Genomic DNA, 111,057 nt, shown 5'->3' with positions numbered 1-111,057 from the left:
CAGCCTGAAGGGCTTCGGCAGATGATACCCATCGCATCCGAACGGAAGGGTTGCTACGATACTTTCCTTCAAGCGCTGAAGTGATCGATAGGCAGTGCCCTGCCATGCCCCGCATCACCTACTACGTCGTCCTTCCTTTCATCCGCACCGAAGATGGCGAACTGCTCGGCATCGAGGCCGAAGAGGCGCCAACCCACGGTCAGGCCGAGTTCCGAGGGCGTGATATGGTTGGCCATACGATTGGAGCAAATCAGATCGTCGGCACTATCGTGTTTTCGCGAACGGGGGACCCGCAGTTGGGCGACTTCGGCGACGCGGCGATCCTAGCGAGATACGGCGAGACGCCGGACGATGTCGAGGGGATAGAATGATGCCTTACGACGTGCGGCCGTGCCAGAGCAGTCTTTGGTGGTTGGTTTACGATACCCGCACGGGCGAGGTTGTTGAGGTGGCTGGTGTGGTCTGCGATGTGATGGCGTTGGAAGACGCCCAACATCTAGCGGATCTCCTGAACTGGCAGGAGAAAGAGGCTGAGAGGTCGCCGAAATGAAAACATTTCTCGAGGAGACAGCTTCTTAGCCAAGATCACTCGTCGCTGGGACACAGTGAATTATGGCTCCTCGCCACGCCATGAGGCGACCTATGGGCTACGTTCCGCCTATACAATGACGTAAACAGCATACAGCCCCAACAGAATGACTACGACCGCTGTCGACCAGTGAAAGTGATAACGAAAAGGCGTGCCCAGCTTGCGCATGTTCATGACCTATCGCTCCCCAGGGTCCATATGACCCGGCCGGCCATCCTCTCCTCGCTATCCCGCCCCCAACGCGTTACTGGTACCGCTTCATTGATTGCCCAAGTGGCGGCCCAGATGAGGGGTGACGTCGATGAGGCGCCTGCGTACCTTTTATGTCTGCCCCTACGGAATGCGCAGAGGCAATAGTTACATATGGCCCTTTAGAATTAGCGGAGAATTAGAACGTGGTGAGTTGGGCGCCAGATGGACATGACGTACCCAGCCAAGCACCTACTTGGTCTGCGAAATGCCGAGCGCGGCCGATCAGTTCCCGGACATGTAATGGAACAACAGGCATGCAAAGCCGGCGACAGTGAAAGCCGCCCAGGTCCGCATTTCCCTGCCAAGTTCGTCGCGGCCGAACTCCCAGCTTTTGGCGGCGATCCCCAGAAACCGATAGTCTCCGCAACCGAAGAAATATCCTACCAGTATGAAAGTCCAACCGAGAGTAACGACAAAAGCCCACCTTTGCCTGGTCATTGTCTCGAAGCCACGCCGCCAGGGCCACCCATCCCACCAAGCTGCGATATGGCTTTAGTTGCCACGGCAACAGTGTACCTTTGGGTACATGTCATACTTCAATATGCGAAGAAGAAGAAAGCGGCCGCGTTTCGGAGCCGCGACCGGCAAGTCAGACGATCATTGACCACGCTGCAAAACTTAGTAATGGGGCGGAACGTTTCCTTCGGCCCCCAAAAGGCCCCTTCCAGCCTTCGGCCTGAAGGGAGCGCTCTTTGCATAAGTGTGTCGGCTTAGGAGTTTCTCTCGGAGGGCCGTCAAGACATCTGAATTTGACTACCCGACCCGGAGGCTCTCTCTGTACCATGGCAGATGTCATTTGGAAAATTGAGCGAGGCAACGGCACGGCAGCGGCCGTTGACAGATGATGCATTTGATAGCCAGCGCGGGGGCCATTCAAGGTGAGGCTAAAACTCTTGGCAGTTCTCCTCCTGGCGGCGGCGGTCGCCGGCGTTATCGCGGGAGCGAAGTGGCATGGCGCCGACGATGGGGCGATCTACACCCTCTATCGATCAGTCGCGCAATCTGAAGTTGGACGCGTCCATGTCGCGACCTTCGACGCCGTCGAGGGCGAGGCTTATAACCAGGGCAACTGTCAGGCGGCGGCTCAACTATTCCTCGCGCAACCGGGCGTGACCACGAAGTTCTGGTGCGAGAAGGGTCGGTTCAGGAGCTAACCAGGCCCTTTGCCGAGATTTGACGGAATTCGCCCCAGCGATCGTCGTTGTGGCGAGTTAAGACTAAGAGGCACCCTCCGCGCCCTGACCGAAGCAGGCCCCTTCTCGTTTGTTTCCACATTGTTGCGCCGGAGAATAAAGTAGGAACTACACTTAAGTTTCCTCACAATCGGCATCTCGAGGCTTTAGTTAAGTGTCTGTATTGCCGCCCTGATCCTGGGAAGCTCACCATTTTTGACCCCCTGGGCCGGTGGTGGTCGTGGCGCTTATATAGGCCTCACCCTCGGAGGCGCAGGCGGCACAAATGGAACAACCTCGCAAGCTACCGGTCAGCCCGGTAATGAGGTTGCAGCTGGCAACGCCGGATCCGGCGGCGGCGGCGTTGACCTGACGACCGGCAACGGCGGAGCAGGTGGCGCGCGTGGCATCGGCGGCATCGGAACAGGTGCAGGTGCAAGGCCCGGCAATGCGGGCGCCACTGGCGCGGCCGGTGCAACGATCGGCAGCGAGGAGACGATCAGCACCGCGATTGCAGGTGGTACCGGCGGGGCGGGAGAGACCGCTGTCAACAACGTCAACACCCCTGGTGGGGTGGCGGCGTGGGCGTCTCCGCCACGGCAGATGTTACGGTTAGTGGATCCGGCTCAGTCACGGCGGTGCTGGCGCAAATGCTCTACTGGTGGCGGCGGCGTCCGCCTTGAAAAGCTCGACAGCTGGAAGGACGCGGCTGGCGTGGCCCAGCAGTTGCAGGTCTATGGCACCGCCAACCTCAGCTGCGAGTTCCTTGATGGCACCTCGGTCGAGGTCGCGGGCACCAGGCTCGATCAGAAGGGAAGGGAACTCTGGGGCGAAGTCGGCGCTGGCGGCACCTACGCATGGAACGACAAGTGGTGCGTCAATGGCGAGGCCAGCTATGCGGCTGCGTTCGCATCCGGCGGCAACTACGCCGTGAAGGGAACGGTCGGCCTGCGCTATCGGTGGTAGTCCGGATTGCAGCGGTCGTTGGCGGATGATGCGTTGATCGTCATCGATCGCAAGGCCGCGGCCCGAAGGAGTCGCCCCTTCCGCGCTACGCCACCGGCCTGGCCTACGACAAAGCCCTCGGACAACTTCGCAGCCGCAACCAGACGCCCGATCCGGCGCGCTGGGAGCAGCCGAAACACCATGCGGCGCGCATGGCGGAAGCAGTGGATATGCCGTATTGCGCGGCGAGAAGACTTCCTATGATCCGCAGGCCCGCGAGTTGGGTTGGAAGAGGCTGCGCTCGATCAGCGCGCACGCCGGTAATGCATGGCGACCGCGCCGCTGCGGAGCGGCTTGGCCGAGATCAGCTCGAGCCGTCGCGTGCTGGGCAGCCCGCTCTGGTAGAGGGTCGGTCCGTGGCCCGCGATCCTGGGGTGCACGAGGAACTTGTACTCGTCGATCAGATCCAGCCGGTCCAGCTCGGTCGCGAGTTTGCCACTACCAAGGAGCACGCCGGCGGGGGTCGCATCCTTGAGCCTCTGCACGCCCGTGCGCAGTTCGCCGCCAATGTGGTGGCTGTTGGTCCACGGGAAGGCCTTTCGCGTCGATGACACTACGTACTTCGGCTTGGCCTCCAGCTTGACCGCCCACTCGCGCATCGCCGGCGGCGCCGCCTCCTCGCCGCGGGCGACTGCCGGCCAGTAGCTCTCCATCATCTCGTAGGTGACGCGACCCCACAGCATTGCTCCGCCCTCGTCCATAAGGTGGGTGAAGAAGGCGTGCGTCTCGTCGTCGGCAATTCCCTCCTGGTGGTCGACGCAGCCGTCCAGGGTAACGTTGATGCTGAAGGTCAATAGTCCCATGCGTCGAGTCTAAGCCATACAATGGAGAACATGAAGGACAATCCCGAAGATCAGTCGGACGAGGCTGCTCCGGAAGCCGTGGGAGCCATGAAGAAGCCGGCCGCGTTTCGGAGCCGCGACCGGCAAGTTAGACGATCATTGACAATGCCGGAAAACGAGTGATGGGCCGGAATGTTCCTTTGCGAAAAAAGTGCAAAAAGCCCCTCTCCAGCCCGAAGGCCAGAGCGGCTGGCAGCCCCGATGGGTGATATTCACCACACGTTCAGATCATCTTGCTAGATAGTGATCGCGAAAACTCAGGGAGGTATCCATGAAATTCACCCGAAATCTGCTTATCGCTGCTTGTCTGGTGGCCGGAAGTTTGACGATCGCTCCGCAGATCGCCTCGGCAATGCCGATAGCACCATCCGCGCAATCGCAGGCTGACACTGGGCTTGTTCAGCAAGCCCGTCGTGTGTGTCCGTATGGAATGCACCGCTCCCCTTATGGCTGCGTCCGCGATCGCTATTATGGCTATGGCAGACATGGTTACGGTCGCTGGAATGACTATCCTCGCCGGTATTATCGCTACTAGGCCGGTCCAGACGGGGAAAAGCCCCCCACCCCGAAGGGCAGCGGGCAATGAAAGGGCGTTGATCCGCTTCCTGTTTTTCAAGTCCAGCAGAGGAGAGCGGCCATCCTTATGCGACTCGCCGATCGCAACACGACGTTTCGATGAGAAGATTGGATGCCTGGCGATGCGGGAAAACTACGCGACGGATGCGAGCGGCTTGCTGTCAGGGAATGGATGGAGCCGCATCCCTTCCAGACCGATGACCTCGGCGGAGCCGCCAAGTGCGCGATAAAGCGCGTCGACCTCATCCCGATAGACCGGGTTGGCGACGAGAATGGTCTTGACTCCTGCCCCGACGGCTTCCTCCGCCGATACGATGCGGTGGCCCGTCATGGGAACGAACCGGCCTTGCTTGGCTGGGTTGATGTCGACCAGAAGCTCGATCCAATTCGCACCGGGATCCACCAGCTGCGCAAATCCGATGCCTTTCGCGGCAGCTCCCCATACCGCTACCGGCCCCCGGCTCCTGGCCTCCGCGACGGCGGTCCGCCAATAGGCGGCATAGTCCAGTCGCGCCGTCATCAGATCCGGAAATTCGCGAGTGCTGTAGCTCGCCGACGCCCTTGCGGCGGCAATGAAGTACTGCCCCTCGAATACGGGTTCGGATGAAAACATCTCGAAGCCGGCAAGCCGCAACGCCGTGCCCAGACTGGAGGGCGTATAGTACGAGGCAGTCTCGTAGAATATGTCCTGCGTGGATCTTCTACCCAGAACCCAAGCGATATCGGGAGACTCGACGAATATCGTCGCCTCGCCGTCGGCGATCACCTCCCGCAGCAGGGAGAAGAAACCTACGGGATCCTGCAGATAGCCAAGCACATGTCTTAGAATAATCAGGTTTGGCCGGCAGGACAGCCGATTGACCGTGGAGCGGTCGAAATAGCAGGGATGAATGGTCGCATTATCTCCGAGAGGCGTACTCGTTTGCCTGTAGGCGGGATCAAACCCATCAAACTGCGTGATACGCATTGCCTGGTCGGCCACTGCCAGATGTCGAAAAAACTGCCCCTGAGCGCAGCCGATTTCGAGAATTCGCAATTCCTCGACCGCTGGAACACTGCTGATTACCTTTGCCGCAATAAAATCCAGGTGCCCCCTGTACAATTCTGAATAAGTACCATCCTGCTCGTATTCTACATCGAAACTCACGCTATTCCTGGCGTGAGCCTCGTTCCATACGAAACCACATTGCTTGCAACCTACTATATGAAGATTTTCAAGCGGAATATCGAAGGACATAGACCTTGATTCCGGAAGTCGATTTGCAAATACGGGAACACGCTCACGTTTTTCAATTATATCAAGGCTACGTGAGTTGCATACACCACATATTATTTCATGAGTTTTATATATCAATTTCAAAATGCCTCTACAGCCACATCGGTTTGTAATAGAGGCAATATTTATGTTTTCAAGATAGTTGCCTAAACTATAAGATCAGATTATGAAAATATAGATCTCTTTATGTAAAGAAGCAGGGCACATCGCGCGAAAAGGCGGAATAAAACCATGCCGGACGCTCCATGTGCTCACACTCCCGAATTGATCGTCCGAAAGAAGACGAGAATTCGGCCGTACGGCAACATGCCCCCCCCGGCCTCACCTATGGTTTCCCATGCCGACGAAAACCCGGAAGGCGGACAGGTTCGAAGATGGAACTGCCGGGTAGACGGCGGGATGCGGCAGGACCTTCCGGCCGTCATGCCATCGCTGGGCCCCAGTCTGCGGTGACCGCCGCGCCGGCGGCGGGGTCGTTGTGGAATCCCCGGGAGAGGGACGCCATGTGGACGCCTTTATTATTTGCGCAGCTAGACTGATATTTGTGCCGATGCCCCTGTCCCTCGCCTGCCCGCCTGCTATATGGGCAGCCGGGTTGGCGGTATCCGAACCTTGGAGGTTATCATGCGCGTGATGGTGGCAGCATTCCTGACGGGGGCTCTGCTTTGCATGCCGGCGCTGGCCACTGAGAAGCCCCCTGCCGATACCAAGCCGGCGACGGACAAGACCACGCCCGTCAAGCCCGAGTCCGCCAAGCCCGTGACCCGTGCTCCCGTCAACAAGCCGGTGGACTACGGCGACATGCGCTGCGCATTCGCCGTGCGCCATCGCGACGTCCTGGACGGTCAGATCATCGCCTGGGCGAGCGGTTTCATCGAGGGCTATGCCAAAGCCAACCCCGAACGCCTCAGCAATGCCCGCGTGGCCGAGCTAACCGACCCCACCGTGCTGCGCACGCATATTCGCGGCTATTGCCTGAAGTACCGGGAGCGGTCGATCGAGGCAGCGGCACTGGCCATGATACCGCACGCCGCCGCTCATCCGACCGAGGCACCGGCCCAGCATCAGGCCACGCCCTCCCCGCAGCACCCGACCGCGGCACCCACGGCCAAGTAATCCGATCCCGAGGATCAGCGCCGGATGAAGCGCTCGACGTAATCCGCGCCCAGGCCGTTGGCGGCATAGTGGGCGCGGCACATGTCGATCTTCGAGAAGACGTCCTCGAAACCGGTCACCTTCCCCCAGGGATCGACATAGATCATCGCTCCCGTGATGTGGAAGAGCGTGATCATCTCCGGGCAATCGTCCGGCACCACCAGCGTGTGTGTCTCGCCCGGCGGCTCGAAGACATAGGAGCCCGTCTCGGCCACCCAGTCATGCTCAAGGTAGTGCCAGCGCCCCCGCAGCACATGGCCATGCACGGGCGCGGGATGGCGATGTCGGGACAGCACGCCGGATTTGCGCACGCGCAGAAGGTTGACCCAGTAGCCCTGTCCCGCATGCAGGCAGAGGGGGCGGAACCAGACGTTCTCCATCTGCGGCACCCACACACGCTCGTCATCTGGCAGCACCTGCGGCACCACGATCTCGGGAGCGGCATCGGCCGGCATCGGCAACTGGTATGGCATTTTGCTCTGGTCGAGCTTGCGTTCAGCTTGGTTCATGGCGCTATCCGATGAGGTAGCCGCCGTCGACGGGCAGAATCACCCCTGTCATGAAGGCGGCGGCGGGGGAACACAGGAACATCACGGGACCGGTGAGGTCGTCGGGCCGGCCCCAGCGGCCGAGAGGCGTGCGCCCCACGATCGGACCGCTGCGAGCGGGGTCTTCCACGAGGGCTCGGGTGAGTGGCGTCTCGATCCAGCCGGGTGCGATGGCGTTGACGCGAATCCCCTCCCCGGCCCAGGCAATGGCGAGCGATTTCGTCAATTGCGCGATGCCGCCCTTGCTGGCGCTGTAGGCCGGCACGAGGCCGCCGCCGAAGAAGGACAGCATGGAGGCGAGATTGACCACCGATCCGGCACCGGACGCGGCGAGCAGCGGGCGGCAGGCCGCGCATAGACGCATCGTGCCGTTGAGGTTGATATCGACGACGTCGTCGAAGACTTCCGGATCATGCTCGGCGCCGCGGCGGATCACCCCGGCGGCGTTGACGAGGATATCGAGCCGATCCAGCCCGCGAGCCAGTGCGGCGACGGCCGCTGCATCGCGTACGTCGAGATCGGCCGTCTCGATCCCAGGCGCCGCCTGCCCCGGCAGTCCTGCCGCGAGGACCTTCGCTCCCGCCTGTGCGAAGGCCGCTGCGATCGCCGCCCCGATACCGCTCGTGCCGCCGCTCACGAGGACGGACTTGTGCTTGAAATCGAATGGCATGCGAGGCTTCCAACAGGGTCTTGCGGCGAACGAAGCGCCTGCAAAGATCAGACAATACCAGGAGGCGGGCGTCAATCCGACATCAGGCGGCCGCCTCGCCCGCCTCGGACCCGTGAAGCAGAATTTCGAGCGCATCCCAACAAAATACTGTGATTACTCCAAAATTCCGGCAACTCCTTCCACCCCCATGATGCTTGACTTGTATCCCCAACTTGCATTTACTCAACGGTAATAAATAATAACCCCAGGCATTCTCTCCTTGCGCCTGGGGAGAAATGTGGAGGAAGCCATGGCGCCCGCGTCATCGGCGGAGCGTGGACTGACATCCGCGCGCATCCGTCACTACCATCATCGAATCGTGCTGCAGCGCTTGCGCCGGTTGCGAGAGGCCTCCAAGGCCGACCTTGCACGTGCCGCCAACCTCACCAATACGGCCATCGGCGAGATCGTCTCCGACCTGCAATCCTACGGGCTGATTTCCGTGGTCGGCAAACGCTATCATGGCCAGCGCGGCCAGCCGGCGACCTTGCTGCGCCTGGAGCCGACGGGAGCCTACGGCATCGGTGTCCGCATCGATCGCAACCGGATCGAAACCGCGCTGGTCGATCTCGGCGGGAATCTCGTGGACAAGCGATCGCACGACCATCCCCTGCCCCCGCCCGGCGAGGCACTCGAACTGATCTCCGCCGACGTGGCGGCGCTGCACGCCATCGCCGAAAGGTCCTCGCCCGGGCGGGTGCTGGGCATCGGGCTTGCCCAACCCTATAATCTCGGTGCGTGGCTCGACCGGCTCAATCTCGACATCCCAGCGCTGGCGCAATGGGACGGCTTCGACTTCGCCGCCGCGCTGCAGGATGCCACCGGCCTCGACGTACACGCCGAGAATGACGGCACCGCAGCCGCGATCGCCGAACTCTTCTATGGCTTCGGGCGGGAATCGGACGATTTCGTCTATTTCTTCATCGGCCCGGCCATCGGCGGCGGCGTAGTGCTGGCCGGCGATTATCGCCGCGGCGCCACCGGCAACGCCGGCGATGTGGCGATGCTCCCGGTACCGCCGTCCCGCCTGCCGTCCACGCCGCCACCCAGGGGCCCTTTCGATATCCTGCTGGCTCGGGCCTCCGTCGCGGCCCTGATGAGGCACCTCGACTGGCACGGCCGCAAGGTTTCCGGCCCGAACGACCTTCCCGCGGCCATCGACGCCTGCCCCCAAGCCCTGGAGGAATGGATCGCCGATTGCGTGGAGGCACTGGTGGGACCGGTCCTCTCGGCGCAGGCACTGCTCGACGTTCCCAATGTCGTCCTGGACGGGGATCTTGGCGCACCCATCATGAAAGAGATTATCGCGCGCCTCGAGACCGCCCTCGTGGGCGCCATACCGGAAGCGCGCAGCGCACCCGCGCTGCGCCTGGGTACCTTCGGCTCGACCGCCCACGCCCTCGGAGCGGCCAGCCTGCCGCTGTTCATCGACTTCGCACCGCGGGCGACCGTTTCGGCCAGCGCCCGGCCGATCGCGACGCTGGGCGAGACGAGAACCTGAGTCCGCAAAAGAAAACGGCCGACCCATGGGCCGGCCGTTCCGATCGGCGGGCCAGCCGGCCTGCCGATGCTTCAAGAGACCTCAGCCGCGCAGCTTCCTGAGACCGGCCCAGCTCGCACCGACGAGAGCGGCAGCGAGCGCGACCTTCACGAGGTCCGCCAGGAGGAAGGGCGCGACGCCGCCGAGCCAGGCGCGCTCATAACCGATGCCGCCCCAGGCCCCGCTGGCGAGCTGGGCGATGAAGGCGAGCCAGGCGAAGCCCAGTGCAAGAACCAGGATGTCCGCGGCCAGCATGGCGCCGAACAGCGGGAGCACGCGGTTACCGACACGCTCGGCGACTAAACCGACGATCCAGGCCGCGATCGGATAGGCGAGGAGATAGCCGCCGGTGGTGCCGAGGAAATAGAGGGGACCGTAGCCGGCTCCCGCGAAGACCGGCAGCACCAGGCCCGTGGCGAGATAGGCCAGGACCGCCGTGGCGCCGAGGCGGGCGCCGAGGGCAGCGGCGATGAGGGGCACGGCCAGCGTCTGCAACGTCACCGGAACCGGCCAGAACGGCACCTGCACCTTGGCCGAGATGGTCAGGAGAGCCACGCCCGCCAACACCAGCAGGACGTTGCGTGCCACCGGATTGGCCTTGGCCGGCCACAAGGCACCTGCCAGAGTGGAAGTCGTGGATTGCGCTGCGCTCATCTCAATCTCCAGAACGATAAGGACCCTCCCTCTTAGCGCGCTGACTGGGCCTGGCAAAGGGGGACGGCATCCCGTCAACAGAAGCGGGAAATGAGGCAAAGAGCAAGGGCTATCGTTTCTCCTCCTCCTTCAGCCAGTCGAGGCGCAGGAAGCCCGCACCCTCCTTGGCGAAGAGGGGCGCGAGATAGTCCCCTATGGCTCTCAATTCGTCTTCGAGCTTCCAGGGCGGATTGAGGATGATCATGCCGCAGCCGTTGAGACGATCGACGCGCTGCACCTTGTAGCGACTGATCTCGAAGCGCAGGGTTCGCCCGGCCGGGAGCGCGGCGAGCCGGTTGGCGAAGTTCTCGACTTCGCGCATGCCCTTGATCGGATACCAGACCGCATAAATGCCCGTCGACCACCGCTTCAACGCGCCGGCGAGGGCATCGGCGATGACCTTGAACTCATTGTCCTGTTCATAGGGCGGATCGACGAGCACCAGGCCCCGGCGCTCGGGTGGGGGCAGTAGGCCCGGCAGGAGTTTCCAGGCATCGCCCTCCATCACCTTCACGCGCTTGCTGCGCTCGAAGTTGCGACGGAGCCGGCCAGCATCCTCCGGGTGCTTTTCACAGAAGACGAGATGGTCCTGCGCGCGCGTGAGATCGGAGGAGATCCAGGGGGAGCCAGGGTAGAGCGGCGGTTTCTGCGCCATCAGATTGCCGCAGAGCTGCAGCCAGGGAGCGATGAGTTCTCCAACCTGCGGCGGGGGCGGCTGCCGGCCGACGAGAGCCACGCCCTCCTGCCACTCTCCGGTGCGCTGCGCCTCGTCTCCCTCGAGATTGTACAGGCCTGTGCCGGCATGGGTATCGATGACGCGAAAGGGCGCTTCCTTCGCCTTGAGATGAATGAGGATGCGTGCGAGCACGATGTGCTTGAGCACATCGGCGAAATTCCCGGCATGGAAGGCGTGGCGGTAGTTCATGAGACGTGACGCGCTCCGGAAAGACGGCTCTGCCGGCTGACGCGTCCCTCCCAGAGCGCGACGGCCAGCATGATGATCGTGGTGATGCCGCTGATCATCAGGAGATCGGTGCTGAAGGCGAAGGGCGCAGCGACGACCAGCGCCAGCAGCCCCGCAAGGTGCGAGACCGGGATGCGGCCATAGATCAGGCGCTTGTACATGGCGTTTCCGATCAGATAGATCGCCGGTCCGCCATAGATCACGGCCACGCCCGCGACGTCCACTGGTTTGTCCGGGTGCGCGATCGACAGGTCGTTGCCGACGGCGGTGACGATCACACCCGCCACGAGCAGCACATGGAGATAGTGGATATACGCGCCGAGTTGCCCCGGATCCCGCGCCTCGACGATTACCTCGGCGGCGGCGTGCGTGCTGGTATCGAAATAGACCCACCACATCGCGATGCTGCCCACGAAGGCCACCACGAAAGCGATCAGGCTGGGTATTTCCCAGGCCTCGGCTCCGGACAGGGTCGCGCCCGTCACCAGGATCGTCTCGCCCAGCGCCACGATGACGAAGAGCGCGCAGCGCTCGACCAGATGTCCGCCCTCGATCGTCCACTCGCTGCCCGAATCGGAGCGGCCGAGCACAGGGAGCCAAAGTCCGAACATCGGCGCGAAATATTCGCAACCGACGGCGATCACCCAGAGGATGATACGGGTATGTCCTTCCGCCAGCCCGCCGGCGATCCAGAAGCAGCCCGCGATGGCGCTCCAGATCAGCAGGCGCTGGGTATTGCGTGTAAGCGGGCTGTTTGCCCCAAGTTGGAATAGACCGAAGGCCGAACGGCCGACCTGCATCGCCGCGACGCAGCAGGCGAAGATGAGGCCGCGCTCCTTGAATGCCTCGGGAATGGCCGCAGCCATCACGAGTCCGATCGCCATCAGGACGAACAGGCAGATCCGGATCGGCGTCTTCTCCGGATCGAACCAGTTGGTGAACCAGCAGGTATATTGCCAGACCAGCCAGACGGCGAACCACAGGATCAGGGTTTCGACGGCACCGCCCAAGGTCAAGTGATGCAGCAGGGAATGCGAAAGCTGCGTCACCGCGAAGACATAGACGAGGTCGAAGAAGAGTTCCGCGTAGGAAACACGCGCCTCGTGACCATCGCGCTCGCGCAATATGTTCGTCTTTTCGGTCCCTGCCGTCATCATCCCGGATTCCCCTTGCCCCGAGCCATATCGCCGGGAATGGCGGCGGCAGGCAAGAGACAAGCATCGTCATCCCGAGAAAGGCCCACAAGCAACAGGGCGGCAGGGACGGAACGCCGCCTCAGATCCGGATGACGTAACTCTTGCGCGTGGTCTCGATCACCTCCCAGCTTCCGGTGAAGCCGGGCTCCAGGATCATGGTATCGCCCGGCCCGAGCGGCACCGGCGGCCCGCCATCGGGGGTGACGACGGACCGGCCTTCGAGCAGCGTGCAGCTCTCCCACTCCTCGTAGACGATGCGCCAGCGGCCGGGCGTCGCCTCCCAGATGCCGCCGAAGGTCCTGCCGTCGGCACTCTCATAGCTGTTCCAGGTGCGGAACGCGGGCGTTCCTGCCTCCAGCCTTTCGGGCTTGGGTGCCCCGGCTTCCGCCTCCCCCTCGCCTGTGCCGGAAAATTTCAGCCAAAGAGCCATGTCAGTTCACCGCGGGTACGAGAATGGAACGTGCGCGGCAGGTCTGCCGCTTCACCACATCTGGACAGGAACGGAAATTGCGCAGATCCCTGCTGAGGCAGAGGCGCACTTCGGTCAGAACCGCGCCGCGGTCTCCGCGTCCGCAGGCCACGGCCATCATGTCGGGCCTCAGCCCCGGATTGGCTTCGGAAAAGGCGCGCTCGATCTCGATCGGCGCGGTCCGTGCGGCCTGCGTGGGGACCTGATACGCCTGGGGCAGCGCCACCCGGCGATGCAGCGCCGCGATAGCGCCGAAATAGCGCGACGGCGACAGGCCGGAACATGTGCCGTGCTTGCGCCATTCATGACGGGCCAGCGCTTCGGAAGGCATCACGCCCTCGACGACGGCGAGGTCCCGACGCTGCACGAAACCACCAGGGTTGCAATCGACGGGATAGTCGCGCTCGCCCTGCGGCCACAAGCCGTGGACGAGGAAGCCAAGGCGCGAGCCGGCATCGCATTGATCCGGCTGCCTGGACGCACCGCCGGAAGCGCAGAAGCCCGGCGACCAGGTCAGTGACAGGAGATAGAGATCGAAATCACCAGGGGCGGCGCCCCTGATCTCACGCGCGGCGAGGCTTCCGCCCGCCGCCACGAACAAGGCAACAGCGAGCAGAATGCGGATCACGGACGCGCCATCTTGCAGGCCGGCGCATAAGCGAGATTGTGGTCGGTGCCGTCCACGCACCATTCCACGCCCCAGCCCAGGCCGATCCAGCCGGTATCCTCGGCGATCGAATAGGAGACGCGGCGATAGTGTCCGTCGGAGGTCAGGGCGCGAGCCACGCAGAAGCGGCGCGGTATGTAGTCCGTACCCCAAGGCGAGTAGGCGACCTGGCGATAACGGTCGATCTGCTGGATCGTCAGCGAGGAGTTCCAGTAATTGGCTTCCTTCTCGGCAAAGCGGGAGGTGATCTTGCCGGTCACGGCAGGATCGTCGCAATGCGGCAGGACACCGTCATAGTTCGGCCCAGAGAGCCAGAAATTCTTCTCCAGAGCCGAGGCGGCAAGCGCCGGCACGCAGGAAGCAGCCAGCAAAGCGGCGGCGACAAAACCGGCAATACGCATGATGAGAATCCTCGATTGAACAACTGACGGAATCTGTGCGCGGCGGGGCCGGCCGTCAAGCGGCATCCGGCATGATCTTGCCATGGAATTGCCGTGTTTGGACAGAGGCGAATATCATGCCCGCGCCTGCAAGTCCCGCAGGCCGTGGATACTATTTTCGCTGGCAAAATCATCCGCCCCGTGAAAGCCTCCGGCCTCGTTCCCGTGCAAGGCCTGCTAGATGCTCATCGCCCAGCTCTCCGACCCGCATCTGCGCCCCAGGGGCGTCCTCTACCAGGGTGCTGTCGATTCCAATGCCATGTTCGAAGCGGCCATCGAAAAGCTGAACCAGATCCGCCCGCAGCCGGATCTCGTTCTCGTCAGCGGTGACATCGTGGACGAGGGCCGGCCCGAGGAATACAGGCTGGCCCGCGAACTGCTCTCCGCCATCCGCCAACCCCTGCTCGTCATCCCCGGCAACCATGACGAACGCGAGGCCTTCCGGCAGAGCTTCGCCGACCTCGCCACCACGGCGCGATCCGGACCGCTGCATTTCGCGGCCGATGGATACGGCCCAGTCCGTATTCTCGGGCTCGATATCACCGTACCGACCCTGCATCATGGCGACTTCGACGACGCCGCTGCCTCGTGGCTGGAGGGTCAACTCGCCGCCGCGCCCGACCGGCCGACCATCGTGATGATGCACCAGCCGCCCTTCGCCAGCGGCGTCCCCTATCTCGATGAGTATTGGTGCCGCAGCGGCGAGAAACTCGCGGCGCTGATCGCCCGCTATCCCCGCGTCGAGCGCATCGCCTGCGGGCATGTCCATCGCTTCATGCAGGTGCGTTTCGGCGGCACCTTGCTCTGCACTGCGCCGAGCACGACGACCGCCATCGCGCTGCGCCTCCATCCGGACGCCGAGCCGGCTTCCTATCTCGAACCGCCTGCCTTCCTGCTGCACCACTGGAAGGAAGACGCCGGACTCGTCACCCATCTCATGCCGATCGGAACCTTTCCGGGACCCTTCGATTTCGCGTGAAGCGGTCGGGCGAACTGGCCTATCGTCACTTGTTCTTGTCGGGAGGGAACTATGTCGAGACTATCCATGAGAGGTCAATGCCGCTGCGGCCAGACCCGGTTCGAGGTGAGCGCCCAGCCGCTGATGGCTTCCGCCTGCCACTGCCGCGGCTGCCAGCGCATGACAGCGAGCGCCTACTCCCTGACGCTGACCGTCCCGAGCAAGGGCTTCGCCATCACGGCCGGCGAGCCGGTGATCGGCGGCTTGCACGGCGCGACGCAGCATTATTTCTGTCCCCATTGCCTGAGCTGGATGTTCACCCGTCCGGACGGACTGGAGGATTTCGTCAATGTTCGCCCTACGCTGCTCGATGACCACAGCTGGTTCTGGCCCTATATCGAGCTGAACACGCAGGAGAAGATCACCTGGGCGATGACATCGGCGGTGCACAGCTACACGGCGGAACCCGCCTTCGATGAATATCCTGCCCTCATTGCCGAATATACCAAGCACGGAGCGCGTGCTCCGATCTGAAGCCGAAGGCCGGCACGCAGGCAGATGCCCATGACTTATGTACCGCCTTTTTGTCATTGTCGGCCGATCCGTCACATTTTCGTCAGGAGACGGGGGTGTTTTGCGGAGGCTGCGATCAGGTCTATGTGCATTCCATGAAGAACGGCGCCGATTCGACGATGCAGAAATTTCCAACCGCTCGCGAGGCTGCCCTGGCGTTGCGTCCGGACGAGCCGGTCTACGGCTTCCGTCCGCATGTGCTCGCCGCCGATGCGCGCGAGTTCATGGCGCTCTTTCCGGGCAAGACCGCCTATGCGGTCAAGACCAACGGCGAGCCGATGATCCTCAGGGTGCTCGCGGAGGCCGGCATCAAGAGCTTCGACGTCGCAAGCCCCGCGGAGTTCGAGGCGGCCCGCGCCGCGGCGCCGGGATGCGAACTTCTGTACATGCACCCGGTGAAGGCGCAGTCTCATATCCGCCTTGCGCTGGAGACCTACGGCATCCGCGACCTCTCTCTGGACCACGAGGACGAGGTCGCCAAGATCCTGCGCATCGTTCGTGCCCTCGACATTCCGCCCGAAGAGATCACGCTGTTCGTGCGCCTCGCCACCAAGGGAGCCGCGGCCTACGAGCTGTCGAAAAAGTTCGGTGCGACTCCCACCCACGCCGTGGAACTGCTCGATCGCATCGCCGGTATCGGCTTCAAGACGGGCATCGCCTTCCATGTCGGTTCGCAGGTCGAAGATCCCGAGACCTACGAACGGGGACTGGCTTCGGTGGCCTGGGTGCGCTCGCGCATCAAGGAGGACATCGTCGAGCTCGATATCGGCGGTGGCTTCCCCGCGCAGTACGGCATGGATCCGAAGAGGAAAGGCACCAATTCCACCACGCCGACTACGCAGGCGCTGATGCGTCAGATCACCAGCGACATCGCCGAATGGAAGCTCGACGACTTGCCGCTCGTCGCCGAACCGGGCCGCGTGATCGTTGCACGCTGCCTATCGGTAATGGTGCGCGTGATGCTCAAGAAGGGGCAGCGCCTCTACATCAATGACGGCGTATGGGCCTCGCTCTCCGATTCATGGACCGGAAAGCTCCTGTTGCCTACACGCTTCATCCCCGACCCAGCCCGTAAGCGCCGTAACGGCTCGCCGGACAAGCTGCTGCCCTTCCGGATCTGCGGCGCGACCTGCGATTCCGTGGACATCCTCACCCGCCCCTTCTACCTGCCGGAGACCATCGACACCGGCGACTGGATCGAGATCGGCCATATCGGGGCCTACTCGCTCGGCCTGCGCACCCGGTTCAACGGCTTCTATCCCGACAAGTTCGTCGAACTGGAGACGCCCTTCGACGAGGAACCGGGCGTGAGCATCCCCATCGCGGCCGAGTAGGCATTCGGGCGGCCGAAAGCGGTTCCCGCAGGCGCGTTGCGTCAGGAGCCGCGATCCGCGCACCGGGCCGGAATAATCTGAAAAAGACGCGAGAAACGGCTGCCGAATCGATTGCCCGCTCAAGAGAGCCTTCCTATGATTACGTAAAGTTAATATTGCACAGGGGGTCTTGGTGCAACGAATGCTCGCAGTCTCAGCTGTTTGTCTCGCAGTGGCCGCTTGCGCACCGGGACGAGCGACATTCTCGCCGGCCACCAATCCGAAACTGGCCTCACAAGGATGGCTCGAAGCGCACGTCTCTCTCCCGCTCGCGGCTGCAGGAACGCATTTGGACAAATCGCTGGTCTGCAAGAGCGCAAGCTGCGGCGGGCCGGGCTTTGTCGTGACAGGCTACAGGCCTCTGACGGCCAATCTTGCGACAGGCTATCGATTGCTGATGGCCAATCGACAGATAACCGATGCAAAACTACTTGCTGCGCTGGAGGTCTCGGCTGCCGCCTCACCCGTCATGACATCGATCAATGGGGAGATCATCAGTGCGCACAAGAGCGCGGACTCCATTACGGCCCTCGTCTCCTGCAGCAAGTCCGTTCCCGGGGCAGGAAAGCTGGATTGCATCGGACGCGTGACCATAAGCGCTGATCGGATCTCGACCCAATTGGGAGGAGGTCCCACCCCCGCCAAGGCCCGGGAGCGCCTGCGCATGGCTGGCGGCTAGCGCATTTGCCAGGGGCAGATGGAGAGAAGCCCGTCACTGCCGGCGCCAAGGCAGTCATTGCTCGGGGCAGCACGCGTTCACGCCAGAACGCCTTACCGCCCAACTATCGACATCAGGCAATGTACGCTTCCTGGCTGTAGCGCCCGGAAATGACACGCTTCAGTGGTGATCGTGCAGGCACTTGCCGTGATCGGCGAGGATCTCGATGACGCGGCATTCGTCCACGCGGCCATGTTCGCAGCCCGTCACCATGCGCTCCAGTTCAGTCTTGAGCGCGAGCAGGCTGGCGATGCGCTGTTCCACTTCGACAAGGCGTGTCCTGGCGATCGCATCCGCGGCGGCGCAGGACCGGGCCGGGTTGTCCTGCAGGTCCAGCAGAGCGCGGATGGCCTCGACATCGAAACCGAGTTCCCTCGCATGCCGGATGAAGGCGAGCCGCCGGACATCGCCCTTCTGATACAGGCGGCGATTTCCGTCGGTGCGCGGGGGCTCGGGCAGCAGGCCGACCTGCTCGTAATAACGAATTGTAGGCACCTTGACGCCGCTGCGCCGGGCTGCTTCGCCGATGGCCACGCCTGCCGTGCTCATTTCGCTTGCTCCTCTAGTCGCTAGAGGATGTAGAGAATCGGGCGAAACTTTCAAGCACCTTGGCAACACGGGGATTTCGCCGATGGCAACCGCCGCGAAGGAAACACGATACCGCGTCGAAGGGATGGATTGCGCCTCCTGCGCCGCCAAGATCGATACGGCGGTCCGGCGGGTGGCTGGGGTCGAGGACGTCGCCGTTTCCGTTTCCGCCGGCACGATGACGGTCCGGCATGACGAAGGGCAGGATCTCGTGCTGATCGAGGACCGGGTCCGCAGCCTGGGCTACGGCCTCGCTCCCATCGGCGCGGCCACAGCACCGGCAGCTCGCCGCACGGCCGATGAGCACGAACATCACGACCACGAGCATCACGACCATGGCGGCCATGATCACGCGGCCCACGATCATGCCGGGCACGACCACGGCCATGGGGACGAGGGTAAGGAAGAGGCCCTCGCCGGCCTGCACGGGCACGACCATGGCCCGAGTTCGGGCCCGTGGTGGCGCTCCGGCAAGGGACGCCTGACCATCGCGGCGGCACTTGCCCTCGTCGCAGCCTACGGCATCGGCCATCTATTCCCCGCCGTCGGACGCTGGGCCTTCGATGCCGCCATGCTCGTGGGTCTCGTGCCCATTGCCCGCCGCGCCTTCATGGCAGCTCGCTACGGCACGCCATTTTCCATCGAGATGCTGATGACCATCGCCGCCGTGGGCGCCGTGATCATCGGCGCCAGCGAGGAAGCGGCGACCGTCGTTTTGCTGTTCCTGATCGGCGAATTGCTGGAAGGCGTTGCCGCGAGCCGAGCGCGTGCAAGCATCCAGTCGCTGACCACGCTGGTGCCGAAGACGGCTCTCCTGGAAGAGGACGGCAAGACCCGCGAAGTGGAGGCCGAGGCGCTCGCCGTCGGCGCTACGATCCTGGTCCGTCCGGGCGATCGCATTCCAGCCGACGGCGTCATCCTCTCCGGCGACAGCGCCATCGACGAGGCGCCCGTCACCGGCGAAAGCACGCCGGTGCGCAAGGGGCCTGAAGCCTCCGTCTTCGCCGGCACCATGAACGGCGATGGCGCCTTGCGCATTCGCGTTACCGCCGCGGCTGCCGACAACACCATCGCGCGGGTGGTCAAGCTGGTGGAGGAGGCACAGGAGAAGAAGGCGCCGACCGAGCGCTTCATCGATCGTTTCTCCCGCTACTATACCCCCGGCGTGGTGGTGGTCGCGGCCCTGGTCGCCAGCCTGCCGCCCCTGCTTGCCGGCGCGGGCTGGAACGAATGGATCTACAAGGGCCTGGCGATCCTTTTGATCGGATGCCCCTGCGCCCTGGTGATCTCCACGCCGGCCGCCATTGCCGCATCCCTTTCGGCGGGCGCGCGCAAGGGCCTCCTGCTGAAGGGGGGCGCCGTGCTGGAGACCGTCGGCAAGACTACCGCCGCGGCCTTCGACAAGACGGGGACGCTCACGGAAGGTAGGCCGAAAGTGACGGACATCGTCGCCCTCGGCCAGGCGGAGCGGGAGGTCCTGCGGTTTGCCGCCGCGCTTGAGACCGGGTCCAGCCATCCCCTCGCGGCCGCGATCCTGGCCCGCGCGAATGAGGAAGGCATCGCCCCTTCCCTCGTCACCGATGCCAGGGCTCTTGGCGGAAAGGGCGTGAGCGGCACCGTCGAGGGGCGAACGGTGTTCCTCGGCTCGGCCAAGGCGGCGGCGGAACAGGCATCCCTGTCCGACGGGGCGCTGGCTCGCATCGAAGCGTTGAACGATGACGGCAAGACCGTTTCCGTGCTGCTCGTCGACGGTGCTCCCGCCGGCCTCATAGCCATGCGCGATGAGCCTCGCGCCGACGCGTTGGCCGGCTTGGAAGCCCTGCGCCAGGCAGGCGTGCGAACGCTCATGCTCACCGGCGACAACGCCCGCACGGCCACCGCCATCGGCAGGAGCCTGGGCCTGGAGGTCCATGCCGAATTGCTGCCGGAGGACAAGCAGCGCATCGTGAACGAGTTGCGCCAGCAGGGGCAGACGGTGGCCAAGGTCGGAGACGGCATCAACGACGCCCCTGCCCTGGCAGCGGCCGATGTCGGCATCGCCATGGGCGGCGGCACAGACGTCGCGCTGGAAACGGCGGATGCGGCAGTGCTGCACGGCCGGGTCGCGGACGTCGCCGGCATGGTTGCCCTGTCCAGGCGCACCATGGCGAACATCCGCCAGAACATCACGATCGCGCTGGGCCTGAAGGCGGTGTTCCTCGTCACCACCATTGCCGGGATCACCGGCCTGTGGCCCGCCATCCTGGCCGATACCGGCGCAACAGTGCTGGTTACGATGAATGCCCTGCGCCTGCTCAAGCTGAAGGTATAGTCACCTCGGAGGTTCCCCCTCCTTGACATCCCCTTCTCCTACATCGTATATAGCCAATTAGTTATTTAACTTATTGGCTATATACGATGTCCGATCCCCTCAGCGAAACCTTCGCAGCACTCGCCGACCCCACACGCCGCGCCATCCTCGCCAGGCTGGCCCGTGGGGAGGCCACGGTTACCGAATTGGCGGAGCCCTTCTCACTGACGCAGCCGGCGATCTCCAAGCACCTCAAGGTGCTGGAGCGGGCCGGCCTGATCACGCGCGGGCGATCGGCGCAATGGCGCCCCTGCCGCCTTGAGGTCGCGCCGCTCAAGGGCGCCTTCGACTGGGTCGGGCACTACCGTCGTTTCTGGGAGGCGAGCTTCGACCAGTTGGACGACTATCTCGTCGCGCTTCAAAGCAAGGAGAGGGACAATGGCATCGACAAGTGAAGCCGGAACCGTCACGGGCGAGCGCGAACTCGTCATCGAACGCCGTCTCGACGCTCCGCGCGACCTGGTCTTCCGCGCCTGGACGGAGCCGCAGCATCTTGCGCATTGGCCAGGCCCCAAGGGCTTCACCGCAACCGCCCATACATTCGATTGCAGGCCAGGCGGTTCTTTCCGCACATGCCTGCATGCTCCCGACGGCAGCGATCACTGGGTACGGGGCCGCTATCTCGAAGTCACGCCGCCGGAGAGACTCGTCTTCACCCACGCCTGGGAGGATGGCAGTGGCCGACCCGGGCCTCAGACCATCGTCACCGTCACCCTGAAGGAAGAGGCCGGCCGGACCCTCATGCATTTCCACCAGGCCGTGTTCGAAAGCCGCGCCTCGCGCGACGGCCATGAAGGCGGCTGGGGAGAGAGTTTCGACCGGCTGGAGGCATGGCTCGCGGAGGTCCAGTCATGAAGGGCTTTCATCCTCACGACCCGGGAGGCTCGCGATGCGCAGGCTGAAGCTCGAAATGCAGGTATCCGCCGACGGCTTCGCCGCCGAGGCCGATGGCGGCACCGACTGGATGATCTGGAATTGGGCACAGGATTGGGGTTGGGACGCGGAACTCCGGCACTATCATCTCGCCCTCAACCGCTCCTCCGATTGCATACTCCTCAGTCGCGTGATGGCCGAGGAAGGCTTCTACGAGCATTGGCGAGGGGTCGCGGGCAACGCCGGAAACCCGCAGGCCGATTTTGCCAGGGCCGTTATGGACATGCGCAAGGTGGTGTTCAGCAAGACGCTCGCTGTTAACCGCTGGCCCAATACGGATCTTGCCACCGGCGACCTTGCGGACGAGGTCGACCGGCTGAAGCGACAGGACGGCAAGGACCTGATCGCCTATGGAGGACCGACCTTCGCCGCCGCCCTCACCGAGGCCGGGCTGATCGACGACTACCATTTCATCGTCAATCCCGCGGTTGTGGGCCGGGGACGGCCAATACTCGGCGCCCTGCGGAACACGGTGCGGCTCAGGCTTCTCGACGCCCATGCCTTCCCCCGCGGCGTTGCAGTCCTGCACTACGCACGAGGCTAGCCTCGCTCCGCCTTCACGAAGTCGATGAAGGCGCGCAGGGCTGGCCGCATCAGCACACGGCTGGGATAGTAGAGATAGAGACCGGGAAACGGCGGGCACCAGGATTCCAACAGGCGGACGAGCCGCCCCCCGGCAATGTCATCGGTCACGATGCCCTCGATGAACAGCGCGACCCCTTCCCCCGCCAGCGCGGCGTCGCGGGCAAGGCCGTCGTCGTTGAGGATGAGAGGCCCCTCGACCGCCAGTTCGATCGCCTTGCCGTCGCGCTCCAACTCCCAGCGATAGAGAGCGCCATTGGTGAACCGGCGCTGGATGCAGCGATGGAAAAGAAGATCCTCGGGCTGCTCCGGCCGGGCGCGCCCTTCCAGGTAGGATGGAGCGGCCACGATGGCGAAACGCAGCGATCCGCCGAGCGGCACGGCGATCATGTCCTGCTGCAGGCTCTCGCCGAAGCGCACGCCGGCGTCGAATCCCGCCGCGACGACATCGATGAAGGCGTCCTGGGCTGCGATCTCCACCGTCACCGCTGGATGGCGCCGCATGAAGCGCAGCGCCAGAGGCAGCAGGAGATGCTGTGCGGCCGAGCGTGGGGCCGAGAAGCGCAAGGCCCCTGCGATGCCCTGCTGGGACGCACTCGCCTGATCGAGCGCCTCCTGGATCGAAGACAGAGCCGGCTTGAGCTGGGTCAGCAGGCGCTGGCCAGCCTCGGTAGGCGCCACGGCGCGGGTGGTCCGACTGAGCAGGCGAACTGCCAGACTCTCCTCCAGCGTGCTCACGGCATGGCTGACGGCGGAAACCGAAAGGCCGAGCAGCCGGGCCGCGCCGCGAAAGCTGCGCTGTTCCGCGACTGTGGCGAAAATGGTTAGCGAAGGCAGATCGGACCGTTTCATTGTCCTATCTGATAGAACAAGCTTTCCATAAAGACACGGATTATCGAACACACGATCTGGAGTCAGAGTGTCGCGACCAAAATTATGGAGCGAACAGATGATGTCCCGCAAACTCGGTTCAAGCCTCGCCGTTTCCGCCGTCGGCCTCGGCTGCATGGGCATGACCTTCGCCTATGGCGGCCAGGACGAAAAAGATGCCATCCGCACCCTTCACCGGGCCGTCGAGCTCGGCGTCAGCTTCTTCGACACCGCCGAGGTCTATGGTCCCTTCAACAATGAGGAACTGGTCGGCAAGGCCTTGAGGCCGCTACGCGACAAGGTGACGATCGCCACCAAGTTCGGCTTCCGCATCGCCGAGCACGGCCATGGGCCGGAGCGGATCATCGGCGTCGACAGCCGGCCCGAGCATGTGCGCGCTGTCGCGGAAGCTTCGTTGCGCCGACTGGGCGTCGAGGCCATCGACCTCTTCTACCAGCACCGCGTCGATCCCACCGTGCCGATCGAGGACACGACAGGCGCCATGGCGGAACTGGTGCGCGAGGGCAAGGTCAAGGCAATCGGCCTGTCTGAGGCCAGTGCCGCCACCATCCGCCGCGCCCACACGGTGCATCCCATTGCAGCCGTGCAGTCGGAATATTCGCTGTGGAGCCGCGATGTCGAGGACAGCGTGCTGCCGGTGTGCCGCGAACTCGGCATCGGCTTCGTGCCCTACAGTCCGCTTGGCCGCGGCCTGCTCACCAGAGCCATAAAGGACCATGCCGGCCTCGCCAATGACGACTGGCGCAAGACCCTGCCGCGCTTCCAGGCACAAGCCATGGCGGCCAATGAACGCCTCCTCGCCGACTTCACGAGCATCGCCCGGTCGAAGGGGGTGACCCCGGCGCAGCTCGCGCTCGCCTGGGTATTGCACCAGGGCGATTTCATCGTGCCGATTCCAGGCGCCCGCAAGCTTGCGCATCTGGAGGACAACGTGGCGGCGGCCGAGGTCGAACTCAGCCTCGACGATCTCGACGCCATCGGGCGCGCCATGCCGGCCTCGGCGGTGAGCGGCGCCCGCTACAGCGCGGAAGCCATGGCGCTGGTGGATGCCTGAAGGCTCGCGGGCCTCCCCGGCGGCCTCAACCTATCGTTGACGCCGCTGACGAGGAGGCCCCGCACGCTCGATTGACAGATCAGGCCGCGGCCGACTGGCTTTCCGGGCGCACGGCCTGGTTGAAGTCCTCGATCAGCGAACGGGTGATGGCGTCCGGCGTGAAGCGATGCTCGAGGATCTCGGCAACCGGCGTCACTTCCGCGGCAGTACCGGTGAGGAAGCATTCGCTGAAGCTGCCGAGTTCCTCCGGCATGATGCGCCTTTCGATCACCTCGAGGCCGCGTGCCTTGGCGAGGCCGATGACGGTCTGGCGCGTGATGCCGTCCAGGAAGCAATCGGCGATCGGCGTATGGATCTTGCCGTCCTTGACGAAGAAGACATTGGCGCCCGTGCATTCAGCCACGCGGCCCTGCCAGTCGAACATCAGCGCATCGGCATAGCCGCGCCGCTCGGCGCGGTGCTTGGAGATCGTGCAGATCATGTAGAGGCCGGCGGCCTTCGACAGAGACGGTGCCGTCTTCGGATCGGGGCGGCGATACTCGGCAATGTCGAGGCGGATGCCCTTCATCTTCGTGGCCATGTCGAACATGCTGGGCCATTCCCACACCGCGATGGCGGTGTGGATGGTGGCATGCTGGGCCGCGACCGCCATCATCTCCGATCCGCGCCAGGCGACGGGACGGACATAGGCGTCCTTCAGTCCATTCTTTTCGAGGACGAGGTGCTTGGCGGCATCGAGCTCCGCCACCGAATAGGGAATCTTGAAGTCGAGATATTCGGCCGAACGCAGAAAGCGGGCGGAATGCTCGGATGACTTGAAGATCTTGCCGCCATAGGCCCGCTCGCCCTCGAAGACCGCGCCGCCATAGTGAAGGCCGTGCGACAGGACATGCAGCTTGGCATCGCCCCAGGCCAACATCTGGCCGTCCATCCAGATGAAGCCTTCCCGTTGATCGAAGGGCAAGATCGACATGGTAGATCCTCCAGCGCTTTGCGCTTTGTTGTGCCCACGCACTCCCGGCGCGGGAACTGTTCCGGTTGCCCACAGAATAGGCCTACACCGGATCGAAAACCACCGGTCCCTGCGGACCGGAAATGACAATATTCAACCGCTGCTTTTGCGTCGGGGGGCAAATCCCCTTATGATTCAGATGGGAAGAGCTTCCGGTTCCGTCTCGCGGAACATCCTTTCGCTGAAAGCCCCGTTTGCGTAACGATCTGACGAAAATATGTCAATATGACTGACGTAAATTTCTCGCCCCCCCTGGCCGCGAAACCTCGTGCGGAGCTTGTCCCGGCCGAGCCGCCGCTCTATGAGCTCATCGAGCTGCTGTTCTTCGCCTATCGTGATTTCGTCGCCGACCCGGACCATGCCCTGGAGATCTACGGCTTCGGGCGCGCGCATCATCGCGTGCTTCATTTCGTCGATCGCAACCCGGACCTTACTGTCGCCGAATTGCTCGATATCCTGAAAATCACGAAGCAGTCTCTCGCGCGGGTATTGAAGGAACTGGTCGACCAGGGCTTCATCCTGCAGCGCGAGGGCCGCGAGGACCGCCGGCAGCGCCTGCTGGCTACGACATCCAAGGGCAAGCAGCTGGCGGCGGAATTGGCACGGACACAATCACAGCGCATCGCGAACGCCCTGGCGGAAGCCGGTGCCGGCAGCCATGAAGTGGCCGAGCGCTTCCTGTTCGCCATGGTCAACCCGGAGGAACGGGCGGCCGTGGCGCGCCTCATCCGCGGCAATGCAACCAGGGGCGAAGACCGATGAACAAAGTCGCCGTATTGCCCGACGACGCTCCCCATATCCTGCTGGTCGACGACGACAACCGCATCCGGGCCCTGCTTTCGCGCTATCTCAGCGAGCACGGCTATCGCGTCACCACGGCCGAACATGCCGCGAGCGCCCGCCAGCGCATCGAGGCGCTCGCCTTCGATCTCCTGATCGTCGATGTGATGATGCCGGGCGAGAACGGGCTCGACCTCACCCGGTGGATTCGCGTGAATTCCGGCGTTCCGATCCTGATGCTGACCGCGCGAGGCGATCCCAACGACCGCATAAAGGGCCTGGAAATCGGAGCCGACGACTATCTCGCCAAGCCCTTCGAGCCGCGGGAACTGTTGTTGCGCATCAACAATATCCTCAAGCGTTCCGCCCCGCAGGCACCGGCCGAGCCGGCGCGTGACACCGTCACCTTCGGCGATTTCGTCTTCCATGTGACGCGCGGAGAATTACAGCAGGGTGGGGAGACCATCCGCATAACCGAGCGGGAGCGCGACATGCTGCGCCTCCTTGTGGAAACCCCGCGCGAGACCGTCGACCGTCTCGCGCTGGCGGGGCCCTCCGCCGACATCGCCAATGAACGCACCGTCGACGTGCAGATCAACCGCCTGCGCCGGAAGATCGAGAGGGATCCCGGCAATCCCGTTTTTCTGCAGACGGTGCGCGGCACCGGCTACCGGCTGATGGTTGACATGTGATGCGCACCTGGCAGCCCGCACGCCTTCTCCAGGGACGCCTCGCCCAGGCCGGCCCGATCTGGACCCGCGCCGTGCGCCTTTGGCGCGAATGGACGGCCGGGCCGGCGCGCGCGCTCCAGACCCTCGGCGACACCATGCCCAAGGGGCTTTACGCCCGCTCACTGCTGATCATCATCACGCCGATCGTCATCCTGCAGGCCGTGGTCGCCTATGTCTTCATGGAAAAGCACTGGCAGAGCGTGACGTCCCGGCTCTCCGCGGCAACCACCAAGGACATCGCGGCGATCATCGAACTCTACGAGGATTTCCCGCACGACAAGGACACCAAGGAGAAGCTGCAGGACATCGCCCTCAAGCAGCTTGCCTTGACGATCGAGTTCCGGCCGCTCGAGGACCTGCCGCCGCGCGGCGCCCGCCCGTTCTTCGACATTCTCGACCAGGCCCTGTCAGACGAGATCCGGGGCCGGATCGGCAAGCCTTTCTGGATCGACACGGTCGGTCGCTCCGATCTCGTCGAGATCCGGGTCAAGCTCGAGGACACCGTGCTGCGCGTCTTCGCGCGCCGCAGCCAGACCTATGCCTCCAATTCCTACATCTTCCTGGTGTGGATGCTCGGCTCATCTCTGATCCTGATGACGGTGGCGATCCTCTTCCTGCGCAACCAGATCCGGCCGATCCAGCAACTTGCCGTGGCCGCCCAGGATTTCGGCAAGGGCCGCGACGTGCAGAATTTTCGCCCGCGTGGCGCGCGCGAGGTCCGGCAGGCGGCGAGCGCCTTCATCGAGATGCGCAGGCGCGTGGAACGCTCCTTCGAGCAGCGCACCACCATGCTCAACGGCGTGTCGCACGACATGCGCACCATCCTGACGCGCTTCAAGCTCTCGCTCGCCCTTCTCGACGAGAACAATCCCGAGTTCGAGGACCTGCAGAAGGACGTCGACGAGATGAGCCGCATGCTGGAGGCCTATCTTGCCTTCGCCCGTGGCGACGCGGCAGAACAGGCTGCCCCTACCGACATCGAGGCACTCCTCGAGGAACTACGCTCGGATTCGGTGCGCCAGGGGAATGACACCAAGGCCAGCTTCCAGGGCAATCCCATTGTGGTCGTGCGCCCGGACGCCTTCAAGCGCTGCCTCACCAATCTGGTATCCAACGCCCAGCGGTTCGGCCGGGCCGTCGTCATTACCGGCCAGAGCGAGAGCCGCTACCTCACCGTTACGGTGGACGACGACGGCCCCGGCATTCCCGAGGACAGCCGCGAGGATGTCTTCAAGCCCTTCTTCCGCCTCGACGAGGCGCGCAACCAGGACTATGGCGGCACGGGCCTGGGCTTGGCCATCGCCCGCGACATTGCCCGCTTCCACGGCGGCGACATCACGCTCGGCAAGAGCCCGCTCGGCGGCCTGAGGGCGACCGTGCGTGTGCCGGTATAGCGAGAACAGCCTGCCACTGGCTCCACAGGCGTCCTGGCTGCCAAACGCGCGAACCATGCGGTTTGAGGCGAAGACTGGAATGTCGATCACCGCTCGGCAATCGTTGAGACGACGCGCTTTGACGGAAAGGAAGATGGTGATCCCATTACTCGGGCATGCCGAGTGACTTGAGATCGACACTCATTCCTTGTGCGATGCCAAGCTACTGCGTCAATGCCGCTTCCAGCTTCTCGCGCTGCTGCCTGAATGCCGCAAGCGCGGTGCCGCCGAGTACGCGTCCGGCTTCCAGCTTGATGCGCAGCGGGTCGACATTGCGGCCGTTGATGCGGACCTCGTAGTAGAGGTGGGGGCCGGTCGACAGGCCGGTCGAGCCTATATAGGCGATGGTCTCGCCCTGCCGTACGCGGGTGCCGACCCTCATGTTCTTGGGAAAGCCGGAAACATGGGCATAGGTCGTTTCATAGCCCTGGTCATGCAGCACGCGGATATATTTACCGTATCCGGATTCCCAATCGATCTTCTCCACCACGCCGGATCCGGCCGCGGCAATCGGCGAACCGAACGGCGCGGCGTAGTCGACGCCTTCGTGGAAACGCCTGTCGTGAAGCACGGGATGGACGCGCCAGCCGAAGCCGTCGCCGAGGCGCCCGTTGGCGACAGGCTTGCGCAGCAGCATGAGCGTCTGGGAATGGCCGTCCTGGTCGTAATAGTCGACGCTGTGATCGTCCGGTGAGGCGAAGCGATAATAGCGGTGCGTCTTGCCCTCGATGGTCAGGCCGGCAAAAGTCAGCTCCTGCTGGCCGTCGTCGTCGACGGCATAGAGGATGTCGACATCGTCGTCCGGGGAAGCCGGTTCGTCCAGATCGACATCGCGGCTCGCCAGGCGCAAGGCCTGGTCGATCACGGAGCGGTCGATGTTGTTGGCCTGCGCCAGGGCATAGAGATTGTCGCGCACGCTCGCGCTCGCGTCCGTCCCCGGTGCGGCGCCGGCTCCGGGCTGAGGCTGGGGCATATCGGCGCCGGCCGGCGGCGGGGCCATCATCACGTCGTAGCTGCCCTCGTCCGTCAGGGCGACGGCGACTGGGTCCTCGCCCGAACGCTGCACGACCACGCGGGAAGGACGCAGAGGCGCCTTGTCGCCCGGCACCTCTGGCAGGACCACGGTGATCATCTCGCCGCCGAGAAAGCTGCCGGCTTTTCCGTCCGGCCAATCCGGCATCTTGGCGGTGATCGCATCCGCGTCCTGCTGGCCGGCGCCGAACGATGTGAGAATCAGGGCCAGCGTATCCTTCGGCTTGGCCATGATGATCTTCTCGACGCTGTCCTGGCGGTTGAGGGCCTCCGGCACCACCGTCATGTTGACGGCCTCGGTGCGCGACAGGGTCTGCTCGCCATCGGCATAGCCGAGCGCGGCAAGCGTCGCGGGATGCACGGCCCGACGTCGCCGGATCGAGGTGCCGTACTGGATTTCCGGCGGCATGGGGTCGCTGGCGAACTGCGCCGACATGTCCTCGTCCTCGGGAGTCGTGCGCCTCGCGACGGCCGAGACCACCGCGACCAGGGCACCGGGCCCGAGATGTGCTTCCAAGCGTTGCTGCGGCTTGGGTCCGAGGCCCGGCACGGAGACCTGGCCGAGATGCACTTGCGACGGTGCGATCTGCATCGTGGTCTTCAGCGGGTCGAGACGATCGCCACGGCCATCGAGGGACTGGCTGATCTCGGCCACGGCCGTATGGGCGAAGACGGCCGCCGCCGCCTTGAAATGCCATTTGCCATGAAAGGCGACATCGAGCGCGCCGAGCATCAGGAAACAGGCGGCGCCCCCCATCATGACCGTCGCCGTAAGCCAACGGCGGTTGATGGCGCGCCGGTTCAGCCGCGGGTCCTTCGGCGAGGAAACGTTCAAGGGCGGGGAGTCGGCAAGTCTTGCCGCGCGATAGCCCTGCACGCGCGAAACATGCGGGCTCACGGCGCGCAAATCCCGTCACGGCAGGAGGCCAGCCGGCGCTGCCTCCAGGTTGTTGGCCTGAGCATCATGATGGTTAACAAAATCACGATATTGGGCAGGAGTGTGACGAGAGCCGCGTCATGCACAAAAAGACACACGAATGTTGAACCGGCAGGCCATCCGCGTGACGCCTAGACGAGCCTGGCTCCGTTCGGTGCGGCCCGTTCCGGGGAGGCCAGCACGATCGCCCCGTCCTTGTCCGCAAAGCCTAGCGTCAGCACCTGCGACATGAACTTGCCGATCTGCCTCGGAGGAAAGTTCACCACCGCCAGCACCTGGCGCCCCACCAGGCTGTCGGGCTGGTAATGCGCCGTGATCTGGGCAGAGGAGACCTTGATGCCGATCTCCTCGCCGAAATCGATCCGCATGCGATAGGCAGGCTTGCGGGCACCTTCCAGCGGCGCCGCCTCCAGGACCGTACCGATGCGGATGTCCACTTTCAGGAAGTCGTCGAAGCTGATCACGTCAGCTGCTTCACTACTGCTCACACGGCCTCCGCATCGTCCTGCCCGCCTGCCCTGCGACGGCGCGTGTCGGCGAAATCCCGGAACCTCGCGCGCAGGCGCTCACGCATGCGGGCGCGCCGCTCGTGCGAGCGCTCCGCAATGCGGCAGAATGGTTTGAAGATCTGGAACAGGTCGTCCGCCCGCTCCATCCAGCGTTCGCCCGAGCGCAATTGCCGATCGACCTCCTTCATCGTGGCGGCGAGGCCCTCGTCGTCGTCCTTGAGCCAGACCTTCAGGATACGGGACCATGCCAGCGCCAGCCCCTGGGCCCTCACCGCGCCCAAAGGCCCTTCGGCGTCGATGTCGGCGGCAACCAGCATCCACTGCATCGAATTGGTGACGACGCGGTTCCAGGCCGCCAGCGAAAGAGGATCGACGGCGAAGGCCTTGCTGATGTTCTCGATCGCGGCCTTCTGGGGGGCCAGCGCGTCGATGCGGCGCATCAGGACGTCGAAGAGTCTCTCGCGTGCAGGCTCTCCGGACATGCCTTCGTCGATACCGTCGAGCACGGCCTGATCTATCTGCCGCGAATAGGCCGCGAGAATCGCGCCTTTCGAGGGGAAAAGTCCGCGCAATTGCGACAGCTTGAGCCCGGCCCTCCCGGCAATGTCGGAGAGGCCGATATCCTTCCACGGACCCTCCGCGCTGAGTGCCATCAAGGCATCGATCGCTGCGCGGCGCGGATCGGCGGCGCCTTCTTCCTGCGGCTTCCTGGCCATGGCGAAATCCTCGCTGTTGGGTTGCCTGTCCAAGGGAAAGATAAGCCGTCTACGGGGCGGATCAATGCGGCGCGTTGGCATGCCCTCGCCTGGAGGAGAATTCCCCTGTCGCCGCTTGATGTTAGCGCTGCCGCCCTCTACTGTTTCCGCACGAGGGGGCAACGACAGAGACAATTGGCCGGGGAATGTTGGAGCAGTCGTTCAGGAAGGCGCCTTTCAGCCCGGTGACTCTGGCTGCGGGTTTCGGCCTCCTTGCCGTCATCGTGGGATGCGCCGCCTGGCTTTCCAGCGCCCAGACCGAGAACGAGCACTGGCTGTCGCATACCTTGCAGGTGCAGTCGGCGGTGGTGACCTCCTTTTCGAACTTGCAGGATGCCCAGATCGGCGTGCGCGGCCTGTTGATCGAGAACGACCTGTCGACGCTCGCCCCCTATACAAGCGCAGCGCCGAAGATACCGGAGACGATCGATCGCATCGCCGGTCTCGTCGCCGACAACCCAAATCAGGTCGAACGCGTTCAGCGCTACCGCGAGCTGGCCCTGAAGACCCGGGATGCCTTCGACGCCATCATACAGGCCTATAATTCCGGGGATCGCGGCGAGGCGGTCAACCTGCTCATCGATAGCCAGAAGCAAGCTTACATGAGCAAGGCCCGCCTCATCGCGGACGAGATGGTGCAGACCGAACAGGTTCTGCTCGAAAAGCGTTCGGAAGCGGTCAAATCGACCACCTTCTGGCTCGACGTATCCATCGTGCTGGCGGCGCTCGCGGCCATGGGGCTGGGCATCGGGACCTTTTTCAGTGTGAAGGCCGCCAACGAGGAACTCGTCGGCAGCAACCTGCAGCTTGCTTCCGCCTATGCCTCCCTGCAGGAGGAGATCGAGGAGCGGGCCAAGGTGGAGGCGCAGTTGCGCCAGTCCCAGAAGATGGAGGCCATCGGACAGCTTACGGGCGGAGTCGCACACGACTTCAACAACATGCTCGCCGTGATCATCGGCAATCTCAGCCTGCTGCTGCGTCGCTGGCGGCCCGAGGAACCGAAGGCCGTCCAATATGTCGAGAACGCCCTGGCAGGCGCCCGCCGGGCCGAGACGCTGACGCATCGCCTGCTCGCCTTCTCGCGCCAGCAGCCCCTGGTTCCGCGCGTGCTCGACTGCAACAAGCTGGTCAGCGGCATGAACGACCTGCTGCAGCGCACCATCGGGGAAAACATCCAGGTCGAGACGGTGCTGGGCGCCGGCAACTGGCGCACTAAGGCGGATCACGCGCAGCTGGAGAGCGCCATCCTCAATCTCGCCGTCAATGCGCGCGACGCGATGCCCCAGGGCGGCAAGCTGACCATCGAGACCGCCAACGCCTTTCTGGACGAGACCTACACGCGCCCGCTCGACGATGTGCCGCCCGGCCAGTATGTGCTGATTTCCGTGACGGACAACGGCACCGGCATGCCGCCCGACGTCCTGGCGCGGGTCTTCGACCCCTTCTTCACCACCAAGGCCGTCGACAAGGGGACCGGCCTCGGCCTGTCGCAGGTCTATGGTTTCGTCAAACAGACCGGCGGGCACATCCGCCTCTATTCGGAAATCGGGCACGGCACGGCGGTGAAGATCTACCTCCCGCGCACCGTGGAACCCGAGACGGCTCCGGGACCGGCCAAGGCCCGGACGGGTGAGATCCCCCTCGGCAAGCGCGAGCAGATCATCCTGCTGGTGGAGGACGAGAGCAGCATGCGCCGCTTCAGCGTGGATGCCCTGCGCGAACTCGGCTATTCGGTCATCCACGCCGAGAGCGGCAAGGATGCCATCGCACTCCTCGCGAATCACCCGCGCATCGACCTGCTGGTCACCGACATCATCATGCCGGAAATGAACGGACGGCAGCTCGCTGATGAAATCCAGCGCCGGCGTCCGGGCGTGAAGGTGCTCTACATGACCGGCTTCACGCGAAACGCCGTGGTGCACAACGGCGTGGTCGATGACGGTGTGAATCTCATGACCAAGCCCTTCGGCCTGGCGGAATTCGGGGAACGGGTGGCGAGGCTCCTACGGACGGAGTGACCGCCGCCCCTTCAGGAAGCCAGCTCCCCCGCCCTCTGCTTTGCCGCCGCGACGGCCTTCTCCACCAGCGGCGTCAGGCCATCCTCGGCCATCAGCACGGCCAAGGCAGCCGCCGTCGTGCCGCCCGGACTGGTGACGTTCTGGCGCAATGTGGCGGCTGGCAGGTCCGACTGGTGCAGCAATTCACCCGATCCGGTGACGGTGGCACGGGCAAGCCGCATGGCGAGATCCGCCGGAAGGCCGGCTGCGGCGCCGGCCGCGGCAAGGGCCTCGACCAGATGGAAGACATAGGCGGGTCCCGAGCCCGATACCGCCGTCACGGCATCGATGAGGCCCTCCTCCGCAACCCACTCGACGGCGCCGGTGGCACGCAGCAGCGCATCGGCGGCTGCCTTCTGCGCCGGCGTGACGAAGGCATTCGGGACGGCGCCCGTGATGCCCCGCCCCACGGCTGCCGGGGTGTTTGGCATGGCACGCACGATGGCCGTGCGGGACGGCAACTGCGAGGCAATGCCGTCGATGGTCTTGCCGGCCATGATCGAGATGGCAAGGGTGCCGGGGCCGAACAGCGGCGCCACGGTCTTCATGGCCTGCGCCATCATCTGCGGCTTGATCGCCAGCAGCACGACGGCCGGGGTGCCGAAGGACGAAAGATCGGGATTGACGGCTATGCCCGTTGTGGCCAGCGCGGTGGCTGCCTCGGGGGGAAGATGCGGATCGACCGCACCGACGAGCGCCGGATCGAGGCCGAGCTTCAGCCAGCCTTCGAGCATGGCTCCGCCCATCTTGCCGGCGCCGAGGAGCAACAATTTGCCGCCGATGTCTAATTTCTCAGCCATGGAACATACTCCGGAGGTCGGTCGGATGTCGGTGTGCCTTCGATCGCGGCGAAGCAGCCAGCCTGGGACGATGCGGGGCGCTCAGGCCTCGCCCACCGTCTCGAACATCACTGCTTCCAGTGCCTCTTTCGGTGTTTTTCCCGCCCAGATCACGAACTGGAAGGCCTGGAAATAACGCTCGCAGGTTTCGACCGCGATTTCGATCAGCGCTTCGCACTGGCGCGTATTGACCTCGGCGCCGCCGGCCAGGAACAGGGCATGGCGGTACATGATCACCTGATCGGCATTCCAGACGTCGAAATGGCCGATCCAGAGCTGCTCGTTGACGAGCGCGATGGTTTGCAGGAGGTCGGCGTGGCGGCGCTTCGGGATCTTGGCATCGAAGGAACAGGCCAGATGCAGCGATTCGATATCGTCCATCCAGGTGAAGGACACGGCATAGTCGCAGCCATGCCCCTTCACGACGATGGAGATCTCGTCTTCGCCTAGCCTGTCGAAGGCCCAGTCATGGAGACTCGCCAAGTGTTCGACGAGATCAACCGGGTGACCGGCCCGCTCGCTCTGGAGCTCGATAACGGACATTACAACTCCCGGCACCTCTAGGGCGCGCATTTCCGCCGCGAATACCAATCAATGCGCAGCCTGTCAGCGAGAGTTCAGCCATTCAGGCTGAATCGGCAAGGATTCGTTCCCGCCGTCCACAAGGTCGCCACGGCTATATTGTCGCACGATTATCGGGCGGAAAGTTTTGCTTCCAGTTCGGCGATGCGGGCCGCGAGGCGCTCGTTTTCATCGCGGGCCCTGATGGCCATTTCGCGCACGGCGTCGAACTCGTCGCGGCGGACATAGTCGAGGTCGCGCATGATTCTCTCCGCCTGGCCGCGTACGACATTGTCGACTTCGCGGCGCACGCCCTGGGCGACGCCGGCAGCATCGGTCATCAGCTTGGCGAACTCATCATAGATACGGCCGGTCTGCTGGGGCATGGGTAGAACTCCTTCGCACGCGTCGTAGCACGGTCATTGCTTCCATATAAGCATCTGCCTTGACGCTGTCACATCTTGCCGACACAAGGCGGGCATGTACGAGCAATTCATCCACTGGCCTGCACCCACCACCGAGCTGTTCCGCGTCGGTCCCGTCGCACTGCTTGTCTACGCGCTGCAGATCGACGGTCTGCCGCCGCTGAGATGGTACGCGATGGGCTATATACTCGGCCTGTTGGGTGGCTGGTGGTACGGTCGCCGCCTGATCGCAAACAAGGCGCTGTGGACGGTGCAGCCAGGTATCCCGGTCCAGCTCGACGATCTCCTGATCTGGGTGATGATCGGCGTCGTCGCCGGCGGCAGGCTCGGACAGGTGTTCCTCTATGAGCCTAGCTATTATTTCGCCAATCCCTGGGAAATCCCCCTGATCTGGCATGGCGGCATGGCTTTCCACGGCGGCCTGATCGGCGCGACGCTCGCCGTCATCCTGTTTGCGTGGCTGAACAAGATTCCAATCCTGTCCTACCTGGATGTCGTCTCGGCCGCCGCGCCGCCCGGCCTCTTTCTCGTACGCATCGCCAATCTGCTCAATGGCGAACTGTGGGGCCGGCCGACCGATGTGCCATGGGCCATGGTTTTCGCCGATCCCGAGGCAGGCGGCGTACCGCGCCATCCCAGCCAGCTCTACGAGGCGGCGACGGAAGGGCTGCTGCTGTTCTTTATCCTGTTCATGATGACGCGTCTCGGCGCGCTCAGGCGCCCGGGACTTGTCACGGGCATCTTCGCGCTGGGGTACGCAGCCGCACGCTCCTTCTGCGAGCAGTATCGCGAGCCGGACGGCTGGGCGATCGACGGGGTGCTTACGGTCGGCCAGGCCTATTCGCTGCCCATGGCCCTCATAGGTCTCGGCCTTGTCGTGCATGCGCTCATGCGCAGGCCGCAGCCGGCATGAGCGACACTCCCCTCGCCATCGAGATCAAGGATCTCATCCGCCAGGAGGGACCCATCAGCGTGGCGCGATACATGGCGCTCGCGCTCGGCCATCCGCGCCATGGCTACTACATGACCCGCGATCCCCTCGGCTTGTCGGGTGACTTCACCACCTCCCCCGAGATCAGCCAGATGTTCGGCGAGATCATCGGCCTGTGGGCCACGCATCGCTGGATGATCCTCGGTTCGCCCGCACGCGTGAGCGTGGTCGAGCTCGGTCCCGGCCGCGGCACGCTGATGGCGGATGCGCTGCGGGCCATCGGCAAGGTGATGCCGGCCTTTGCCCAGGCGCTCGAGGTGCATCTGGTGGAGACGAGCCCGGTCCTGCGCCAGGCCCAGGCGAAGAGCCTGTCCCGTTTCAAGCCTGTCTGGCACGACGACACCGCGAGCCTGCCGGACCAACCCCTCATCGTCATCGCCAACGAGTTCTTCGATGCGCTGCCGGTGCACCAGCTCGTATACCAGGGTGGCAGCTGGCATGAGCGCCTCGTCGGCCTCCGCGACGGAGAACTCGCTTTCGGCCTCGCGCCCGAGCCAAGTCCGGCAACGCTCGCACCACGGGGCGAGGCGCTGGACGGCACCATCCTCGAATATCACGAAGCGGGGTCGCTGGTGATGGAGGAGCTATCGGCTCGAATTGCCCGCTTCGGCGGCGCGGCCCTGATCATCGACTACGGCCATATCGAGCTTGGCGTCGGCGACACACTCCAGGCCATGGCCGGACATGCCTTCGTCGACCCGCTCGCCCAGCCGGGAGAGGCCGATCTCACCACCCATGTCTGTTTCGAGACCCTGGCACGCCTGGCCATGAACCGGCACCTCGCCGTCGACATCCTCACGACGCAGGCCCAGTTCCTCAACGAACTCGGCATCCGGCCGATGGCCGCCAATCTTAAGCACCGCGCCACGCCCGAACAGGCCGACGCCATCGACAGGGCGCTGGCAAGACTGACCGACGACGCCCCGAGAGCCATGGGCTCGCTCTTCAAGGTCCTGGCGGTTTCCGCACCCGGCTCATAGGGACAAGGGGCAATGTGCCGGTCCCGGAGACCGGCACATCGTCCGCTTTCCTTCACGCCTTGTGAGGAGCGTGCTTGCCCTTATGGTGGTGATGATAGCGCTTGTGCTTGATCGAGCAGGTGCAGCGGTGCTTGCGATGGTGGCGATAGACCCGCGCCGGCCTTACGATTTCGGCGGCGGCCACGGGTTCGATCGTGAGGGTGCCGATGCCGGCCGCCGCATTCAAGCCCGTCTGGCCCTGCACGGATATGGGCTGCAGCGTCACACCGCCATTTCCGCCGCCCAGCAGGACATTGGCTCCCACGCCGGCGCCCACGGTCGCCTCGGCGGAGACGCCGCCATAGTTACCGGCAAGCGAGCCGTGGCTGCCCGGTTCGAACACGGCCCAGACGATGCGGCCGGCCCAGGTAAAGCCCACATCGACACCGAGCTTGCGTACGGTACCGTTGTAGAGCTCGGTCGTGCCGTCCGAGGAGGCGAAGCGGCAGGCTACGGGCTTGCTCGATCCCAGGATCACGCCGATGCCGCCTCCGATGTCGCAGGTGAGCGTTCCCGTGCGGACCGCCGCCTGCGCGGAGCCGGCGGCGGCTGGAACGAGCAGGGCAGTGAGAGCAAGCGCTGGCAATAGTTTCGTTATCTTCATGGCATCACCTATTGTCTCGATCCGGCGTCAGCGAGGCTGGCGTCGCGAACCTGCCGCCTCTAAGCACGGTTACGTGCGTTGGTCGATGGCCGTCGCGGGTTCGCTCCCATCGATATACGCCATTTCCCGAACATGGCTAACATCCCCGTGTGGCTCGGGTCTGTTTCAGGATGTCGCAACATTTCGCGCCCGCCCCTGTTTCGCCCGGATTCTCTGGCCTCTCTTCCCAAGCCTCGGTTTGACATCCGCTCCCATCGTCGCGATCTTGCCCCCATGTCCGATTCGCCAGCCCGCGCCCTTCGTCACCCTTCTCTGGAGCTGCCCGGCGTCAGCCATGGCTTCTTTACCCGCCAAGGCGGAGTTTCAGACGGCATCTACGCTTCGCTCAACGGCGGCTCCGGCTCCGACGACAATCCCGACAACGTGCGTGAGAACCGCGGCCGCATGGCGGATGCGCTCGGGGTTCCGCGGGAGCGTTTCGTCACATGCTATCAGGTGCATTCGCCCGATGTGGTGATCGTCACCACCCCCTGGACGCGCGAGAATGCGCCCAAGGTCGATGCCATGGTGACGAAGGAAAAGAATCTCGCCCTCGCCGTCGCCACGGCCGATTGCGGCCCGGTGCTGTTCGCGGACAGCGAGGCCGGCGTGGTGGGGGCTGCCCATGCCGGATGGAAGGGAGCCTTCACCGGGGTCCTCGAATCCACGATCGCTGCCATGGAAGGCCTGGGCGCCCGTCGTGCCAACATCGCGGCCGTCCTCGGCCCGATGATTTCGCGGGAGGCCTATGAGGTCGGCCCGGAATTTGTGGAACGCTTCCTCGCGGCGGATGCGGGGAACTCGCGCTTCTTCGCGCCGAGCCCGAAGGCCGGCCACGCCATGTTCGACCTGCCGGCTTATATCGGCGCACGCTTGAACGGCGCCGGCATCGGCCGTTTCGAGGACATGGGCCTGTGCACCTACGGAGACGAGGAACGCTTCTATTCCTATCGGCGCGTCACGCATCGCAGCGAGCCCGACTATGGCCGCCTCCTGCACGGCATAGCCCTGGTGGATGCATGAGCCCGAAGACGTCAGGTACCGGCCTTACCCGAAGGGGAGTGCTGCGGTTCGGCCTCTCATCCGTTACGATCGGAATGGCGATGACATCCACACCCCAGATCGCGGCCGCCGCGCCGAGACCGGCACAATGGGCCGAGACCATGGAGCTGGAGGGGGTGCCCAACCTGCACCGGGTCACGCCCCGCTTCTACCGGTCCGCCCAGCCGACGGAGGAAGGCTTCGCCAATCTCCACAACCTCGGCGTGAAGAGTGTCGTCAGCCAGCGCGCCTTCCATGCCGACGACGTGCTGGCCGGCGGCAATCATCTCATTCTGACCCGCATCCCCATCCACACCTGGAACATCGAGGATGACGAGGTGATCGGGGCCCTGCGCGCCCTGGTCCAGGCCCAGAAGCACGGCCCCGTCCTGCTGCACTGCCAGCATGGCGCCGACCGTACGGGCCTGATCTCGGCACTCTACCGCGTCATCTTCCAGGGCTGGAGCAAGAGCGATGCCCTCGCGGAAATGCGCGGCGGCGAGTTCGGCTATCATGCCGTCTGGGGCAATATCCCGCGCTATCTCAAGACCGCCGACATTCCAGTCCTGAAGGCGGCGGTTCACGCCTGATCACGGTTTTCCCATGCTTCACTTTGCGACAGACGAATTTTCCGCGCGCCTGCAGCGCCTCCAAGCCGAAATGGAGGTGCGTAAGCTCGATGCCATGCTGCTCTTCGCGCAGGAGAGCATGTACTGGCTCACCGGCTACGACACGTTCGGCTTCTGCTTCTTCCAGTCCCTGCTGGTGAGGGCCGACGGACGCATGGCGCTGCTGACGCGCTCGGCGGACCTCAGACAGGCGCAGCACACGTCCATCATCACGGATATCCGCGTCTGGACCGATCGAAAGGATGCGACGCCGGCCGATCAGTTGCGCGCCATGGCCACGGATCTTGGCGTCGGTGGTGGGCGCATCGGCGTCGAGTTCGACTCCCACGGCCTCACCCACGCCAATGGCCGGAAACTCGAGGCAGCCTTTGCCGGCGATTACGAGCTGATCGACGCGTCCGAGATCGTCACGCGCCTGCGCGCCGTGAAGTCCGCCGCCGAGATCGCCTATGTGCGCGAGGCCGCGCGCCTGTCGGACGCGGCCGATGCTGCTGCCATCGCCGCGGTGCATGCGGGCGCAGACGAAGGCGACATCCTCGCCGCCCAGCACAACGCCATCTTCGCGGCGGGCGGCGACTACCCGGCCAATGAATTCATCATCGGCTCGGGCCGGGACGCACTGCTCTGCCGCTACAAGGCCGGCCGCCGCAGGCTCGACGAGCGGGACCAGATCACCCTCGAATTCGCCGGCGTCTATCGGCACTACCATGCGGCCCTGATGCGCACGATCACGATCGGCGATGTCTCGCCCCGGCACAGCGAACTCTACACGGCCGCCCACGAGGCGCTGCTCGCCTGCGAGGCCGAGATCCGTCCGGGCCGTACGGCGGGCGACGTCTTCGCCGCCCATGCCCGCGTCATGGATGCCCACGGTCTCGAAAGCCATCGACTCGCCGCCTGCGGCTACTCCCTCGGCGCCAAATTCACGCCATCCTGGATGGACTGGCCCATGTTCTACGAGGGCAACGACTGGGTGCTCGAACCAGGCATGGTGATGTTCGCCCATATGATCCTGATGGACTCGGAGAGCGGCACCGCGATGTGCCTCGGCCGCACCAGCCTGACGACGACGGCGGGCAGCGAGGTGCTGAACGGACGGGATGCCGGACTGGTGATGAAATAGCGCCGGGAGGAAGGGCCACTCCCGCGCCCCCTCGGAAGCGACATGGAAAGGCTCAATTTTGTGCATTGCAGCCATGCAAGTGTGAACTCCTTGTGACGCCCCATTGTCCCGCGCGCGGGCACTTGCTAAGAGCCGTTCTGACTTTCACAAAGCAGGAGCCGGCTTCATGGCGGCAGGTGACAGGGGCCGCGGCTCGGGCGAGATCAAACTCGTCTGCGGCAATTCCAATCGTGCGCTGGCCGAATCGATTGCCGCCTATCTGAAGACACCCCTGACGAAATGCTCGGTGCGCCGCTTCGCCGACATGGAAATCTTCGTCGAGATCCAGGAAAACGTGCGCGGCGCGGATGTCTTCGTCATCCAGTCGACCTCCTTTCCCACCAATGACCATCTGATGGAATTGCTGATCATCATGGATGCGCTTCGCCGATCCTCGGCAAGGCGCATCACGGCAGTGATTCCGTATTTCGGATATGCCAGGCAGGACCGCCGGGCCTCCGGCCGGACGCCGATCTCGGCCAAGCTCGTCGCCAATATCATCACCAATGCCGGCGCCGACCGTGTGCTCACCCTCGATCTCCATGCCGGCCAGATCCAGGGCTTCTTCGACATCCCGACCGACAACCTCTTCGCGGCTCCGGTGATGGAGCGCGACATCAAGGCGCGCATGGAGCTGTCGAAGCTCATGGTGGTCTCGCCCGACGTCGGCGGCGTGGTCCGCGCCCGTGCGCTGGCGAAGCGCATCGACGCTCCTCTCGCCATCGTGGACAAGCGCCGCGAGCGCGCCGGCGAGAGCGAGGTGATGAACGTGATCGGCGATGTCTCCGGCCGTACCTGTATCCTGATCGACGACATCATCGACTCGGGCGGCACGCTGGTGAATGCCGCAGAGGCACTTTTGGAGCGTGGCGCCAAGGACGTGCTGGCCTATATCAGCCACGGGGTTCTCTCGGGCGGCGCCGTGGCCCGCATCGCCTCCTCCAAGCTGCGTGAGCTGGTGATCACGGATTCGATCATGCCGACGGAGGCCGTCCGCGTGGCTCAGAACATTCGCGTCATCTCGATCGCCCCGCTGATCGGGGAGGCCATCGGCCGTACCGCTTCGGAAGAAAGCGTCTCGAGCCTGTTCAACTGAAGCACTGGCCGCAGGCCTGAAAGGGTGACCGCACCGCCACCGCAGGCAGGGCGATGCGGCGGCAGTTGACGTCTTGCCGCTCATGCGCAGATGCCCGGCGAATGCCGGGAAGCAGCCCGGCTTGGGGCGCCGATATCAGCCTCCGCCTCCAGTTATCCCCGCTTATCCCCATCTTTTGGGATGAAGCCGGCATTTGCCGCCTCCGCAATCCTTTGCCCGCGAGGAATGGCCGGGCATGGCAAAAATTGCGTCGCCTATCCGCCACCCGCAATTTCCTGACACCCCCGGCCGGCAGCCCCGCTCCTCCCGCCCTCTCGAAATGGCCGAATTGAGCATCTGCTCTGCCCGTCGAAAATCGCGGGTTGCCGTTGGAGCTGAGAGCGCCATTATTGGCAAACATCAACCAAGAACCGGATGGAACCGGTTTCAGAGGGGTGTTCCACATGATCAAGCAATTCAAGACCGGCGTGTTAGCGCTCAGCCTTGCAGCAAGCCTGCTGGGGGGCATCACCCTGCCCGCCCTTGCGGAAACCGTCCTCTACAAGGGCAATGGCGGCGAGCCTCAGACTCTCGATTCCGCCCACACCTCGATCAATGTCGAGGAATTCGTGCTGAAGGATCTCAACGAAGGTCTCACCGTCTATGATCCCTATGGCAAGATCATTCCCGGTGCTGCGGAAAGCTGGACGATCTCGCCGGACGGCACCGTCTACACCTTCAAGATCCGCGACAACGCAAAATGGTCGAACGGGGAGCCGGTGACGGCCGAGGACTTCGTGTTCACGCTCAGCCGCGTGGTCGATCCCAAGGAAGCCTCCGGCTACGCCAACATCCTCTACCCGATAAAGAACGCCGAGGCGATCAATACCGGCAAGATGGGATTAGACCAGCTCGGCCTGAAGGCAGTGGACGCCAAGACGCTGGAAATCACGCTGGAACGCCCCACGCCCTATTTCCTCCAGTTGCTGGCGCATCAGACGGCGCTGGCCGTCAACAAGAAGTCGGTGGAGAAGAACAAGGCCGATTTCGTCAAGCCCGGCGTCATGGTCTCGAACGGCGCCTACATGCTCACCGAGAACGTCGCCAACGATCACATCACCATGGTCAAGAATCCCTATTACTGGGATGCGGCCAATGTGAAGATAGACAAGGTCGTCTCCTACCCCACCGAGGACAACGCCGCCCAGGTGCGCCGCTTCCTCGCCGGCGAGTTCGACGTCAACTACAATTTCCAGGCCGACCAGCTCAAGTTCCTGCGCGACAAGCTGGGCGACCAGGTACACGTCTCCCAATCCCTCTCGACCTACTACTATGTCTTCGACGTGAGAAAGCCGCCCTTCAACGATGTGCGCGTGCGCCAGGCGCTCTCGATGGCCGTTGATCGCGATTTCCTGTCGGAGAAGATCTACAACGGAGCCCAGTTGCCCTTCTACAGCCTGGTGCCCGAGGGCATCGAGGGCTACACGCCGGCCAAGCTCGATTTCGCCGACATGGCGCAGCTCGACCGCGAGGACAAGGCGGCCGAGCTCCTGAAGGAAGCCGGCTACGGTCCCGGCGGCAAGCCGCTGAAGATCGAGATCCGCTACAACACGCAGGAGAACCACAAGAAGGTCGCCACGGCCATCGCCGACATGTGGAAGGGCCTCGGCGCCGAGGTCACCATCCTCAACTCCGACGTCAAGACCCACTATGCCTACATCCAGGATGGCGGCTCCTATGATGTCGCCCGCACCGGCTGGGTGGCCGACTATGCGGATCCGGAGAACTTCCTGTTCCTGCTCGCCAGCAACACCAAGAGCCTGAACTGGACGCACTACTCCAACCCGGACTTCGACGCGCTGATGGCCAAGTCCTACGCCGAGCGCGATTCGGCCAAGCGCATGCAGATCCTCCACGACGCCGAGGCCCTCGGCCTCAAGGACGGCGCCATGGCCCCGCTGATGACCTATGCCGATTTCTGGCTGGTCTCCAGCAAGATCAAGGGCTGGCACGACAATGCCGCCAACAACCACCTGACGCGCTTCCTCAGCAAGGAGTGACGCCGGTCACATCCGATCCGATGAGGGCAAACCGAAAGCCCGCTTCGCTCTGCCATCGCGAGCCTGACCCGGACACCCGTCCGGGTCGCGGCCTCGACTGAATGCCCGGGCATGACAAGGCTGGCGTTTTCCGAAGTCGGGTTCGCTTCCGGCATGCCGTCGTCTACCCGCACCCTCGCTCCCTGAGGAGGCCCCATGCTTCGTTTCATCCTGCGCCGGTTCGCCAGCGCGGTGCCGACCCTGTTCCTGGTCATCACCATCTCGTTTTTCCTGATGCGGTTCGCTCCCGGCGGCCCCTTCAACATGGAGCGCCCGCTACCGCCGCAGATCCTGGAGAACATGAGCCGGGCCTATCATCTCGATGAGCCGCTGTGGCGGCAATATCTGCGCTACATGGGCAATGTCGTGCAGGGGGATTTCGGCCCGAGCTACGTCTACCGGGACTTCACCATCCTTGAACTGATGAAGCAGAGCCTGCCTTATTCGCTGACGCTCGGCTCGCTTGCCCTGCTGATCGCGGTCGGAGGCGGCCTGACACTCGGCACCATCGCGGCGCTCCGCCAGAACTCCTACATCGACGTCCTCGTGATGAGCATTGCGAATATCGGCATCACGGTGCCCAACTTCGTGGTCGGCCCGGTCCTGGCCTTGATCTTCGCGGTCATACTGGGCTGGCTGCCAGGCGGAGGCTGGGGCGACGGCTCGCCGCGCTTTCTCATCCTGCCCATGATCGCCCTGGCACTGCCGGAAATGGCCGTGTTCGCCCGCCTGATGCGCGGCTCCATGCTGGAGGCTCTCAGGATGGACCACATCCGCACGGCGCGTGCCTATGGCCTGCCGGCACGGGTGCTCGTCTTCGCCCACGCCATGCGAGCTGGCCTGCTGCCCTGCGTAACCTATCTCGCCCCCGCCGCGGCGCAGCTTCTCACCGGGTCTGCGGTGGTCGAGACCATCTTCGGCATTCCCGGCGTCGGACGCTATTTCGTGACCGGCGCGCTCAACCGCGACTACACGCTGGTGATGGCGACCGTGGTGCTCGTCTCCGTGTTCATCATCGTCTTCAACCTCGCCGTGGATCTCATCTACGCCTTGCTCGATCCGAGGGTGCGCTATGACTGATGCAGCCCTTACGCCCCGGACCGCGAGCGGCAGGAGCCGCAGCCTGTTCCAGCTTGCGATGCTGCGCCTGCGCCGCAACACGGCCGCCATGGCGAGCCTGGTGGTGTTCGCCGCCATTGCCCTGTTCTGCGTCTTCGGCCCCCTGTTCGCGCCACATCATTACGATCAGGTCTTCGAGTCCTATGTCAACGTTCCGCCGAGCCTGTCCCCCTACCCGCAGCCATCGACGCTGACCGACGTCATGAGCCATGTCGCCGAACAGGCTCGGGTGAAGCTCGAGTCTTTCGAGACTTCCGGCTCCGGTTTCACCGCCACCTTCTCCTCCGACAGGAAGATCGATCCACGCGTCACCCGCTATGTGGACCGCGTCAACGAGTTCGACCATGCCGCCGTCGCCGAGACGCGCGACGAGGGTCGCACATTGGTGGTCAAGGGCGACATCAACGGGCAGTATTTCCTGCTTGGCACCGACGCGAACGGGCGCGACCTGCTCTCGCGTATCATGCTGGGCGGGCAGATCTCGCTGCTCGTGGGCGTGCTGTCCAGCCTCGTCAGCCTGCTGCTGGGCGTCACCTATGGCGCGGTATCGGGCTTTGCCGGCGGACGCACCGACAATGTGATGATGCGTTTCGTCGAAATCCTCTATTCGCTGCCCTTCACCTTCTTCGTCATCCTGCTGGTGGTGTATTTCGGGCGCAACTTCGTCCTCATCTTCGTCGCCATCGGCGCCATCGAGTGGCTCGACATGGCGCGGATCGTGCGGGGACAGACCCTGTCGCTGAAGCGCAGGGAATTCGTCGCCGCCGCGCATGCCATGGGCCTCAGCGACTGGGCGGTGATCCGTCAGCACATCATTCCCAACACGATCGGCCAGGTCGTGATCTTCCTCACCGTGCGCATCCCGCGCGTCATCCTGCTGGAGAGTTTCCTCTCCTTCCTCGGCCTGGGCGTGCAGGAGCCGCTGACGAGCTGGGGAGCGCTGATCGCGATCGGGGCGGGCTCCATGCAGGCGGCGCCCTGGCTGCTGATCTGTCCGGCCGCCTTTTTCGTCACCACGCTGTTCTGCCTCAACTTCATCGGCGACGGCCTGCGCGACGCCCTCGATCCGAAGGACCGCTGACGTGAGCACGCCGGAAAACAACGGAACCGTACTCGCCATTTCGGGGCTCGACGTCCGCTTCTCGACCCCGGATGGAGAACTCCACGCCGTCCGGGGAGTCGACATCAAGGTGAGGCGGGGCGAGACGGTCGCCATCGTCGGCGAGTCCGGCTCCGGCAAGAGCCAGACCATGATGGCGACCATGGGACTGCTCGCCGGCAACGGACGGGCCACGGGGTCCGCCCTGTATCGCGGTCGCGAATTGCTGGGGCTCAAGCCGAAAGCCCTCAACCAGGTGCGCGGCGCCAAGATCACCATGATCTTCCAGGAGCCGATGACTTCGCTCGATCCGCTCTATCGCATCGGCCGCCAGGTCGCCGAGCCGATCGTCCACCATCAGGGGATCAGCTACGCGCAGGCCCGCACGAAGGTGATCGATCTCCTTCGGCTGGTGGGCATTCCCCACCCGGAACGCCGCGTCGACGCCTTTCCGCACGAGATGTCGGGCGGGCAGCGCCAGCGCGTGATGATCGCCATGGCGCTCGCCAACCAGCCGGACGTGCTGATCGCAGACGAACCGACGACGGCACTCGACGTGACCGTACAGGCACAGATCCTGGCCTTGCTGGCCGAACTGCGCGAACGCCTGGGCATGGCGATCGTCTTCATCAGCCACGACCTCAACGTCGTGCGCCGCTTCGCCGACCGCGTTTATGTCATGCGCCATGGGGAGGTGGTGGAGGAAGGGCCGATCGAGGATGTCTTCGGTCACCCTCGCAATCCCTACACGCGGATGCTGCTCGCGTCCGAGCCATCGGGCAGCAAGGCCCCGCCGGCGGCGGGCGCGCCGGTGCTGCTGGAGGGCCGGGACGTCAGGGTCAGTTTCCGTCTTCCCGGAGGCGGCCTGTTCAGCCGCCATCCGGCCATCGAGCTCAAGGCAGTGGATGGCGTCTCGCTGCGCCTCCAGCGAGGGCAGACCATCGGTATCGTCGGCGAATCGGGTTCGGGCAAATCCACCCTCGGACGCGCCCTGCTCCGGCTGAATGCCGCCCAGGGGCATATCCTTTTCGACGGCCGGGACATCTCCCAGGCGGACAAATCGGCCATGCGGCCTCTGCGCCGCGCCCTGCAGCTCGTGTTCCAGGACCCGTACGGTTCCCTGTCGCCGCGCATGACGGTGGGCGCCATCGTCACCGAAGGGCTGAAGGTTCATGAACCGGACCTGTCGGCGGCCGAGCGCGACAGGCGCGCGGTCCAGGCGCTGACGGAGGTCGGCCTCGATCCCGTCGCCCGCAACCGCTATCCTCACGAATTCTCAGGCGGCCAGCGCCAGCGTATCGCCATCGCACGGGCCATGATCCTGAAACCCAGGGTCGTGATCCTGGACGAGCCGACCTCCGCCCTCGATCGCTCGGTGCAGAAGCAGATCGTGGAGTTGCTGCGCGACCTGCAGGCCAGGCACGATCTCTCCTACCTCTTCATCAGCCATGATCTGGCCGTGGTGCGCGCACTCTCCGACTATGTCATCGTCATGCGCGAGGGACGTATCGTGGAGGAAGGCTCCACCCGGCAGATCTTCGACTCACCCCGCGAGGCCTATACTCGGGCCTTGATGGCCGCCGCACTGGGAACAGAGCCTCTGGCAGCTTCGGCGTGATGCCCAACGCACCAGGTTTCCAGGGCGCTTCCAGAGTTTGCGAGCTGGGAAGGTCCGGAAATCGCTGTACCGCATCATCCCGGCGCCCATTTCCGGCGGCTTCCACGAAAACGGGAGAGGTGCGCGCGCCCTGTCATCCGTCCGTCACCTCCGCGTCGTATCCGCGACAACCTGCGTCGTAACTCGGATTTCCCGAACGGCGAAACAAGGGATGGCGGATGTGAGCACGGTTGAAGCACGCGCCCCGGCGAAGGGGCATGTGAAGCAGGCAGTCGAACACCACAAATTGCTGTCGTTGCGCGGCATCCAGGACCGGCTCTTCACCCTCGCCTTCAGCGGCCTGGTCTATGCGCAGATCTGGGAGGATCCCGAGATCGACATGGAGGCCCTCGCCCTCAAGCCGGACGACAGGCTCGTCGCCATCGCCTCCGGCGGCTGCAATGTGATGAGCTACCTCACCGCCAATCCCGCCTCGATCACCGCCGTCGATCTCAACCGCCACCATATCGCGCTGAACAGGCTCAAGGTCGCCGCGGCACGGCATTTGCCGAGCCACGAGGCGTTCTACGATTTCTTCGCGCGGGCCGGCCGGCGCAACAATGTCGCAGCCTACGAGACCCATCTGCGCCCGCTTCTGGATGAGGAGACGCGCACCTACTGGGACGGGCGCGATACGCTCGGACGCAGGCGCATCGGATATTTCGCGAAGAACCTCTATCGCCACGGCCTGCTCGGACGCTTCATCGGCCTCGGCCATTTCCTCGGCAAGCTGCATCGCATCAATCCGGGCGATCTCCTGGCCGCGCGCGACCTGGCCGAGCAGCGCCGCGTTTTCGACGAGCGCATCGCGCCGCTGTTCGAGCGGCCCCACATCAAGTGGCTGACCCGCCGCCGCGCCTCGCTCTACGGCCTCGGCATTCCGCCGGCGCAATATGATGCGCTCGCCGACGCCGCCGCGGAGGGCGGCGAGATCGCCGACGTGCTGCGCGAAAGGCTGGAACGCCTCGCCTGTGACTTCGACCTAAAGAACAATTATTTCGCCTGGCAGGCCTTCGGCCGCGGCTACAAGCCCGAGGGCGACGGTCCGGTGCCGCCCTATCTCGCAGCCTCATCCTTCGAGGCCGTCCGCAACCGTGCCGGCCGTATCGACGTGCGCCACGTCAATCTGATCGACCATCTCAAGGCCCAGCCCGCGGCAAGCCTCGATGCCTATGTGCTGCTCGACGCGCAGGATTGGATGACGGACACGATCCTCACCAAGCTCTGGAGCGAAATCACCCGCACGGCACGGCCCGGTGCCCGCGTCATCTTCCGCACGGCCGCGGAAGACAGCCTGCTGCCGGGGCGCATTCCCGACGATCTGCTCGCCCGCTGGTCCTACGACCGCGAACGGTGCCGCGAGTTGACCGCGCGAGACCGTTCCGCCATCTATGGCGGCTTCCATCTCTATGAGCTCAGGACAGTCCATTGAGCGCGCAGCAGGAGATCAAGGCTTCCGCGCAGGCCGCGGAGGCGATGAACCGGATTTATCGCTATCAGCGCTACATCTATGATCTCACCCGTAAATATTACCTGCTTGGCCGCGACAGGCTGATCGCCTCGATCAAGCCGGGCGCAGGCGATGCGATCCTGGAGATCGGCTGCGGCACGGGACGCAATCTCGTTGCCGTGGCGAAGCGATATCCGGCAACGCCGCTCTACGGCTTCGATATCTCCACCGCCATGCTGGAAACGGCGAGGCATTCGCTCGCTCGCCACGATCTCGGCCGCGTTACCGTGGCCCAGGCGGATGCCACGCGCTTCGAGCCCATGCTGTTCGGGCGACAGGGCTTCGAGCGCATCTACATCTCCTACACGCTCTCCATGATCCCGGATTGGCGCGCCGTGCTTGAGCGCGCCACTGCCGGCCTCAAGCCGGGCGGGCGCCTGCTGATCGTCGATTTCGGCCAGCAGGACGACCTGCCGGCATGGTTCAAGCGCCTGCTCTTTGCTTGGCTGGCCCGCTATCAGGTTCACCCGATCGCTGAAATGGGCGAGGCGCTAGCCGAACTCGCTCAGCGCAAGCATTTGCGGTTGAAGACGGCGAAGATCCGCCGGGGTTACGCCTTCTACGCCGAGTTGGAGCGGCCGGCCTGATCCTCCTGGAACGTCCTTGAACTGGATCGAGCCGCGAGGTCGTCATTCCCCGCATCCCCTCCAGGCCATGGCCGTGAATGGATGAAGATCCGCTCCGGCGGGGAAGACGCTGCGATCAGAGCGCCACCCCGAGCGCCTTCGTCCATTTCAGCCCCGCGTCGGTATCGCCGCGCGGCTTGTATTCGCAGCCGACCCAGCCGGCATAGCCCACCCGGTCCAGCGCCGCGAAAAACGCCCGGTAGTCAACCTCGCCGTCGTCGGGTTCCGTTCGGGTGGGAACGGCGGCGATCTGCACATGGCCGATCACGTCGAAATGCCGCTCCAGGTTCCCCACCACATGTCCCTCGGTGCGGCCGACGTGATAGGCGTCGAACATCAGCTTCAGATTGGGCGCGCCGGCCTCCGCAATGATCGCGGCCCCCTCACCGCTGGTCGAATAGAAATAGCCTGGCCGATCATATCTGTTCAGCGGCTCGAGCAGCAGCGTGAGTTCCGGCGCCTGCTCGCAGGCCCAGGCCAGATTGTCGAGGAATTGCCGGGTTGCCTCGGCCTTCTTCTCGGGAGGAACGTCCCCGGCCATGACATGGATCGACACGGCGCCGATGGCGCGGGCATAAGCGAGCGCAAGGCCGAATCCCGCGCGGAAGTCATGCTGGCGTCCCGGCACGGCGGCGAGGCCGAATTCTCCCCGTGCGGCATCGATGGGCGTATTGATGCCGAGCATTTCGAGGCCGTGCCGCTCATAGGTGGCGCGCAGTTCGGCAGCGGGGATGTCGTAGGGCCAGTGCAGTTCGATTGCCTTGAAGCCGGCAGCCGCGGCAGCCTCGATACGGGCAAGCAAAGGCCGGTCCGGCCAGAGGAAACCAAGATTGGCTGAGAATTTCTGCATGATCATTTCAATTTGAAGTTGCGTTCGAGATCGGCGATCTGGCTGGCGTCGAGCAGGCGCACCTTCATGCCCCGCGTGAGAAGGACGAGCCTGGCGGTCTCCTCCAGTTCCTCCATCGCGAAGACGGCGCCCTCCAGCGAGGGCCCGGAGACGACGGGGCCGTGGTTCTGCAGGAGCACCGCTGCGTGGTTCGGCGCCACCGCGTCGATGAGCGGTGCGACCTCGGGGGAGCCGGGGCGCGTATACGGCACCACCGGCACCTTGCCGACACGCATCACTACATAGGGGGTGATAGGCGGGATCGCATCGGTGGGATCGACGTCCGCGAGGCAGGACAGGGCCGTGGCATGGGTCGAGTGCAGATGAACCACCGCCCTGGCGGTCGGCCGATTGCGATAGAAGGCGAAATGCAGCGGCAATTCCTTGGTGGGCAGGTCCCCGTCGACGTGCCGTCCCTCTCCGTCGAGAGTCGAGAGCCTGTCGGCATCGAGGAAGCCGAGGCAGGAATTGGTCGGCGTGGCAATGAAGCCGTTCTCCGTCCGCGCCGAGAGATTGCCGGAAGATCCCGCCGTGAGGCCGCGCTCGAAAAGCGACCTGCCCCAGCGCACGATGGCCTCCCGAAGTGCCTGCTCGCTCATGCCGTCCCCACCTGACGCAATGCCTTGGCAAAGAAATCGCGGCTGCCAAAATTGCCGCTCTTGAGCGCCAGGCCGAGCGGCCCGCCCCTCTCGGTGACGAGCGCCGGCACGCCCGGATCGATCTCGGCGCCGATGTGCAGATCGCCGACGCCGAGCGCCTCCACCACGGCCCCCGACGTCTCGCCGCCGCCGACCACGATGCGATGCGTTCCCGCATCCGCCAGCCGGCGCGCGACATCGCCGAAGAAATGCTCGATGGCCCCGGCCGTCTCGGCCTTGCCATGCGCCTTCTGAGATCCGGCGACGGTCGCGGCGTCCGCAGTCGAATAGACGATCGGGGTCACGCCGGATTGCTGGCGTTCCCGCACCCAGCCCGCCGCCGCCTCGGCCGACATGCGGCCTGAAAGAAGATCCGAGGGATCGATCTTCAGCCCTGGTCCGCCATCGAGATAGGCCTGCACCTGCTGCTGCGACGCAGTCGAGCAGGATCCGCAGAGTACCACGCCCGGTCCCTGGGCGACGGGCAGTTCCGCCGCGCGGTCGGCCAGCAGGCCCTGGGCGCGGAAATTGGCGGGCAGGCCCAGGGCGATGCCCGAACCGCCGGTAATCAGCCCGTGGCCGGCGATGGCCTTGCCGAGGACCAGGAGATCATCGTCCTCGACGGCATCGGCAACGACGAGGCGCCGGCCCGCCTCTGCCGCCGCGGCGAAAGCCCTTGCGACCGCATCGCTCCCCTCGTGCACAGCCGCGAGGGGAACATGACCAACCGCCCCTTTCGCCTGATAGCCGAGCCAGCGGCGAATGTCCGGATCGGTCATCGGCGTGAGCGGATGTCTTTCCATGCCGGATTCATTCAAAAGCCGGTCACCGACGAAGAGATGACCCATGAACAGCCGGCGGCCTGTCTTCGGAAAGGCCGGGCAGACCACCGCCACCTCCGCGCCGGTGAGATCGAGCAGGGCTTCCGCGACAGGGCCGATATTTCCCTCGCGGGTGGAATCGAAGGTGGAGCAATATTTGAAGATCAACTGCCGGCAGCCCTGATCGAGCAGCCAGCGCGCCGCCTCGACCGACTGGCGCACGGCATCCGCAACCGCGATCGACCGCGTCTTCAGGGCGACCACGCCCGCCTCGCAATCCGCCGGCGCAGCGCCCGCAGGCGTGCCGACGAACTGGATCGTCTGCATGCCACCCCTGGCGAGCGTGTTCGCCAGGTCGCTCGCGCCGGTGAAATCGTCGGCTACAGCTCCCAAAAGCATAATACCTCCCTGACCGGGCCTCGGACGGCGCGGTCGATTATCTGCGTCTCTCCCAGAACACCACGCCGTCAAACCTGAAGGCCTGCTCGCCATGTTGGTTCATGGCTGAACTGAGCATGGAAACGATACCCCAATCCGGCCGCGAAGCGCTCTCCTTCTTGGCCGTGATCTGCACGGTGTAACGCAACGTGTCGCCCGGGCGCACGGGCCTGGCCCAGACCATATTGCTGAAGCCCGGCGAAGGGCCAAGCTGGACGACGGGCTTGCCGAGTTGCTGCGCCCGCGCGACCTCGGTCTGCTGATGTACCACCAGGAGCTTCATCCAGATCGAAGCGACCTGCCAGCCTGAGGCGATGAGGCCGCCATACATGCTCGCTTCCGCGGCGGCCTCGTCGACATGAAAGCGCTGGGGATCATATTCCCGCGCGAAACGCTTGATGTTGTCGGAGGAGAAGGTGAAGGATCCGATCTCGTCGGTATCCCCGATGGCCAGATCGTCGAAATACTTCATGGCGCCTGCCTCCGTCCGAACATGATGGAGCAGAGCTGCGTGGTGACCACCGATTGTTCGTCCGCGATCAGTTCGAACAGGAACTTCACGAAACCGAGATCGGGCCGGCTCTTCGAGGTTCGTGCTTCAAGCGTCGTTCGGCGGACGCTCAGCGTGACGTCGGGCCGGAGCGGCGCCAGCCACTTCACTTCGTCGATCCCCGGCGCTCCCATAGATGTGGAGTTCAGCAGGAAACCGTCGCAGTTGAGGCGCATCATGATGGAGCAGGCATGCCACCCGGAAGCAGCCAGCCCGCCAAGGATCGTATCCCTTGCCGCCTCCTCGTCGAGATGGAAGGGCTGTGGATCGTATTCGCGGGCGAAGGCCAGGACGGCCTCGCGCGTGAGCTTGTAGGAACCGTAGGTGACGACTTCACCGACTGGAAAATCTTCGTAATGGAGCAGTGCATCGGCCATGTCCTCAGATTGAACCGATTGCCCCGTCCACGGCAAGACCCTCATATCTGTCGAGGAACGCTTCAACTTCGAGCGAGCGGAAATCGGGCAGGGCCATGCGCAGGGTCCCGTGCGGCCAATCCCACCAGGCCAGCGCTTCGAGGCGCGTGGCGACGTCTTCGCTGAAGCGTCGGCGAATCGGCCTGGCTGGATTGCCCGCGACGATGGTGTAGGCCTCGACGTCCTTCGTGACGACCGCGCCGGCTCCGATCACGGCACCCGTCCCGATGCTGCGCCCGGGGAGGACCACCGCGCCGTGACCGATCCAGACATCATGGCCGATTCGCACCAGGCGGGAGCGGCGCCAGGCGAAGAACGCATCCTCGTCGCTCTCACCTTCGAAATAGGCCGAGGAGCGGTAGGTGAAGTGCGCCTGGCTCGCCCGCTGCATCGGATGGTTGCCCGGATTGATGCCGGTCTGGGCGGCGATCGAAACGAAACGGCCGATCTGCGCATAGGCGATGTTGGCGTCGTTGACGACATAGGAATAATCGCCGAGGTCCACTTCGAGGAGACTGCTGCGGGCCCCGACCTCCGTATAGCGACCGAGGCGGCTCGCCGTGACGACGGCCGTCGGGGCGACGTATGGCGTGATGCCGAGTTTGGCCATGGGCTGTGCTCTCCTCGAAAAATGTCCCCTTCCCATCGCCGGACGACGTTTCGATGACGGGAGACGAGGTGCCCGGGCTCAACGCCGCCGGCACAGGCTGAAGAACGGCCCACAATTCATGATTGCGACACATCCCACGTGGGCAAGGTCATCGAAGCGTCATTCAAACGCCATCCCGCTGTAACCGGGCGGGGTTACCGCTGGCACGCTGCAAATGCGAAGGGGGCATTTCCATGCTGGCAATCGAGGGCGTATCTCGCCGTTTCGGCGGCAAGACCGCCGTTTCAAACGTGAATCTGGAGATCGCGCCGGGTGCCTTCATCGGTGTGATCGGCCGTTCCGGAGCCGGCAAATCGACTCTCCTGCGCATGCTGAACCGCCTCGTCGATCCCTCCGAAGGCAAGATCGCCTTCGATGGCATCGAGGTCACCGCCCTTCGCGGGCAGGCCCTGCGCGACTGGCGGGCGCGCTGCGCCATGATCTTCCAGCAATTCAACCTCATCGGTCGCCTGGACGTGCTGACCAACGTGCTGATGGGCCGCCTCAACAAGGTCTCGACCGCGAACGCCGTTCTGCAACTCTGGAGTAAGGCGGACAAGGCACTGGCCCTGTCCGCGCTCGAGCAGTTCGACATTGCCAACCTCGCCGCCCAGCGTGCCGACAGTCTCTCGGGCGGCCAGCAGCAACGCGTGGCCATCGCGCGCGCCCTCGTCCAAGAGCCCGCGATCATCCTCGCCGACGAGCCGATCGCCTCGCTGGATCCCCGCAATACCAAGGTGGTGATGGATGCCCTGCTGCGCATCAACAGGCATTTCGGCATCACCGTGATCTGCAACCTGCATTCGCTCGATCTCGCACGGTCCTACTGCGACCGCCTGATCGGCATGTCGGCGGGTCAGGTGGTGTTCGACGACGTCCCGGCCGCGCTTACCGCCGATGCCGCGCGCAACCTCTACGGCCTCGAAGCCGGCGAGGTCATGGATGCCGAAACAGATGCGAATTGGGCCGGACAAGCCAGCCCAGCGGGCGCTGCCGCCTGAGGCGGGCCGCCAACCGAAGTAACCAGAGCGTTACCGAAAAGACGACAGATCTCGACAGGAGAGAACCATGCTTTCGCGCCGTAAGCTGCTCGGCCTTGCCGCCGCAGCCATCAGCTTCACCGCCACCGCCTCCTATGCCCAGGACTGGAAGGCCCAGTATCCGGAACTGACGCTTGCGGTCATTCCGGCCGAGAACGCCTCTACCACCGCCGACCGCTATCAGCCGCTCGCCGATTACCTGGCCAAGCAGGTGGGCGTGCCCGTAAAGCTCAACATCGCGAACGACTACGCCGCCGTCATCGAAGCCCAGCGCGCCGGCTTCGCGCAGATCGCCTTCTACGGACCTGCCTCCTATGCCCGCGCCGTGATCACGGGCGTCGCCGCCGAGCCGGTCGCCGTTTCCCGCCACAACAACGGCCTGACCGGCTACTATTCGGTCATCTACGTGAAGGCTGAGAGCCCGTACAAGACGGTCGCGGACCTCAAGGGCAAGAAACTCGCTCTGGTCGATCCCAACTCCACCTCAGGGAACAACGCCCCGCGCTACGGTCTGCACAGCGAAGGCATCGACATCGACAGCTTCTTCGGCTCCAGCTTCTATGCCGGCAGCCACGACAATGCCGTCCTCGCGCTCGCCCAGGGCACGGCCGACGCCGCCGCCAACAGCTGGAATTCCGAGGACGACTCCAATCTCACCCGCATGCTGAGCCGCGGCATCCTCAAGAAGGATGACGGCACCCTGATGACCAAGGCCGACTTCCGCGTCATCTACAAAACCCCCTTCCTCCCGGAAGGCCCGTATGCCGTGCTGTCCTCGCTGCCCGACGATCTGAAGAAGAAGATCGCCACTGCATTGACCGACTACGCGAAGAACGACAAGCCCAACTTCGACAAGCTTTCCGACGGCAAGGATCTCGAGCTCGCGCCGATCTCCGCCAAGGAATATGAGCCGATCGTCGAAATGGTGAAGTTCAACGACAGCCTGCGCAAGACGCAGTAAGGATCCACGTGATTGTCGGAGCGGGGCTGATCCAGTCCCGCTCCGACAATCGTAGGATCGAGAGTCCAACAGCGGATCGTTAATTCGCGTACCCGGGGACTACGTTTTGCCGGCTATCAACCATTTGCCCGAAGGCCAGTCGAAGGCCCTGCTGGCCACTTATCAGGCAGCCATTGCGGTCAAGCGGCGCAAGGTCTGGCTCGGCTTTCTCGTCGGCATCGCCCTCTATTTCCTCGCCGCCTACATAGCCGGGGCCAAGCCTGCCTTCCTCTGGGCCCATATCGGCAATTTCACCTCCTTCTTCAGCCGCATCGCACCCACGCTGACGCCCGGCAATTTCGTCGCCGACGTCAAGGACTGGTACTGGGGCTTCGGCAAATGGCTCTACCTGCTCGCCGACACCCTGCTGGTGGCCTATCTCGGCACGCTGCTGGGCACGCTGGGGGCTTTCCTGCTCTGCTTCACGGCATCGTCCAATCTCACCGCCAATTGGCTCGCGCGCGGCATCGTCCGGCGCTGGCTGGAATTCTGCCGCACGGTACCCACCATCGTCTTCGCGATGATCTTCCTGATCGCCTTCAAGTCCGGTCCGATGGCCGGCGTGCTGGCCCTTACGGTCCACACCATGGGCACGCTGGGCAAGCTGTTCTCCGAGGTCGTCGAGAACGCCGACATGAAGCCGGTGGAAGGAACGACCGCGACGGGGGGCTCCTGGCTCGAGACGATCCGTTTCGCGGTGCTGCCGCAGACCCTGCCCAACTTCGCCTCCTACTCCCTGCTCCGCTTCGAGATCAACGTACGCGAGGCCGGCGTGATGGGCTTCATCGGCATGGGCGGCATCGGCCAGGAATTGCTGGTGGCCATTCGGACCTTCGCCTATTCCGACGTCAGCGCCATCCTGCTCATGATCATCGTGACGGTCTTTGCCATCGACATGCTCACCGAACGACTGCGCCATCGCCTGATCGGCAGCGAGGCCACGAGATGAACCGGCCGGCGCCCCGCAAGCCGCAGCTCGACCAAGACCTCGCGGCCGTGATGGCGCGTCATCCTGCGCAGTTCCAGACGTCCTGGCAGACCAGGGGCAAGGTCGGCGCCGTCATCCTCGTCCTCCTGTCGCTGGCGGTCTTCGGCATGATCAGGCTCGAAGTGACGCCGGATCGCTTCTTCAGCGGCCTGTCGCGGCTCGGTTATTTCGTGATCGAGATGTTCCCGCCCAACGCCGAGGGCAAGTTCTGGTTCTTTGTCAGCGCCCTCGTCGAAACGCTGGCCATCGCGTTTGCCGGCACGCTCACCGCCGCCATGCTGGCGGCGCCGGTGGCGTTCCTCGCGGCTCGCAACGTCATTCCCAATATCTTCGTGCATTTCACCGTCCGGCGCGGCCTCGACATCATCCGCTCGGTCGATGCGCTGATCTGGGCGCTCGTATGGGTCGGCGTCGTCGGCCTCGGTCCCTTCGCCGGTGTGCTCGCCGTGGTTTGCGTCGATTTCGGCGCCCTGGGCAAGCTCTTTTCCGAAGCCGTCGAGGCGGCCGACGACAAGGCGAGCGAGGGCGTCATTTCCACCGGCGGCAACGGCCTGCACCGGGTGCGCTTCGCCCTCATCCCACAGGTGCTGCCGGTGATGGCGAGCCAGGTGCTCTATTTCTTCGAGTCCAACGTCCGTTCCGCTACGATCATCGGTATCGTCGGAGCCGGTGGCGTCGGCCAATATCTCGCCGAGATGGTGCGCGTGCTCGACCTGCCTCCGCTCGGCGTGCTCATCTTCATGATCCTGGTCACGGTGGCGATCATCGACGTGATTTCCTCGCGTCTGAGGCTGGCCATCATCGGCCGGCCGCAAAAGCCCTGAACGGCGTTGCATCCAGGGACGCCAGGCCGAACTTCTCGTCGAAGGCTCTTCCTCCGTCGACGCTGAAGGCGATCACCCGTCCCGTCTCCCGTCGCGCCCATTTCCGGCCGATCACCCAGTCGAGCAAGCCGGCACCGAGAGCGCCGCCGAGATGACTGCGCCGTTCGCTCCAGTCGAGGCAGCGGCGGCACATCGGCCGGCGCCCCCTCGCCATCCCCGCGATGTCGAGACCAAGGCTTGAGAAGAAGTGCTCGCCCTGCGGCGTTACTGCGGGGTCGGCCTCGTCCGTCACCAGTCCCTGGCAGATGAAGCCATCCATCAGCGCCACCCCGCGCTCTCCTGCGAGATGATCGTAGCAGATCCTGGCTGTCCGCATTGCCGCATCGCGCGGACCGGTCCGAACGCGTATGGCCCCCGTGCGCTGCGCGAGCCCCATGAGGCCTTCGAGCACCTGAGCGACATCAGGTCCCGAAAGGCGAAAATAACGATGCCTTCCCTGCTTCTCGGCCGTCAGCAGGCCCGCCGCATCCAGCTTGGCGAGATGACCGCTGGCGGTCTGCAGCGCCACGCCCGCGGCCTCCGCCAGTTCGCTTACCGTAAGGGCGCGACCATCCATCAGCGCCGTCAGCATGTTGGCGCGGGCAGGGTCGCCGATGAGGGCAGCGACCGACGCGATCACAGGTCCATCCTTCATACTACGACCATAGCCGAACCATCGATGTATCGCAATTGGCTAGATCTGCCCCCGTTCAACGTCAATCGGGAGCCCCACATGATCACCTGCTTCATCCGCTACGAGATCGATCCGTTCAAGACCGAGGCCTTCGAAACCTATGCCCGCAACTGGGGACAGATCATTCCGCGCTGCGGCGCAGACCTGATCGGCTACTACGCTCCTCACGAGGGATCGGCGACGACGGCCTTCGGCATCTACAATATCGAGGATCTTGCGGCCTACGAAACCTATCGCTCACGCCTGCGCAGCACACCGGAAGGCCAGGCCAACTACGCCTTCGCCAAACGCGAGGACTTCATCCGCCGGGAGGACCGCATCTTCCTGCGCCTGGCATCCACGCCGCACGCCTAGGCGAGGCGAGCGCATCGGCCGAACGAGCGCAGGCGGGCGCTAAGCCCGCCTGCCGTCGCCTCAGCCACCCACTGCGTCCGACGTGCACTTCTTCACGAAACTGGTCTTGGCGGCGCCGGCGAGCTTCTTGCCGGCAGCCTGCGCCTCGCAGGCACTCGCGGCATCCTTCGCGCATTTCTTGGAGAAACTGGTCAGGGCGGCCCCTGCCAGCTTCTTGTCCGTTGCCTGCACCTTACAGCTTGCATCGGCCAGGGCGGCGGAGACAGCGCCGACGGCGAGGCAAGACGATATGAGCGCAACCGAAATCAGACGGATCATGTGATTCTCCTTGTGCCCCCGGTATCATGATGCGCGCTTTGTGCCGGACGGTCGAGGTCGATACGCCATTTGTGCTTTTGTCGATGGCGGCGATCGTCTAAGAGCATGCCCTCAATCTCGGACATCGGTCATGAACAAGCATTCCAGCCTTCGGAGCGCTTCCGATCTGGAAGCCAAGGGCCTCATCGCGCTGGCGGAACGCATCGCCATCGAGGAGGTGGCCCGCCGGTTCTCGGTCTCGATCACGCCCGCCATGGCCGATCTCATCGAAGACGCGCCGCGGCAGGATCCGATTGCCGCACAATTCGTACCGACCGCTGAGGAGTTGGTCTTCAGCGCCGACGAACTCGCGGATCCGATCGGAGACGAGGCCTTTTCGACCGTTCCAGGGATCGTGCACCGCTACCCCGACCGCGTGCTGCTGAAACCCCTGCATATCTGCCCGGTCTATTGCCGCTTTTGCTTCCGGCGCGAAATGGTCGGGCCGGGAGGCGATGCACTCACCAGCACGGAGCTCAAGGCTGCGCTCGCCTATATCGCCGGCAATCCGGCCATCTTCGAAGTCATCCTCACGGGCGGCGATCCCTTTGCGCTGTCTCCCCGCAGGATCGCACATATCGTCGAAGCGCTCTCCGCCATCGAGCATGTCGGCGTGATCCGTTTCCACACCCGTGTGCCGGTCGTTGCTCCCGAACGCATCACGTCGGAACTGGTGGACAGCCTCGCCAGCGATAAGGCCGTGTTCGTGGCGCTGCACACCAATCATGTGCGCGAACTGACGCCCGCCGCCCGCGAGGCATGCTCGCTTCTGGTGAAGGCGGGCATCGCGATGGTGAGCCAGAGCGTGCTCCTGCGAGGCATCAACGATACGCCGGAGGCCCTCACCGACCTCTTTCGGGCACTGCTGACCCTGCGCATCAAGCCCTACTACCTTCACCATGGCGATCTTGCGAAGGGGACGGGGCATTTCCGCACCACCATCGCCGAGGGACAGGCCCTCATGAAGGTCCTGCGCGGCACTCTCACCGGCCTGGGACAACCCACCTATGTGCTCGACATTCCCGGCGGGCACGGCAAGGTGCCGATCGGACCCGGCTATCTGGAGGATGCGGAGGACGGGTCGGTCGTGACCGACCCGCGTGGCGGCAGGCACAGCTATCGCGGCTAGTGCGTCTAGCTCTGCAGGACGATCTCCGCGCGATCGGCCGCAAAAACACCCCGGGTCGCCTGGATCGGCACGCCGTCGAGATCGACATTGACGCTGTCGACCACCATGACGGGTCGTCCCGGTGCGATATCCAGCCGAGCGGCCTCCTCCGCCGAGGCGAAGCGAGCGCTGACCCGCGTTTCCCTGCGCTTGTAGTCCGACACGCCACAGGCGGCAAAGGAGGGCGTCACGGCACCATGCCGCCGATAGGCCGCATCGAAGCCTGCAAATCGCGGCAGCGGGAAATAGGAATGGCCGACCGCGATCGGCACCCCGTCGGCGAGGCGTGCGGTATGCAGCCTCAACACGGCACTGCCAACCGGCACGGCCAGCAGTGCGGCGAGCCGCGGGTCCGCCTCGATCTCCGCCGCATCGAGAACCGTGCCGCCGGGCTCGCGACCCTCCTGTGCCATATTCTGGCTGAAGCGGGTGCGTTCGCCGATGGGATAGGCGAGACGCGTCGCTTCCACGAAGGTCCCCCTCCCCTGCGACGTATGCACCAATCCCTTGCCGGCGAGTTCAGCCAGGGAGCGGCGCACAGTGTGCCTGTTCACGGAGAAGCGGGCCGCAAGCGACGCCTCGGTGGGCAACTGGCTGCCGGGCTGCAGCAGACCGCCGGCGATCTCCGCTTCCAGAAGATCGGCGATCTTGCGCCACGCGGCGATGCCGTCGCCGCGACTTGAAAAAAATTCCTGGGCCGGAGCGGGTTTTGTCATGGCTTCGTTGCACAGTTGCTCATATAGTTGTCTATATCATTAGACAACATCGCCGCAAAGCTCGAATCCGATTTCGTCATGAATGAGACCTCTCCCGAGATGAACCGCCAGATAGCGGCGGACCTGAAGGCCCGGCAGGCCTCCATGCGTCTGTGTGCCCACGCCACGCGGCCGGAGCTCGACAAGGTGCTTGCCGCCCTCGCCCCGCTGCCGGTCCATGCAGCGTTGCGCCCGACCCAGACAGGCCTGGTGATGCTCCAGGGACGTATCGGCGGCGACGGCGCCGCCTTCAACCTCGGCGAGGCAAGCGCCTCGCGTGCCACCATTCGCCTCGCCAGCGGCGAGATCGGGTTTGCCTATCACCTCGGCCGAGACCAGGCCAAGGCCAATGCCGCGGCCTTGCTCGACGCGCTGTGGCAGGACGAGAACCGTCGCGAGGCGGTGAACGATGCGCTCCGGCCGGTCGCCGAACGTCTTTCGGCAGAAGCAGCCCGGACAGCCCGCCGGACGGCGGCAACGAAGGTGAACTTCTTCACAATGGTTCGTGGAGAGGATTGATGATCGATCTCGCTCCCGGCTTCGCCGACGCCGCCCTCGAATCCCAGGCCGTCTTCCGCGCCTGCATGAACGCCCTCGCCCGTCCGGCATGCCCACGGCCCCTGGCCACGCAGTTGACACCTCCTGCTCCGCTTTCCTCGGAGATCGCGGCGCTGGCCCTTGCGTTGGCGGACCACGAAGCGCCGCTGTGGCTCGATCAGCGGCTCGCGGCCGAGCCTGCCGTGCGGCGCTATCTCGGCTTCCACACCGGGGCGCACTTCGCCGAAACGCCGGACGAAGCGGCTTTCGCGCTTGTGAGCGACCCAGGCGCCTGCCCTTCATTCCAGGCGTTCGCGTCCGGTAGCGATGAATATCCGGATCGTTCGACCACGCTGCTCGTCGCCGTCGACCGGCTGGCGCCGGGAGACGCCTACGTCTTCACGGGTCCCGGCATCAAGGATCGCATCGGCCTCGACCTTGCTCCCCTGCCGCCGGATTTCCGGCAGCAGCTGCAGGCCAATGCCGCACTCTTCCCCCGAGGGGTCGATCTCATCTTCGCCGCGCCGGGGCGCATTGCCGCTCTGCCGCGTTCGTCCCGTCTGAGTGGGGAGGCCTGAATGTATGTCGCGGTGAAAGGTGGCGAGGAGGCCATCGACAACGCCCATCGCCTGCTCGCGCATGTCCGGCGGGGCGACACCGAGATCGCGGAACTCGCGCCCGAACAGATCCGCGAGCAACTCGCCCTCGGCGTCGATCGTGTCATGGCCGAAGGCTCGCTCTATGACCGGGACCTCGCCGCACTCGCCATCAAGCAGGCTCGCGGTGATCTCGTCGAGGCGATCTTCCTGGTGCGCGCCTATCGAACCACGCTGCCGCGCTTCGGCCATGGCGTGACGCTGGACACCGATGCGATGACAATCCGCCGCCGCATCTCCGCGACCTTCAAGGATCTCCCCGGCGGGCAGATCCTTGGGCCGACCTTCGACTATACGCATCGCCTCATCGATTTCTTGCTGGCGGCGGGCGGCGACGTCGAAGCGCCGGGCGAGAAGCCCGCCAGCGGCGAGAGGACGCCGCGCGTGAGCGATCTCCTCGGCGGCGAGGATCTGATCGAACGCAGTCTTGCCCCCGAACCGGGCACACCGGCCGGCGACATGACGCGCGAGCCGTTGGAGTTCCCCGCAGACCGCGATCTTCGCCTGCAATCCCTGGCGCGCGGCGACGAGGGTTTCCTGCTCGCGCTCGCCTACTCCACCCAGCGCGGCTACGGCCGCACCCATCCCTTCGTCGGCGAGATCCGTCTCGGCGAGGTGGACGTGGAGTTCATACCCGAGGAACTCGGCTTTGCCGTGCCGATGGGCTCGATCACCGTGACCGAATGCCAGATGGTCAACCAGTTCGCCGGATCGGCCGAGGCCCCGCCCCAGTTCACCCGCGGCTATGGACTGGTCTTCGGCCAGGCGGAGCGCAAGGCCATGTCGATGGCATTGGTCGACCGCTCCTTGCGTGCCCGCGAGTTCGGCGAGGAAGCGAAGGCCCCCGCCCAGGACGAGGAATTCGTGATGTCGCATTGCGACAATGTGCAGGCCACGGGCTTCGTCGAACACCTCAAGCTGCCGCACTACGTGGACTTCCAGGCCGAGCTCGACCTGGTGCGGCGTCTGCGGGCCGAGCATGCCGCGCATAGGACGGAGGATGCGGCATGAGCGCGACTGAAAATTCCAACGGCTACAACTTCGCCTATCTCGACGAGCAGACCAAGCGCATGATCCGCCGGGCGATCCTGAAGGCGATCGCCATTCCCGGCTACCAGGTCCCCTTCGCCTCGCGCGAGATGCCGATGCCCTATGGCTGGGGCACCGGCGGCGTACAGGTGACCGCGGCGGTGATCGGCCCCGACGACGTCCTCAAGGTGATCGACCAAGGTGCCGACGACACCACGAATGCCGTCTCCATCCGGCGTTTCTTTGCCAAGACGGCAGGCGTCGCCACCACGACGTCAACGCAGGAGGCGACCATCATCCAGACCCGTCACCGCGTGCCGGAGGCGCCACTCAACGCAGACCAGGTCCTGGTCTACCAGGTGCCCATCCCCGAACCCCTGCGCTTCCTGGAGCCGCGCGAGACGGAGACGCGCAAGCTACACGCGCTCGCCGACTACGGCCTCATGCACGTCAAGCTCTATGAGGACATCGCGCGCCACGGCCATATCGCCACCACTTACGCCTATCCCGTCGAGGTCGCCGGGCGCTATGTCATGGACCCTTCGCCGACGCCCAAATTCGACAATCCCAAGCTCGACGACTGCGAAGCTCTGCAACTCTTCGGCGCCGGCCGCGAGAAGCGCATCTATGCCGTGCCGCCCCATACGCGGGTGAAGAGCCTGGATTTCGAGGATCATCCCTTCACGGTGCAGACGTTCAGGCACCCATGTGCGCTCTGCGCGGCCGAGGGCGTCTATCTAGACGAGGTCGTCCTCGACGATCGCGGCGGACGCATGTTCGTGTGCTCCGACACCGACTATTGCGAGAAGAGGCGGGCCGAAGGCCATCGGGGCGAAATGCTCGGGCAGCCACCGCTGGGAGCGCCGCTCTCCTCCCCGGGAACCACGGGCATCCCTTCGGCTATTGGAGACACCAACGATGCAGGATGAAGTGTTTCGCGGGGACGGCGCACCGACCTCCTCTGCCAGCGGCGCCGTTTCGAGAGACCGGCAAGAGGCCGGCGATTCCGGGAAAGCGTCCGTGCATCCCGGACCTCTCCTCCACGCACGCGGCCTCACCAAGCATTACGGCCCGCGCCTCGGCTGCAAGGAAGTCTCCTTCGATCTCCACGAGGGCGAGGTGCTCGCGGTCGTGGGCGAGTCGGGCTCCGGCAAGTCCACCCTGCTGAGCCTGCTCTCCAGCGAACTCGAACCCTCCTCCGGCCACGTCTTCTACCGCATGCGTGACGGCCAGACGCGCGACCTCTTCTCGCTCAGCGAGGCGGAGAGACGCTTCCTCTTGCGTACCGACTGGGGCTTCGTGCGCCAGGATGCGCGCGAAGGCCTGCGCATGGGCGTCTCGGCCGGTGCCAATGTGGGCGAGCGCCTGATGGCGATCGGCGCCCGGCACTACGGGGAGATCCGTGCCTCGGCTCTCGACTGGCTCGGCCGCGTCGAGATCGAGGCGAGCCGCGTCGACGACCGGCCCAGCAGCTTTTCCGGGGGTATGCGCCAGCGCCTGCAGATCGCCCGCAATCTCGTGACCAGGCCACGCCTCGTCTTCATGGACGAACCCACCTCGGGGCTAGACGTCTCCGTGCAGGCCCGCCTGCTCGACCTCCTGAGGGGGCTGGTCGCAGACCTCGGTATCGCAGTCGTGATCGTCACTCACGACCTGTCTGTCGCACGGCTGTTATCCCATCGGATCATGGTGATGAAGCAAGGCCGGGTGATCGAGACCGGCCTGACCGACCAGGTCCTCGACGATCCGCACGAGGCCTATACACAGCTTCTGGTTTCTTCGGTGCTTGCGGCATGACCTCTCCCATCCTTACCCTTCGTGGCGTCTCCAAGAGCTTCACGCTGCACCTGCAGGGCGGCCAGAGCATTTCCGTGATGCGGGACGTGGACTTCTCCGTCTCGCCAGGCGAATGCGTGGTGCTGGGCGGTCCCTCAGGCGCCGGCAAATCCTCGATCCTCAAGATGATCTACGGCAATTACCGCTGCGACGGCGGCTCCATCCTTCTGTGGGACGGCTTGAACGAAGTGAATGTGGCCAGTGCCGAGCCGCGGCGTATCCTTGCATTGCGCAAGCACACCATGGGCTATGTCAGCCAGTTCCTGCGCGTCATTCCCCGCGTGCCGGCGCTGGCGATCGTCGTCGACGCCGCGCGCGAAACGGGCCTTTCCGAGCCGGACGCGATCGCCCGGGCCAAGCGCCTCCTAAGCCTGCTCAACGTGCCTGAGCGTCTTTGGGGGCTGCCCCCGGCGACCTTCTCGGGCGGCGAACAGCAGCGCGTCAATATCGCCCGCGGCCTTGCGCCGGACCGACCGCTCCTCCTGCTGGACGAACCGACCGCATCGCTCGATGCCGCCAACCGGGCCGTCGTCGTCCGTCTGATCGAGGAGAAAAAAGCGGCCGGCGTCGCAATTGTGGGCATATTTCATGATGAGGATGTCCGCGAGAAGGTCGCGGACCGAATCGTCGACATCACTCGCTTCTCACCTGCACAAGCAGCCTGACTGGACCGGACCATGCCTGATCTCGACCAATTCATTCTCACCAACGCACGCCTCGTCCTGGCCGACCGGGTGATCGAGCAGGGCTGGCTGGCCGTCGACAAAGGGGAAATCACCGATCTCGGCGAAGGCGAGGCGCCCGAAAAAGGTCTCGACATGGCGGGCGACTATCTCCTGCCAGGGCTGGTCGAACTGCACACCGACCACCTCGAAGCCCATTTCACCCCCCGCCCGTCGGTCCGCTGGCACACTCTCAGTGCCGTGATGGCCTATGACGCCCAGATCGCCAGCGCCGGCATCACAACGGTGTTCGATTCGATCCGGCTCGGCACCGCCGCGCTGGAGAGCAGCGTTGCAAGCGAGAGCAGGCTGCTCGCCGAGGCGATCGAGGAGGCGCGTCAGGCCGGCCATCTGCGTGTCGAGCACCGCACCCACCTGCGCTGCGAACTGGCCACCCACGACGTCGTCACTGATTTCGAGTATTTCCGCGCGACCTATCCGATCCACATGATCTCGCTGATGGATCACACGCCGGGACAGCGCCAGTTCCAGAACCTCGATCAGTGGATGAAGTTCTACATGCCGCGCCGCGTGAGAGGCGATGCCGATGTCGAGACCTTCATCCAGAACAAGCTGGAGAAGCATCATCAATACGCCGCCCATAGCCGCACCAGCCTGGTCCAGTCGGCCCGTACGCATGGCATCGTGATCGCCAGCCACGATGACGCCACCACCGGTCATGTCGAGGAAGCCGTAGGCGACGGCGTCGCCATCGCCGAGTTTCCCACCACGCTGGAAGCAGCGCTCGCCTCCCATCAGGCCGGCATCAGAGTCATGATGGGTGCGCCGAACGTCGTGCGCGGCGGCTCGCATTCCGGCAACATCGCCGCCGCGAACCTTGCCCAGGAAGGCGTTCTGGACATTCTCTCTTCCGACTATGTACCTGCCTCGCTCCTGCTCGCGGCCTTCCAGCTGCCCGAGCGTGCGCCCGGCATCGACTTGCCTGCCGCCGTGCGGATGGTATCCGACACCCCCGCGAGGGCCACGGGACTCGACGATCGCGGCCGGCTGGAGAAGGGGCGCCGGGCCGATATCCTGCGTGTCACCCAGACAGGGGGCACCCCGATCATCCGGCGCGTCTGGCGTCAGGGGCGGATCGCGGCATGAGCACGGCAGAAAGGGCGCCTTTCGCCCCTGCCCCGCGCCTCGGCAAGCTGATTGCCATCGTGGGACCGAGCGGCGCGGGCAAGGACACGCTGATCGACGCGGCACGGGCGGAGTTCGCCGACGACCCCGGCCTCGTATTTCCCCGGCGGGTCATCACGCGCGAGAGTTCCTCCGCGGAGGAGCACGATACCCTGTCCGAAGCCGAATTCGCCCGGCTCGAGGCGGTGGGAGGCTTCTCGTTGTCCTGGCGAGCGCACGGTCTCAGCTACGCCCTGCCCCTCGAAGTGCGTTCTGCGACGGAGCGCGGGATCCACGCCGTGTGCAACCTGTCGCGCTCCAGCCTCGCCGAGGCGCGCGAACGCTTTGCCAAGGTGAGCGTGGTACTCGTCACCGCACCGGCAGAAATCATCGCACAGCGCCTTGCCGCGCGCGGCCGCGAAAGCATGGACTCGATCCGCGCCCGTCTCGCCCGCAAGGTGGACCGCGAGGATGCGCTCCATCCGGACCTGATCATCACCAATGACGGACCGGTCGAGGCTGCCGTCGACCGGCTGCTCGCCTATCTGAAAGCGGAGTTGTCCAGCGGCGGACGGCAGGCGGCGGAATAGACACCGGCGTTCGGCGCGCCAGTCTCGGGAACCGGCCGCAGTAATGCGGCACAGTCCAGATCCGCCGCGTCACCGCTGTAGCGTCGCAATCGATCCCCGAAAGTCGAGCTGGCATTGCACGATCAGCGATTTCGGCGGATCGGACGGTTCGGCGAGGCGGCCCATCATTTGCTGCCAGGCCGCCTGTGCGATCTGATCGATGGGCTGGATGACGGCGGCAATGGGCGGGTGGGTCACCTGCATCCACTCTACATCGTCGAACCCCACCACCGAAAGATCCGTCGGCACCACAAGGCCGCGACGCTCGACTTCCCGCAGAATCGCCATGGTTGCCGGCCCGAAGAGGGCGAAAGCGGCGCTCGGCAGCCTGCCCTTGTCGAAACGCGCGGCGATCGCCTCGGTCGCGGTCGTGACATCAGGCCCGCAGACCACGACCTCGACCGTCTCCTCGATGCCGGCCTCGCTCGCGGCCGCCATTATGCCGGCCAGGCGGTCGCGCATGTTGGTGCGCTCGAGCGAGGCGATGGCGACCAGGATATGCCGGTGGCCCTTGGCGACGAGTTCCCGCACGACGCCGGCGCTCGCCTCGGCATTGTTGACGTTGACCTTGTCGAAGACCGTCTCGTCCGGCACACGGTCGAGCAGGACGGTGGCGACCTTCTGGTCGAGGATAGAAGTCTCCGCGGCCGGCCGACCTTCTGTCGGCACGACGAGCAGGCCTGCGACCCGCCAATCCAGCAAGGCCTCGATCTGCGATGCCTCACGCTCGATATTCTCGGCACTGCTCACGGCCACCAGGCGGTAGCCGCTGCCCTCCGCCAGACGCTCGAAGGAAGCGACCATGGAACCGAAGAAGGGATTGCGGAAATCGGGCACCACGAGGCCGATGATGGAGCGGCGCGAACGGCGCAGATTGGCGGCAAGCGGATCGACCCGGAATCCGAGCTCACGCACGGCGGCATGGATGCGGGCGACACTCTCGGCCTTCACCGCTCCCAGGCCGCGCAGCACTTTCGATACCGTCGCAGGCGACACATTGGCGAGCCTGGCCACGTCATGGATGGTAGGGCGCTCGCCGGGCGATTTACGCTGCGGTTCGTCGGCGGCCATTGCTTCCTGCCTCTGTCACGAACATCCTTTTCAAGATGATAGCACAGGTAAATCGGTTTTTCGCCCACTCAAAACAAAATGCGGCCGGGAAAACCCGGACCGGCCGCAGGCTGTCCATGGCGCCACGCGACCGGCTCGTCACATCAGCAGGTCGGCATGCCGTCAGTTGGCGAAGCGGAAATGCAGCACGTCGCCATCGGCCACGACGTAATCCTTGCCCTCGAGGCGGAATTTGCCGGCTTCCTTGGCGCCACTCTCGCCATTGAGGTTGACATAGTCGCCATAGGCGATGGTTTCGGAACGGATGAAGCCCTTCTCGAAGTCGGAATGGATGACACCCGCCGCCTGGGGGGCGCGCATGCCCTTGGTAATGGTCCAGGCGCGAGCTTCCTTGGGACCGACGGTGAAGTAGGTCACCAGGCTGAGAAGCTCGTAGCCGGTACGGATCACGCGGTTGAGCCCGGGCTCCGCCAGTCCGATGGCCTTCAGATATTCCTCCTGCTCCTCGGGCGGCAGCACCGCGATTTCGCTCTCGATCTTGGCCGAGACGACGACCGCCTTGGCGCCCTCTTCCGCAGCACGAGCCTTGACCCTCTCGGAGAAGGCGTTGCCCTTGTCGGCCGAGGCTTCCTCGACATTGCAGACATAAAGCACGGGCTTGGCCGTCAGCAACTGCAGCATCTCGAAGGCGCGACGCTCATCGGGCTTCACATCCACCAGGCGCGCCGGCTTGCCTTCACGCAGCAGCACGAGAGCGCGGTTGACGAGGTCGAGCGTCTCCTTGGATTCCTTGTCGCCCCCGCGGGCCTTCTTCTCCAGCGCCACCACGCGGCGTTCGAGGCTATCGAGATCGGCGAGCATCAGCTCCGTCTCGATCGTCTCGATGTCGGCGACCGGATCGATCTTGCCTTCCACATGCGTGACGTCGCCGTCCTCGAAGCAGCGCACGACGTGGGCGATGGCGTCGCATTCGCGGATATTGCCGAGGAACTGGTTGCCGAGCCCCTCCCCCTTCGAAGCGCCGCGCACGAGGCCCGCGATGTCCACGAAGGTCAGGCGGGTCGGAATGATGGTGGCGGAGCCGGCGATCGCCGCCAGCTTCTCAAGCCTCTCGTCGGGCACGGCAACGTCACCGACATTCGGCTCGATGGTGCAGAAGGGATAGTTCGCCGCCTGCGCCGCCGCCGTCTGCGTCAGCGCGTTGAAGAGAGTCGACTTGCCGACATTGGGCAGGCCGACGATACCGCATTTGAAACCCATGGCTCTCGCTCGTTCATCAGGTGCCGGGGCGCCTTGGCCGCCGGTGAAATCGTCATGCGCTGGGTAGATAGGAAGGAGCGCGGCGTCAATCCTGGAAGCAGACGCTTTTCAGGGAGCAGGCCAACCTCGCGGCTGCCCCGCCCTCACGCTCCCGCCAGCTTCGCCGCGCCGTGGCCTCGCGCCTCCATGAACAGGTGAACCTTGTTCTGGAAGCTCGCATCCTCCCCGTCCGCCAGGAGCTGGGCGGCATCGGCACAGGCCGTACAAAGATCCTCCACCCACGGCCACTCCGCCTTGGCGAAGTCGGCCAGCACGAAATGGAGCACCAGCGACTTGTCGCCGGGATGGCCGATGCCCAGCCGCACGCGCCGATAGTCGTTGCCGCAATGGGCCGTGATGGAACGAAGCCCGTTGTGGCCTGCGTTGCCGCCGCCTACCTTCACCCGCATCTTGGCCGGGGCGAGATCAAGTTCGTCATGGAAGACGGAGATATCGGAGAGGCCCATCTTGTAGAAGCGCATGGCCTCGCCCACGGACTGGCCGCTTTCGTTCATATAGGTCTGGGGCTTGAGCAGCATCACCCGCTCGCCGCCGATGGTGCCTTCGCTTACCTGGCCCTGGAAACGCGAGCGCCAGGGCGCAAAACGATGGCGCCGTGCAATCTCGTCGATGGCGAGAAAGCCTATATTGTGCCGGTTGCCGGCGTATTTGGCGCCCGGATTGCCGAGCCCGACGAACAGACGCATGGCGGGAGATCCAAGTCCTCGAAGCCCCGGCAGGAAAAGTCACCCGGGAGCCGAAAGAAGCACAAACCTGTAGCACCCGGGATCGTCCCGGGCAGCCAGCCCTCCCCTTCCGACAATGCTTGACCCTGGATTGCCGGCACTCGCCCGGCAATGACAGAAGTCGCGGTCCATCGGTTAGCTGGTCAGGCTCCTGAAACGGAAATGGCCGGGACGAACCCGGCCATTCAGAAACGGCAGCGGGGCCGCCCTTACTTCTTGGCAGCCGGAGCAGCGGTTCCTGCAGCAGCTTCGGCAGTGGCTTCAGCGGCGGGAGCCACCTCTTCTCCGACGGGCGGCACGATGGAGACGAGGGTGGCGTCGTCCTGGCCGGCGTAGGAAATGCCCTCGGGCAGCTTGACCTGCGAAACGTGGATCGAATCGTTGATGTCGAGCGCGGAGACGTCGACGTCGATCGACTCCGGAATCTTGTCGGCCGGAGCCAGCACCGAAAGCGAATGGGTCACGATGTTGACCGCGCCACCGCGCTTCACGCCGACCGAGTTCGCAGCGTTGACGGCATGGACCGGAATTTCGACGCGCAGGCGCGAAGAAGCATCGACACGCAGGAAGTCGACATGCTCGACGGTGTCCTTGACCGGATCGAGCGCATAGTCGCGCGGAATGACGCGGCTCTTCTTGCCTTCGATGTCGACCTCGAACACGGTAGTGAGGAAGTGACCGGCATAGATGAGCTGGTTGGTTTCCTTGGCATTCAGCGCGATCGCGACGGGGGGCTTGCCGGCGCCGTAGATTACGGCCGGCACGTTTCCTTCACGACGAACGGCACGTGCGGCCCCCTTGCCCACCTTCGTGCGCGCCGTGGCGGAAATCTGCTTCACGGACATTGATGTATTCCTTGACAGGATCAAATAAAAAGGCCGCCCAGGCGGCCGGTTTGGCTGTCCCGCATTGCCTCCAGGGGTGTCTGGTCGCGGAACGGGGGTCTCATACCCGGATAAGGGCGGATTTGCAACGAATATATCCGGGTTCGCGGACGCCCTGTCCCCCTTCCAGAAGCGCTGCGGATGCTGGAAGGAAAAAGCGGACGGATGTCCGCGCGCCGGTCAATGCCCGTCGAAGGACACCAGCGTGTGCACGGGCACGCCGAGCGCCCTGATCTTGTCGGCGCCCTTCAGGGCCGGCAGGTCGATCACGAAAACGGCCGCCAGCACGTCCGCCCCGATCTCGCGCAGGAGCTTCACGGCGGCCTCCGCCGTGCCCCCGGTCGCGATGAGGTCGTCTACGACGATGACCTTTTCCCCCGGCTTCACCGCATCCTTGTGTATTTCCATCTCGTCGAGGCCGTATTCGAGCGAATAGGCGATGCGCACCGTATCATGCGGCAGCTTGCCCTTCTTGCGCACGGGCACGAAGCCGGAGGAGAGCTGGTGGGCCAGCGCGCCGCCGAGGATGAATCCGCGCGCCTCGATTCCCGCCACCTTGTCGATCTTGGCTCCGGCCCAGGGCTGCACCAGTTCGTCAATGGCGCGCCGGAAGGCCCAGGCATCACCCAGCAGGGTGGTAATGTCCCTGAACTCGACGCCCGGCTTGGGATAATCCGGGATCGTGCGGATGGCATCCTTGAGGATGCGGGATATTGTGGCGGTCATGGCTCATTCCTGAAGCGTTCTTCTTCGATGCACGATTCCCGTCCGGTTGCAAGGCGGTCGAGCGCGTTCATCCGCTTCGGAAGGCCAGAGGATCACGGCCCGTGTTGCGGGAAAGAGCTGCCCGGCTAGCGCCCGCGCTGCAACAGCCCGCCGAATGCCTTCGCGACACCGACGCGCCGGAAGGAACCCTGCCGGATCTGATCGAACACCGCGGCAAGCACGATGACGAGGCCGACGCTCATCTGCTGCAGGAAGGGCGAAAGCTCCAGCAGGATGAAGGCGTTGCGCAGGGCGCCGAGGAGGTAGGCGCCGAGCATGGCACCCATGATGGAGCCGCGCCCGCCCGAAAGGCTGGCCCCGCCGATCACCACCGCGGCTATCACGTCCAGCTCGAGGCCCGTGCCGGCCTGCGCCTCGGCGACGCTGACCTGCGCCGTGTAGACCATGCCGGCGACGCCCGCCAGGGCACCGCAGGCGACGAATACGGCCACTCGCGTGGCATCCAGCGGAATACCGCTGAGCCTGGCGGCCTCGGCATTGTCGCCCACCGCCAGGATACGCTGGCCCAGAACGCTGCGCGTAAGGAGATACTGGCCGACGACCACCAGGCCCAGGAAGATCAGCACCTGTACCGGCATGCCGAGGAACTCGCCCTGGCCGAGAAACATCACGCTCGGATCCACCATGATCGGAAGGCCGCCGCTGATGATCTGGGTGAGTCCGCGGGCAACCGACAGCATGCCGAGGGTGACGATGAAGGAGTTGACCTTGCCGTAGACGACGACGAGCCCGTTGATCAGGCCCGCGACGGCGCCGACCGCGATGCCCAGGACGAGCCCGAGCAGAGGATTGACGCCCATCGCCATCAACGACGCGCCGCACAGGCCCGAAAGCCCCATGACCGAGCCCACCGAGAGGTCGATTTCACGCGCGATGATAACGAAGCACTGGCCGATCGACATGATGCCGACCACGGCCACCGCCACCAGCACGTTGCGGAAATTCTCGGTCGTGAGGAAGCTGGGGTTGAAGAACGAGAAGGCGATCGAAAGCAGCACGATGACGGCCGCCAGCCCCGCTTCCTGCCCGCGGATGAAAGGCAAACGCCTGAGGCCGGCAAAGTTCATGGTACGATCCTTTCAATACAAGGCGCGCCGGTCGTCAGATCGGCATTCTCTCTCTGGGCGCAGGCATTCCGGCCCTTACGACAATCCCGACACGAGCGAGGTCACCGCCGCATCCTCGATCGATTCGCCGAGTGCCGATGCCACCACGCGCGAAGCCTGCGGGCCGCGGGTCAGGTTATCGGCAATGCGCCCCTGGCGGACCACGACGATGCGATCCGCCAGTTGCAGGATCTCGTCGAGTTCGGAGGACACGAACCAGACGGCGAGCCCCTGCACGTGAGCGAGATTGCGGATGAGACGATAGATCTCGGCCTTGGTGCGGACGTCGACGCCCCGGGTCGGCTCGTCCAGGATCACCAGCGAGGGATTGGAGGCCAGCGCCCTTGCGATGAGCACCTTCTGCTGGTTGCCGCCTGAAAGCTGGCGGATCGGCGTATCCACGCTCTCCGCCTTCACGCCGATCGCATTGGCTCTCTCCTGAGCGAAACGGGCCTGCCTGCTGCGGCTGAACAGGCCTAGCCGCCCGAACCTGCCCAGCACGTTCGAGGTGAGATTGAAGCAGATATCGTGGCCATAGAAGACGGATGTTCGGCGTTCCTCGCTGATGAAGGCGATGCCGGCGGCCAGCGCCTCGCGTGGGGAGCGGAAACGCACGGGACGGCCCCTGAGGAGGATGTCTCCCGCCAGGAGAGGGTCGGCCCCGATGATGGCGCGTATGATCTCGGTGCGTCCCGCGCCGACCAGCCCCGCCATGCCGACGATCTCCCCGCCATGGATGTCGAAGCCCACGTCGGCAAAGGCCTCGCCCGCCGCCCCGCGCACCGAGAGCACGGGCGTACCCGCAAGGTCGGCCTTGCTGGCGGTCAATTCGCCTTCGTTCAGGCCGACGGCTGCAGAGAGGCGCTCGCCGGCCATGAGCTGGATTGCCTTCTGCATCGGCAGGGTGGCGGGATCACCCTCTCCCACCTTGCGGCCATCCCTCATCACGATGACGTGGTCGGCGATCTCGTAGACCTCACCCAGCCGGTGGCTGACCAGCACGATCGCCGTGCCCTGATCGCGCAGTCGGCGCACGATGGCGAAGAGCCGGTCCGTCTCGCGCCTTGTCAGCGAGGAATTGGGTTCGTCGAGAAAGAGGACGCGCGGATCCAGCGACTGTGCCCTTGCGATCTCCACGAGCTGCCGTTCTGCCGCCGACAGTTTCATTGAAGGCGCATCGAGATCCGGCAGGTCGTTCTCCAGACCGAGGCGAGCCAGGAGCGCGCGCGCCTCCTGGACCAGCCGGCCGCGCCGATGCGTCGACAGGGCGCCTCCGGAGCCCAGCCGGCCGAGGAAGATATTCTCGGCCACCGTCATGCCCGAGACGAGCTGGGGCTCCTGGTGAACCACGGCGATGCCGAGCTGCGTGGCAGCGAAAGGCGTTGCCATGGCGACTGGTTTGCCGGAGACGAGCACCCGTCCGGTGTCGGGCTGATGCTCGCCCGAACAGATGCGGATGAGGGTGGACTTGCCGGCGCCGTTTTCCCCGAGCAGGGCTGTCACCAGCCCCGCCCGGAAGAGCACGCTTACTTCGCCCAGCGCCTGTACGGATCCGAAGCTCTTGCTGACAGTCTCGACCTCGAGCGCCTTGCCGCCTTGCGCCGGCATGGAACCGCCATCCATCGCACCTTCCCGCTGCTGCTTCATATCGAGGATCCGCCCTGCATCGGTAAGACTAGAGCTTCGGCACGGCGCCGAGCGGCTGCTTGGCAGGGTCGAGCTTGTCGACGTTCTCCTTGGTCATCAGGATGCTGACGGCAGGCTGCAGCACAGGCGTGACCTTCTGCTGGGCTACGATGTTGTTGAACAGGGTGACGGCGACGTTGTAGCCCTGTCCGAACTCGTCCTGGCCGGTGGTCGCATACATGGAGCCGTCGCGGATCGCCGCGATGTTCTCGGTGGTGAAATCGTAACCGATGACCTTCACCGCATCCTGCTTGCCAGCGGCCTTCACGGCCTGTGCCGCGCCGAAGGGTCCGCCTGCGGTGGCATAGATGGCGACGAGATCGGGCGTGGAGGTGAGATAGTCCTTGGCGGCGGCAAAGGTGGTGCCGGCGGAATCCTTGGCTTCCACGCCGTCATTCACGACGGTGAGCTTGCTGCCCTGAAGGCCTTCCAGGAAGCCCTTGCGACGCTGCTCCGAGCCGGGCGCGGTGAACTGGCTGACGATGACGCCGACCTTGCCGGACTTGTCCCCGGTCGCCTTGACCAGTTCGGCCGCCGCATTCTTGCCGGCCGTGACCTGGTCCTGCGCATAATCGATCACGCCGCCGGCTTCCTCGACGCAAGGCAGCAACGTGTTGTAGGCCCCGAAGGCGATCTTCTTGCTGGCGATCAGTGTCTTGATCGTGGTGCAATTGCCCTCGCCGGCAATGAAGAAGCCGATGCCGTTATAGCCCTGCAAGGCGGCGGCATTGATGGCCTGGTTCACGGTCGGCACGTCGATATTGGCACCGGCGACGATCCAGCGCACTTCACCGCCGCGCGACTTCAGCACGTCATTGGCCGTTTCAGCGCCCTTCTGGACGGCGACCCAATAGGGATTGTTGGCAAAGCCGATCATCGCGATCTTGGCCTTGACGCCGTTGGGATTGGCGACGGGCTCGGGCCGGCCCGCAATCGGGGCGACATCCGCGGCAAGCGCCGCATTGGCGGCCACAAGAGTCGCGACCGACGCCAACACGACCGCCGCATTGCGGCCGGTCGCAAGAACTCCATGCAGGAATCTGCTCATTTGTCTCCTCCTTGATTTATTCGACCGTCCTTTGGACTGATCTTCTTGGGTTGGGCTGCGCCTCGACAGGCGGACGGCCACAGCCTTTCACCACTCCGCCCGTGACGGAAAAGAGCACTTCGGCCCTTCCCCTCACAGTTAAGCGAATTCGTTGCTTAACGCAACAAACTAATTGCGGATCGTAGCTCACCGGCACTGACATGCAAGAGATTTTGTAATTTCACTACATATATTACTAATTTCCCCAATCAATCATAGCCGGTCGTTGCCACCTGAGCCACCTCGGGCCAAATGCGAAGAGAACGAAGTAGCGTTGCAACATATTGCCTTTAACAGGCAACCCGCATCTCAAACCGATAAGGCCCGTAGCGCCGACAATTCCGGAGCGCTGTCGCGCTGCTGAGCCGCAGCCTTGCGGTAGGCTTCCAGAGCCTTGGCATAGACCGGGGCAGCTTCCTCGCGCGGCAGCGTGAGGGCCTCCGTCTCATGCAGGGCGTCGAGTGGCGCAAATCCGTCCCAGGCACCTGTTCCGACCAGGGCGAGGGCGGCCGCGCCGAGCGATGCCGCCTGCTGGTCGATGCCGGTCTTCAGAATGGAGCATTCGAAGACGTCGGCGAAGATCTGGCGCCAGAGGGTGCTGCGCGCGCCGCCGCCGACCATGATCATCTCCCCGCTCACCTTCGTCATGCGCCGGAGTTCGTCCAGCGCCGAACGCAGCCCCAGCGCAATGCCTTCGAGCGTCGCACGTACGATGTCGGCGCGGCCATGGGTGAGATCGAGCCCGACGAAGCCGCCACGCACGGCCGTTCCGCCTTCGAAGGAGGTGCCTCCGCCGAGCGTGGGCACGAAAATCAGTCCGTGGGCGCCGCGCGGCGCGGTCGCGGCCAGCGCAGTCAGCGCCTCGTGCACGTCCACGCCCGCCTGCCTGGCAGAAGTGGCCAGATCGGGCAGCAGCGTGTCTCGGACCCAAGCAAGGCTGGTACCGGACGAGAAGATCGAGGTGGCGGAGATGAATTGGCCCGGCACCACATGCGCGAAGACATAGGGCTTGACGGCGTCGTCCAGCAGCGGCTCCGCGGAAGAGATGGTCAGCCAGCTAGAGGAGCCCATGGAACTGAAGATGTCGCCTTCCCTGAAAGTCCGGGCGCCTAGTGCCATGCAGCTGTTGTCGACGCCGCCTGCGACGATCTTCACGTCGGACGGCAGGCCAAGTTCCCCGGCGATGTCGGGCAGGATCGTCCCGAGAATCGCCGTCGACGGCAGGATCTCCGGAAAGAGAGACGGCGCCAAGTCAGCGGCAGCCAGCAGTTCCGGCGCGTAGCGTCCGGCCCTGAGGTCATAGAAGCCCGAGCCGGAGGCGTAGGAATGATCGGTGGCGATACGACCGGTCAGGCGGAAATTGATGTAATCCTTGGTGCCGATGATCGTGGTCGTGGCGTTGAAGATTTCGGGCGCGTGGTTCCTCAGCCAGAGTATCTTGAACAGGGTGTAAAGAGGCGCAGGGAAGCCATTGCCGGTGGTGAAATACCACTGGCGCCGGTCATAGGCCTGGAAGAAGCGCTCGGCCTCGGCTTCGGCACGCCCATCGGACCAGATCGGCACCAGATCCTGCAGCAACTCGCCGTGGGCCGAGAGCGGAATGCACCCCAGGCTATGCCCGGACAGCGCGATCGCACCGACCCCCTCTGCCTGGACTCCAGGTTCCCGCAGAAGCCGGCGGATGCTGTCCACCACGGCAACCCACCAGTCGACCGGCCTTTGTTCATGGCGCGAAGGCTGGGGATAGTGGGTCTTGATGTCGCTGACACAGTCGGCAATGCAGTGTCCCTGCAGGTCGTAGATCGCCGACTTGACGCCGCCCGTGCCGAGATCACAGGCGATGACGGAACTGGGCATGATCTCCCCTTCTCGCTTCCTTGACGGCTGCGTCTATGCGGCTTGCGGCTCGATACGCAGGGTTCCGCCCGGCAGGGCCGCGCACTGCCTGACCAGATCGGCCGCCACCTGCGCATTGATGCCGAAGCGCGTGACGCCGAGGCCGACCATGGTGGCGACGGTGTCGAGCGTCCTGATGCCACCGGATGCCTTCACTTCGACCGCGCCACCGACGAAGCCCGTGATCAGGCGGATCTTCTCGATCGTGGTGGCATGCGGCGTCCAGCCTGTCCCGGTCTTGACGAAGGCCGCGCCACTGCCGGCCACGATCTCGCAGCCACGTTTGATTTCGTCATCGCTGAGATGGCCGATCTCGAGAATCACCTTGAGAGGAAGAGGCGCGATCGCTTCGACGACAGCCCTGATATCGTCGCCAACATAGGCATAGTCGGCGGATTTCAGGCGACCGACATTGATCATCATGTCGAGTTCCTGGGCGCCATCTGCGACGAGTTGGCGAGCTTCCGCCACCTTGATCGCCGTGACATGTCCACCCGATGGGAAGCCCACCGGGCCCGCCGCCAGCGTGCGCCCTTCCCTCGGCAACAGCGAACGCAGCAGCGGCACGAAATTCGGCAGCACATGCGCCGCAATGAAATCATTGGCGCTCGCCACAGCGGCCAGGGCCCGAACGTCGTGCTCGGTATGAAAGGCCTGCACCGTGCTGATGTCGATGAGAGCAGCCAGATCGCTGCTACTGAGAGCGACCGGATGCGCGGCGGCTGGAGCGCGGGGCAAGGCTTCCTCCAAGGGTTGGCGGCCATTTTTGTATTGTTACTACCATTAAAACCACAAGAATGGCAATAATACCGACGTTTCTCAAGGAAAAATGTAGCCCCAATACATCACACCGCCAACTGAGGAATCCTGCACGGCGCAAAAGGAAACGGCCGGAGTGTCGAACTCCGGCCGTTCTGCAGATGTGGTGTCGGCGAATACAGCGATCACGTGCCAGCCAGGGGAAGAGAGGCGCCTCGTCGTCGGCACTCTCCCCCTGCAGCGCTCAGTGCGCGTCGGCCCAGACTTTCTTCTTCGTGTACCAGAGCAGGCCCGAAAGGACGATCAGGAAGATCAGGACCTTGAAGCCGTTCTGCTTACGCTCGACCAACGACGGATCGCCTGCCCAGGCCAGGAACGCAGCGACGTCCTTGGTGTACTGGTCGACCGTCTGCGGCGCGCCATCGGTATATTCGACCTGGCCATCCGCAATCGGCTTGGCCATCGCGAGCGAGTGGGCCTCGAAGACTTTGTTATAGTGCAACCCGTCAGGAACCTTGAATTCCGAGACAATCTTCTTGCCCGGATTGTTCGGATCGTCGGTGGCGATCAACGGCGGCTTCTCGCCCTCGTTGAGGTATCCATCGGTGATCAGGGCGTGGATGTAGTCCGGCCCCTGTTCCTGGTACTGCGTCACGACGTCGAACACGAAGCCGGGGAAGCCCGACTTCGCGCCACGCGCCTTGGCGAGCAGCGACATGTCCGGCGGGACGGCACCGTTGTTGGCGGCGCGGGCTGCATCATCGTTCGGGAAGACCAGCGGGAAATAATCCGACGGGCGGCCGGGACGGTCGACGGGCTGCCCCTTGTCATCGAAATCAGCGATCTGATAGGTCGCGGCGAGCGCCTTGACCTGGCCTTCGGTGAATTCGGGACCGCCAGGCTCCGACAAATTCCGGAATGCCACGCGATGCAGGCTGTGACAGGCCGAGCAGACTTCCTTGTACACCTTGAAGCCGCGCTGGAGCTGCTCCGGATCGAACTTGCCGAACGGGCCGGCAAAGGACCAGCTCTGTTTCGGCGGATGCATGATCGGCGGCGTTTCCGGAATATTGGTGTCGTCCTGCGCGGAAGCCGGCATCGCCACGCCCGCAACCACCGCGAGGGCAGCGAGGGCTAGACCAAAGCGAACAAGGCGCTGAGAGGGTTTGAACATCCGAATCATTGCAGTTCCACCCTCAACCATTGACTTGCGGAGCGGGTTCTTCGCCCGGATTCTTAGCCAGGATCGCGTCCGCGATGGACGCTGGCACCGGCTTGGTCTGCTCGAACAGCCCTAGGAGCGGCAGAACGATGACGAAATAGGCAAAATAAAGCGCCGTCAGCACACGGCCAACCACCAGCAGCGTACCCTGCGGGGGCTGCGAACCGACCCAGCCGAGGCCGAGGCAAACGGCGACGAAGATGAAGAACACCAGGCGGAAGACCGGGCGATAGACCGCCGAGCGCACCTTGGAGGTATCGAGCCAGGGCAGCAGCGCCAGCATGGCGATCGCGCCGAACATCATGATGACACCCAGCAGCTTGTTCGGGATCGAGCGCAGGATGGCGTAGAACGGCAGGAAGTACCATTCGGGCACGATCTCGGCCGGGGTTTGCGCCGGGTTGAACGGCACGTAGTTCACAGGGTCACCGAGATAATCGGGAATGTAGAACACGAAATACATGTAGAGGATGAGGAAGAAGGCGATACCGGTGGCGTCCTTCAGCGTCGCATAGGGCGTGAAGGGCACCGAATCCTTCTCGGTCTTGATGTCGACGCCGGTCGGATTGTTCTGGCCCACGACATGCAGCGCCCAGACATGCAGGATCACAACGCCGGCGATCATGAAGGGCAGCAGGTAGTGCAGCGAGAAGAAGCGGTTCAGCGTCGGCTGGCCGACGGCGTAGCCGCCCCACAGCCATGTCACGACCGTGTCGCCCACCACCGGGATGGCAGAGAACAGGTTGGTGATCACGGTGGCGCCCCAGCCGGACATCTGCCCCCAGGGAAGCACATAACCCATGAAGCCGGTGGCCATCATCAGGAGGAAGATCACCACACCGAGCAGCCAGAGCACCTCGCGCGGACCCTTGTAGGAGCCGTAATACATGCCGCGGGCGATGTGCAGGTATACCGCGATGAAGAACATCGAGGCGCCGTTGGCGTGCAGCTTCTGGATCAGCCAGCCCCAGTTCACGTCACGGCGAATCAGGTCCACCGAGGTGAAGGCCAGCTTGGAATCCGGGATGTAGTGCATCGCGAGCACGACACCCGTGAGGATCTGCGCGCCCAGCATGAAGGACAGGATGGCGCCGAAGGTCCACATGTAGTTGAGGTTGCGCGGCGTCGGATAGGCGATGAAGGAGGAATGAACCAGCCCGCCGATCGGCAGACGGCTTTCGAACCACCGCCCGAGGGCGCTTTTCGGGGTCCAGGTCGAGGATCCGCTCATGAAATGTGACCTTTAGGCTTTGGGGGTCGAATCGGATTCGGCGCCGATGATGATCTTGCTCGCGCTCTCGAAGCTGTAAGGCGGCACGACAAGATTAAGCGGAGCGGGTCCCTGGCGAATACGGCCCGACGTGTCGTAGACCGAACCGTGGCAGGGGCAGAACCAGCCGTGATACGGCCCTTCATTGACGAGCGGGATGCAGCCCAGATGCGTGCAGATGCCGATGACGACCAGCCACTGCTCGTCGCCTTTCTTCACGCGGGCGGAGTCGGGCTGCGGATCCTTCAGGGTATCGACATCGACGTTCTCGGCCGCCGAGATCTCTTCCTTGGTGCGATGACGGATGAAGATCGGCTTGCCACGCCAGAAGACCTTGATCGACTGCCCCTCGGGAATCGGCGTCAGATCGACTTCGACGGGCACGCCCGCCGCGATTGTCGCCTTGTCCGGGTTCATCTGGCTGATGAAAGGCCAGACCGCGCTTGCGACACCCACAGCACCGACAGCGCCGGTGGCAATGTAAATGAAATCGCGACGAGTGGGCTCTGCGGCGTGTTCGTTCGTGGCTGCCACGGATCGATCCTTCTCATACGTCGCACCCCGGCTCACGCCGGGATGATGGAGGAACGGGACGGGGCCGCCCAGTGCCTACCAAACTCTGCCAAACTTCGGCCACCCAGACGCGCGCGTGAGGATCACGGCGAAACTGGGGCAAACCTCATCACGGGCTCATGCCACTCTGTTGCGAAGTTGTCTAGATCGTGCAGCCTGCAAATGGCGCTATGTCGCATGACATCAACGCCATTCGTGCCGAATCCGGCTCCGTGTTGACGATCCGGCAACCATGTTCGGCACCCGAGACAAGCGAAAGTCGAAATGCCCCTCACCCTCGCCCTCTTCCAACCCGACATCCCGCAGAACACGGGCACGATGCTGCGCCTGTGCGCGTGCCTGGGCACGAGCGCAGCCATCATCGAGCCCGCCGCCTTCCCGGTTTCCGATCGCGCCTTCCGCAGGGCGGGCATGGATTATCTCGACCGCATCGAGATCGAGCGCCATGCCTCCTTCGCCGCCTTCGAGGCCTGGCGCGCCGCCAATGGCCGCCGCCTGGTCCTGCTGACGACGCGAGGGGCCACGGCCTACACGCAGTTTGCCTTCGCCCCCGACGACATCATGCTGGTAGGCCGGGAATCGGCCGGCGTTCCGGAGACCGTCCACGAGGCGGCGGATGCGCGCATCATCGTGCCCATGCGGCAGGGCTTCCGCTCCCTGAACGTCGCGATCTCCGCCGCCATGGTGCTGGGGGAAGCGATCCGGCAGACGGGCGGCTTCGAGACGAAAACGGGCGAAGGATCGGTCTGAATGGGATATGCTCCCTCCTCCGGCCTTGATCTGGCGCAATTGCCTCCTCGGCGAAAGGATTTATAGAAGCGCCATGACGACACAACTACTTGACCATCCCGCCGATCTCGAAACGCGCAAAAGCGAGGCGCGTGCCTGGTTCGAGGAATTGCGCAACCGCATCTGCCAGTCCTTCGAGCGGCTGGAAGATGAACTGCCCGATTCACTGGCACCGGCAGGCGCCCGGCCGGGGCGCTTCGTCCGCACGCCCTGGCAGCGGACGGACCACACCGGCGCGGTCGGCGGTGGCGGCATCATGGCGTTGATGCATGGTCGCGTCTTCGAGAAAGTGGGCGTGCACTGCTCGACCGTGCACGGCGAGTTCTCCCCCGAATTCCGAAAGGATATTCCAGGCGCGGCGGAGGATCCCCGCTTCTGGGCTTCCGGCATCTCGCTGATCGCCCATCCCTGGAACCCCAATGTTCCCGCGGTGCACATGAACACCCGGTTCGTGGCCACCACCAAGGCCTGGTTCGGCGGCGGAGCTGACCTGACGCCCGTCCTGGACCGCCGCCGGACGCAGGAAGATCCCGACACCAGGGCTTTTCACGACGCGATGCGGGAGGCCTGCGAGGCCCATCCCGTCGCGGACTATGCGCATTACAAGAAATGGTGCGACGACTATTTCTTCCTCAAGCATCGCAACGAACCGCGCGGTATCGGCGGCATCTTCTATGATGGCCTTTCCTCGGGCGACTGGAATGCGGACTTCGCCTTCACGCAGACGGTAGGCAGCGCCTTCGCTGCCATCTATCCGGCGCTGGTGGCCCGCAACTTCACGACGCGCTGGACCGATGCCGACCGCGAGGAGCAGTTGGTCCGGCGCGGGCGGTATGTGGAGTTCAACCTCTTGTACGATCGCGGCACCCTGTTCGGCCTCAGGACCGGCGGCAATGTCGACTCGATCCTGTCTTCCATGCCGCCTTCCGTGAAATGGCCGTAGCTCGAAGCATGGGCAGGGTCGGCGCGGCGGTCCTGCGCCTCACCCGAAAGACGCGTTGAAAGATCCGCCGTCGAGCAGCAGGTTCTGGCCGACGATGAAGCCCGACGACGACGCGCAGAGGAAGACGCAGGCATCCCCGAACTCAGCCGGATCGCCAAAGCGTCCTGCGGGGACGGCCCGGGTGCGTTCGGCCATTTCCTCTTCGACCGGGCGCCCGTTCTTGCGTGCTGCCGCCGCGCTGTTGTCGCGCAGCCTGTCTGTGAGGAAGGGACCGGGCAGCAGGTTGTTGATCGTGACGTTGTGAGGGGCGACCTGCCGGGCCAGGCCGCCGAGAAAGCCGGTGAGTCCGGAGCGCGCGCCATTGCTGAGGCCAAGCGTGGGAATGGGCGACTTCACGGCCGAAGAGGTGATGTTGACGATGCGCCCGAAGCGGCGGGCGATCATGCCGTCGACCACGGCCTTGATCAGCTCGATCGGCGTGAGCATGTTGGCATCGAGGGCCTTGATCCAGTCTTCGCGCTGCCAGTCCCGGAAATCGCCGGGCGGCGGTCCGCCGGCGTTATTGACGAGGATGTCCGGCTCGGGGCAGGCGGCCAATGCCGCCGAACGTCCCTCCGGCGTGGCAATGTCGCCGGGGGCGACGGTCACGGCCATCCCCGACCGCTCATGAATGGACCGCGCCGCGGCCTCCAGAGTCGCGACGTTGCGCCCCGTGATGGTCACGGCGACTCCTTCGCGCGCCAGAGCCGTCGCACAGGCCAGGCCCAACCCCTTGCTGGCCGCGCAAACCAGGGCACGCCGCCCCTGCAAACCGACATCCATCGTGAATTTCCTTTCTGCGAATGCGGCGAGACTTGCCCCTTCGTCCTGGGAATTCAACCTCAATCCCGCGGTTGACAGACGGTATCATCCCTCGCCAATTCGGCAGGCGCCCCGCCACGGTTTGCAGGGCTGCGAATTCGTGCGGCTAAAGTCCGCACAGCAGGCAAGGCCTACACCTTCGGGTCCGGATTCTCCGTATGGCCGTCCACGGCAATGATCTGGCCCGAGACGAAGCGGGCGGCGTCGGAGGCGAGGAAGACTGCCATGGCGCCGATGTCCCCTGCCGTGACGAAGGAGCGCATCGACGTGCCCTTCGCATAGCCCTCGTAGATCGCATCGCGCGTGGTGCCCTTGACGGCAGCCTCCCGGGCAAGCACGCGTTCCATGCGAGGGCCCTCCACGGCCCCGGGGCAGATCGAATTGGCGCGAATGCCGAATGGGCCGAGTTCCATGGCCAGCGTCTTCATCAGGCCGTTCACGGCCCATTTGCTGGCGGCATAGGGCGCACGATTGGGGTAGCCATAGATGCCCGCGGTCGACGAGGTAAGGACGATGGAGCCGGCGCGCTGAGCCTTCATAAGGGGCACGGCATATTTGGCGAAGAGAAACGCACCCTCGAGATTGACGGATAGGCAGCGGCGCCATGCCTCGAGTTCGATGTCTTCGACGAGGGCGGTCGGGCCTGCAATGCCGGCATTGGCGCAGAGCGTGTCGAGGCCGCCCCACTCGGCCTGCAACTGCTCGAACATATGACTTATGGCGGCCTCGTCGGTGACATCGAGTCGGCTCTTTCGCCACGCGGCGGGGCAGGCGATCAAGGCGGTTCCGTCGGCATCGACTACCCAGATGCGCGCGCCGGCTGCCTCGAACGCCTCGGCCATTGCCCGACCGATGCCGCTTCCGCCTGCGGTGATCAGGACGCGCTTGCTCATTCCCTTCCCGGGGACGCGCCTAGTCGGCCGTGGGAAGGTGGCGCATCGTCACGAAGATCTGGCCGTCAGGCAGCTCCTCCCAATATTCGATTTCCGTCATGTAGGCGGCCTTGGGGTAACGCGAAAAGAAATCACGGGCCTTCGCGCGCGCTTCCTCACGCGGCAAGGTGAAACTTTCGCGCCGAAAACCCGAAGACAATTGGGTCCGCCGCTCAGCATGGCGCTTGGCAAGCGTTTTCGGCCGGATCTCGTCGCTGCGCATCGTCGCATCCTCGACCTCTTCCCTTAAGGAAGAGGCGTACCAGAACCTGGGATCGTAGCGTAGTGCGTGGAGAGGCAAGAGTCGAATCGACCGCCTGCAAATCCCGATCCGGACGTCCTCATGGACGAAACCTCTTTCCAAGGTCTTGCGGAGCCTTGCCGCCACCGGCGCCTGCATCGATGCAAACACCGCTTTTTTTGCCGCCTGTTGGCAATCCAACCCCGTCGTGCTCAGTTGGCGCCGCCGGATAATTCGATCTCTGGCTTTTGGCAAAAACACAGTGCCCAGGACATTGAAAGGGGGAGACTTCATGTCATCGGTCAAGAAAGTCGGCGTGCTGATCGGCAGCCTTCGCAAGGATTCGTTCAGCCGCAAAATTGCACGGGCGGTGATCGCGCTCGCCCCGGACAGCCTGTCCTTCGAAGTCATCGAGATCGGCGGCGTATCCTTCTTCAACCAGGACCTGGAGGCGACGCCGCCGGCGGACTGGGTCTCGCTGCGTGAGAAGATCAAGGCGTGCGATGCCATCCTGTTCGTCACGCCGGAATATAACCGTTCGGTGCCGGGTGTCCTGAAGAACGCCATCGACGTGGCTTCCCGCCCCTACGGGCAGAGCGTGTTCAACGGCAAGCCGGCGGCGATCGTCTCGACATCGATCGGCGCCATAGGCGGCTTCGGCTCGAATCACCATCTACGCCAGTCGCTCACCTTCCTCAACATGCCCCAGCTCGCCCAGCCCGAGATGTATGTCGGCAATTCCGCGCAGGTGGTGGGCGAGGACGGCGAGGTGGCCAATGATGCCACCAAGGACTACCTGGCCGGCTTCGGCGTCGCCTTCGCTGCCTGGATCCACAAGACGGCGTAGCGGGGCACGCGCCCAGCAGGTGAGGGCGCGGACATCTCGTCCGCTCCAGCACATCGAGCCTCGAAAAAGGCTCCGGCCAGCGACATGGCCGGGGCACTTTTATCCCGCCATTCCGCTTCCGGCAGCGGGCAGGACATCCGTGCTCCGGTCCTACCTTCCTTCCCTTGCCCACATCATGGACAGGCCGCCCAGCAGCAGGGCGAGGCCGAGGAGACCAGCGAAAAGCGGGATGGAGGCGATGCCGCGTACCACCGTGGCTTCACTGCGCCTGAGACCGACCCAGCCATCGCCGCCCATGGGCGAGCCGTCGCCGACGGCCCGCACAGCCGGAACCGAGAAGCCGGAATCCGTGACCAGCCTCTGTACGGTTCCGCCGGTCTCACCGGCTATCCCCTTCAGGCGGTCGGTGGTGGAAAGCAGATCCTGGTATTCGCGCGGATTGGCGGGACCGACATTGGTGATGGCCTGCAGCGTGCCGTCCTGGGCATGCCAGATACCCATCGCGTCGGCCGCATAGCTCCCGCTCCAAAGACCCGGCTTTTCCTGCGTGAGCGTGAGCCGCGCTTTCTCGCCATTAGGTCCCGTAAGATCCACAGGCGCGGCGCTGTCGGCCATGGTCTGGCGCTCGACGGTGATCTCGCGGCCGTTGGCGCGGGCGCGCAGCGCCTCCTCGTCGAGGTCGGGCTCCTTCATCAGCCAGTGCGAGAGGCGGCGCAGCAGGTCAACGTAAGGCCCGCCTCCCTCATAGCCGCGTGCCCAGAGCCAAGCGTGGTCGGAAAGCAGGAGGGCGACGCGCCCCTTGTCCTGATGGGCCAGCACGAGAAGGGGCGCACCCTGGGCGCCCGACATCACCGCCGTACCTTCGCGCAGATTGGTCTCCACCGTGGTGAACCATTGCCCCCAGGCCGGCGGATTGGCCTCGCCGCCCGGCAGGTCGCGCGTCACGGGATGGCGCTTGCCGAGGTCGGTGATCCCCGGTCGATAGGGCTGATAGAGCACGTTGCCCGTCGGTGCGGCGGGCAGGATATCGGCAAGCGCAGTGCCCCACAGGCTGTTCTCGGAGGCATAGTCGGCGCCCGATGCGAGCAGGATCGCACCGCCGTTGCGCACGAACTCCGTCATGTTGTCGAAATAGGCCGAGGGCAGCAGGCCCTCCTGGGCATAACGATCGAAGATGATCAGGTCGAAGCGATGGATCTCTTCGTCAAACAGGCGGTGGGTGGGAAACTGGATCAGCGATAATTCGTTGATCGGCGTTCCGTCGCCCTTCTGCGGGGGGCGGAGGATGGTGAAATGCACGAGATCGACATTGGCGTCAGCCTTGAGCAGGTTGCGCCAGGTGCGCTCGCCGGCATTGGGCTCGCCGGAAACGAGAAGCACGCGCATCTTCTCGCGAATGCCCTCGATCTGGAGCACCGCATGATTGTTCACCGGCGACAACTCGCCCGGCACGGTCTCGGCTTCGAGCTCGACGACATTGAGGCCCGCATGGTCGATCGGCACCTCCAGCGAGGACAACTCGCCCACGGGCACGCTGGTGCGCGCAATCTCCTCGCCGTCCCTGCGCAGGACGACGGTCGCGGTCGAAGGCATGTTCGGCCCGCGATCGGTGACACGGAAACGGACGGTCGTCGATTGCTTGACCAGGCCGAAGCGCGGAGCCTCGACCAGCGAGATCTGGCGATCGCGCTCATCGGCGGTACCGGTGATCAAACCGTGCACCGGGGCCTTGAATCCGAGTTCGGCCGCACGGGCCGGCACGTCGTGAACGACGCCGTCGGTCAGCAGAATGGCTCCTCCCACCCGATCGGGCGGGACGTCGGACAGGGCATTGGAAAGCGCGCCGAAGAGCTGCGTGCCGTCCGCCCCGGAACTGTCGCCGCCGGCCTCGACCACCCGCAGGTCCGTGTTGCCCAGCCCCTGGATCTGCCGGGCAATGGCATCGCGCGCTTCGTTGGTTTGCCTGGTGCGGTCTCCGATGCCCTGGGAGGCCGAGCGATCAACCACGAGCGCCACGACGTTCGGCAGCGGCTCGCGGTCCTGGCGCGAGAGGATGGGGCCGCACAACGCCAGCAGGAAAAGACCGAGCACCACCGTCCGCAGCCACGCCGCACGCAGGCGTGCGAACAATCCAAGCAGGGCGACGACCGCGGCCGCGCAGGTCAGCGCGATGATGACGGGCCAGGGCAGCAGCGGAGCGAACTGGAGAGAAAAATCGCCCATCAGCGTCCGAGCCTTTCAAGCAGATCCTGCACATGGACCTGATCGGCCTTGTAGTTGCCCGTCAACGCATACATCACCATGTTGACGCCGGCCCGGTAGGCGAGCTCCCGCTGGCGCTCCAGGCCCGTGGAGACCGGAAACATGGGATTCATGCTGTCGTCCACCGCCCAGGCCCCGGCCAGGTCGTTGGAGGTGATGATGATCGGCGAAACGCCGTCGCCCCCGAGCACCGGCTTGTCGGCATCATCGGCCGTCTGCGGCGTCGCCTGCACCCAGGTCTCTCCCGTGTCGTAGCGACCCATGAACTTGTCGAGCAGGTAGAAGGTCTTGGTCAGCACGTGCTTGGACGGCACGGGCTCCAACTCGGGAATGTCGAGGCCCGCAAGCAGGCGTTTCAGGGTATCGGCGGCCGGCGTGTCGGCCTGTCCCGCATCGCGCTGGAGAGCATCCCGCGTATCGAAGATGACCATGCCGCCCGATTTCATGAAGGCATCGATGCGCGCCATCGTCGCCGCAGGCGGCGGCGCCTGGCCCGCCACGATCGGCCAATAGATCAGGGGGTAGAAGGAAAGCTCGTCCTTCGCGGGATCGATGCCGTCAGGCGGCCCCGGCTCCAGCGCCGTCCGCTCCGTGATGTAGGCCGTCAGCCCCTTGAGGCCGGCGAGGCTGGTATCGTCCGTTTCCTTGTCGCCAGTGACGATATACGCCAGCCTCGTTCTCAGCGCCGGATCGAAGGCGCGCGCCTGGGCCTGGGCATCATGCGGCATCACCAGCGCCAGCGCGAGGAAGACGAGCGCCGCCGAACCCGCCCCGGCGCGTGTGAGGCGCGACAGGCCACCCGACATGAAGAACACGATCATGGCATCCGTCATCAACAGAACCAGGGCAAATACGAGCAGCGCGGGGCCGAGCATCACCGGCTTGGCGACGGAATAGGCCGCGAATGTGGCATTCAAGGGAGCGAAATCGAGTGCCTTCAAGGTTGCGTTGGGTGCCAGGGCATTGACTGCCACGAGGCCGTCGGGCGGTCCGTAGAACCCCGGCGGATGGTCCGGGCGGCCCACTCCGGGCCGGTCCGCGCGCACCGGCTGCGCCGTTGCCGGGGGCACCTGGAAGGCTCCGAGGCCGTCGAGCGTCCGGCTCGGGGAAGCATAGATCGGAGAGGCGTTCGAAGCCGCCGAGCCGTCGGGCCTGGCATCGTTCGCCGGCCCGGCCGTCGCCAGCCCCACCACCTTGCGGAGCATCTCGGGGAAGGTGCCGGAGAGCACGAGGTCGGACCAGGTGGTGTCGGCGGTGACATGGAAGAGCACGAGCAGCCCCCTGCCCCGCTTCTCCGCCGTCACCAGCGGCGTGCCGTCGGTGAGAGTCGCCCAGGTCTTGCCGGGCAGGTCGATGTCGGGCTCGGCGAGCAACTGGCGCTTGACGCTGACGTCGTCAGGAACGGCAAGGCTGGCGAAGGGACCGCCGGCGTCGAAACTTCCAAGCTTCTGCGGCTTCTCCCACGACAGAGCCCCGCCGAGCGTCCGGCCGCCCTCCCGCAACTTGACGGGGAGCAGCGTGTTCTCCGCAGCGGCGAGACGCGAACCGGCGAAACGCACCAGCACGCCGCCGTTCTCGATCCAGTCCGACAATTTACCCTCGGCATCGCCGAGATTGCCGACATCGGCAAGCATCAGGACCGGCAGCTTGTCGTCGATGAAGCGTCCGATGGCTTCGCTCGGCGAGGTGCCTTCGGCGGCGCGCACATCGGCGAAGGGCTGGAGCGCCCGGCTGAGATAATAATTGGCCGAGAGCAGGGGCTGGCTGACGTCCTTGTCCTGGCCGGAGACGACGCCCACCACGCGGCGGCGCCAATTGCGATCGAGCAGTTGCACCGACCCTGCCGAATTGTCCCCGGCCAGTTCGATGCGCGCGATGTCGTTGCGGATGTCGACGGGCAGGTCGAGGGTCGCCGTGGTCTCGCTCACGCCCGGCAGGAAAGTGAAGTCCGCCTGGCCGACCGGCAGGCTCTTCAGGTCGAGCGCCCTAACGCTGCCGCGCAAGGGCGAGCCGAGAGCTCCGGATCGAAGGACGCGCACGGTGATGCCGGAAGGCGCGTTGTTGGCGCCAGCCAGGGCCAGTACCCCACTCGCATCGTCGCGATAAACGGTCACGTGCCCGCGCTCGACCGCCGGCGCAAGCGCCCTGAGGAAGGTGTCATCCCCCTCCCCTGCCAGTCCGTCCGAGAACCAGACGACCTCCGCATCCGGCTCCGCCCGCAAGAAATCGCCGATCGTTCCGGCAAAGGCGCCTCGATTGGCCTGCCAGGGCTCGGGATTGAGTGCCGCCAGCTTCTCGACGACGGCTGCGGCCGGGCTCAGCGAAAGATCGCTCACGGGTTCGGCCAGCGCCGTCAGCGCCACCGGCCGGCGTTCCTGCTCGGCCGTCTCTAGGGCAGCCTGGACGACATTCCGGCGCAGTTCCCAGTTCGAGGCCGACGCCCAGCCATTGTCGAAGAGGAGAAGCAGGGGGCCTGAACGCGGTAGGCCGGTATGTGCCGACGGCCGAAGGATCGGTACCGCCAGCATGGCGATCACACAGGCCGCCAGAAGGAGGCGCAACGCCGTGAGCCACCAGGGCGAGCGCGCAGCGACCCGCTGGCGCGGCACCAGGTCCGACAGGAGGCGAAGAGGCGGAAAGTCGACCCGCTGCGGGCGCGGCGGAATGAGGCGCAGCAGGAGCCAGATCGCGGGCAGGAGAAGGAGGGCCGCCAGCATCCATGGGGAGGCAAGGGCCAGTGAACCGAACATCAGCCGCCTCCCTGCTGCAGGAGAGGGTGCAGGGCGAGCACAGCCTGCGAAGCCGGCTTGTCCGTCCGATGCAGCGTCACGCTCCAGCCGAAGCGGCGGGCGGTGGCACGCAGCGCCTCGCGATGGGCGGCCAGGCGCGCCTCGTAGGCCTTGCGGATGTCCTGCGCGCGCGCCGCCAGGAACTTGTCCCCTGTCTCGGGATCGACCAGCTCCGTGCGGCCATCGAAGGGAAAGGTCTCCTCGACGGGATCGGCGATCACAAGCAGATGGCCACGCGCGCCCCGGCTGGCCAAGGCCCCGAGCGTGGCCGCCAGCGCCTCGGGCTCGCCGAGAAAATCACCGATGAGAATGGCTTCGCTGCGCGGCGCCAGGGCGATGCCGCCCGGCAGCCCCGCGGGCTCCTCCTTGGCGGTCATCAAGGCGAGGGCCAGCTTCTGGATGATGGCACGCTGCGATGAGGGGCGGGCCACGCCGATGAGGCCGACGCGTTCGCCGCCGTGCACGAGGAGGTCAGCGAGAGCGAGGCAAAGCACCAGCGCCCGCTCGATCTTGGACGTCTGGGCCAGGTTCGAGGCAAGATTCATCGAGGCCGAACGGTCCACCCACAGCCAGATCGTCTGCGCGGCATCCCATTCGTGCTCGCGAACATAGAGATCGTCGCCGCGAGCCGAACGGCGCCAGTCGACATTGGCGGCGGCCTCGCCGGACGCGAAGTGGCGGAACTGCCAGAAGTTCTCACCCTGCCCGGCACGCCGGCGGCCATGCAGTCCATGCATCGCAGTGGCGGCGACCTGCCGTGCCTCCAGCGCGAGCCGCGGCATGGCCTCGGCGAGATCGAGCGCAGCCTGCTGCGCAGCGGTCGACCTGATGACCGCCTGCTCACTCACCAGCCGGGTGGAAACTGCCATGCGGCTCAGCCCAGTTTGCGCGCGAGGCGCCCGATCACGTTCTCGATGGTCTCACCGTCGGCGCGCGCGGCGAAGCTCAAGGCCATGCGATGCTTGAGAATCGGTTCGGCAAGGGCCGCCACGTCGTCGATCGAGGGCGAGAAACGGCCCTGGAGCAGCGCGCGGGAGCGGACGGCCAGCATCAGGGCCTGGCTGGCGCGCGGACCCGGTCCCCAGGCGATCTTGCCCGCGAGTTCGGGGGATTCACCCGGTCGCGCCGAGCGCACCAGGGTGAGAATCGCCTCGACAACCGATTCCCCGACAGGCAGATGGCGAACCAGGCGTTGGGCGGCGAGGAGATCGTCCACGGTCATCGCCTGTCGCGCCGGTGTTTCCTCCGCGCCGGTGGTGAACAGGAGGATGCGCTTTTCATCCTCGCGTTCGGGATAGGGCACGTCGATCTGCATCAGGAAACGGTCGAGCTGGGCTTCCGGAAGGGGATAGGTTCCCTCCTGCTCGAGCGGGTTCTGGGTGGCCAGAACATGAAAAGGCTTGGGAAGATCGTGCCGCTCGCCCGCCACGGTGATGTGATATTCCTGCATGGACTGCAGCAGCGCCGACTGCGTGCGGGGTGAGGCGCGGTTGATTTCGTCGGCCATCAGGAGCTGTGCGAAGACCGGCCCGCGGATGAAACGGAAGGTACGGGTGCCGCCATAGTTCTCGTCGAGAACCTCGGTGCCCAGGATATCGGAGGGCATTAGGTCGGGGGTGAACTGCACGCGCTTGGCATCGAGACCCAGTACGATGCCAAGAGTTTCCACAAGCTTGGTCTTGGCGAGGCCGGGCACGCCGACGAGCAGGCCATGCCCACCGGAGAGAAGCGTTATCAAGGCGCCGTCCACCACGGCATTCTGGCCAAAAATGACGGAGTGAACGGCATCACGAGCCTTTTTGATGAGTTCTGCCGTACTTTCCGCCGATCGGATGATGGCTTCGTCGAGATTGGTGGCAGTGTCGGCGGTCATCATGCCTCGCTTTTATCGCGCCCAAGCGGCGTTTGAGGGAGCAGGAACGCTTGCGCGATTCCCTTGCATCGCCGGATATTAGAGACCAACTAAGGCAGGAGCGAGAGCTTCCATGTCGTTTTCACGTCCGTTTTATAACGAGTAGCAGCGCCATGGCGCAAACCGATCTGGCCGGATTGACCAAGGCAGCCAAGCAGGCGGGGGAGCGCCCCGTCCATCTGTGGAATCCGCCGTTCTGCGGCGATATCGACATGCGCATCGCCGGCGATGGCTCCTGGCACTACATGAAGAGCCCGATCGGCCGCATCGAGCTCGTGAAGCTCTTCGCCTCGATCCTGCGCCGCGACCCCGATCGCTACGTACTGGTTACCCCTGTGGAGCGCGTGGGCATCCAGGTCGACGACGTGCCTTTCGTCGCGGTCGAATTGCGCGTCGAGGGCGAGGGGGATGGGCGGACCCTGTCCTTCCGCACCAATGTCGACGACTGGACCATCGCCGGCCCCGAGCACCCCATGCGGTTCGAGATCGGCGCCTCTGAGGGGCTCAAGCCCTATGTCCATGTGCGGGCCGGCCTGTGGGCACGCGTCAACCGCGCACTGTTCTACGACCTTGCCGATCTCGGCGAGATCCGCGACGTCGACGGCAGGGCCATGTTCGGCCTTTCCTCCGGTGGCCGCTTCTTCGCCATGGCGCCGGCCGACGAAATCGGCGCGTTGTCCTGAAGATGCTGTCCCCGGCTGGCGCCCCTCCCATCCATCCCTCTCTCGCGGCCTTCCTGGAACGCGCAGGCCGGAGGCTGGCCCTACAGCCGCCCGAAGCACTCTACCGCGACGACATCCCGGCCCATGGGGATCACCGCTTCTCGCCCGAGTTGCTCAACGAAATGCCCGGCGTTCCGGCCAAGCCTGCCGCAGTGCTGATTCCCATCGTCGACCGGCGTGAGGGGCCGACCGTGCTGCTGACGCATCGCTCCAGCGCCCTGCGCAGCCATTCGGGCCAGGTTGCCTTCCCCGGCGGCCGGATCGACCCCGAAGATCGCGGGCCGCTGGAAGCCGCGCTGCGCGAGGCGGAGGAGGAAGTAGGCCTGTCGCGCTCCCTCGTCCAGCCGATAGGCTATCTCGACCTCTACCTCACCGGCTCGGGCTACCGCATAGCGCCGGTCGTGGCGCTGGCCGATCCCGGCATGGTGCTGCATCTCAATCCGGACGAGGTCTCCAGCGTCTTCGAATGTCCCCTCGCCTTTCTGATGGACCCGGCCAATCACGTCGCGGAGCGCCGGGAATGGCGCGGCATCATGCGGCACTACTATGCCATGCCCTGGGAGGGGCATTATATCTGGGGCGTCACGGCAGGTATCATTCATGCCCTGTACGAAAGGGTGTACGGCTGATGTTGAGGCCTTTCCTGTTCGAAGCCGTTCTCTTCGTCCTGCCTTTCCTGGTCTACGGCCTCTATCTGACGTTCCGCGGCAGGAAGGGCTTCAGCCTGCGGGCATGGGAGGCCGCGCCGCTTCTTTCCCTGCTGGCTGCCTCCGTGATCTGTGTGGCGGCCGGCCTTGCCCTGTTTGCGCATTATGGTGGCGCACCTGCCGGCAGTGCGTATATTCCTGCCCATATGGAAGACGGCAAGTTGGTCCAGCCCGAGACGCGATGAATACACAATTGACGGGGACGCGTTTTCCCTGGCTGAACGAACCGCCCCTCGCCTCTCTCCTCTCGGCCCTCGACGGCGATGGCGAGGAGGCGCGCGTGGTGGGCGGCTCGGTGCGCAACGCCCTGCTCGGCGAGGACGTCATCGACTGGGACATCACGACCACCGCCCTGCCGGAGGAGGTGATCGCGCGCGCCACGGCCAGGAAGTGGAAAGCCGTCCCGACGGGCATCGAACACGGGACAGTCACCGTGATCATCGACAGCCACCCTTTCGAGGTAACGACGCTGCGGGAGGACGTCGAGACGGACGGACGGCACGCGGTGGTACGTTTCGGACGCGATTTCCGGGCGGATGCCTTCCGGCGAGACTTCACCATCAATGCGCTCAGCCTGTCGCGGGATGGGACGCTGCACGACTACGCCGACGGCCTCCGGGATCTCGCGGCGAGACGGGTCCGCTTCATCGGCCAGCCCGACAGGCGCATCGCCGAGGATTACCTGCGCATCCTGCGCCTGTTCCGATTCCATGCCCGCTACGGCAGCGGTCCGATCGATCCGGAGAGCTTCGCCGCGGCCATCCGCGGGCGTGAGGGCTTGCGCCGGCTCTCGGCCGAGCGCGTCCATGCCGAACTTCTCAAGCTGGTGGCGGCAAGCCGGGCCGGCGAGGTCATCGAGCAGGTCGATGGGGCAGGCTTCCTGGGCATCGTTCTCGGTGGCGTCGCGCGCGTGGGCGAGTTTCGCCGGCTGACGGCTCTGGAAGCGCGTTTCGGCATCTCGGCCGATCCCGTGCGCCGGCTCGCGGTGCTGAGCCTCTTCACGCGGCTCGACGCGGAGCGGCTCACCAGGAGATTGCGGCTGTCCAATGCCGAGGCCAAGCGGTTCCTGGCCATCGCCATGCTGATCGAGAGCGAACGCCGGATGCCGGCGCCGAGCCGGGCCAGGGAACTGCTCTACCGCCTAGGCCTGGCTGCTTTCGAGGACGGCATGCTAGCCTTGGCCGCCCAGCGGCCCGAAGACGATTTCGGGAAGGTTTTCGCCCTGCCCGCCGCCTGGAAGGCGCCGAACCCTCCGTTTGGGGGCAAGGACGTCGCGCGGCTCGGCGTGGAGCCGGGCCCGCGCGTGGGGCGCATCCTGGCCCGCGCCGAACAGGCATGGATCGACGAGGGTTTTCCGGAGAACCGCGAACTGCGCCAGGCGATCCTGGCCGATGCCGTCAGGGTGACACCTTAGGGCTCGCCTTCGGACCCGAACCGCAAGACCCGGGGAACGCTCTTGAGCTGCCGAATCAGCCGCCCCGCGCGGCACCGGAAACGCCCTCGAAAGCTCCCTCGGCGAGTTCTTTCACCAGCAGGCGCAGTGGATCCACGGGTCCCGGGAGCACGACGCGGCCTGGAATGACGCGCTTGAAGCCGACCCGGCCATAATAGGGCTCGTCGCCCACCAGCACGACGAGCTTGTGGCCGGCCTTCGTCGAGGCGGCCAGGCTCGCCTGCATGAGGGCGAGGCCGATGCCGCGTGAGCGGAAGGCGGGCTCGACCGTGAGAGGACCGAGGAGAAGGGCCGGGTGTTCCCCGACATGGATCGGCGTCAGGCGGATCGAGCCTACGATCATCGAGCCGATACGGGCGACGAAGGAGAGCTTCGGATCGGGCAAGACGCCCTCGCGCAGCCGGAAGGCCGTGCGGGCAAAGCGGCCCGGCCCGAAGGCACGTTCATGCAGCTTGTCGATGACCGGCCAGTCGTCCGGCGTTTCGGGGGTAAGATCGATGGCGATTTCAGGCATTGATTCACATCCGGCAGGCAAGTTCGGCCTGCCGGCTCAGCCGCTCAGGCGCACGAAGACACGTGGCAGAGATCCACGGTTCGTCGTCGCAGTTGGAGGGCCATCGTCATCATGCCGGCGCGGGTACAGCAAAATCCTCCGCGATACAACCGGATTTCAGCCGTCATGCTTACCAGAATCCATCAGGCGTGCGTTTTCCCACCAATTCGTCCAATCGCCGGTGCGTTGCCCTGGTCGTCTCCTGCGGCAATGCATCGAGCGGGAAGAATCCGGCTTCCGCGATCTCGCGATCTGGCAGGCGGTGCCGGAGCTGCGTGAAGCGGCGTACCACGAAGAAGGCGACATGATCGCGCCGGCTCGCCTCCCGGTTCCAATAGAGGCCATGCAGCTCAGCCGGGCCGTCGAGGCGGATATGCCCCTCTTCCTCCAGCTCCCGCGCCAGTGCCTCCAGGGAAGTCTCTCCCGTCTCGATGCCGCCGCCGGGCAGGTACCAGCCAGGCACGTATGTGTGCCGGACCAGGAATACCCTGTTCTCGTCGTCGAGCACGGCAGCCCGTACCCCTAAAGTCATGCCGCGCATGAGATGGAAATAGCCAAAAAAGAGTGGCGTCATGAGACGCCCAATCCTTTGGCGCGTGGTTATTGCGGAAGAAGACATGACCGGCCGACCAGTGAATGAAAAATCATAGGATGAGTGTCTGAAAAATAGCTTTCCAAACTAAGCTTATCCGGGTGCCATCCATCCCGCGCATAGCTGTCCAGCGGAGCAAGCAGTCTGCGGAGGGTAGCAAAAAATCCTTTCGTCGGGTATATGACGACCATCCAAATAGAGGAGACCAAGGGGCCGTTGCCCCGGTATAGTTCGATGTTGACCTACTTCCGGCTGCTTGCAAGCGCCGCTCTTATCCGCACCAAGACCCGTCCCGCGCGCGATGCCGTCGCGCTTTTGACCTTCACCAAGAACTGATGATTGTCCCGCCGCAAGGCGGCTGTCGATGATCACCACTCTGCTTTTCGAACGCCTGCCCATTCGCGAGAATGTGCAGGCGTTTTGCGTTGACATAAGGCCGCCGGCGAGGTCACGGTAGACCGAATCCCTTGCGAAGTACCGATTGCCCTATGTTCAAGCTCGCGCATTTCTCAGACCCCCATATCGGGCCGCTGCCGCGAGCGAGGGCCAAGGAGCTGGCGGGCAAGAGGGTGTTGGGCTGGATCAACTGGAATAGGGGCCGACGCGACACCCATCGCATGGACGTGCTGGCGCAACTGCTCGATGACCTCAGGGCGCAGTCGCCGGATCACATCGCCCTCACCGGCGATGTCGTGAACCTCTCCCTGCCCGGGGAATATCCCGCCGCCCGCGCCTTCCTGGAGACGGTCGGCGCGCCGGACTACGTCTCGCTGGTTCCGGGCAACCACGATGCCTATACCAAGGGGGGCGCCCTGCATCTGCTCTCGGCCTTCGACCCCTGGATGCGCGGCGACAATGCGGGCGCCCATCCGCTCAACGAGGACGAGCGTTTTCCCTATGTGCGCATCCGGGGCAAGGTTGCCCTTATCGGCCTTTCCAGCGCGATCCCGACCGCGCCCTTCATGGCGACCGGCAAGCTCGGCCCGCGCCAGATCGCCAGGCTGGGGCCGATCCTCGAACATCTGGGACATGAGGGTTACTGCCGGGTGGTGATGCTGCATCATCCCGTCCGCCGGCAGGACGCAGGCCCGACAGCCATGCTCATCGATTCGGACAGGTTCAGGGCGGTGCTGCGCCAGACCGGCGCCGAACTGGTGCTGCACGGACATATCCACACCGGCCTGGTCCATCGCATCAAGGGACCGAAGGGCACCATTCCGGTGGTGTGCACCCCCTCAGCCTCCGCGGCCCCGGAACGGGCGCGCTGGCCGGCCTCCTACAACCTCTTCTCGATCTCGGGAAAACCGAAGGCGTGGCAGATCGGCCTCACCGTGCGCGGCTTCGTTTCCGCCGGCTACCCGCCGGAGGAACTGCGCTCGCAGGAACTGTGCTGACTGCAAGCATCCGAGAGCGGCATCGCAGCCCTTTGCGGTAAAATGCGAGGGAGACGGAGCGGCCGTCGGCGGCCGCCCCGCCCCATGCCAATGGCCGGCCGGCCGTTACAGCAGTCCGCGCTTGGCGAGGTTGCGCATCAGGTGGCTGGCACCGAAGGTCCAGGGCGGGGCATCCGAGGTGCGCACCATGCGGTTGGTGAGCGATCCGAGACCGGGCGTCGAGATGGTGACGATGTCGCCAATCTTGTGCGTGAAGCCTTTGCCCTTCTCGTCGCGGTCGTCGATGGGGGCGAACATGGTGCCGAGAAAAAGCACCGCCCCGTCCGGATATTGATGATTCGGGCCGATCATCTGGGACACCAGATCACCTGGATCGCGACTGATCTTCGCAATCGAGCTGGCGCCGGTCAGCACATAGCCCTCGGGGCCGCGCACCTCCAGCTTGACGTCGGCGCGGCGGACATGATCCAGCGAGAAGGTGGAATCGAACAGGCGCACGAAGGGTCCGACCGCAGCCGAGGCGTTGTTGTCCTTGGCCTTGGAGAGCAGCAGCGCCGACCGCCCCTCGAAGTCACGCAGGTTGACGTCGTTGCCGAGCGTGGCGCCGACGATCTTGCCGGCCGAGGAAACCACGAGGACCACTTCCGGCTCGGGGTTGTTCCAGGTGGAGTTGGGGTGCAGTCCCGCATCCGCGCCGGTGCCGACGGCTGCCATGGGCTGCGCCTTGGAGAAGATCTCGGCATCGGGGCCGATGCCGACTTCCAGGTATTGCGACCACACGCCCTGCGCGATCAATACGTCCTTGAGCCGCGCCGCCTCGACCGAGCCCGGCCGCAGCTTGGCGAGATCGTCGCCCACCAGCTTGACGATCTCGGTGCGCAGCGAAGCCGCTGCCGTCGGGTTGCCCCGTGCCCGCTCCTCGATGACGCGCTCCAGCATGGAAACGACGAAGGTCACGCCCGCCGCCTTGATGGCCTGCAGATCAATGGGAGCAAGCAGCCACGGCTTGCGCGGATCGCGATTGGCGAGCGGCGTATTCGCCAGGATCTCCGCGATGGAGCCGACCTCCACGGAGGGAGCAGCGCCCGCAGCCTGGGCGGGGTTGCGCGCCTCGCAGAGGTCTCTCACGGTCGGAAAGCTGCTGGTGATGTCATGCAGCCCCTCGCCCTTCGCCATGACGACGGCGGGGCCGTCGACCTCGGGCAGCCAGACCCGTCCGACCAGTGTTCCGGCCACACCATCCGCGGGAAGAGTGGTCTCTGGCCTGAGCGAAAGGGACATTGCAAACCTCTTGGCGATCATGGACACATTTTCTGTTGCCCCTTAACGCCCTACCCCGATCAGAGCAAGTCTTGCAAAAGCGGTAGGTAAAAAGTGTCCTCATCGGGCCAACATCTGAGTTGACCCTACACAGCCGACAATTAACATCGTTTAACGGGTTATTTTTGAATAACCTTCGGATGGATCAATAATTCAAATGTCTACAAAATGGCACCTAAAAATATCAAAGGAATATTTACGTAAAGCCGACAAAAAAGGAAGCTGAATACAGGCAGAAATCGGCGCACGCTCCAAGTCCCCCGATGGTCCTCCCGGCGCTAGTGCGGCAATCGCACCGCTAGGGCACGTTCTCCAGGCACTGGGGCATGTATAATGAATTTTTCATATCGCGAAAAAGGTCCGATAATCTTCCGGTGTGTCGACGCTTGAATCATAGACAGGATTCTTCGTGGCAAAGACTGCGAGCTGGCCGGAAAAATCCGTGACGACACTTTCGCTGGAAAGATCAATGTCTCCTATGTCGAAGTCCCGCGGGATCACCACGGGGTAGCCACGGCGTTCCTCCCGAACGGGAACGAGGGGCTTGCTTCTGTCGCCGCCCTCGTAGCCTTCGATCAAACCGACGATTTCACGTTCCGTCAGGCGCGGCTGATCTCCGATACACAACACGATTCCCTTGCAGGCGCCGTAGGATGCCAGTTCCCTCGCGCGGCCGATACCGACGCTGATGGCCGCCGCCGCTCCATCGGCTGCAGGCGAATCCACGAATTCCACCGGGGAGCGCGCGAGGGCTTCCTCGACTCGGTCCCGCTGATGCCCCGTGACGACGACGATGTCCTGGAAAACGCCGCGGACCGTCTCGACGACATGCCGGATCATGGGCCGCGCCGAAATCTCCATGAGCAGCTTGTTGCGCCCCATGCGACCACCCTCGCCGCCGGCAAGCACCACCGCGATGTAATCCCCCAGGGGCAGGTCGTCTTCATCAAACATGGCATTCTCTGCGACTTGTCGTCGACGCAGCCAACGCGACTACACGCATTCCGACGTTTTGGCCACATCGGAGTACCCGAGGTAAACCAGAGCCCTCCCCTGTCTTAACTCTTCTTTTTGAAAATGGCTCGTAGAGTGGAGCCATGTTGCGTCGCGTTGCGTTTTCCGTTGTGCTGGGCTCTCTTCTGTACAGCCTGGCTGGCTGCGGGTCGCTCTTCGATCTCGAAGAGCGCGAGCCCTGGCGTGCGCAGGCCGAGGCTCAATGCCTGGCCTCCGGCGAGGTCCATGAAACGGCGGGCATCCGCATCGCCAAGGCGATCGAAGGTCCGGGGCCCTGCGGCGTCGATCACCCCTTCCGCGTCTCGGCCTTGGATACCGGCCGGGGATCGGCTCCCGTCTATGCCGCCCTGCAACCTCGCGCTCCCCGGCCCGTCGAGCCGCAATACCAGCCGCAGCCACAGCCTCAATATATGCCGGCACCGGTCGCCCAGCCGGATGGCCTGCTGCCCCCCGCTGCCGTCGGCGACACCACCGGCTCGATCGGCGATGGTGGAGGCTCCGCTCCGCTGCCCTATCAGCCCGAGCCGATGCAGTCTGCCGGCCCGGTCCAGTTGCGCGACGGCGGTCCGTTTTCGGTCTCGCTCGACCGCAGCCTCGTGATGTCCTGCTCGATGGTGCCGACACTGACCCGCTGGCTGACGCAGGACGTCCAGCCGGCCGCGCTCGCCAATTTCGGCTCGCCGATCGTGGAGATGACCACCTTCGGCAGCTATTCCTGCCGCCGCCGTGACAATCGCATGGTCGGCAAGCTGTCGGAGCACGCCTTCGCCAACGCCGTCGATGTCAAGGGCTTCAAGCTCGCGGACGGCCGGGAAACCCGCATCCTAACCGGCTGGCGTGGCTCGCCACAGGAGCAGGCGTTCTGGCGCGATATAGCCTATGGCGGCTGCCGCAAGTTCACCACCGTGCTCGGTCCCGGCACTTCGGACGGCCTGCACGAGAACCACCTCCATCTCGACCTGGCCCGCCACAGCGCGACGCGCAACGTCCACATCTGCCGTCCCCGCGTGCCTGCCGGCTGGGTCGCCACCGCACAGCGCCGCGGCATGGCCCAGCCCGAACCGGACTTCACCGGCTCGATCCAGGATCCGACTGGCGACCAGGACGAATAGGCCGCATGCGACGGCCCCGACGCGTCTTTCCTTCACGACGAGGCCGGTTCAGGATCGGGTGCTGTGCCTATGCGCCCGGATTTGCCTTATGGCGCCTTGCCGTAGCCTCCGCCCGTCGGCGTCACCACGGTGATCGCCTCCCCTGCTTCAAGCACCGTCTGGTCGCAGCCTTCCAGTGTCTCGACCGAGCCGTCGAGCCGCCGCACGGCGTTGCGCCCGAGTTCTCCCGGCCCGCCGCCGGCCATGCCGGGCGGAGCGATCCGGCGATGCCCGGAGAGAATGGCACAGTCCATCTTCTGCAGGAAGCGCAGCGTCCGCGAGGTACCCTCGCCGGCATGCCATCGTCCCTTCCCGCCCGAGCCGGGGCGTATGTGGAAATCCTCGAGCACCACGGGAAAGCGCAACTCTAGGATCTCCGGATCGGTCAGGCGCGAATTGGTCATGTGGGTGTGTACCGCCGGCGCGCCGTCGAACCCGGGGCCGGCGGGAGCGCCGGAGCAGAGCGTCTCGTAATATTGGTGGCGCGCATTGCCGAAGGTCAGGTTATTCATCGTCCCCTGCGCCATTCCAAGCGAGCCGAGCGCGGCGAAGAGGCAATTGGTCACGGCCTGGCTGGTTTCGACATTGCCGGCCACGACCGCGGCCGGATATTCGGGCGACAGCATCGACTTCGCGGGAATGACGATGTCGACATTACGCAGGCAGCCGGCATTCATCGGGATCTCGTCATCCACCATGACCCGGAAGACATAGAGGACGGCCGCTCTGGCGACCGGCGCCGGAGCATTGAAATTACTGGGCTGCTGGGGCGATGTGCCGGTGAAGTCCACCTTCGCCCGCCGCCTCTCCTTGTCGACGGTGATGGCTACCTTGATCTGCGTGCCCTGGTCCATCGCATAGGTGAACTCGGTGTCCTCCAGCCGGTCGATCACACGGGCCACGCTTTCCGCCGCGTTGTCCTGGACGTGCCCCATGTAGGCGGCGACGGTTTCGAGCCCGAACATCTCGACCATCCGGCGCAGTTCGCGCACTCCCTTCTCGTTGGCGGCGATCTGCGCCTTGAGGTCGTTGACGTTCTGCAGGAGGTTGCGCACGGGATAGCGCGCACCGGTGAGCAAGGCTTCCAGTTCCGTCTCGCGAAAGCGCCCCTGGTCGACAAGCTTGAAATTGTCGATGTAGACCCCTTCCTCCTCGATCGAGGTGGCGCGGGGCGACATCGAGCCGGGCGAGACGCCGCCTACATCGGCATGGTGCCCGCGGGAAGCCGCAAAGAAGAGGATACCCTCGCCTTTCTCGTCGAAGACCGGCGTGACGACGGTGATGTCGGGCAAATGCGTGCCGCCGTTGTAGGGCGCATTGAGGCAATAGACATCGCCCGGCCGCATCTCGTGCCTGTTGAGGCGCAGCACCGTCTCCACGGACGAGTCCATGGAACCCAGGTGCACCGGCATGTGAGGGGCATTGGCGACGAGAGAGCCGTCGGCGGCGAACACCGCGCAGGAAAAGTCGAGTCTTTCCTTGATATTGACCGAGGAGGCCGTGTTCTGCAGCGTCACGCCCATCTGCTCGGCGATCGACATAAAGAGATTGTTGAAGATCTCCAGCATGACCGGATCGGCGGAGGTGCCGATGGCGACACGGTCAGGCAGCGCCTCGACGCGCTCGAGCAGCAGATGATTCTTCGCGGTGACACCGGCTCGCCAGCCATGCTCGACCACGATGGTCTGGTGAGGCTCGATCACGAGAGCGGGGCCATCGACATGACGGCCGGGCGTGAGCGTCTCGCGGCGATAGATGTGGCCGCTGCGCCAGGCGCCTTCGCTGAAGAAGCGCAACGCCTGAGCCGGTTCCGGCATGCTGTCGTCAAGCGGCAGTTCCGCCTCGTTAAAGGGTGAGCCGCCGCCGACCGCCTCGACGGAAATCGCCTCGGCGATCAGCGCCTTGGCCGGGTCGATGAAGCCGAACCGGCTGCGATGGGCGTTCTCGAAAGCCTCGCGCATCGCCGCGATGCCGGCTGCTTCGACCACCAGCGGTGCATCAGTGCCGGCATAGCGCAGATGCACGCGCGAAAAGGTGGTGATGCCTTCCGGCGCGATGCCCTGGCCCTCCACCTCGCTGCGCGCCTCGTCCGTGATTTCCTCGGCTTGTGCCGCGAGCAGCGGCAACAGGGCCTCGTCGAGCCTCACCTCGATGGCGCGCTGGCGCGTGGCGCGGATGTCCGCAAGGCCCATCCCGTAGGCGGAGAGCAGACCGGAAAGCGGGTGGATCAGGATCTTCGTCATGCCGAGCGCATCGGCCACGAGGCAGGCATGCTGGCCGCCAGCACCGCCGAAGCACTGCAGCACATAGCGTGTCACGTCATAGCCGCGTGCCACCGAGACCTTCTTGATGGCATTGGCCATGTTGGCGACGGCGATGGCGAGGAAGCCGTCCGCGATCGCCTCCGGGCTGCGGCCATCGCCCACCTCCGCCGCCAAGGCCTCGAACCTCGCGCGCACCGCGACGGCGTCGAGCGGCGCGTCGCGGCCGGGCCCGAAGATCTTCGGGAAGAAGCCGGGATGGAGCTTGCCCACCATGACGTTGGCGTCGGTAACCGTCAACGGACCGCCGCGGCCATAGGAGGCGGGACCGGGATTGGCACCGGCGGAATCGGGGCCGACACGGAAACGGGATCCGTCGAAGTGGAGGACCGAGCCGCCGCCTGCCGCGACCGTATGGATCTGCATCATGGGCGCGCGCATGCGCACGCCCGCGACCTCCGTCTCGAAGGCGTGCTCATAGGCGCCGTCATAGTGCGATACGTCTGTGGAGGTGCCTCCCATGTCGAAGCCGATGAGATGGCGGAAACCAGCCTGGGCGCCGGTCTGGGCGAACCCGACCACGCCGCCGGCGGGGCCCGACAGGATAGCGTCCTTGCCACGGAAGAGATCGGCGGCCGTGAGGCCCCCCGAGGACATCATGAACATCAACCGCGCGTCCGTGCGCGCGGTATCGAGTTCCTCGGCGACCTGATTGACATAGCGTCGCAGAATGGGGGTCAGATAGGCATCCACCACCGTGGTGTCGCCCCGGCCAACCAGCTTGATGAGAGGCGACACCTCATGGCTGACCGAAACCTGGGCAAAGCCGAGACCACGAGCGATACGCGCGACGGCTCGCTCATGTTCAGGATAGCGGTAGGCATGCATGAAGACGATGGCGACCGCCTCTATCCCCGTCGCCTTGATGGAGCGTAGGGTCCGCTCGGCCTCCTGCAGATCGATGGTCTTCTCCACGGTGCCGTCCGCCAATACGCGCTCGTCGAGTTCGACCACCTCGGCGTAGAGTTGCTCGGGCTTGATGATGTTCCTGGCGAAGATCTTCGGCCGCGCCTGGTACCCGATGGCGAGCGCATCGCGGAACCCGCGCGTGGCGATCAGCGCCAGCCGTTCGCCCTTGCGCTCCAGAAGCGCATTGGTGGCGACCGTCGTCCCCATCTTCACGGAGCCGATCAAGCCGGACGGGATCGGCTCGCCGGCATCGATCCCGAGCAGTTCCCGAATGCCCTGGCAGGCGGCATCGCGATAGGCGCCCGGATTCTCGGAGAGGAGCTTGTGAGGATGCAGGCGCCCCTGCGGATCCCGCCCCACGATATCGGTGAAGGTGCCGCCGCGATCGATCCAGAAATCCCAGGAGGAGGATGCGGAGGACACTGGAGGCATGGGGCACCGTTCGCAGAATTCATTCTTCCCCCAAATTCCAGCTGTGCCCTACAAAGGCAATGAAATTCGGCAGGGTCCCGAGATGAACACAATCTGGTACTTCGCCTACGGCTCCAACATGGACCCGGCACGCCTGATCACGGCACGCCTGCAGCCCGCCGGCATCGCCTGCTCCCGGCGCATCCTCGGCCGGCTGGAGGGGTGGACACTCGTCTTCGACAAGCCTTCCGTCTATTTCCCCGGAGCCTCGGCCGCGAATATAGCGATTGCCTCCGGCGCCCACGTGCTGGGCACGCTAAACCTGATGCCGGAAGCCGGCCTGGAGGTGCTGGACCGGTACGAAAACGTGGCGGCAGGCCATTACGAGCGCATGAGCGTGACGGTGCACAGCCCGGACACGAGCGACGACGTCGCAGCCATCACCTATATCGCCCGCAACTTCCTGGATGGCACTCTGAGGCCGCGTGCCGCCTATCTGGCCCATCTTCTAGCCGGTAGCGACCTGCTGCCTGCGGCCTATGTCGAGGAGCTTCGCGCGGTGGAGGTCCTCAAGGGCTCTTGAAGCCTCATTTGCGCGCAAGCAGCGTTACGTAGGGAACTCACCACCCTGCATCGCAATTGATAGGCTGCCGGATCGGGATCGGCGATACTCGGAGCAAGGCGCGTTTAGGTAGAAACGCCGCTTTCTCCAGCTCTTTGTTTTTCGAAGCGTCTTTGCGTTTTGCCGATTCCGTCAAAACACAAAACGCTCTGGAAGAATGGTGAGTCCCATGATGACGGTCAGCGCCAAGGAGCGCCTCGTACAGCACCTCGAGGGCGCCGCTGGCTACAACGACAAGGGCTATCTGTGGAGCGGCAACTCGCTGACGGAAGTCTGGGCCAATCAGGACGAAGCGCAGGTCGTCATTCTCCGGCTGGTCGCGGAGATCGGCGAGACAGCCTTCAGCCAGACCCTGCTGAAGAAACTGAAGTCGGGAGCGGCGGCGCGCGACGGCTCCGGTCTGATCGCCGAACAGGCTCGCAAGGAACTGCTCGGATGACATTCTGGCGAGCGCCAATCATGCGGCGCCCGCCTGATATGATCGCAAGTGCTTACGCCAGCGTATAGGCCGTCTTCACCGTGGTATAGAACTCCGCTGCATAGCGCCCCTGTTCGCGCGGGCCGTAGCTCGATCCCTTCCGGCCTCCGAACGGAACGTGGTAGTCGACGCCCGCCGTCGGCAGGTTCACCATCACCATCCCGGCCTGGGCGTTGCGCTTGAAGTGGGTCGCATGCTTCAGGCTGGTGGTGGCGATGCCCGCGGAAAGACCGAATTCCGTATCGTTGGCAGCCTCGAGGGCTTCCTCGTAATTCTTCACGCGGACCACGGCGGCCACGGGCCCGAAGATCTCTTCGCGGGAAATCCGCATCCCGTTGCTGGCGCCCGTGAACAGGGCTGGCGTCAGGTAGAAGCCCGGTGCCTCGCGCTTCACCAGTTCGCCGCCGAAGGCGAGCTCGGCGCCCTCTTCCTTACCGATCTTGATGTAGTTGAGGTCCTGCTCGAGCTGGCTCTGATCGACCACGGGGCCGATATGCGTGCCGCTCTTCATGGCATCATCGACGTTCAGGCCCTTGAGGCGCTCGACGAGGGCCGCCACGAAGGCATCATGGATGCCTTCCGTCACGATCAGGCGCGAGGAGGCGGTGCAGCGCTGGCCCGTGGAGAAAAAGGCGCCGTTGACGCTCGCTTCCACGGCGACCTTGATGTCGGCATCGTCGAGCACCACGAAGGGGTTCTTGCCGCCCATCTCGAGCTGGACCTTCTTCATCGGCGATGAGGCGATGCAAGTCGCCGCAATCTTGCGTCCGGTGCCCACCGAGCCGGTGAAGGAGATGGCATCGACGTCAGGCGAACCGAGCAGCGCCTCGCCGACGACGGAACCGCGGCCCATCACCAGGTTGAACACGCCGGCCGGCACGCCGGACTTGGCAATGATCTCGCCGAGCGCGTGAGCGGTCGCAGGCACGAGGTCGGCAGGTTTCAGCACCACGCAATTGCCGTAGCAGAGCGCCGGCGCGATCTTCCAGGCGGGAATGGCGGCTGGGAAATTCCACGGAGTGATCAGGCCGATGACGCCTAGTCCCTCGCGGGTGACCTCCACGCCGACACCGGGGCGCACCGAGCCGATGATCTCTCCCGCCAGGCGCAGGGCCTCGCCTGCGAAGAAGCCGAAGATCTGGCCGGCGCGCACGACCTCGCCGATGCCCTCAGGCAGGGTCTTGCCTTCCTCGCGCGACAGGATGGCGCCGAGTTCTTCCTTGCGGGCGATGATCTCGTCACCGATGCGCTTGAGCACGTCATGGCGTTCCTGCAGCGTCGAGCGGCTCCAGCCCGGGAAAGCGGCTCTAGCGGCGGCGATGGCACGCTCGGCATCCGCCTTGCTGGCCCGCGGGAAGTGCCCGACGATCTCAGCGGTATTCGAGGGATTGACGTCCGGCGCGAGGTCGGTGGCGGCAACCCATTCACCGGCGATGAAGTTACGGGCATGAAGTGTCATGGCAGTTTTCCTGAGGCTGGAAGGAGTCGGCCGGACATTAGTCCAACAAATGCCCGGCGCAACCTTTTCGTCGAGGCGCTTCTCGATTAGGCGATGGCCGGTTCCGGTTCCACCCGGCGGCGCGCGATCAGCAGCGCGATCAGGGCGGCCACGATGCCGGTGAGACCGGAGATCACGAAAGCCTCCACATAGCTTCCCTGCATCACGCGCAGATAGCCGGCCAGGGCTGCGGCGCTGGCGGCGCCGATCTGGTGGCCCGCCGCGATCCAGCCGAACACCACCGGGGCGTCCCGATCCCCGAAAGCCTCGTTCGTGAGCCTCAGGGTCGGCGGCACGGTGGCGATCCAGTCAAGACCGTAGAAGACGCCGAAGATCGTAAGCGTGTAGAGGTTGAAGCCGCTGAAGGGCAGATAGATGAGGGCAAGGCCGCGCAGGCCGTAATAGAAGAAGAGAAGCTTGCGCGGATCGAAGCGGTCGGTCAGCCAGCCGGAGAAGGTGGTGCCGAACAGGTCGAAGATTCCCATCATTGCCATGAGGCTGGCCGCCTGCACTTCGGGGATCCCCATGTCGGCACAGAAGGAGACGAGGTGCATGCCCACCAGCCCGTTTGTGGTGAAGCCGCAGATGAAGAAGGTGGCGAAGAGATACCAGAAGGTGCGGGTCCTGGAGGCGCGGGCCAGCGCGCCGAGGGAGGCGTCGATCAGGCCTTCGCGCACGGGAACCGGGGCGATGGGCGTGGCCGAATCGGCGCCGTAGGGCCGCTGGCCGATGTCGCTGGGCTGGTTGGGAACCAGGAAGAGTGCAAGCGGAACCAGCGCCGCGCAGCCGAGCGCCACAGCGGCGACCATCCATGGCCAGCCGCCGATCTCGCCAAGCTTGGCAAGGCCGGGCTGGAAGATCAGCGTGCCGGTGGCGGCGCTGGCCGACAGCAGGCCCATCATCAAACCGCGATTGGTCGTGAACCAGCGATTGACCACCGTGGCGCCAAGCACCATCGCGACGCAGCCTGACCCAAGGCCGGACAGAACGCCCCAGGTCGCCACAAGGTGCCAGGATTGTGTCATCAGCAGGCTGACCCCGATCGACGCCGCCATGAGGATGAGCGCCGCCACGAGCACCTGGCGCACCCCTAGCCTGTTCATCAGGGCGGCGCCGAAAGGACCGACCAGGCCGTAGAGGAGTATGCCGATGGCGCCCGACAAGGATATGATGTCGACGCTCCAGCCGAAGTCCCGGTGCAGCGGCTGTATCAGCAGGCCGGGAGCCGCACGCACGCCGGCGGCGACGAGCAGGGAGAGGAAGATCACCCCGATGACCACGAAGGCATAGTTCTGGCCGAAAGGCCTGCGGCTTGCTGTCTGCATGAGATGGCCTGGGATGCGAGAAATGTTTGACTAGGTACGTACCGGTCTGTAACATTGCGCCTCGTAAAAGGAAAGAGGCTTATGGTCGATTCCGCAAATCTGGAGTCAGCACCGCCGGTGCGGGCTCGGGAACGTATCCGCCGGACCGCGCGCGAGCTCTTCTACAAGGAAGGCATCCGAGCGGTAGGTGTGGATACCATCGTGTCCAAGGCCGGCGTTACAAAGCCGACGCTCTATCGCTGCTTCGGGTCCAAGGACGATCTCGCCGCCGCCTACGCGAAAGACTACGACGACGAGTTCTGGGAGCGCTTCGAGGAAGCCGGTATCGGCTTCGAGAACGATCCACGCCGGCATTTGCGCAATTATCTCACTGGCCTGGGCGAACGGGCGACGAACGCCGGCTATCGCGGCTGCGGCCTGAGCAACGCGGCCGTCGAATATCCGGAAAAGGACAACCCCGCCCGGCTGGTTGCCGAGAGTGGCAAGCAGGCGCTCCGCAACCGCCTGGAGGGGATGGCGCGGCAGATGGAAGCGCGGGATCCCGGCCTGTTGGCGGATGGCCTGCTGCTTCTGATCGAGGGCGCCTTCATCAGCGGCCAGATCTTCCACGAAGCAGGC

Annotated in this window: 113 protein-coding genes (1 of these 113 cut by a window edge); 57 read left to right on the top strand and 56 right to left on the bottom strand. The window is 64.6% G+C overall.

What is annotated here, in order from left to right:
• Positions 1–104 precede the first annotated feature (104 nt).
• The 4 genes from AC6H34_RS18140 (at position 105) to AC6H34_RS18125 (ending at position 2,979) form a co-directional block, all read left to right on the top strand.
• A complete protein-coding gene (locus tag AC6H34_RS18140) occupies positions 105–371 on the top strand; it encodes a hypothetical protein (protein ID WP_448148518.1) in 267 nt (88 codons plus the stop codon).
• Positions 368–550 carry a hypothetical protein gene (locus tag AC6H34_RS18135; protein ID WP_497539644.1) on the top strand — a complete coding sequence of 61 codons (183 nt, stop codon included), beginning with the start codon at positions 368–370 and terminating at the stop codon, positions 548–550. The genes AC6H34_RS18140 and AC6H34_RS18135 overlap by 4 nt, the downstream gene beginning before the upstream one ends.
• 1,184 nt (positions 551–1,734) lie before the next feature.
• The gene (locus AC6H34_RS18130; RefSeq protein WP_448148519.1) at positions 1,735–1,995 is read left to right on the top strand and encodes a hypothetical protein; all 261 of its coding nucleotides are present in this window, start codon (positions 1,735–1,737) and stop codon (positions 1,993–1,995) included.
• A gap of 234 nt (positions 1,996–2,229) precedes the next feature.
• Positions 2,230–2,979: a hypothetical protein gene (locus tag AC6H34_RS18125; RefSeq protein WP_497539643.1), complete on the top strand. Its 750-nt coding sequence runs from the start codon at positions 2,230–2,232 to the stop codon at positions 2,977–2,979.
• A 284-nt stretch (positions 2,980–3,263) separates the two neighbouring features.
• Here the strand turns inward: AC6H34_RS18125 and AC6H34_RS18120 are convergent, their stop codons facing one another.
• Both AC6H34_RS18120 and AC6H34_RS18115 read right to left on the bottom strand, forming a co-directional pair.
• Positions 3,264–3,821 (bottom strand): dihydrofolate reductase family protein, encoded by a 558-nt coding sequence (locus tag AC6H34_RS18120; protein ID WP_448148521.1) that lies wholly within the window; start codon positions 3,819–3,821, stop codon positions 3,264–3,266.
• Between the two features lie 748 nt (positions 3,822–4,569).
• Positions 4,570–5,673, bottom strand: a complete 1,104-nt coding sequence (locus tag AC6H34_RS18115; protein WP_497539642.1) for a methyltransferase domain-containing protein — start codon at positions 5,671–5,673, stop codon at positions 4,570–4,572.
• Between the two features lie 663 nt (positions 5,674–6,336).
• On the opposite strand from AC6H34_RS18115, the gene AC6H34_RS18110 reads away from it, so the two are divergent.
• Positions 6,337–6,828 (top strand): hypothetical protein, encoded by a 492-nt coding sequence (locus tag AC6H34_RS18110; protein ID WP_497539641.1) that lies wholly within the window; start codon positions 6,337–6,339, stop codon positions 6,826–6,828.
• Positions 6,829–6,842: 14 nt separating this feature from the next.
• On the opposite strand, the gene AC6H34_RS18105 is transcribed toward AC6H34_RS18110, so the two are convergent.
• On the bottom strand, positions 6,843–7,376 hold the full coding sequence (locus AC6H34_RS18105) for a 2,4'-dihydroxyacetophenone dioxygenase family protein (RefSeq protein ID WP_448148524.1): 534 nt from the start codon (positions 7,374–7,376) through the stop codon (positions 6,843–6,845).
• A gap of 4 nt (positions 7,377–7,380) precedes the next feature.
• Positions 7,381–8,085 carry an SDR family NAD(P)-dependent oxidoreductase gene (locus AC6H34_RS18100; RefSeq protein WP_497539640.1) on the bottom strand — a complete coding sequence of 235 codons (705 nt, stop codon included), beginning with the start codon at positions 8,083–8,085 and terminating at the stop codon, positions 7,381–7,383.
• Between the two features lie 289 nt (positions 8,086–8,374).
• On the opposite strand from AC6H34_RS18100, the gene AC6H34_RS18095 reads away from it, so the two are divergent.
• Entirely contained in the window at positions 8,375–9,625 is a 1,251-nt protein-coding gene (locus AC6H34_RS18095; RefSeq protein WP_497539639.1) for an ROK family protein, read from the top strand.
• A gap of 81 nt (positions 9,626–9,706) precedes the next feature.
• On the opposite strand, the gene AC6H34_RS18090 is transcribed toward AC6H34_RS18095, so the two are convergent.
• From AC6H34_RS18090 to AC6H34_RS18065, 6 genes are all read right to left on the bottom strand, one after another.
• Positions 9,707–10,318, bottom strand: coding sequence for a biotin transporter BioY (locus AC6H34_RS18090; RefSeq protein WP_497539638.1), 612 nt, complete (start codon positions 10,316–10,318; stop codon positions 9,707–9,709).
• A 109-nt stretch (positions 10,319–10,427) separates the two neighbouring features.
• Positions 10,428–11,282: a 23S rRNA (adenine(2030)-N(6))-methyltransferase RlmJ gene (locus tag AC6H34_RS18085; protein WP_448148528.1), complete on the bottom strand. Its 855-nt coding sequence runs from the start codon at positions 11,280–11,282 to the stop codon at positions 10,428–10,430.
• Complete coding sequence (locus AC6H34_RS18080) at positions 11,279–12,478, bottom strand: low temperature requirement protein A (protein ID WP_497539637.1); 1,200 nt, start codon at positions 12,476–12,478, stop codon at positions 11,279–11,281. The genes AC6H34_RS18085 and AC6H34_RS18080 overlap by 4 nt, the downstream gene beginning before the upstream one ends.
• A 118-nt stretch (positions 12,479–12,596) precedes the next feature.
• Positions 12,597–12,947 (bottom strand): cupin domain-containing protein, encoded by a 351-nt coding sequence (locus AC6H34_RS18075; protein ID WP_497539636.1) that lies wholly within the window; start codon positions 12,945–12,947, stop codon positions 12,597–12,599.
• A gap of 1 nt (position 12,948) precedes the next feature.
• A complete protein-coding gene (locus AC6H34_RS18070) occupies positions 12,949–13,614 on the bottom strand; it encodes a ribonuclease T2 family protein (RefSeq protein ID WP_497539635.1) in 666 nt (221 codons plus the stop codon).
• Complete coding sequence (locus AC6H34_RS18065; protein ID WP_448148532.1) at positions 13,611–14,054, bottom strand: hypothetical protein; 444 nt, start codon at positions 14,052–14,054, stop codon at positions 13,611–13,613. The genes AC6H34_RS18070 and AC6H34_RS18065 overlap by 4 nt, the downstream gene beginning before the upstream one ends.
• Before the next feature lie 220 nt (positions 14,055–14,274).
• Here AC6H34_RS18065 and AC6H34_RS18060 point away from each other — a divergent pair, with 220 nt between their 5' ends.
• The 4 genes from AC6H34_RS18060 (at position 14,275) to AC6H34_RS18045 (ending at position 17,676) form a co-directional block, all read left to right on the top strand.
• Positions 14,275–15,072 (top strand): phosphodiesterase, encoded by a 798-nt coding sequence (locus AC6H34_RS18060; protein WP_497539634.1) that lies wholly within the window; start codon positions 14,275–14,277, stop codon positions 15,070–15,072.
• 66 nt (positions 15,073–15,138) lie between these two features.
• Positions 15,139–15,585: a GFA family protein gene (locus AC6H34_RS18055; RefSeq protein WP_497539633.1), complete on the top strand. Its 447-nt coding sequence runs from the start codon at positions 15,139–15,141 to the stop codon at positions 15,583–15,585.
• Positions 15,586–15,743: 158 nt separating this feature from the next.
• Positions 15,744–16,958: a type III PLP-dependent enzyme domain-containing protein gene (locus tag AC6H34_RS18050; protein ID WP_448148535.1), complete on the top strand. Its 1,215-nt coding sequence runs from the start codon at positions 15,744–15,746 to the stop codon at positions 16,956–16,958.
• Positions 16,959–17,286: 328 nt separating this feature from the next.
• Positions 17,287–17,676: a hypothetical protein gene (locus AC6H34_RS18045; protein WP_497539632.1), complete on the top strand. Its 390-nt coding sequence runs from the start codon at positions 17,287–17,289 to the stop codon at positions 17,674–17,676.
• A 159-nt stretch (positions 17,677–17,835) separates the two neighbouring features.
• Here AC6H34_RS18045 and AC6H34_RS18040 read toward each other — a convergent pair whose 3' ends face one another.
• Positions 17,836–18,264 carry a MerR family transcriptional regulator gene (locus AC6H34_RS18040; RefSeq protein ID WP_448148537.1) on the bottom strand — a complete coding sequence of 143 codons (429 nt, stop codon included), beginning with the start codon at positions 18,262–18,264 and terminating at the stop codon, positions 17,836–17,838.
• Between the two features lie 82 nt (positions 18,265–18,346).
• On the opposite strand from AC6H34_RS18040, the gene AC6H34_RS18035 reads away from it, so the two are divergent.
• The 4 genes from AC6H34_RS18035 to AC6H34_RS18020 all read left to right on the top strand — a co-directional run bounded on the left by AC6H34_RS18035 (position 18,347) and on the right by AC6H34_RS18020 (position 22,130).
• Positions 18,347–20,614, top strand: coding sequence for a heavy metal translocating P-type ATPase (locus AC6H34_RS18035; RefSeq protein WP_497539631.1), 2,268 nt, complete (start codon positions 18,347–18,349; stop codon positions 20,612–20,614).
• A gap of 86 nt (positions 20,615–20,700) precedes the next feature.
• A complete protein-coding gene (locus AC6H34_RS18030) occupies positions 20,701–21,048 on the top strand; it encodes an ArsR/SmtB family transcription factor (protein ID WP_497539630.1) in 348 nt (115 codons plus the stop codon).
• A complete protein-coding gene (locus AC6H34_RS18025; protein WP_497539629.1) occupies positions 21,032–21,508 on the top strand; it encodes an SRPBCC family protein in 477 nt (158 codons plus the stop codon). Before AC6H34_RS18030 ends, AC6H34_RS18025 begins: the two co-directional genes overlap by 17 nt.
• 34 nt (positions 21,509–21,542) lie before the next feature.
• Complete coding sequence (locus AC6H34_RS18020; RefSeq protein WP_497539628.1) at positions 21,543–22,130, top strand: dihydrofolate reductase family protein; 588 nt, start codon at positions 21,543–21,545, stop codon at positions 22,128–22,130.
• Here the strand turns inward: AC6H34_RS18020 and AC6H34_RS18015 are convergent.
• Entirely contained in the window at positions 22,127–23,020 is an 894-nt protein-coding gene (locus AC6H34_RS18015) for a LysR family transcriptional regulator (protein WP_497539627.1), read from the bottom strand. The genes AC6H34_RS18020 and AC6H34_RS18015 overlap by 4 nt on opposite strands.
• A gap of 97 nt (positions 23,021–23,117) precedes the next feature.
• Between AC6H34_RS18015 and AC6H34_RS18010 the strand changes: the two genes are divergently transcribed.
• Positions 23,118–24,113 carry an aldo/keto reductase gene (locus tag AC6H34_RS18010; protein ID WP_497539626.1) on the top strand — a complete coding sequence of 332 codons (996 nt, stop codon included), beginning with the start codon at positions 23,118–23,120 and terminating at the stop codon, positions 24,111–24,113.
• A gap of 79 nt (positions 24,114–24,192) precedes the next feature.
• Here AC6H34_RS18010 and AC6H34_RS18005 read toward each other — a convergent pair whose 3' ends face one another.
• Positions 24,193–25,086: a branched-chain amino acid aminotransferase gene (locus AC6H34_RS18005; protein WP_448148543.1), complete on the bottom strand. Its 894-nt coding sequence runs from the start codon at positions 25,084–25,086 to the stop codon at positions 24,193–24,195.
• A gap of 264 nt (positions 25,087–25,350) precedes the next feature.
• Here AC6H34_RS18005 and AC6H34_RS18000 point away from each other — a divergent pair, with 264 nt between their 5' ends.
• Genes AC6H34_RS18000 through AC6H34_RS17990 form a run of 3 tightly spaced genes read left to right on the top strand, consistent with a single transcriptional unit; the run spans position 25,351 to position 28,030 of the window.
• Positions 25,351–25,887: a MarR family winged helix-turn-helix transcriptional regulator gene (locus AC6H34_RS18000; protein WP_448148544.1), complete on the top strand. Its 537-nt coding sequence runs from the start codon at positions 25,351–25,353 to the stop codon at positions 25,885–25,887.
• Positions 25,884–26,597, top strand: a complete 714-nt coding sequence (locus tag AC6H34_RS17995; protein WP_448148545.1) for a response regulator — start codon at positions 25,884–25,886, stop codon at positions 26,595–26,597. The genes AC6H34_RS18000 and AC6H34_RS17995 overlap by 4 nt, the downstream gene beginning before the upstream one ends.
• Positions 26,597–28,030, top strand: a complete 1,434-nt coding sequence (locus AC6H34_RS17990) for an ATP-binding protein (RefSeq protein WP_497539625.1) — start codon at positions 26,597–26,599, stop codon at positions 28,028–28,030. Before AC6H34_RS17995 ends, AC6H34_RS17990 begins: the two co-directional genes overlap by 1 nt.
• 202 nt (positions 28,031–28,232) lie before the next feature.
• Here the strand turns inward: AC6H34_RS17990 and AC6H34_RS17985 are convergent, their stop codons facing one another.
• The 3 genes from AC6H34_RS17985 to AC6H34_RS17975 all read right to left on the bottom strand — a co-directional run bounded on the left by AC6H34_RS17985 (position 28,233) and on the right by AC6H34_RS17975 (position 31,263).
• On the bottom strand, positions 28,233–29,999 hold the full coding sequence (locus AC6H34_RS17985) for a M23 family metallopeptidase (protein ID WP_497539624.1): 1,767 nt from the start codon (positions 29,997–29,999) through the stop codon (positions 28,233–28,235).
• Between the two features lie 170 nt (positions 30,000–30,169).
• Positions 30,170–30,526, bottom strand: a complete 357-nt coding sequence (locus tag AC6H34_RS17980; protein ID WP_448148548.1) for a tRNA-binding protein — start codon at positions 30,524–30,526, stop codon at positions 30,170–30,172.
• Positions 30,523–31,263 carry a TetR/AcrR family transcriptional regulator gene (locus AC6H34_RS17975; protein WP_497539623.1) on the bottom strand — a complete coding sequence of 247 codons (741 nt, stop codon included), beginning with the start codon at positions 31,261–31,263 and terminating at the stop codon, positions 30,523–30,525. The genes AC6H34_RS17980 and AC6H34_RS17975 overlap by 4 nt, the downstream gene beginning before the upstream one ends.
• Before the next feature lie 185 nt (positions 31,264–31,448).
• Between AC6H34_RS17975 and AC6H34_RS17970 the strand changes: the two genes are divergently transcribed.
• Complete coding sequence (locus tag AC6H34_RS17970; protein ID WP_497539622.1) at positions 31,449–33,320, top strand: CHASE3 domain-containing protein; 1,872 nt, start codon at positions 31,449–31,451, stop codon at positions 33,318–33,320.
• Between the two features lie 11 nt (positions 33,321–33,331).
• On the opposite strand, the gene proC is transcribed toward AC6H34_RS17970, so the two are convergent.
• The 3 genes from proC to AC6H34_RS17955 all read right to left on the bottom strand — a co-directional run bounded on the left by proC (position 33,332) and on the right by AC6H34_RS17955 (position 35,145).
• Positions 33,332–34,159, bottom strand: a complete 828-nt coding sequence (proC, locus tag AC6H34_RS17965; RefSeq protein ID WP_448148551.1) for a pyrroline-5-carboxylate reductase — start codon at positions 34,157–34,159, stop codon at positions 33,332–33,334.
• An 81-nt stretch (positions 34,160–34,240) separates the two neighbouring features.
• Positions 34,241–34,741 (bottom strand): type III secretion system chaperone family protein, encoded by a 501-nt coding sequence (locus AC6H34_RS17960; RefSeq protein WP_448148552.1) that lies wholly within the window; start codon positions 34,739–34,741, stop codon positions 34,241–34,243.
• 149 nt (positions 34,742–34,890) lie between these two features.
• Positions 34,891–35,145: an accessory factor UbiK family protein gene (locus AC6H34_RS17955; RefSeq protein WP_497539621.1), complete on the bottom strand. Its 255-nt coding sequence runs from the start codon at positions 35,143–35,145 to the stop codon at positions 34,891–34,893.
• 94 nt (positions 35,146–35,239) lie between these two features.
• Between AC6H34_RS17955 and lgt the strand changes: the two genes are divergently transcribed.
• Positions 35,240–36,097: a prolipoprotein diacylglyceryl transferase gene (gene lgt / locus AC6H34_RS17950; RefSeq protein ID WP_448148553.1), complete on the top strand. Its 858-nt coding sequence runs from the start codon at positions 35,240–35,242 to the stop codon at positions 36,095–36,097.
• Positions 36,094–37,155, top strand: coding sequence for a class I SAM-dependent methyltransferase (locus tag AC6H34_RS17945; protein WP_448148554.1), 1,062 nt, complete (start codon positions 36,094–36,096; stop codon positions 37,153–37,155). Before lgt ends, AC6H34_RS17945 begins: the two co-directional genes overlap by 4 nt.
• A 52-nt stretch (positions 37,156–37,207) precedes the next feature.
• Here the strand turns inward: AC6H34_RS17945 and AC6H34_RS17940 are convergent, their stop codons facing one another.
• Positions 37,208–37,798 (bottom strand): DUF992 domain-containing protein, encoded by a 591-nt coding sequence (locus AC6H34_RS17940; RefSeq protein ID WP_448148555.1) that lies wholly within the window; start codon positions 37,796–37,798, stop codon positions 37,208–37,210.
• A gap of 273 nt (positions 37,799–38,071) precedes the next feature.
• On the opposite strand from AC6H34_RS17940, the gene pgeF reads away from it, so the two are divergent.
• From pgeF to AC6H34_RS17890, 10 genes are all read left to right on the top strand, one after another.
• Positions 38,072–38,860, top strand: a complete 789-nt coding sequence (gene pgeF / locus AC6H34_RS17935) for a peptidoglycan editing factor PgeF (RefSeq protein ID WP_497539620.1) — start codon at positions 38,072–38,074, stop codon at positions 38,858–38,860.
• 80 nt (positions 38,861–38,940) lie between these two features.
• The gene (locus AC6H34_RS17930; RefSeq protein ID WP_497539619.1) at positions 38,941–39,468 is read left to right on the top strand and encodes a fused DSP-PTPase phosphatase/NAD kinase-like protein; all 528 of its coding nucleotides are present in this window, start codon (positions 38,941–38,943) and stop codon (positions 39,466–39,468) included.
• Positions 39,469–39,481: 13 nt separating this feature from the next.
• Positions 39,482–40,630: a M24 family metallopeptidase gene (locus AC6H34_RS17925; protein WP_497539618.1), complete on the top strand. Its 1,149-nt coding sequence runs from the start codon at positions 39,482–39,484 to the stop codon at positions 40,628–40,630.
• Between the two features lie 166 nt (positions 40,631–40,796).
• Positions 40,797–41,765 (top strand): ribose-phosphate pyrophosphokinase, encoded by a 969-nt coding sequence (locus AC6H34_RS17920; protein ID WP_448148559.1) that lies wholly within the window; start codon positions 40,797–40,799, stop codon positions 41,763–41,765.
• Between the two features lie 443 nt (positions 41,766–42,208).
• Positions 42,209–43,804, top strand: coding sequence for a peptide ABC transporter substrate-binding protein (locus AC6H34_RS17915; RefSeq protein ID WP_497539617.1), 1,596 nt, complete (start codon positions 42,209–42,211; stop codon positions 43,802–43,804).
• 195 nt (positions 43,805–43,999) lie between these two features.
• A complete protein-coding gene (oppB, locus tag AC6H34_RS17910) occupies positions 44,000–44,923 on the top strand; it encodes an oligopeptide ABC transporter permease OppB (RefSeq protein ID WP_497539616.1) in 924 nt (307 codons plus the stop codon).
• A complete protein-coding gene (locus tag AC6H34_RS17905) occupies positions 44,916–46,043 on the top strand; it encodes an ABC transporter permease subunit (protein WP_497539615.1) in 1,128 nt (375 codons plus the stop codon). Before oppB ends, AC6H34_RS17905 begins: the two co-directional genes overlap by 8 nt.
• A gap of 1 nt (position 46,044) precedes the next feature.
• Complete coding sequence (locus AC6H34_RS17900) at positions 46,045–47,679, top strand: ABC transporter ATP-binding protein (RefSeq protein WP_497539614.1); 1,635 nt, start codon at positions 46,045–46,047, stop codon at positions 47,677–47,679.
• A gap of 211 nt (positions 47,680–47,890) precedes the next feature.
• Positions 47,891–49,150, top strand: a complete 1,260-nt coding sequence (locus tag AC6H34_RS17895; RefSeq protein ID WP_497539613.1) for a BtaA family protein — start codon at positions 47,891–47,893, stop codon at positions 49,148–49,150.
• On the top strand, positions 49,147–49,815 hold the full coding sequence (locus AC6H34_RS17890; protein WP_497539612.1) for a class I SAM-dependent methyltransferase: 669 nt from the start codon (positions 49,147–49,149) through the stop codon (positions 49,813–49,815). Before AC6H34_RS17895 ends, AC6H34_RS17890 begins: the two co-directional genes overlap by 4 nt.
• 115 nt (positions 49,816–49,930) lie before the next feature.
• On the opposite strand, the gene AC6H34_RS17885 is transcribed toward AC6H34_RS17890, so the two are convergent.
• Genes AC6H34_RS17885 through AC6H34_RS17860 form a run of 6 tightly spaced genes read right to left on the bottom strand, consistent with a single transcriptional unit; the run spans position 49,931 to position 54,216 of the window.
• Entirely contained in the window at positions 49,931–50,704 is a 774-nt protein-coding gene (locus AC6H34_RS17885; RefSeq protein ID WP_497539611.1) for a hydroxypyruvate isomerase family protein, read from the bottom strand.
• A gap of 2 nt (positions 50,705–50,706) precedes the next feature.
• Complete coding sequence (gene otnC / locus AC6H34_RS17880) at positions 50,707–51,342, bottom strand: 3-oxo-tetronate 4-phosphate decarboxylase (protein ID WP_497539610.1); 636 nt, start codon at positions 51,340–51,342, stop codon at positions 50,707–50,709.
• The gene (gene otnK / locus AC6H34_RS17875; RefSeq protein ID WP_497539609.1) at positions 51,339–52,601 is read right to left on the bottom strand and encodes a 3-oxo-tetronate kinase; all 1,263 of its coding nucleotides are present in this window, start codon (positions 52,599–52,601) and stop codon (positions 51,339–51,341) included. The genes otnC and otnK overlap by 4 nt, the downstream gene beginning before the upstream one ends.
• 37 nt (positions 52,602–52,638) lie before the next feature.
• A complete protein-coding gene (locus AC6H34_RS17870; RefSeq protein ID WP_448148569.1) occupies positions 52,639–53,112 on the bottom strand; it encodes a MaoC family dehydratase in 474 nt (157 codons plus the stop codon).
• Positions 53,109–53,567, bottom strand: coding sequence for a MaoC family dehydratase (locus AC6H34_RS17865; RefSeq protein WP_448148570.1), 459 nt, complete (start codon positions 53,565–53,567; stop codon positions 53,109–53,111). The genes AC6H34_RS17870 and AC6H34_RS17865 overlap by 4 nt, the downstream gene beginning before the upstream one ends.
• A gap of 4 nt (positions 53,568–53,571) precedes the next feature.
• Positions 53,572–54,216 carry a DapH/DapD/GlmU-related protein gene (locus AC6H34_RS17860; protein WP_497539608.1) on the bottom strand — a complete coding sequence of 215 codons (645 nt, stop codon included), beginning with the start codon at positions 54,214–54,216 and terminating at the stop codon, positions 53,572–53,574.
• Between the two features lie 233 nt (positions 54,217–54,449).
• Between AC6H34_RS17860 and phnC the strand changes: the two genes are divergently transcribed.
• The 4 genes from phnC (at position 54,450) to phnE (AC6H34_RS17840) (ending at position 58,107) form a co-directional block, all read left to right on the top strand.
• Positions 54,450–55,256 (top strand): phosphonate ABC transporter ATP-binding protein, encoded by an 807-nt coding sequence (gene phnC, locus AC6H34_RS17855; RefSeq protein WP_497539607.1) that lies wholly within the window; start codon positions 54,450–54,452, stop codon positions 55,254–55,256.
• A gap of 67 nt (positions 55,257–55,323) precedes the next feature.
• Positions 55,324–56,256, top strand: a complete 933-nt coding sequence (gene phnD, locus AC6H34_RS17850; RefSeq protein ID WP_448148573.1) for a phosphonate ABC transporter substrate-binding protein — start codon at positions 55,324–55,326, stop codon at positions 56,254–56,256.
• A 106-nt stretch (positions 56,257–56,362) separates the two neighbouring features.
• Positions 56,363–57,244: a phosphonate ABC transporter, permease protein PhnE gene (gene phnE, locus AC6H34_RS17845; RefSeq protein WP_497539606.1), complete on the top strand. Its 882-nt coding sequence runs from the start codon at positions 56,363–56,365 to the stop codon at positions 57,242–57,244.
• Positions 57,241–58,107 (top strand): phosphonate ABC transporter, permease protein PhnE, encoded by an 867-nt coding sequence (phnE, locus tag AC6H34_RS17840; RefSeq protein ID WP_448148575.1) that lies wholly within the window; start codon positions 57,241–57,243, stop codon positions 58,105–58,107. Before phnE (AC6H34_RS17845) ends, phnE (AC6H34_RS17840) begins: the two co-directional genes overlap by 4 nt.
• Here the strand turns inward: phnE (AC6H34_RS17840) and AC6H34_RS17835 are convergent.
• Complete coding sequence (locus AC6H34_RS17835; RefSeq protein ID WP_448148576.1) at positions 58,082–58,801, bottom strand: ArsR/SmtB family transcription factor; 720 nt, start codon at positions 58,799–58,801, stop codon at positions 58,082–58,084. The genes phnE (AC6H34_RS17840) and AC6H34_RS17835 overlap by 26 nt on opposite strands.
• A gap of 78 nt (positions 58,802–58,879) precedes the next feature.
• Here AC6H34_RS17835 and AC6H34_RS17830 point away from each other — a divergent pair, with 78 nt between their 5' ends.
• Positions 58,880–59,194, top strand: coding sequence for an NIPSNAP family protein (locus tag AC6H34_RS17830; RefSeq protein ID WP_448148577.1), 315 nt, complete (start codon positions 58,880–58,882; stop codon positions 59,192–59,194).
• A 60-nt stretch (positions 59,195–59,254) separates the two neighbouring features.
• Here the strand turns inward: AC6H34_RS17830 and AC6H34_RS17825 are convergent, their stop codons facing one another.
• Positions 59,255–59,512: a hypothetical protein gene (locus AC6H34_RS17825; RefSeq protein WP_448148578.1), complete on the bottom strand. Its 258-nt coding sequence runs from the start codon at positions 59,510–59,512 to the stop codon at positions 59,255–59,257.
• A 130-nt stretch (positions 59,513–59,642) separates the two neighbouring features.
• Between AC6H34_RS17825 and AC6H34_RS17820 the strand changes: the two genes are divergently transcribed.
• Complete coding sequence (locus AC6H34_RS17820) at positions 59,643–60,680, top strand: lysine-2,3-aminomutase-like protein (RefSeq protein ID WP_497539605.1); 1,038 nt, start codon at positions 59,643–59,645, stop codon at positions 60,678–60,680.
• Between the two features lie 5 nt (positions 60,681–60,685).
• On the opposite strand, the gene phnF is transcribed toward AC6H34_RS17820, so the two are convergent.
• Entirely contained in the window at positions 60,686–61,435 is a 750-nt protein-coding gene (phnF, locus tag AC6H34_RS17815) for a phosphonate metabolism transcriptional regulator PhnF (protein ID WP_497539604.1), read from the bottom strand.
• A 78-nt stretch (positions 61,436–61,513) separates the two neighbouring features.
• On the opposite strand from phnF, the gene phnG reads away from it, so the two are divergent.
• From phnG to phnN, 8 genes are all read left to right on the top strand, one after another.
• Entirely contained in the window at positions 61,514–61,993 is a 480-nt protein-coding gene (gene phnG / locus AC6H34_RS17810) for a phosphonate C-P lyase system protein PhnG (RefSeq protein WP_448148581.1), read from the top strand.
• Positions 61,993–62,589 carry a phosphonate C-P lyase system protein PhnH gene (phnH, locus tag AC6H34_RS17805; protein ID WP_497539603.1) on the top strand — a complete coding sequence of 199 codons (597 nt, stop codon included), beginning with the start codon at positions 61,993–61,995 and terminating at the stop codon, positions 62,587–62,589. The genes phnG and phnH overlap by 1 nt, the downstream gene beginning before the upstream one ends.
• On the top strand, positions 62,590–63,678 hold the full coding sequence (locus tag AC6H34_RS17800; protein WP_497539602.1) for a carbon-phosphorus lyase complex subunit: 1,089 nt from the start codon (positions 62,590–62,592) through the stop codon (positions 63,676–63,678).
• Positions 63,675–64,625 (top strand): alpha-D-ribose 1-methylphosphonate 5-phosphate C-P-lyase PhnJ, encoded by a 951-nt coding sequence (locus tag AC6H34_RS17795; protein WP_497539601.1) that lies wholly within the window; start codon positions 63,675–63,677, stop codon positions 64,623–64,625. The genes AC6H34_RS17800 and AC6H34_RS17795 overlap by 4 nt, the downstream gene beginning before the upstream one ends.
• Before the next feature lie 91 nt (positions 64,626–64,716).
• Positions 64,717–65,493: a phosphonate C-P lyase system protein PhnK gene (phnK, locus tag AC6H34_RS17790; RefSeq protein WP_497539600.1), complete on the top strand. Its 777-nt coding sequence runs from the start codon at positions 64,717–64,719 to the stop codon at positions 65,491–65,493.
• Positions 65,490–66,197, top strand: a complete 708-nt coding sequence (gene phnL, locus AC6H34_RS17785) for a phosphonate C-P lyase system protein PhnL (RefSeq protein WP_497539599.1) — start codon at positions 65,490–65,492, stop codon at positions 66,195–66,197. Before phnK ends, phnL begins: the two co-directional genes overlap by 4 nt.
• A gap of 12 nt (positions 66,198–66,209) precedes the next feature.
• Positions 66,210–67,361 (top strand): alpha-D-ribose 1-methylphosphonate 5-triphosphate diphosphatase, encoded by a 1,152-nt coding sequence (locus AC6H34_RS17780; protein WP_497539598.1) that lies wholly within the window; start codon positions 66,210–66,212, stop codon positions 67,359–67,361.
• Positions 67,358–67,969 (top strand): phosphonate metabolism protein/1,5-bisphosphokinase (PRPP-forming) PhnN, encoded by a 612-nt coding sequence (gene phnN / locus AC6H34_RS17775; protein WP_448148588.1) that lies wholly within the window; start codon positions 67,358–67,360, stop codon positions 67,967–67,969. The genes AC6H34_RS17780 and phnN overlap by 4 nt, the downstream gene beginning before the upstream one ends.
• Before the next feature lie 69 nt (positions 67,970–68,038).
• On the opposite strand, the gene AC6H34_RS17770 is transcribed toward phnN, so the two are convergent.
• The 13 genes from AC6H34_RS17770 to petA form a co-directional block, all read right to left on the bottom strand.
• Positions 68,039–69,079, bottom strand: coding sequence for a LacI family DNA-binding transcriptional regulator (locus AC6H34_RS17770; protein WP_448148589.1), 1,041 nt, complete (start codon positions 69,077–69,079; stop codon positions 68,039–68,041).
• Between the two features lie 162 nt (positions 69,080–69,241).
• Complete coding sequence (ychF, locus tag AC6H34_RS17765) at positions 69,242–70,339, bottom strand: redox-regulated ATPase YchF (RefSeq protein WP_497539597.1); 1,098 nt, start codon at positions 70,337–70,339, stop codon at positions 69,242–69,244.
• Between the two features lie 143 nt (positions 70,340–70,482).
• Entirely contained in the window at positions 70,483–71,085 is a 603-nt protein-coding gene (pth, locus tag AC6H34_RS17760; RefSeq protein WP_448148591.1) for an aminoacyl-tRNA hydrolase, read from the bottom strand.
• 248 nt (positions 71,086–71,333) lie between these two features.
• Complete coding sequence (locus tag AC6H34_RS17755) at positions 71,334–71,969, bottom strand: 50S ribosomal protein L25/general stress protein Ctc (protein WP_448148592.1); 636 nt, start codon at positions 71,967–71,969, stop codon at positions 71,334–71,336.
• Positions 71,970–72,188: 219 nt separating this feature from the next.
• Positions 72,189–72,734, bottom strand: coding sequence for an adenine phosphoribosyltransferase (locus tag AC6H34_RS17750; RefSeq protein ID WP_497539596.1), 546 nt, complete (start codon positions 72,732–72,734; stop codon positions 72,189–72,191).
• A 125-nt stretch (positions 72,735–72,859) separates the two neighbouring features.
• Positions 72,860–73,861, bottom strand: coding sequence for an ABC transporter permease (locus tag AC6H34_RS17745; RefSeq protein WP_497539595.1), 1,002 nt, complete (start codon positions 73,859–73,861; stop codon positions 72,860–72,862).
• Positions 73,862–73,936: 75 nt separating this feature from the next.
• The gene (locus tag AC6H34_RS17740) at positions 73,937–75,547 is read right to left on the bottom strand and encodes a sugar ABC transporter ATP-binding protein (protein ID WP_497539594.1); all 1,611 of its coding nucleotides are present in this window, start codon (positions 75,545–75,547) and stop codon (positions 73,937–73,939) included.
• A gap of 28 nt (positions 75,548–75,575) precedes the next feature.
• A complete protein-coding gene (locus tag AC6H34_RS17735; RefSeq protein ID WP_448148596.1) occupies positions 75,576–76,634 on the bottom strand; it encodes a sugar ABC transporter substrate-binding protein in 1,059 nt (352 codons plus the stop codon).
• Between the two features lie 348 nt (positions 76,635–76,982).
• Complete coding sequence (locus tag AC6H34_RS17730; RefSeq protein WP_497539593.1) at positions 76,983–78,530, bottom strand: xylulokinase; 1,548 nt, start codon at positions 78,528–78,530, stop codon at positions 76,983–76,985.
• Between the two features lie 33 nt (positions 78,531–78,563).
• Positions 78,564–79,307, bottom strand: a complete 744-nt coding sequence (gene deoC / locus AC6H34_RS17725; RefSeq protein ID WP_497539592.1) for a deoxyribose-phosphate aldolase — start codon at positions 79,305–79,307, stop codon at positions 78,564–78,566.
• 265 nt (positions 79,308–79,572) lie between these two features.
• Entirely contained in the window at positions 79,573–80,502 is a 930-nt protein-coding gene (locus AC6H34_RS17720) for a cytochrome c1 (protein ID WP_448148599.1), read from the bottom strand.
• Positions 80,503–80,524: 22 nt separating this feature from the next.
• The gene (locus tag AC6H34_RS17715; protein WP_448148600.1) at positions 80,525–81,781 is read right to left on the bottom strand and encodes a cytochrome b; all 1,257 of its coding nucleotides are present in this window, start codon (positions 81,779–81,781) and stop codon (positions 80,525–80,527) included.
• Positions 81,782–81,793: 12 nt separating this feature from the next.
• Positions 81,794–82,354 (bottom strand): ubiquinol-cytochrome c reductase iron-sulfur subunit, encoded by a 561-nt coding sequence (gene petA, locus AC6H34_RS17710; RefSeq protein WP_448148601.1) that lies wholly within the window; start codon positions 82,352–82,354, stop codon positions 81,794–81,796.
• Positions 82,355–82,657: 303 nt separating this feature from the next.
• On the opposite strand from petA, the gene AC6H34_RS17705 reads away from it, so the two are divergent.
• Positions 82,658–83,143: a tRNA (cytidine(34)-2'-O)-methyltransferase gene (locus AC6H34_RS17705; RefSeq protein ID WP_448148602.1), complete on the top strand. Its 486-nt coding sequence runs from the start codon at positions 82,658–82,660 to the stop codon at positions 83,141–83,143.
• A gap of 73 nt (positions 83,144–83,216) precedes the next feature.
• Complete coding sequence (gene hemF / locus AC6H34_RS17700) at positions 83,217–84,125, top strand: oxygen-dependent coproporphyrinogen oxidase (RefSeq protein WP_448148603.1); 909 nt, start codon at positions 83,217–83,219, stop codon at positions 84,123–84,125.
• Between the two features lie 39 nt (positions 84,126–84,164).
• On the opposite strand, the gene AC6H34_RS17695 is transcribed toward hemF, so the two are convergent.
• From AC6H34_RS17695 to AC6H34_RS17685, 3 genes are all read right to left on the bottom strand, one after another.
• Positions 84,165–84,947 carry an SDR family oxidoreductase gene (locus AC6H34_RS17695; protein WP_497539591.1) on the bottom strand — a complete coding sequence of 261 codons (783 nt, stop codon included), beginning with the start codon at positions 84,945–84,947 and terminating at the stop codon, positions 84,165–84,167.
• 170 nt (positions 84,948–85,117) lie between these two features.
• Positions 85,118–85,879 (bottom strand): SDR family oxidoreductase, encoded by a 762-nt coding sequence (locus AC6H34_RS17690; protein ID WP_497539590.1) that lies wholly within the window; start codon positions 85,877–85,879, stop codon positions 85,118–85,120.
• 19 nt (positions 85,880–85,898) lie between these two features.
• A complete protein-coding gene (locus tag AC6H34_RS17685; protein ID WP_284316935.1) occupies positions 85,899–86,141 on the bottom strand; it encodes a hypothetical protein in 243 nt (80 codons plus the stop codon).
• A 310-nt stretch (positions 86,142–86,451) separates the two neighbouring features.
• On the opposite strand from AC6H34_RS17685, the gene AC6H34_RS17680 reads away from it, so the two are divergent.
• Positions 86,452–87,006 carry an NADPH-dependent FMN reductase gene (locus AC6H34_RS17680; RefSeq protein ID WP_448148606.1) on the top strand — a complete coding sequence of 185 codons (555 nt, stop codon included), beginning with the start codon at positions 86,452–86,454 and terminating at the stop codon, positions 87,004–87,006.
• Between the two features lie 150 nt (positions 87,007–87,156).
• On the opposite strand, the gene AC6H34_RS17675 is transcribed toward AC6H34_RS17680, so the two are convergent.
• The 4 genes from AC6H34_RS17675 to AC6H34_RS17660 are packed head-to-tail and all read right to left on the bottom strand — an operon-like array spanning position 87,157 to position 93,930.
• Entirely contained in the window at positions 87,157–89,229 is a 2,073-nt protein-coding gene (locus AC6H34_RS17675) for a hypothetical protein (protein WP_497539589.1), read from the bottom strand.
• Positions 89,229–92,018 (bottom strand): DUF4159 domain-containing protein, encoded by a 2,790-nt coding sequence (locus AC6H34_RS17670; protein ID WP_497539588.1) that lies wholly within the window; start codon positions 92,016–92,018, stop codon positions 89,229–89,231. The genes AC6H34_RS17675 and AC6H34_RS17670 overlap by 1 nt, the downstream gene beginning before the upstream one ends.
• Positions 92,018–92,926: a DUF58 domain-containing protein gene (locus tag AC6H34_RS17665; RefSeq protein WP_497539587.1), complete on the bottom strand. Its 909-nt coding sequence runs from the start codon at positions 92,924–92,926 to the stop codon at positions 92,018–92,020. The genes AC6H34_RS17670 and AC6H34_RS17665 overlap by 1 nt, the downstream gene beginning before the upstream one ends.
• Positions 92,927–92,931: 5 nt before the next feature.
• Entirely contained in the window at positions 92,932–93,930 is a 999-nt protein-coding gene (locus AC6H34_RS17660) for an AAA family ATPase (RefSeq protein WP_448148610.1), read from the bottom strand.
• 152 nt (positions 93,931–94,082) lie between these two features.
• On the opposite strand from AC6H34_RS17660, the gene AC6H34_RS17655 reads away from it, so the two are divergent.
• The 4 genes from AC6H34_RS17655 to AC6H34_RS17640 are packed head-to-tail and all read left to right on the top strand — an operon-like array spanning position 94,083 to position 96,812.
• On the top strand, positions 94,083–94,652 hold the full coding sequence (locus tag AC6H34_RS17655; protein WP_497539586.1) for a DUF1285 domain-containing protein: 570 nt from the start codon (positions 94,083–94,085) through the stop codon (positions 94,650–94,652).
• Between the two features lie 2 nt (positions 94,653–94,654).
• Positions 94,655–95,320 (top strand): CoA pyrophosphatase, encoded by a 666-nt coding sequence (locus AC6H34_RS17650; RefSeq protein ID WP_448148612.1) that lies wholly within the window; start codon positions 94,655–94,657, stop codon positions 95,318–95,320.
• Entirely contained in the window at positions 95,320–95,583 is a 264-nt protein-coding gene (locus tag AC6H34_RS17645; protein WP_497539585.1) for a DUF6111 family protein, read from the top strand. Before AC6H34_RS17650 ends, AC6H34_RS17645 begins: the two co-directional genes overlap by 1 nt.
• On the top strand, positions 95,580–96,812 hold the full coding sequence (locus tag AC6H34_RS17640; protein ID WP_497539584.1) for a CCA tRNA nucleotidyltransferase: 1,233 nt from the start codon (positions 95,580–95,582) through the stop codon (positions 96,810–96,812). Before AC6H34_RS17645 ends, AC6H34_RS17640 begins: the two co-directional genes overlap by 4 nt.
• A gap of 55 nt (positions 96,813–96,867) precedes the next feature.
• Here the strand turns inward: AC6H34_RS17640 and AC6H34_RS17635 are convergent, their stop codons facing one another.
• Positions 96,868–97,365, bottom strand: a complete 498-nt coding sequence (locus AC6H34_RS17635) for a GNAT family N-acetyltransferase (protein WP_448148615.1) — start codon at positions 97,363–97,365, stop codon at positions 96,868–96,870.
• 169 nt (positions 97,366–97,534) lie between these two features.
• Entirely contained in the window at positions 97,535–97,978 is a 444-nt protein-coding gene (locus AC6H34_RS17630; RefSeq protein ID WP_448148616.1) for an NUDIX domain-containing protein, read from the bottom strand.
• Positions 97,979–98,484: 506 nt separating this feature from the next.
• Here AC6H34_RS17630 and AC6H34_RS17625 point away from each other — a divergent pair.
• Entirely contained in the window at positions 98,485–99,390 is a 906-nt protein-coding gene (locus tag AC6H34_RS17625; RefSeq protein ID WP_448148617.1) for a metallophosphoesterase family protein, read from the top strand.
• Positions 99,391–99,495: 105 nt separating this feature from the next.
• Here AC6H34_RS17625 and AC6H34_RS17620 read toward each other — a convergent pair whose 3' ends face one another.
• Together AC6H34_RS17620 and AC6H34_RS17615 are read right to left on the bottom strand one after the other, a co-directional pair.
• Positions 99,496–100,671, bottom strand: coding sequence for a fumarylacetoacetate hydrolase family protein (locus AC6H34_RS17620; RefSeq protein WP_448148618.1), 1,176 nt, complete (start codon positions 100,669–100,671; stop codon positions 99,496–99,498).
• A 381-nt stretch (positions 100,672–101,052) separates the two neighbouring features.
• Positions 101,053–101,664, bottom strand: coding sequence for a nucleotidyltransferase family protein (locus AC6H34_RS17615; protein WP_497539583.1), 612 nt, complete (start codon positions 101,662–101,664; stop codon positions 101,053–101,055).
• A 143-nt stretch (positions 101,665–101,807) separates the two neighbouring features.
• On the opposite strand from AC6H34_RS17615, the gene AC6H34_RS17610 reads away from it, so the two are divergent.
• Positions 101,808–102,836 (top strand): extensin-like domain-containing protein, encoded by a 1,029-nt coding sequence (locus tag AC6H34_RS17610; RefSeq protein WP_448148620.1) that lies wholly within the window; start codon positions 101,808–101,810, stop codon positions 102,834–102,836.
• 86 nt (positions 102,837–102,922) lie between these two features.
• Here AC6H34_RS17610 and AC6H34_RS17605 read toward each other — a convergent pair whose 3' ends face one another.
• The gene (locus AC6H34_RS17605; protein ID WP_497539582.1) at positions 102,923–106,537 is read right to left on the bottom strand and encodes a hydantoinase B/oxoprolinase family protein; all 3,615 of its coding nucleotides are present in this window, start codon (positions 106,535–106,537) and stop codon (positions 102,923–102,925) included.
• Between the two features lie 82 nt (positions 106,538–106,619).
• On the opposite strand from AC6H34_RS17605, the gene AC6H34_RS17600 reads away from it, so the two are divergent.
• Complete coding sequence (locus AC6H34_RS17600; RefSeq protein WP_497539581.1) at positions 106,620–107,099, top strand: gamma-glutamylcyclotransferase; 480 nt, start codon at positions 106,620–106,622, stop codon at positions 107,097–107,099.
• A 208-nt stretch (positions 107,100–107,307) separates the two neighbouring features.
• The gene (locus AC6H34_RS17595; RefSeq protein WP_448148623.1) at positions 107,308–107,577 is read left to right on the top strand and encodes a hypothetical protein; all 270 of its coding nucleotides are present in this window, start codon (positions 107,308–107,310) and stop codon (positions 107,575–107,577) included.
• Between the two features lie 52 nt (positions 107,578–107,629).
• On the opposite strand, the gene AC6H34_RS17590 is transcribed toward AC6H34_RS17595, so the two are convergent.
• A complete protein-coding gene (locus tag AC6H34_RS17590; RefSeq protein ID WP_448148624.1) occupies positions 107,630–109,075 on the bottom strand; it encodes an aldehyde dehydrogenase family protein in 1,446 nt (481 codons plus the stop codon).
• 86 nt (positions 109,076–109,161) lie between these two features.
• Positions 109,162–110,439, bottom strand: a complete 1,278-nt coding sequence (locus AC6H34_RS17585) for an MFS transporter (RefSeq protein WP_497539580.1) — start codon at positions 110,437–110,439, stop codon at positions 109,162–109,164.
• A gap of 81 nt (positions 110,440–110,520) precedes the next feature.
• On the opposite strand from AC6H34_RS17585, the gene AC6H34_RS17580 reads away from it, so the two are divergent.
• Positions 110,521–111,057, top strand: partial view of a TetR/AcrR family transcriptional regulator gene (locus AC6H34_RS17580; protein ID WP_448148626.1) — the 5' portion only. The gene runs 66 nt beyond the window's last position; 537 of the gene's 603 nt are visible here — the first part of the coding sequence; it begins with the start codon at positions 110,521–110,523; the stop codon falls past the right edge of the window.

The sequence above is a fragment of the Labrys sp. ALF-8 genome (assembly GCF_059699065.1).
This window is presented reverse-complemented; position numbering and strand designations above follow the sequence as displayed.

Excerpts from the sequence above, each read along its gene's own strand:
- AC6H34_RS18140 (WP_448148518.1), top strand. The coding sequence starts at position 105 with ATGCCCCGCATCACCTACTACGTCGTCCTTCCTTTCATCCGCACCGAA.
- AC6H34_RS18135 (WP_497539644.1), top strand. The coding sequence starts at position 368 with ATGATGCCTTACGACGTGCGGCCGTGCCAGAGCAGTCTTTGGTGGTTG.
- AC6H34_RS18120 (WP_448148521.1), bottom strand. The coding sequence starts at position 3,821 with ATGGGACTATTGACCTTCAGCATCAACGTTACCCTGGACGGCTGCGTC.
- AC6H34_RS18115 (WP_497539642.1), bottom strand. The coding sequence starts at position 5,673 with ATGTCCTTCGATATTCCGCTTGAAAATCTTCATATAGTAGGTTGCAAG.
- AC6H34_RS18110 (WP_497539641.1), top strand. The coding sequence starts at position 6,337 with ATGCGCGTGATGGTGGCAGCATTCCTGACGGGGGCTCTGCTTTGCATG.
- AC6H34_RS18105 (WP_448148524.1), bottom strand. The coding sequence starts at position 7,376 with ATGAACCAAGCTGAACGCAAGCTCGACCAGAGCAAAATGCCATACCAG.
- AC6H34_RS18100 (WP_497539640.1), bottom strand. The coding sequence starts at position 8,085 with ATGCCATTCGATTTCAAGCACAAGTCCGTCCTCGTGAGCGGCGGCACG.
- AC6H34_RS18095 (WP_497539639.1), top strand. The coding sequence starts at position 8,375 with ATGGCGCCCGCGTCATCGGCGGAGCGTGGACTGACATCCGCGCGCATC.
- AC6H34_RS18090 (WP_497539638.1), bottom strand. The coding sequence starts at position 10,318 with ATGAGCGCAGCGCAATCCACGACTTCCACTCTGGCAGGTGCCTTGTGG.
- AC6H34_RS18085 (WP_448148528.1), bottom strand. The coding sequence starts at position 11,282 with ATGAACTACCGCCACGCCTTCCATGCCGGGAATTTCGCCGATGTGCTC.
- AC6H34_RS18080 (WP_497539637.1), bottom strand. The coding sequence starts at position 12,478 with ATGATGACGGCAGGGACCGAAAAGACGAACATATTGCGCGAGCGCGAT.
- AC6H34_RS18075 (WP_497539636.1), bottom strand. The coding sequence starts at position 12,947 with ATGGCTCTTTGGCTGAAATTTTCCGGCACAGGCGAGGGGGAGGCGGAA.
- AC6H34_RS18065 (WP_448148532.1), bottom strand. The coding sequence starts at position 14,054 with ATGCGTATTGCCGGTTTTGTCGCCGCCGCTTTGCTGGCTGCTTCCTGC.
- AC6H34_RS18060 (WP_497539634.1), top strand. The coding sequence starts at position 14,275 with ATGCTCATCGCCCAGCTCTCCGACCCGCATCTGCGCCCCAGGGGCGTC.
- AC6H34_RS18055 (WP_497539633.1), top strand. The coding sequence starts at position 15,139 with ATGAGAGGTCAATGCCGCTGCGGCCAGACCCGGTTCGAGGTGAGCGCC.
- AC6H34_RS18050 (WP_448148535.1), top strand. The coding sequence starts at position 15,744 with ATGCAGAAATTTCCAACCGCTCGCGAGGCTGCCCTGGCGTTGCGTCCG.
- AC6H34_RS18040 (WP_448148537.1), bottom strand. The coding sequence starts at position 18,264 with ATGAGCACGGCAGGCGTGGCCATCGGCGAAGCAGCCCGGCGCAGCGGC.
- AC6H34_RS18035 (WP_497539631.1), top strand. The coding sequence starts at position 18,347 with ATGGCAACCGCCGCGAAGGAAACACGATACCGCGTCGAAGGGATGGAT.
- AC6H34_RS18030 (WP_497539630.1), top strand. The coding sequence starts at position 20,701 with ATGTCCGATCCCCTCAGCGAAACCTTCGCAGCACTCGCCGACCCCACA.
- AC6H34_RS18025 (WP_497539629.1), top strand. The coding sequence starts at position 21,032 with ATGGCATCGACAAGTGAAGCCGGAACCGTCACGGGCGAGCGCGAACTC.
- AC6H34_RS18020 (WP_497539628.1), top strand. The coding sequence starts at position 21,543 with ATGCGCAGGCTGAAGCTCGAAATGCAGGTATCCGCCGACGGCTTCGCC.
- AC6H34_RS18015 (WP_497539627.1), bottom strand. The coding sequence starts at position 23,020 with ATGAAACGGTCCGATCTGCCTTCGCTAACCATTTTCGCCACAGTCGCG.
- AC6H34_RS18010 (WP_497539626.1), top strand. The coding sequence starts at position 23,118 with ATGATGTCCCGCAAACTCGGTTCAAGCCTCGCCGTTTCCGCCGTCGGC.
- AC6H34_RS18005 (WP_448148543.1), bottom strand. The coding sequence starts at position 25,086 with ATGTCGATCTTGCCCTTCGATCAACGGGAAGGCTTCATCTGGATGGAC.
- AC6H34_RS18000 (WP_448148544.1), top strand. The coding sequence starts at position 25,351 with ATGACTGACGTAAATTTCTCGCCCCCCCTGGCCGCGAAACCTCGTGCG.
- AC6H34_RS17995 (WP_448148545.1), top strand. The coding sequence starts at position 25,884 with ATGAACAAAGTCGCCGTATTGCCCGACGACGCTCCCCATATCCTGCTG.
- AC6H34_RS17990 (WP_497539625.1), top strand. The coding sequence starts at position 26,597 with ATGCGCACCTGGCAGCCCGCACGCCTTCTCCAGGGACGCCTCGCCCAG.
- AC6H34_RS17975 (WP_497539623.1), bottom strand. The coding sequence starts at position 31,263 with ATGGCCAGGAAGCCGCAGGAAGAAGGCGCCGCCGATCCGCGCCGCGCA.
- AC6H34_RS17970 (WP_497539622.1), top strand. The coding sequence starts at position 31,449 with ATGTTGGAGCAGTCGTTCAGGAAGGCGCCTTTCAGCCCGGTGACTCTG.
- proC (WP_448148551.1), bottom strand. The coding sequence starts at position 34,159 with ATGGCTGAGAAATTAGACATCGGCGGCAAATTGTTGCTCCTCGGCGCC.
- AC6H34_RS17960 (WP_448148552.1), bottom strand. The coding sequence starts at position 34,741 with ATGTCCGTTATCGAGCTCCAGAGCGAGCGGGCCGGTCACCCGGTTGAT.
- AC6H34_RS17955 (WP_497539621.1), bottom strand. The coding sequence starts at position 35,145 with ATGCCCCAGCAGACCGGCCGTATCTATGATGAGTTCGCCAAGCTGATG.
- lgt (WP_448148553.1), top strand. The coding sequence starts at position 35,240 with ATGTACGAGCAATTCATCCACTGGCCTGCACCCACCACCGAGCTGTTC.
- AC6H34_RS17945 (WP_448148554.1), top strand. The coding sequence starts at position 36,094 with ATGAGCGACACTCCCCTCGCCATCGAGATCAAGGATCTCATCCGCCAG.
- AC6H34_RS17940 (WP_448148555.1), bottom strand. The coding sequence starts at position 37,798 with ATGAAGATAACGAAACTATTGCCAGCGCTTGCTCTCACTGCCCTGCTC.
- pgeF (WP_497539620.1), top strand. The coding sequence starts at position 38,072 with ATGTCCGATTCGCCAGCCCGCGCCCTTCGTCACCCTTCTCTGGAGCTG.
- AC6H34_RS17930 (WP_497539619.1), top strand. The coding sequence starts at position 38,941 with ATGACATCCACACCCCAGATCGCGGCCGCCGCGCCGAGACCGGCACAA.
- AC6H34_RS17925 (WP_497539618.1), top strand. The coding sequence starts at position 39,482 with ATGCTTCACTTTGCGACAGACGAATTTTCCGCGCGCCTGCAGCGCCTC.
- AC6H34_RS17920 (WP_448148559.1), top strand. The coding sequence starts at position 40,797 with ATGGCGGCAGGTGACAGGGGCCGCGGCTCGGGCGAGATCAAACTCGTC.
- AC6H34_RS17915 (WP_497539617.1), top strand. The coding sequence starts at position 42,209 with ATGATCAAGCAATTCAAGACCGGCGTGTTAGCGCTCAGCCTTGCAGCA.
- oppB (WP_497539616.1), top strand. The coding sequence starts at position 44,000 with ATGCTTCGTTTCATCCTGCGCCGGTTCGCCAGCGCGGTGCCGACCCTG.
- AC6H34_RS17905 (WP_497539615.1), top strand. The coding sequence starts at position 44,916 with ATGACTGATGCAGCCCTTACGCCCCGGACCGCGAGCGGCAGGAGCCGC.
- AC6H34_RS17895 (WP_497539613.1), top strand. The coding sequence starts at position 47,891 with ATGGCGGATGTGAGCACGGTTGAAGCACGCGCCCCGGCGAAGGGGCAT.
- AC6H34_RS17885 (WP_497539611.1), bottom strand. The coding sequence starts at position 50,704 with ATGCAGAAATTCTCAGCCAATCTTGGTTTCCTCTGGCCGGACCGGCCT.
- otnC (WP_497539610.1), bottom strand. The coding sequence starts at position 51,342 with ATGAGCGAGCAGGCACTTCGGGAGGCCATCGTGCGCTGGGGCAGGTCG.
- otnK (WP_497539609.1), bottom strand. The coding sequence starts at position 52,601 with ATGCTTTTGGGAGCTGTAGCCGACGATTTCACCGGCGCGAGCGACCTG.
- AC6H34_RS17870 (WP_448148569.1), bottom strand. The coding sequence starts at position 53,112 with ATGAAGTATTTCGACGATCTGGCCATCGGGGATACCGACGAGATCGGA.
- AC6H34_RS17865 (WP_448148570.1), bottom strand. The coding sequence starts at position 53,567 with ATGGCCGATGCACTGCTCCATTACGAAGATTTTCCAGTCGGTGAAGTC.
- AC6H34_RS17860 (WP_497539608.1), bottom strand. The coding sequence starts at position 54,216 with ATGGCCAAACTCGGCATCACGCCATACGTCGCCCCGACGGCCGTCGTC.
- phnC (WP_497539607.1), top strand. The coding sequence starts at position 54,450 with ATGCTGGCAATCGAGGGCGTATCTCGCCGTTTCGGCGGCAAGACCGCC.
- phnD (WP_448148573.1), top strand. The coding sequence starts at position 55,324 with ATGCTTTCGCGCCGTAAGCTGCTCGGCCTTGCCGCCGCAGCCATCAGC.
- phnE (WP_448148575.1), top strand. The coding sequence starts at position 57,241 with ATGAACCGGCCGGCGCCCCGCAAGCCGCAGCTCGACCAAGACCTCGCG.
- AC6H34_RS17835 (WP_448148576.1), bottom strand. The coding sequence starts at position 58,801 with ATGAAGGATGGACCTGTGATCGCGTCGGTCGCTGCCCTCATCGGCGAC.
- AC6H34_RS17830 (WP_448148577.1), top strand. The coding sequence starts at position 58,880 with ATGATCACCTGCTTCATCCGCTACGAGATCGATCCGTTCAAGACCGAG.
- AC6H34_RS17825 (WP_448148578.1), bottom strand. The coding sequence starts at position 59,512 with ATGATCCGTCTGATTTCGGTTGCGCTCATATCGTCTTGCCTCGCCGTC.
- AC6H34_RS17820 (WP_497539605.1), top strand. The coding sequence starts at position 59,643 with ATGAACAAGCATTCCAGCCTTCGGAGCGCTTCCGATCTGGAAGCCAAG.
- phnF (WP_497539604.1), bottom strand. The coding sequence starts at position 61,435 with ATGACAAAACCCGCTCCGGCCCAGGAATTTTTTTCAAGTCGCGGCGAC.
- phnG (WP_448148581.1), top strand. The coding sequence starts at position 61,514 with ATGAATGAGACCTCTCCCGAGATGAACCGCCAGATAGCGGCGGACCTG.
- phnH (WP_497539603.1), top strand. The coding sequence starts at position 61,993 with ATGATCGATCTCGCTCCCGGCTTCGCCGACGCCGCCCTCGAATCCCAG.
- AC6H34_RS17800 (WP_497539602.1), top strand. The coding sequence starts at position 62,590 with ATGTATGTCGCGGTGAAAGGTGGCGAGGAGGCCATCGACAACGCCCAT.
- AC6H34_RS17795 (WP_497539601.1), top strand. The coding sequence starts at position 63,675 with ATGAGCGCGACTGAAAATTCCAACGGCTACAACTTCGCCTATCTCGAC.
- phnL (WP_497539599.1), top strand. The coding sequence starts at position 65,490 with ATGACCTCTCCCATCCTTACCCTTCGTGGCGTCTCCAAGAGCTTCACG.
- AC6H34_RS17780 (WP_497539598.1), top strand. The coding sequence starts at position 66,210 with ATGCCTGATCTCGACCAATTCATTCTCACCAACGCACGCCTCGTCCTG.
- phnN (WP_448148588.1), top strand. The coding sequence starts at position 67,358 with ATGAGCACGGCAGAAAGGGCGCCTTTCGCCCCTGCCCCGCGCCTCGGC.
- AC6H34_RS17770 (WP_448148589.1), bottom strand. The coding sequence starts at position 69,079 with ATGGCCGCCGACGAACCGCAGCGTAAATCGCCCGGCGAGCGCCCTACC.
- ychF (WP_497539597.1), bottom strand. The coding sequence starts at position 70,339 with ATGGGTTTCAAATGCGGTATCGTCGGCCTGCCCAATGTCGGCAAGTCG.
- pth (WP_448148591.1), bottom strand. The coding sequence starts at position 71,085 with ATGCGTCTGTTCGTCGGGCTCGGCAATCCGGGCGCCAAATACGCCGGC.
- AC6H34_RS17755 (WP_448148592.1), bottom strand. The coding sequence starts at position 71,969 with ATGTCCGTGAAGCAGATTTCCGCCACGGCGCGCACGAAGGTGGGCAAG.
- AC6H34_RS17750 (WP_497539596.1), bottom strand. The coding sequence starts at position 72,734 with ATGACCGCCACAATATCCCGCATCCTCAAGGATGCCATCCGCACGATC.
- AC6H34_RS17745 (WP_497539595.1), bottom strand. The coding sequence starts at position 73,861 with ATGAACTTTGCCGGCCTCAGGCGTTTGCCTTTCATCCGCGGGCAGGAA.
- AC6H34_RS17740 (WP_497539594.1), bottom strand. The coding sequence starts at position 75,547 with ATGAAGCAGCAGCGGGAAGGTGCGATGGATGGCGGTTCCATGCCGGCG.
- AC6H34_RS17735 (WP_448148596.1), bottom strand. The coding sequence starts at position 76,634 with ATGAGCAGATTCCTGCATGGAGTTCTTGCGACCGGCCGCAATGCGGCG.
- AC6H34_RS17730 (WP_497539593.1), bottom strand. The coding sequence starts at position 78,530 with ATGCCCAGTTCCGTCATCGCCTGTGATCTCGGCACGGGCGGCGTCAAG.
- AC6H34_RS17720 (WP_448148599.1), bottom strand. The coding sequence starts at position 80,502 with ATGTTCAAACCCTCTCAGCGCCTTGTTCGCTTTGGTCTAGCCCTCGCT.
- AC6H34_RS17715 (WP_448148600.1), bottom strand. The coding sequence starts at position 81,781 with ATGAGCGGATCCTCGACCTGGACCCCGAAAAGCGCCCTCGGGCGGTGG.
- AC6H34_RS17705 (WP_448148602.1), top strand. The coding sequence starts at position 82,658 with ATGCCCCTCACCCTCGCCCTCTTCCAACCCGACATCCCGCAGAACACG.
- hemF (WP_448148603.1), top strand. The coding sequence starts at position 83,217 with ATGACGACACAACTACTTGACCATCCCGCCGATCTCGAAACGCGCAAA.
- AC6H34_RS17695 (WP_497539591.1), bottom strand. The coding sequence starts at position 84,947 with ATGGATGTCGGTTTGCAGGGGCGGCGTGCCCTGGTTTGCGCGGCCAGC.
- AC6H34_RS17690 (WP_497539590.1), bottom strand. The coding sequence starts at position 85,879 with ATGAGCAAGCGCGTCCTGATCACCGCAGGCGGAAGCGGCATCGGTCGG.
- AC6H34_RS17685 (WP_284316935.1), bottom strand. The coding sequence starts at position 86,141 with ATGCGCAGCGACGAGATCCGGCCGAAAACGCTTGCCAAGCGCCATGCT.
- AC6H34_RS17680 (WP_448148606.1), top strand. The coding sequence starts at position 86,452 with ATGTCATCGGTCAAGAAAGTCGGCGTGCTGATCGGCAGCCTTCGCAAG.
- AC6H34_RS17675 (WP_497539589.1), bottom strand. The coding sequence starts at position 89,229 with ATGGGCGATTTTTCTCTCCAGTTCGCTCCGCTGCTGCCCTGGCCCGTC.
- AC6H34_RS17670 (WP_497539588.1), bottom strand. The coding sequence starts at position 92,018 with ATGTTCGGTTCACTGGCCCTTGCCTCCCCATGGATGCTGGCGGCCCTC.
- AC6H34_RS17665 (WP_497539587.1), bottom strand. The coding sequence starts at position 92,926 with ATGGCAGTTTCCACCCGGCTGGTGAGTGAGCAGGCGGTCATCAGGTCG.
- AC6H34_RS17660 (WP_448148610.1), bottom strand. The coding sequence starts at position 93,930 with ATGACCGCCGACACTGCCACCAATCTCGACGAAGCCATCATCCGATCG.
- AC6H34_RS17655 (WP_497539586.1), top strand. The coding sequence starts at position 94,083 with ATGGCGCAAACCGATCTGGCCGGATTGACCAAGGCAGCCAAGCAGGCG.
- AC6H34_RS17650 (WP_448148612.1), top strand. The coding sequence starts at position 94,655 with ATGCTGTCCCCGGCTGGCGCCCCTCCCATCCATCCCTCTCTCGCGGCC.
- AC6H34_RS17645 (WP_497539585.1), top strand. The coding sequence starts at position 95,320 with ATGTTGAGGCCTTTCCTGTTCGAAGCCGTTCTCTTCGTCCTGCCTTTC.
- AC6H34_RS17640 (WP_497539584.1), top strand. The coding sequence starts at position 95,580 with ATGAATACACAATTGACGGGGACGCGTTTTCCCTGGCTGAACGAACCG.
- AC6H34_RS17635 (WP_448148615.1), bottom strand. The coding sequence starts at position 97,365 with ATGCCTGAAATCGCCATCGATCTTACCCCCGAAACGCCGGACGACTGG.
- AC6H34_RS17630 (WP_448148616.1), bottom strand. The coding sequence starts at position 97,978 with ATGACGCCACTCTTTTTTGGCTATTTCCATCTCATGCGCGGCATGACT.
- AC6H34_RS17625 (WP_448148617.1), top strand. The coding sequence starts at position 98,485 with ATGTTCAAGCTCGCGCATTTCTCAGACCCCCATATCGGGCCGCTGCCG.
- AC6H34_RS17620 (WP_448148618.1), bottom strand. The coding sequence starts at position 100,671 with ATGTCCCTTTCGCTCAGGCCAGAGACCACTCTTCCCGCGGATGGTGTG.
- AC6H34_RS17615 (WP_497539583.1), bottom strand. The coding sequence starts at position 101,664 with ATGTTTGATGAAGACGACCTGCCCCTGGGGGATTACATCGCGGTGGTG.
- AC6H34_RS17610 (WP_448148620.1), top strand. The coding sequence starts at position 101,808 with ATGTTGCGTCGCGTTGCGTTTTCCGTTGTGCTGGGCTCTCTTCTGTAC.
- AC6H34_RS17605 (WP_497539582.1), bottom strand. The coding sequence starts at position 106,537 with ATGCCTCCAGTGTCCTCCGCATCCTCCTCCTGGGATTTCTGGATCGAT.
- AC6H34_RS17600 (WP_497539581.1), top strand. The coding sequence starts at position 106,620 with ATGAACACAATCTGGTACTTCGCCTACGGCTCCAACATGGACCCGGCA.
- AC6H34_RS17595 (WP_448148623.1), top strand. The coding sequence starts at position 107,308 with ATGATGACGGTCAGCGCCAAGGAGCGCCTCGTACAGCACCTCGAGGGC.
- AC6H34_RS17590 (WP_448148624.1), bottom strand. The coding sequence starts at position 109,075 with ATGACACTTCATGCCCGTAACTTCATCGCCGGTGAATGGGTTGCCGCC.
- AC6H34_RS17585 (WP_497539580.1), bottom strand. The coding sequence starts at position 110,439 with ATGCAGACAGCAAGCCGCAGGCCTTTCGGCCAGAACTATGCCTTCGTG.